Origin of the sequence: Dictyobacter vulcani, from assembly GCF_008974265.1 — a bacterium.
Classification (GTDB): domain Bacteria; phylum Chloroflexota; class Ktedonobacteria; order Ktedonobacterales; family Ktedonobacteraceae; genus Dictyobacter; species Dictyobacter vulcani.
On sequence record NZ_BKZW01000001.1, the window covers coordinates 3171936 to 3287278 of the forward strand.

Annotated in this window: 94 protein-coding genes and 3 pseudogenes (2 of these 97 cut by a window edge); 49 read left to right on the forward strand and 48 right to left on the reverse strand. The window is 50.5% G+C overall.

The window, feature by feature from the left end:
• Window positions 1-761, forward strand: partial view of an RNA-guided endonuclease InsQ/TnpB family protein gene (locus KDW_RS13390; RefSeq protein WP_151756419.1) — the 3' portion only. Its footprint begins 532 nt before the window's first position; only the last 761 of its 1293 coding nucleotides appear in the window; the start codon falls outside the window, past its left edge; it ends in the stop codon at window positions 759-761.
• A gap of 76 nt (window positions 762-837) precedes the next feature.
• Here the strand turns inward: KDW_RS13390 and KDW_RS13395 are convergent, their stop codons facing one another.
• From KDW_RS13395 to rbsK, 3 genes and pseudogenes are all read right to left on the reverse strand, one after another.
• Window positions 838-1794, reverse strand: coding sequence for a hypothetical protein (locus tag KDW_RS13395; RefSeq protein WP_151756420.1), 957 nt, complete (start codon window positions 1792-1794; stop codon window positions 838-840).
• Between the two features lie 255 nt (window positions 1795-2049).
• On the reverse strand, window positions 2050-2361 hold the full coding sequence (locus tag KDW_RS13400) for an iron-sulfur cluster assembly protein (protein WP_151756421.1): 312 nt from the start codon (window positions 2359-2361) through the stop codon (window positions 2050-2052).
• 125 nt (window positions 2362-2486) lie between these two features.
• Window positions 2487-3433: pseudogene (gene rbsK, locus KDW_RS13405) on the reverse strand (ribokinase).
• 305 nt (window positions 3434-3738) lie between these two features.
• Here rbsK and KDW_RS13410 point away from each other — a divergent pair.
• Window positions 3739-4671, forward strand: a complete 933-nt coding sequence (locus tag KDW_RS13410; protein WP_151756422.1) for a helix-turn-helix transcriptional regulator — start codon at window positions 3739-3741, stop codon at window positions 4669-4671.
• Between the two features lie 35 nt (window positions 4672-4706).
• On the opposite strand, the gene KDW_RS13415 is transcribed toward KDW_RS13410, so the two are convergent.
• Window positions 4707-7949, reverse strand: a complete 3243-nt coding sequence (locus tag KDW_RS13415; RefSeq protein WP_233097790.1) for an AAA domain-containing protein — start codon at window positions 7947-7949, stop codon at window positions 4707-4709.
• 176 nt (window positions 7950-8125) lie between these two features.
• On the opposite strand from KDW_RS13415, the gene KDW_RS13420 reads away from it, so the two are divergent.
• On the forward strand, window positions 8126-9310 hold the full coding sequence (locus tag KDW_RS13420; RefSeq protein ID WP_151756424.1) for a DUF711 family protein: 1185 nt from the start codon (window positions 8126-8128) through the stop codon (window positions 9308-9310).
• Window positions 9311-9332: 22 nt separating this feature from the next.
• Here the strand turns inward: KDW_RS13420 and KDW_RS13425 are convergent, their stop codons facing one another.
• The 6 genes from KDW_RS13425 to dnaA all read right to left on the reverse strand — a co-directional run bounded on the left by KDW_RS13425 (window position 9333) and on the right by dnaA (window position 15320).
• On the reverse strand, window positions 9333-9932 hold the full coding sequence (locus tag KDW_RS13425) for a GAF domain-containing protein (protein WP_151756425.1): 600 nt from the start codon (window positions 9930-9932) through the stop codon (window positions 9333-9335).
• Between the two features lie 210 nt (window positions 9933-10142).
• A complete protein-coding gene (locus tag KDW_RS13430) occupies window positions 10143-10652 on the reverse strand; it encodes a universal stress protein (protein ID WP_151756426.1) in 510 nt (169 codons plus the stop codon).
• A 343-nt stretch (window positions 10653-10995) separates the two neighbouring features.
• Window positions 10996-11304 (reverse strand): ATP-dependent Clp protease adaptor ClpS, encoded by a 309-nt coding sequence (locus KDW_RS13435; RefSeq protein WP_151756427.1) that lies wholly within the window; start codon window positions 11302-11304, stop codon window positions 10996-10998.
• 221 nt (window positions 11305-11525) lie between these two features.
• The gene (locus tag KDW_RS13440; protein ID WP_151756428.1) at window positions 11526-12650 is read right to left on the reverse strand and encodes an RNA-guided endonuclease InsQ/TnpB family protein; all 1125 of its coding nucleotides are present in this window, start codon (window positions 12648-12650) and stop codon (window positions 11526-11528) included.
• 189 nt (window positions 12651-12839) lie between these two features.
• Window positions 12840-13421, reverse strand: coding sequence for a hypothetical protein (locus KDW_RS13445; protein ID WP_151756429.1), 582 nt, complete (start codon window positions 13419-13421; stop codon window positions 12840-12842).
• A gap of 258 nt (window positions 13422-13679) precedes the next feature.
• Window positions 13680-15320, reverse strand: coding sequence for a chromosomal replication initiator protein DnaA (gene dnaA / locus KDW_RS13450; RefSeq protein WP_151756430.1), 1641 nt, complete (start codon window positions 15318-15320; stop codon window positions 13680-13682).
• A gap of 449 nt (window positions 15321-15769) precedes the next feature.
• Between dnaA and KDW_RS13455 the strand changes: the two genes are divergently transcribed.
• From KDW_RS13455 to murA, 4 genes are all read left to right on the forward strand, one after another.
• A complete protein-coding gene (locus KDW_RS13455; RefSeq protein ID WP_151756431.1) occupies window positions 15770-16474 on the forward strand; it encodes a hypothetical protein in 705 nt (234 codons plus the stop codon).
• A gap of 301 nt (window positions 16475-16775) precedes the next feature.
• A complete protein-coding gene (locus tag KDW_RS13460) occupies window positions 16776-18197 on the forward strand; it encodes an FHA domain-containing protein (RefSeq protein WP_162005207.1) in 1422 nt (473 codons plus the stop codon).
• A 268-nt stretch (window positions 18198-18465) separates the two neighbouring features.
• A complete protein-coding gene (locus KDW_RS13465; protein ID WP_151756433.1) occupies window positions 18466-19989 on the forward strand; it encodes a phytoene desaturase family protein in 1524 nt (507 codons plus the stop codon).
• A gap of 15 nt (window positions 19990-20004) precedes the next feature.
• Entirely contained in the window at window positions 20005-21339 is a 1335-nt protein-coding gene (gene murA, locus KDW_RS13470; protein ID WP_151756434.1) for a UDP-N-acetylglucosamine 1-carboxyvinyltransferase, read from the forward strand.
• 63 nt (window positions 21340-21402) lie between these two features.
• Here the strand turns inward: murA and KDW_RS13475 are convergent, their stop codons facing one another.
• Window positions 21403-23661: a hypothetical protein gene (locus tag KDW_RS13475; RefSeq protein WP_151756435.1), complete on the reverse strand. Its 2259-nt coding sequence runs from the start codon at window positions 23659-23661 to the stop codon at window positions 21403-21405.
• A gap of 422 nt (window positions 23662-24083) precedes the next feature.
• On the opposite strand from KDW_RS13475, the gene KDW_RS13480 reads away from it, so the two are divergent.
• The 5 genes from KDW_RS13480 to KDW_RS13500 all read left to right on the forward strand — a co-directional run bounded on the left by KDW_RS13480 (window position 24084) and on the right by KDW_RS13500 (window position 31509).
• On the forward strand, window positions 24084-24917 hold the full coding sequence (locus KDW_RS13480; protein WP_162005208.1) for an SAM hydrolase/SAM-dependent halogenase family protein: 834 nt from the start codon (window positions 24084-24086) through the stop codon (window positions 24915-24917).
• A gap of 681 nt (window positions 24918-25598) precedes the next feature.
• A complete protein-coding gene (locus KDW_RS13485; RefSeq protein WP_151756437.1) occupies window positions 25599-27494 on the forward strand; it encodes a PrkA family serine protein kinase in 1896 nt (631 codons plus the stop codon).
• Window positions 27495-27621: 127 nt separating this feature from the next.
• On the forward strand, window positions 27622-28905 hold the full coding sequence (locus tag KDW_RS31705; RefSeq protein WP_162005209.1) for a DUF444 family protein: 1284 nt from the start codon (window positions 27622-27624) through the stop codon (window positions 28903-28905).
• Between the two features lies 1 nt (window position 28906).
• Window positions 28907-30046: a DUF444 family protein gene (locus KDW_RS13495; protein ID WP_151756438.1), complete on the forward strand. Its 1140-nt coding sequence runs from the start codon at window positions 28907-28909 to the stop codon at window positions 30044-30046.
• 17 nt (window positions 30047-30063) lie between these two features.
• Window positions 30064-31509 (forward strand): SpoVR family protein, encoded by a 1446-nt coding sequence (locus KDW_RS13500; RefSeq protein WP_151756439.1) that lies wholly within the window; start codon window positions 30064-30066, stop codon window positions 31507-31509.
• A gap of 71 nt (window positions 31510-31580) precedes the next feature.
• On the opposite strand, the gene KDW_RS13505 is transcribed toward KDW_RS13500, so the two are convergent.
• Window positions 31581-32204: a sulfite oxidase-like oxidoreductase gene (locus KDW_RS13505; RefSeq protein ID WP_233097687.1), complete on the reverse strand. Its 624-nt coding sequence runs from the start codon at window positions 32202-32204 to the stop codon at window positions 31581-31583.
• 253 nt (window positions 32205-32457) lie between these two features.
• Here KDW_RS13505 and KDW_RS13510 point away from each other — a divergent pair, with 253 nt between their 5' ends.
• The 3 genes from KDW_RS13510 to KDW_RS13520 all read left to right on the forward strand — a co-directional run bounded on the left by KDW_RS13510 (window position 32458) and on the right by KDW_RS13520 (window position 34817).
• On the forward strand, window positions 32458-32937 hold the full coding sequence (locus KDW_RS13510; RefSeq protein WP_151756441.1) for a HemK/PrmC family methyltransferase: 480 nt from the start codon (window positions 32458-32460) through the stop codon (window positions 32935-32937).
• Window positions 32934-33305: a hypothetical protein gene (locus KDW_RS13515; protein WP_151756442.1), complete on the forward strand. Its 372-nt coding sequence runs from the start codon at window positions 32934-32936 to the stop codon at window positions 33303-33305. The genes KDW_RS13510 and KDW_RS13515 overlap by 4 nt, the downstream gene beginning before the upstream one ends.
• Window positions 33306-33440: 135 nt before the next feature.
• Window positions 33441-34817, forward strand: coding sequence for a glycosyltransferase family 4 protein (locus KDW_RS13520; protein WP_162005210.1), 1377 nt, complete (start codon window positions 33441-33443; stop codon window positions 34815-34817).
• 137 nt (window positions 34818-34954) lie between these two features.
• Here the strand turns inward: KDW_RS13520 and uvrA are convergent, their stop codons facing one another.
• On the reverse strand, window positions 34955-38155 hold the full coding sequence (gene uvrA, locus KDW_RS13525) for an excinuclease ABC subunit UvrA (protein WP_151756444.1): 3201 nt from the start codon (window positions 38153-38155) through the stop codon (window positions 34955-34957).
• A 708-nt stretch (window positions 38156-38863) separates the two neighbouring features.
• Here uvrA and lepB (KDW_RS13530) point away from each other — a divergent pair.
• Together lepB (KDW_RS13530) and lepB (KDW_RS13535) are read left to right on the forward strand one after the other, a co-directional pair.
• On the forward strand, window positions 38864-39574 hold the full coding sequence (lepB, locus tag KDW_RS13530) for a signal peptidase I (protein WP_233097688.1): 711 nt from the start codon (window positions 38864-38866) through the stop codon (window positions 39572-39574).
• A 128-nt stretch (window positions 39575-39702) separates the two neighbouring features.
• Window positions 39703-40491 (forward strand): signal peptidase I, encoded by a 789-nt coding sequence (gene lepB / locus KDW_RS13535; RefSeq protein WP_233097689.1) that lies wholly within the window; start codon window positions 39703-39705, stop codon window positions 40489-40491.
• A 124-nt stretch (window positions 40492-40615) separates the two neighbouring features.
• Here lepB (KDW_RS13535) and KDW_RS13540 read toward each other — a convergent pair whose 3' ends face one another.
• The 4 genes from KDW_RS13540 to KDW_RS13555 form a co-directional block, all read right to left on the reverse strand.
• Window positions 40616-41968 carry a transposase gene (locus KDW_RS13540; protein WP_151756115.1) on the reverse strand — a complete coding sequence of 451 codons (1353 nt, stop codon included), beginning with the start codon at window positions 41966-41968 and terminating at the stop codon, window positions 40616-40618.
• Window positions 41969-42266: 298 nt separating this feature from the next.
• Window positions 42267-43493, reverse strand: a complete 1227-nt coding sequence (locus KDW_RS13545; protein WP_151756445.1) for a PAT1 family protein — start codon at window positions 43491-43493, stop codon at window positions 42267-42269.
• A gap of 173 nt (window positions 43494-43666) precedes the next feature.
• Complete coding sequence (locus tag KDW_RS13550; protein ID WP_162005211.1) at window positions 43667-44101, reverse strand: hypothetical protein; 435 nt, start codon at window positions 44099-44101, stop codon at window positions 43667-43669.
• Between the two features lie 277 nt (window positions 44102-44378).
• Window positions 44379-45572 carry a hypothetical protein gene (locus KDW_RS13555; RefSeq protein WP_151756447.1) on the reverse strand — a complete coding sequence of 398 codons (1194 nt, stop codon included), beginning with the start codon at window positions 45570-45572 and terminating at the stop codon, window positions 44379-44381.
• 304 nt (window positions 45573-45876) lie between these two features.
• Between KDW_RS13555 and KDW_RS13560 the strand changes: the two genes are divergently transcribed.
• The 4 genes from KDW_RS13560 (at window position 45877) to KDW_RS13575 (ending at window position 51265) form a co-directional block, all read left to right on the forward strand.
• Window positions 45877-48321 carry an endonuclease MutS2 gene (locus KDW_RS13560; RefSeq protein WP_151756448.1) on the forward strand — a complete coding sequence of 815 codons (2445 nt, stop codon included), beginning with the start codon at window positions 45877-45879 and terminating at the stop codon, window positions 48319-48321.
• A 272-nt stretch (window positions 48322-48593) separates the two neighbouring features.
• Window positions 48594-49700 (forward strand): lytic transglycosylase domain-containing protein, encoded by a 1107-nt coding sequence (locus KDW_RS34925; protein WP_151756449.1) that lies wholly within the window; start codon window positions 48594-48596, stop codon window positions 49698-49700.
• A 162-nt stretch (window positions 49701-49862) separates the two neighbouring features.
• The gene (locus KDW_RS13570) at window positions 49863-50300 is read left to right on the forward strand and encodes a hypothetical protein (RefSeq protein ID WP_151756450.1); all 438 of its coding nucleotides are present in this window, start codon (window positions 49863-49865) and stop codon (window positions 50298-50300) included.
• 38 nt (window positions 50301-50338) lie between these two features.
• A complete protein-coding gene (locus tag KDW_RS13575; RefSeq protein WP_162005212.1) occupies window positions 50339-51265 on the forward strand; it encodes a transposase in 927 nt (308 codons plus the stop codon).
• Window positions 51266-51309: 44 nt separating this feature from the next.
• On the opposite strand, the gene KDW_RS13580 is transcribed toward KDW_RS13575, so the two are convergent.
• A complete protein-coding gene (locus tag KDW_RS13580; RefSeq protein WP_151756452.1) occupies window positions 51310-51585 on the reverse strand; it encodes a hypothetical protein in 276 nt (91 codons plus the stop codon).
• 266 nt (window positions 51586-51851) lie between these two features.
• On the opposite strand from KDW_RS13580, the gene KDW_RS13585 reads away from it, so the two are divergent.
• The 3 genes from KDW_RS13585 to KDW_RS13595 all read left to right on the forward strand — a co-directional run bounded on the left by KDW_RS13585 (window position 51852) and on the right by KDW_RS13595 (window position 53670).
• On the forward strand, window positions 51852-52811 hold the full coding sequence (locus tag KDW_RS13585; RefSeq protein ID WP_151756453.1) for a sigma-70 family RNA polymerase sigma factor: 960 nt from the start codon (window positions 51852-51854) through the stop codon (window positions 52809-52811).
• Window positions 52812-52963: 152 nt separating this feature from the next.
• Entirely contained in the window at window positions 52964-53269 is a 306-nt protein-coding gene (locus tag KDW_RS13590; protein ID WP_151756454.1) for a hypothetical protein, read from the forward strand.
• 185 nt (window positions 53270-53454) lie between these two features.
• The gene (locus KDW_RS13595) at window positions 53455-53670 is read left to right on the forward strand and encodes a carbon storage regulator (RefSeq protein WP_233097690.1); all 216 of its coding nucleotides are present in this window, start codon (window positions 53455-53457) and stop codon (window positions 53668-53670) included.
• 242 nt (window positions 53671-53912) lie between these two features.
• Here the strand turns inward: KDW_RS13595 and KDW_RS13600 are convergent, their stop codons facing one another.
• Entirely contained in the window at window positions 53913-55061 is a 1149-nt protein-coding gene (locus KDW_RS13600) for an inositol-3-phosphate synthase (protein ID WP_151756455.1), read from the reverse strand.
• A gap of 489 nt (window positions 55062-55550) precedes the next feature.
• Here KDW_RS13600 and cysC point away from each other — a divergent pair, with 489 nt between their 5' ends.
• Together cysC and sat are read left to right on the forward strand one after the other, a co-directional pair.
• The gene (cysC, locus tag KDW_RS13605) at window positions 55551-56105 is read left to right on the forward strand and encodes an adenylyl-sulfate kinase (protein ID WP_151756456.1); all 555 of its coding nucleotides are present in this window, start codon (window positions 55551-55553) and stop codon (window positions 56103-56105) included.
• A 59-nt stretch (window positions 56106-56164) separates the two neighbouring features.
• The gene (sat, locus tag KDW_RS13610) at window positions 56165-57337 is read left to right on the forward strand and encodes a sulfate adenylyltransferase (protein WP_151757363.1); all 1173 of its coding nucleotides are present in this window, start codon (window positions 56165-56167) and stop codon (window positions 57335-57337) included.
• Window positions 57338-57395: 58 nt separating this feature from the next.
• On the opposite strand, the gene KDW_RS13615 is transcribed toward sat, so the two are convergent.
• The 3 genes from KDW_RS13615 to KDW_RS13625 all read right to left on the reverse strand — a co-directional run bounded on the left by KDW_RS13615 (window position 57396) and on the right by KDW_RS13625 (window position 60372).
• Window positions 57396-58319 (reverse strand): NAD-dependent epimerase/dehydratase family protein, encoded by a 924-nt coding sequence (locus tag KDW_RS13615; protein ID WP_151756457.1) that lies wholly within the window; start codon window positions 58317-58319, stop codon window positions 57396-57398.
• Window positions 58320-58427: 108 nt separating this feature from the next.
• Window positions 58428-59228 carry a GspE/PulE/PilB domain-containing protein gene (locus KDW_RS13620; RefSeq protein WP_151756458.1) on the reverse strand — a complete coding sequence of 267 codons (801 nt, stop codon included), beginning with the start codon at window positions 59226-59228 and terminating at the stop codon, window positions 58428-58430.
• Between the two features lie 187 nt (window positions 59229-59415).
• On the reverse strand, window positions 59416-60372 hold the full coding sequence (locus KDW_RS13625; RefSeq protein WP_151756459.1) for a hypothetical protein: 957 nt from the start codon (window positions 60370-60372) through the stop codon (window positions 59416-59418).
• Between the two features lie 945 nt (window positions 60373-61317).
• On the opposite strand from KDW_RS13625, the pseudogene secA reads away from it, so the two are divergent.
• From secA to aceB, 3 genes and pseudogenes are all read left to right on the forward strand, one after another.
• A pseudogene (gene secA, locus KDW_RS13630) lies at window positions 61318-63759 on the forward strand (preprotein translocase subunit SecA); the annotation flags it as partial.
• Window positions 63760-63873: 114 nt separating this feature from the next.
• Window positions 63874-64161 (forward strand): SEC-C metal-binding domain-containing protein, encoded by a 288-nt coding sequence (locus KDW_RS35885; protein WP_371876254.1) that lies wholly within the window; start codon window positions 63874-63876, stop codon window positions 64159-64161.
• Between the two features lie 139 nt (window positions 64162-64300).
• Window positions 64301-65908 (forward strand): malate synthase A, encoded by a 1608-nt coding sequence (aceB, locus tag KDW_RS13635; protein WP_151756461.1) that lies wholly within the window; start codon window positions 64301-64303, stop codon window positions 65906-65908.
• 57 nt (window positions 65909-65965) lie between these two features.
• On the opposite strand, the gene thrS is transcribed toward aceB, so the two are convergent.
• The 4 genes from thrS to KDW_RS13655 all read right to left on the reverse strand — a co-directional run bounded on the left by thrS (window position 65966) and on the right by KDW_RS13655 (window position 70545).
• A complete protein-coding gene (gene thrS, locus KDW_RS13640) occupies window positions 65966-67756 on the reverse strand; it encodes a threonine--tRNA ligase (RefSeq protein WP_151756462.1) in 1791 nt (596 codons plus the stop codon).
• A gap of 505 nt (window positions 67757-68261) precedes the next feature.
• On the reverse strand, window positions 68262-69188 hold the full coding sequence (locus tag KDW_RS13645; RefSeq protein ID WP_151756463.1) for a hypothetical protein: 927 nt from the start codon (window positions 69186-69188) through the stop codon (window positions 68262-68264).
• Between the two features lie 217 nt (window positions 69189-69405).
• Window positions 69406-69990, reverse strand: coding sequence for a hypothetical protein (locus KDW_RS13650; protein ID WP_151756464.1), 585 nt, complete (start codon window positions 69988-69990; stop codon window positions 69406-69408).
• A 159-nt stretch (window positions 69991-70149) separates the two neighbouring features.
• On the reverse strand, window positions 70150-70545 hold the full coding sequence (locus KDW_RS13655; protein ID WP_151756465.1) for a hypothetical protein: 396 nt from the start codon (window positions 70543-70545) through the stop codon (window positions 70150-70152).
• Between the two features lie 813 nt (window positions 70546-71358).
• Between KDW_RS13655 and KDW_RS13660 the strand changes: the two genes are divergently transcribed.
• Window positions 71359-73338, forward strand: coding sequence for a nitrilase-related carbon-nitrogen hydrolase (locus KDW_RS13660; RefSeq protein ID WP_151756466.1), 1980 nt, complete (start codon window positions 71359-71361; stop codon window positions 73336-73338).
• Between the two features lie 65 nt (window positions 73339-73403).
• A complete protein-coding gene (locus tag KDW_RS13665) occupies window positions 73404-76391 on the forward strand; it encodes a sensor histidine kinase (RefSeq protein WP_151756467.1) in 2988 nt (995 codons plus the stop codon).
• A gap of 7 nt (window positions 76392-76398) precedes the next feature.
• Here KDW_RS13665 and KDW_RS31710 read toward each other — a convergent pair whose 3' ends face one another.
• The 8 genes from KDW_RS31710 to KDW_RS13705 form a co-directional block, all read right to left on the reverse strand.
• Entirely contained in the window at window positions 76399-76563 is a 165-nt protein-coding gene (locus tag KDW_RS31710) for a hypothetical protein (protein WP_160145872.1), read from the reverse strand.
• 320 nt (window positions 76564-76883) lie between these two features.
• Window positions 76884-78221, reverse strand: a complete 1338-nt coding sequence (locus KDW_RS13670) for a deoxyribodipyrimidine photo-lyase (protein ID WP_151756468.1) — start codon at window positions 78219-78221, stop codon at window positions 76884-76886.
• A 551-nt stretch (window positions 78222-78772) separates the two neighbouring features.
• Window positions 78773-79690 carry an AAA family ATPase gene (locus KDW_RS13675; protein ID WP_151756469.1) on the reverse strand — a complete coding sequence of 306 codons (918 nt, stop codon included), beginning with the start codon at window positions 79688-79690 and terminating at the stop codon, window positions 78773-78775.
• A 758-nt stretch (window positions 79691-80448) separates the two neighbouring features.
• The gene (locus tag KDW_RS13680; RefSeq protein WP_151756470.1) at window positions 80449-80727 is read right to left on the reverse strand and encodes a hypothetical protein; all 279 of its coding nucleotides are present in this window, start codon (window positions 80725-80727) and stop codon (window positions 80449-80451) included.
• A 343-nt stretch (window positions 80728-81070) separates the two neighbouring features.
• Complete coding sequence (locus KDW_RS13685) at window positions 81071-81265, reverse strand: hypothetical protein (RefSeq protein ID WP_151756471.1); 195 nt, start codon at window positions 81263-81265, stop codon at window positions 81071-81073.
• Complete coding sequence (locus tag KDW_RS13690; protein WP_151756472.1) at window positions 81262-82305, reverse strand: CHAT domain-containing protein; 1044 nt, start codon at window positions 82303-82305, stop codon at window positions 81262-81264. Before KDW_RS13690 ends, KDW_RS13685 begins: the two co-directional genes overlap by 4 nt.
• 547 nt (window positions 82306-82852) lie before the next feature.
• Window positions 82853-84247, reverse strand: a complete 1395-nt coding sequence (locus tag KDW_RS13695; RefSeq protein WP_162005213.1) for an IS4 family transposase — start codon at window positions 84245-84247, stop codon at window positions 82853-82855.
• Window positions 84248-84522: 275 nt separating this feature from the next.
• Window positions 84523-85704, reverse strand: coding sequence for a DUF4097 family beta strand repeat-containing protein (locus KDW_RS13705; RefSeq protein WP_162005214.1), 1182 nt, complete (start codon window positions 85702-85704; stop codon window positions 84523-84525).
• Between the two features lie 241 nt (window positions 85705-85945).
• Between KDW_RS13705 and KDW_RS13710 the strand changes: the two genes are divergently transcribed.
• From KDW_RS13710 to KDW_RS13720, 3 genes are all read left to right on the forward strand, one after another.
• Entirely contained in the window at window positions 85946-86509 is a 564-nt protein-coding gene (locus KDW_RS13710) for an RNA polymerase sigma factor (RefSeq protein ID WP_151756476.1), read from the forward strand.
• Complete coding sequence (locus tag KDW_RS13715) at window positions 86502-87797, forward strand: hypothetical protein (RefSeq protein WP_151756477.1); 1296 nt, start codon at window positions 86502-86504, stop codon at window positions 87795-87797. Before KDW_RS13710 ends, KDW_RS13715 begins: the two co-directional genes overlap by 8 nt.
• Before the next feature lie 197 nt (window positions 87798-87994).
• Window positions 87995-88864, forward strand: coding sequence for a polyphosphate kinase 2 family protein (locus tag KDW_RS13720; RefSeq protein ID WP_233097692.1), 870 nt, complete (start codon window positions 87995-87997; stop codon window positions 88862-88864).
• Window positions 88865-88874: 10 nt separating this feature from the next.
• On the opposite strand, the gene KDW_RS13725 is transcribed toward KDW_RS13720, so the two are convergent.
• The 5 genes from KDW_RS13725 to KDW_RS13740 all read right to left on the reverse strand — a co-directional run bounded on the left by KDW_RS13725 (window position 88875) and on the right by KDW_RS13740 (window position 93114).
• Window positions 88875-90128: a DNA polymerase Y family protein gene (locus KDW_RS13725; protein ID WP_162005215.1), complete on the reverse strand. Its 1254-nt coding sequence runs from the start codon at window positions 90126-90128 to the stop codon at window positions 88875-88877.
• Entirely contained in the window at window positions 90014-90283 is a 270-nt protein-coding gene (locus tag KDW_RS31715) for a hypothetical protein (RefSeq protein ID WP_162005216.1), read from the reverse strand. The genes KDW_RS13725 and KDW_RS31715 overlap by 115 nt, the downstream gene beginning before the upstream one ends.
• A gap of 593 nt (window positions 90284-90876) precedes the next feature.
• Window positions 90877-92043: a DNA glycosylase AlkZ-like family protein gene (locus KDW_RS13730; protein WP_151756479.1), complete on the reverse strand. Its 1167-nt coding sequence runs from the start codon at window positions 92041-92043 to the stop codon at window positions 90877-90879.
• A gap of 19 nt (window positions 92044-92062) precedes the next feature.
• Window positions 92063-92554, reverse strand: a complete 492-nt coding sequence (locus tag KDW_RS13735) for a ClbS/DfsB family four-helix bundle protein (protein ID WP_151756480.1) — start codon at window positions 92552-92554, stop codon at window positions 92063-92065.
• Between the two features lie 23 nt (window positions 92555-92577).
• On the reverse strand, window positions 92578-93114 hold the full coding sequence (locus tag KDW_RS13740; protein ID WP_151756481.1) for a cysteine hydrolase family protein: 537 nt from the start codon (window positions 93112-93114) through the stop codon (window positions 92578-92580).
• A gap of 176 nt (window positions 93115-93290) precedes the next feature.
• On the opposite strand from KDW_RS13740, the gene KDW_RS13745 reads away from it, so the two are divergent.
• Window positions 93291-94247: a helix-turn-helix transcriptional regulator gene (locus KDW_RS13745; protein WP_151756482.1), complete on the forward strand. Its 957-nt coding sequence runs from the start codon at window positions 93291-93293 to the stop codon at window positions 94245-94247.
• A gap of 42 nt (window positions 94248-94289) precedes the next feature.
• Here the strand turns inward: KDW_RS13745 and KDW_RS13750 are convergent.
• From KDW_RS13750 to KDW_RS13770, 5 genes and pseudogenes are all read right to left on the reverse strand, one after another.
• A pseudogene (locus KDW_RS13750) lies at window positions 94290-95530 on the reverse strand (ornithine cyclodeaminase, nickel-pincer nucleotide-dependent).
• A gap of 234 nt (window positions 95531-95764) precedes the next feature.
• Entirely contained in the window at window positions 95765-96595 is an 831-nt protein-coding gene (gene ppk2, locus KDW_RS13755; RefSeq protein WP_151756483.1) for a polyphosphate kinase 2, read from the reverse strand.
• 208 nt (window positions 96596-96803) lie between these two features.
• Window positions 96804-97367 carry a CRISPR-associated protein Cas4 gene (locus KDW_RS13760; RefSeq protein WP_151756484.1) on the reverse strand — a complete coding sequence of 188 codons (564 nt, stop codon included), beginning with the start codon at window positions 97365-97367 and terminating at the stop codon, window positions 96804-96806.
• A 32-nt stretch (window positions 97368-97399) separates the two neighbouring features.
• Window positions 97400-97828 (reverse strand): hypothetical protein, encoded by a 429-nt coding sequence (locus KDW_RS13765; protein ID WP_151756485.1) that lies wholly within the window; start codon window positions 97826-97828, stop codon window positions 97400-97402.
• Between the two features lie 22 nt (window positions 97829-97850).
• Entirely contained in the window at window positions 97851-98447 is a 597-nt protein-coding gene (locus KDW_RS13770; RefSeq protein ID WP_151756486.1) for an HDIG domain-containing metalloprotein, read from the reverse strand.
• 208 nt (window positions 98448-98655) lie between these two features.
• Here KDW_RS13770 and KDW_RS13775 point away from each other — a divergent pair, with 208 nt between their 5' ends.
• From KDW_RS13775 to KDW_RS13785, 4 genes are all read left to right on the forward strand, one after another.
• Complete coding sequence (locus KDW_RS13775; protein WP_151756487.1) at window positions 98656-99696, forward strand: dipeptide epimerase; 1041 nt, start codon at window positions 98656-98658, stop codon at window positions 99694-99696.
• A 46-nt stretch (window positions 99697-99742) separates the two neighbouring features.
• Window positions 99743-100411 carry a pentapeptide repeat-containing protein gene (locus KDW_RS13780; protein ID WP_151756488.1) on the forward strand — a complete coding sequence of 223 codons (669 nt, stop codon included), beginning with the start codon at window positions 99743-99745 and terminating at the stop codon, window positions 100409-100411.
• Window positions 100412-100547: 136 nt separating this feature from the next.
• Window positions 100548-100679 carry a hypothetical protein gene (locus KDW_RS34930; protein ID WP_269822443.1) on the forward strand — a complete coding sequence of 44 codons (132 nt, stop codon included), beginning with the start codon at window positions 100548-100550 and terminating at the stop codon, window positions 100677-100679.
• A 358-nt stretch (window positions 100680-101037) separates the two neighbouring features.
• Window positions 101038-102567: an ammonium transporter gene (locus KDW_RS13785; protein WP_151756489.1), complete on the forward strand. Its 1530-nt coding sequence runs from the start codon at window positions 101038-101040 to the stop codon at window positions 102565-102567.
• Between the two features lie 347 nt (window positions 102568-102914).
• Here the strand turns inward: KDW_RS13785 and KDW_RS13790 are convergent, their stop codons facing one another.
• Complete coding sequence (locus KDW_RS13790) at window positions 102915-103967, reverse strand: N-acetyltransferase DgcN family protein (RefSeq protein WP_151756490.1); 1053 nt, start codon at window positions 103965-103967, stop codon at window positions 102915-102917.
• A 227-nt stretch (window positions 103968-104194) separates the two neighbouring features.
• Here KDW_RS13790 and KDW_RS13795 point away from each other — a divergent pair, with 227 nt between their 5' ends.
• From KDW_RS13795 to KDW_RS13825, 7 genes are all read left to right on the forward strand, one after another.
• The gene (locus KDW_RS13795; RefSeq protein ID WP_151756491.1) at window positions 104195-104704 is read left to right on the forward strand and encodes an LURP-one-related/scramblase family protein; all 510 of its coding nucleotides are present in this window, start codon (window positions 104195-104197) and stop codon (window positions 104702-104704) included.
• A gap of 493 nt (window positions 104705-105197) precedes the next feature.
• Window positions 105198-105617 (forward strand): hypothetical protein, encoded by a 420-nt coding sequence (locus KDW_RS13800; protein ID WP_151756492.1) that lies wholly within the window; start codon window positions 105198-105200, stop codon window positions 105615-105617.
• Window positions 105618-105654: 37 nt separating this feature from the next.
• Entirely contained in the window at window positions 105655-106368 is a 714-nt protein-coding gene (locus tag KDW_RS13805) for a glycosyltransferase family 2 protein (protein ID WP_162005217.1), read from the forward strand.
• Window positions 106361-107047: a TIGR04282 family arsenosugar biosynthesis glycosyltransferase gene (locus KDW_RS13810; protein WP_151756494.1), complete on the forward strand. Its 687-nt coding sequence runs from the start codon at window positions 106361-106363 to the stop codon at window positions 107045-107047. The genes KDW_RS13805 and KDW_RS13810 overlap by 8 nt, the downstream gene beginning before the upstream one ends.
• The gene (locus tag KDW_RS13815) at window positions 107044-108045 is read left to right on the forward strand and encodes a radical SAM protein (protein WP_151756495.1); all 1002 of its coding nucleotides are present in this window, start codon (window positions 107044-107046) and stop codon (window positions 108043-108045) included. Before KDW_RS13810 ends, KDW_RS13815 begins: the two co-directional genes overlap by 4 nt.
• 1 nt (window position 108046) lies before the next feature.
• Window positions 108047-109519: a glycosyltransferase 87 family protein gene (locus KDW_RS13820; protein ID WP_151756496.1), complete on the forward strand. Its 1473-nt coding sequence runs from the start codon at window positions 108047-108049 to the stop codon at window positions 109517-109519.
• Window positions 109520-109967: 448 nt separating this feature from the next.
• A complete protein-coding gene (locus KDW_RS13825; RefSeq protein ID WP_151756497.1) occupies window positions 109968-111605 on the forward strand; it encodes a molybdopterin-dependent oxidoreductase in 1638 nt (545 codons plus the stop codon).
• Between the two features lie 79 nt (window positions 111606-111684).
• Here the strand turns inward: KDW_RS13825 and KDW_RS13830 are convergent, their stop codons facing one another.
• The gene (locus KDW_RS13830) at window positions 111685-112431 is read right to left on the reverse strand and encodes a hypothetical protein (RefSeq protein WP_151756498.1); all 747 of its coding nucleotides are present in this window, start codon (window positions 112429-112431) and stop codon (window positions 111685-111687) included.
• A 75-nt stretch (window positions 112432-112506) separates the two neighbouring features.
• The gene (locus KDW_RS32795) at window positions 112507-112821 is read right to left on the reverse strand and encodes a hypothetical protein (RefSeq protein WP_198925262.1); all 315 of its coding nucleotides are present in this window, start codon (window positions 112819-112821) and stop codon (window positions 112507-112509) included.
• A 421-nt stretch (window positions 112822-113242) separates the two neighbouring features.
• On the opposite strand from KDW_RS32795, the gene KDW_RS13840 reads away from it, so the two are divergent.
• The 3 genes from KDW_RS13840 (at window position 113243) to KDW_RS13850 (ending at window position 114992) form a co-directional block, all read left to right on the forward strand.
• Window positions 113243-113578, forward strand: a complete 336-nt coding sequence (locus KDW_RS13840) for a hypothetical protein (RefSeq protein WP_151756499.1) — start codon at window positions 113243-113245, stop codon at window positions 113576-113578.
• A gap of 298 nt (window positions 113579-113876) precedes the next feature.
• On the forward strand, window positions 113877-114347 hold the full coding sequence (locus tag KDW_RS13845; protein WP_151756500.1) for a hypothetical protein: 471 nt from the start codon (window positions 113877-113879) through the stop codon (window positions 114345-114347).
• Window positions 114348-114374: 27 nt separating this feature from the next.
• Window positions 114375-114992 carry a molybdenum cofactor guanylyltransferase gene (locus KDW_RS13850; RefSeq protein ID WP_151756501.1) on the forward strand — a complete coding sequence of 206 codons (618 nt, stop codon included), beginning with the start codon at window positions 114375-114377 and terminating at the stop codon, window positions 114990-114992.
• A gap of 9 nt (window positions 114993-115001) precedes the next feature.
• Here KDW_RS13850 and fni read toward each other — a convergent pair whose 3' ends face one another.
• Window positions 115002-115343, reverse strand: the 3' end of a protein-coding gene (fni, locus tag KDW_RS13855; RefSeq protein WP_151756502.1) for a type 2 isopentenyl-diphosphate Delta-isomerase. Its footprint extends 795 nt past the window's final position; 342 of the gene's 1137 nt are visible here — the last part of the coding sequence; its start codon lies off the right edge, out of view; it ends in the stop codon at window positions 115002-115004.

Consider the following 115343-nt stretch of genomic DNA (forward strand, 5'->3'; position numbering starts at 1 on the left):
GAGAAATTCATCTTGCCAGCGTCACTACGAACACCAGCAAGGCGATCATCGTGACTGGGCGCGGCATTCGCTCGCTCAAACGGCAACGCACCAAAGCGTTGCGTAGCATCGCAAAAAAACAGGCGAGGTGTCGCAAACACTCCCGTCGCTGGAAGAAGTTGCAACGTGCCAAAGGCAAACAGTCTCGACGGGCCGAGCGACGTATCCGCGACCAACGCCATCAAGCCACCCGCCAGGTGATTGACTTCTGCGTGAAGCAGCACGTTGGCACCCTTTTCATTGGCAATCCCCACGGTGTCCGAAACAAGAACAATGGACGCCACCATAACCAGCGTATGAGCTTGTGGGAATATGGTCGTGATATTGATTACTTGACCCACAAAGCCGAACAGGCTCACATCGAGTGCTTCACTGGCTCCGAACGAGGAACAAGCAGCCAATGTCCGCGATGTGGGCATAAACATAAGCCGAAAAAAAGGCAATGGACCTGCAAAGCCTGTGGTTTCTCTGGACACCGTGATCTGGTTGGTTCGATCAATATGCATACCATCACCTTTGGTGAGCAAGTAAACTTTCCTCGTTCGTTTACGTATCTACGTCCTGCCAAAAGTAGGAAAAGTAGTAGTAGGGCAGACATGCCCCTGGTCTCACACGAGACCTGTTGTCTCAGTCAGTCCGCGCTTCACCCACACGTTGCAGACGTGGTCTCTTCGGAGACAGGCTATCGCTCGGACGATGCTGAGAAGCCTGTCTCCCTTTAGGGGACAGGAGTGTCACAAGCTGTTCCCGTATAGCTACCATGTGTGCGTATCCCGGGTTATGTGAGATCGGTTGGTGTTAGAATTTCCAGACCCTGGCATGTGAGTAGATAACTTCCGTCGTATGTTTGTAGCTATTGGCCAGCACACCAATCTGTCCACTACCAAGGGTCGTATCCATTACACTGGCCACATATTTTTTATTGATGTAGAAGTCGAGTGAACTGCCACTGGCCAGCACGCCCAGCGTATTTTCTTTATGCTGGCCTGTACTAATGTGCTCACTATAGCCTTCGGCCAGTGGTTGGGCTGCATTCTTACTATCGCTTGCATAGTAATAGATGCTATAGCTACCATCCTGTCCAACCACAAAAATGTAGGAGCGGGAATTATCATCATGAGCACGTACAATCAGCCCACCGGCATCACCTTTGAGGATCGTCATATCTACCTGATAGACGAAATTGTTGAGTTGCGTATGTTGTGCGAGACACGGCAAGAAAAATCCTTTTTGGCTAACTGAGGCACTATAGGAGGAGGTTGTGAATGAGCAGCCCGAGCCAGTATCCCAGTTATATATATCTGGATTGTGCAGGTCATCGTTGAGGTCAGGAGATGAACTGGTCATCTCACTATAGTTCTTTTGATGGTAAGCCACCGAGGTCGCTGTAGCCTGTGCCTGGGCCTGGACGGTCGCGGATAATTGTGCCGCGTGGGTTGCCCGTGCCTGGACTGTCTGTATTATTCTGGATCGTATCAATTCTTCCTTTTGTCGTTGTTGCATATAAGGTCGATAGGCCGTGGCATAGCCAATCATTCCGCTACCAAGCATCAGTACAAGTAGTGCATATACAAGAAGACTGCGTTTGCTCCTAAAATTTTTATTGAAATTTTTTGACGGCTTTTTTCTATCGGATACTTCCTCAAATTCCATCATCATCCTCCTACCGATATTGTACAGATAGCCACATAATTGCCAGCCAATCAAACAGATAAATAGTGTTTGATTGCCATGTGTTTCCTGGTTTTTCTCCATGAGTTTTCGCACCTGCGGTGCAAGCAAGGCTCTTTTGTTATGTGGTGTCAAAAAATGTGCAAAGCACATTTTTTGACACCACATAACAAAAGAAGTACGGGCGCTTTAGGGCCCGAGTGCGGCTAGTAAGTATGTCCTCCAATGAGAGAGGAAATCAAACACCAACTGAGCAAAACCTGCCAACAAGCACAAGAAGACACGCATGAGTTATCTATTATTATCTCATGCGTGTCTTCAGTCGCAATTATGCTGCGATTACATCATGCCAAGTTCCCATTTGGCGTCTTCGGTCATACGCTCTGGTGACCAGGGAGGATCAAAAGTCAGCGCAACATTACAACTTTTGACATTCTCAACCTGCCCAACCCGCATCTCAACCTCTGACATGACTTCTCCGGCCATGGGGCATCCCATTGCTGTCAGGGTCATTGTAACATCGACATTGCCGCTCTCATTATTGATATCCAAATTATAGATCAGGCCCAGGTCGACAACGTTGACCGGTATTTCCGGATCATAACACTCACGAAGCGCGTCCATGAGTTCTGCTTCATTAATTTCTGCCATCTGTGCAGCTCCTTTATGCCCCCATTAATCCGAGTAAATTAGTAGGATTATATCCCTGCCAGTAATATACACCTAACAGAAAAAGTTGTCAAAGTCGAGATAGCATTTTGTGTGGCTACATGGTTTTATGCGTTTGTTTCTGCAAAGGCGAGTACTTCTGATCGCGTTGGCAATCCTGACTGGGCACCGAAATGCGTCACTTTCAGTGCACTGGCCGTGATGGCGAAGTGCAATGCCGCTTCTGGCGTCTGCCCTTCAGTCAGGGCTACTGTGAGCGCTCCCACAAAGCAGTCTCCGGCAGCCGTCGTATCAACAACCTGTACTTTGGGGGCGGCTTGATAGATGGTTTGAATCTCACCTTGCTGATCGGTTGTTGCCAGGATGGCCCCCGTGACCCCAGCGTTATCACCACGATAGGAATACCAGATGTATGGAGGTGTCTGGCTACATCATGGGCCTCCGCCAGGTTCTCAATCTTTTGACCACTGAGCAGGCTGGCCTCACTCTCATTGACGACCAGGACTGAAAGCCGGCGTAAAATAGTGTCTGGCAATTTACAGGCCGGAGCCAGATTCAACACCGTCATTACTTCGGCTTGATGGGCGACATTGATCAAATCGCAGACCGTCTCAAGGGGAATCTCCATTTGCAAGACCAATGCGCTGGCCTGCTGCAAGGCTTGTTTGATCTGTGTATATTGTTCTGCATCTTTGCCAACCTGAGCATTGGCGCCTGACGCGACGACAATCGCATTATCTCCCGCCACTAGAAAAATAAAAGCTACCCCGCTGGCTGCATCTGGATCTATCGCCACGAGTTCAGTGTCGATGCCATCATTGCGTAAAGCCTGCAACAATTGTTGTCCGAAGGGATCTGATCCAACGCGTCCGGCCATTGCTACCCGGCCTCCTAAACGGGCGCTGGCCACGGCTTGATTGGCTCCTTTTCCCCCTGGAATCAGTTTAAGTGAGTCCGCGCCCAGTAATGTTTCGCCTATGGCTGGCAGGTGAGGTACATCTACCACCTGATCCATATTGATGCTACCGACTACGAGAATTGTTTGCTTGCTCATACATATTCTCTCCAATGCACATGATTTTTACTCTTGCTGGCATATGTCAGCAGCATACGATAATGCCACTGGTGGTTGCAATATTCGCTGGCATGCTGTTCAATCGTGTGAGCGGCGTTCACGATTGCTTTTTATAGTATGGGATTGCGGATTGTTTTCTCACTTGAGAAATATGTCATGGGTAAATAGAAATTATGCCCATTTTAAGTGGTTGGGTTACTATACTATATATAGGTTGTTGTATGTATTGATATAGAACCTGGCTATTATATTGATGCGCGAAGTGGTGAGCGGAGGAAGAAAAAATGCTCCATAGTATCGAAGCTTCTGATATACAGGTGACTCGGGAAGATGAGCGCCGTCGTCTGGCGCGTGAGTTGCATGATGGTGTAATCCAATCCCTGACTACTCTGGTGGACGACCTTGAGCAGTTTCGTTCCCGGCATTCCATTATGCAGGCAGTGGATGAGAACGTTGATAACTGGCACTCACTGGCTCATCGCAGCCTGTTGACGTTACGCCAGACTCTGGGAGAGTTGCGTAAGAACACAGGCGGAGATTTTGACTTTATGGCGAGTGTTTTGACCTTGCTTAAGAGCATGCAAGCTGCGGGCTATCTGATTACCTTTGCGTGCCATGATTGGCCATCACCACTGTCAGGAGAATATGCTATCAACCTGTATTATGTATTGCGCGAGGCGTTGCTCAATATTTGCAAGCATGCGGCTGCTTCATCTATTGTTGTATCTCTTTCCACGGGTGAGAATTGTTTGCACATGCATATCAGCGATGACGGTATTGGTATGTTGACTGTCTGTGCGACGGTGAGTTCGGCCCAGGATTGGCATCAAGGACTGCGTGGTTTGCGTGAGCGTGTGGCTTTGCTTGGTGGACAGGTTTCCATTGAAAGTATGCCTGCGCAGGGGACCAGTATGCAGGTGGATCTTCCGCTACCTGTGCGCGTTTCATCCCTGCTGACATATTCCGCGCCCGAGCATCCGGTCATGGATCCATCTCAGCAGGAGCAAGCTGACGATTTGACCCCGCGTGAGCGCGAACTGGTGATTTTGATTGCTCGCGGTTTCGTGGTCAAAGAGATTGCGCGCCGGATGACGGTCAGCGAGAAGACGGTGCGCAATCATATCAGCAACGTTTATCATAAATTATCTATTTATGACCGCTCTCAACTGGTCATCTATGCCATGAAAAAAGGTATGGTGAATCTGCAATCTCTCTAGTAGATGTGTTGGCTTGCTTATAGTACCGATTACTGCTATGACGCGGTACTATAAGCTGCTGTGCTGATCAAGGTATGCATACTGCGGCAATAGGTGATCAAGCGGGAAAAGGTGGGGAGATTTTCCAGTGCAGAGACATTGCCAACTAAAATAAGTTTACGTTGCGCACGTGTCAGAGCCACATTGAGCCGGTGTGGATTGATCAGGAAATCGCGGCGCTGGCTTTCCAGGGCCGGTTCCTGGCTGGTTGCGAATGACATAATAATAACCAGCCGCTCACCGCCCTGAAAGCGGTCCACCGTATCGACGCTTAACAGTGTATCCGATGGCAGCGCCTGCCAGTTGCTGCTGGGATCAGGCGAGAATAAATGGCGGCGAATATTGGCGACCTGGGCCCGATAAGGGGCAATAATACCAATATCCTGTGGCTGGATACCGCGCGCGAGTAAGCCTGCTACCAGTTCACGGATAGCGCGAGCCTCGGCATTGCTCTGCTTGGCTTCTGGCTGCGCATACTCATCCTGTATGTCCCAGAACAGCAGTGGAAATTTGGGGTCCAGGGCTTTTTGAATGCTCTCTGACTCCAGGATGGCATTTGCCGCGCTTGCTGGTTTGCGTGGATACATCAGGCGTCGATTGGCTACTGAGGCATGCGCAAGCAACTTCTGGTCGTAGAAGACGGTAGATGAGAAATGGGAAATCCATTTATTCATACGATATTGTGTGGTGAGAGCCACGCAGGCACTGACATCCAGCGGATGCCGCTGCATATATTCTTCGTCATGTTGCTTTAAGAAGCTAAATAGTGAGTCTCCCAGACCTTCCAGGATCGCTTCCTGGCTGAGTACCAGCGGGGGCAACTGCTTTTCATCCCCAACCAGGATGAAGCGTTTGGCAAAGCGCAGGGCACCAAGAATCGCGGGAATGGTCAACTGGCCCGCTTCATCAATGACGGCTACATCGAAGGCAAAGCCAGCATTCTCCAGATCGGCTTCACCATTTTTTGCTGTCTTTGGACTATATTTATCCGAGGACCAGGTTGCCGTGGTGGAAGCTACAACTGGTGTGGTATACAACAGATCAAAGACATGATCCTGATACGATTTGTCGGGATGGAACGGATCTGGCTCGATTGGCAGATTGCTTGTTCCTGTTTGTTCAATGGTATGCAAGAGTTCTTTGAGCAACCAGGGCTTGATTGACTCATGAACACTGCGCTCGCTCCCCAGGCGTAAGAACTGGGAGAAGCCATCGCGCATCAGCCGTTTCAGCATATTATCCACGGCCTGATTGGTAAAGGCGGCCAGCAGGACCCGCTGTCCCTGTTCAGTCAGACGTTTGACTATTTCTGCGATCACACTGGTCTTGCCGGTGCCTGGAGGTCCGTGGATGAGCAGATAGTCTTTCATCTGCAAGGCGCGGGCGACGGCCAGATTCTGCTCGTGATTAAAGTCGGCACGCCCAGGGAACTCTTCTCCAATGAAGCGTGGACGAATTTTTCCAGCTACCAGATCCTGAAGGTGAGATGGTACATGGTGCCAGCGGATCAGGTTTTGCAGGGTGCGCACGTGGACCAGATCATTATCATAGCGATCAATCAGTTGCGGTTGCCCGATGAGTTCCCGTGTCCAGACAGTCAGCCGTTCAGCACTGATCGCTGTAATCGTGCCACTCACCACTTCACCCGTAATGGGACTGCCATCGCTCAGCAGGATCTCGTCACCTTCGCGTAGCTCTGAGGTATTGGTACAACTAAAGGTAAGCGACCAGCCATCACTTTGAATGACTGGTGAGCCAAGGAGTTGCAGACCCTGGATGGCGCTGCCACGTTCCAGGCGCTGTTGTACCGGCTGTAACCATAACTGTGCCTGTTGCTGCTCACCGGCGCGTCCCTCGATTTGCAGCAGGCGATAGTACTTCTCAAAAAACGCGCGATCCGACGATGTGCTCACCGGTGGCGCAAATTCAGGATGTATTGATTTTTGCATCCCTTCCTGCTCGTCTGTGGCCTCGTCAGTGGTGAGAGCCGTTTGTGCCTGTAATTCGGGTGGTTGCCAGTGTAAGAGTCCTGAAACCGTCTGACAGTGCTCTAGCATGGCGCATTTACTACAGCGTGATGGTCCTGGTGGGAGGGAAGGAATACCTGTAACCCGATTCAGGATCAGGATATTGCGCGTCTCATTGACACGTTGAATCTCGCGGATCGTGGCGCGAATGCCAAAGGACTGGGCTTTACCGGGTGTCCCACTGTAGAGTAGGGTAGCAAAGGCGCGTTTCATTTTGGATTGGCGGCGCACTGCAAGCAGGGCATGATAGCCCAGGACCTGCCAGCGATGATCCCGTTTGGGTAACTCGCCGCTGGCACCACCTGTCTTCAATTCTAGCAGTCTTTGTTGACCTGTCTGCTGCCAGAAAAGGTCCAGGCGGCCGCGCAGACCAATCTCAGGCGCCAGTAAGAAGGTTTCGGCACGTACCTGATTGGTCTCGGATGCTGGTTGATCGTCAGCAACCACTCCTGGCAGTGTCCAGAGCGTATTGCTCTCGCTTTCATACCAGCGGGCCAGACTCTCTAGATGCGGCATGACCTCATCCTGCATTGTCTCAACCGAGACATCAGCCAGTGCAATCTCGATCGTATTTAGCTCGATGGCTGTTTTCAGGTTCCGTTGCATTACCTGTAGCGGTGTCTCAGGGGCGTTTGTGTTTTCTGCCTCTGCTTGCTGAGTAAAGGTGCCTCGATCGTGCTCTTTCAAGAGCTCTTTAAAACAATAGTGCACAATATTACCACGAATGGTGGCGGAGGAGGCCGTGGACGGTATGAGGCGGTTTAATAAATATTGGCGTGTACAATATTCGGCCTGATTGAGATCGGTAATGTTCAGCAGGATATCTGGTTCCAATACGGCCAGCGTGTATGAGTTGCCCTGATAGCGTGGGCGACTGCCATTTTTATATTCGATCTGCACTGGCGCGGTCGGTAGATGATACATACGTAGTGTCAGAGAATGGGCAGGAATGCCATCGGCACGTAGCTTTAATTCTTTGATCAGGCTGCGGTAATAGTGTTCCTCTAACTGGATCTCCACGCGTTCCGTGCCTGTATCCATGGTCAGGAGGGCGATGCGCTCACCCTGGTATTGACGCTCCTGGGCGCCGACGAGGTGACCGGAGAGTTGAGGGGTATGACAGGGATGTTTGGGGTCAAGCGTACAAAGAAAACACTCGTGTGTGGATATGGCTTCCTGCGGTTGTGTCAGATCGGTCCCTGATTTCTGCATCAATGTACACTCACTCTCCTATTTGTTCAGCATGGTGAAAGTGTACGGTAGAGACAAACTTTCGTCAAGAGATCCAGCCTATCTGGGATATGCTCACGCAGCCTGAGGCCTGCTCTGCTGCATGCTATAATGCCTGCATAAGACTGGCAACTATATCTTAGAAGCGAGGAATAATTATGTCTTTGCCTACCATACGTACGATTACGCTTGGCATTTCAGAAGCACATCCTATTTCACGGCAAACATTACAGGCGGCCCGACAATTGCTCACGCAGGCGCAGGAGCATTATTATGCTGCTGGCTATGATGTACAAACCGTGCGCCTCTCTACCCGCTCTTTGTTGGATGACCTGTCTGACTGGTCTGCTGCAGCTATTCTTACCTATGTTCGGGAGTTACAGAACGTTCTGGATGGTTTACAACTGGAATATTGCTCACTCGGGACTGGCTTTGCCTGCCGGCCTGATTTTCCATTGCAACGACTGGACCTGCTGGGAGATATTTTGATTGCGACCAATGCTCTTAGTTCTACGGTAAGTCTGGCGGATAGTGAGCATGGTTTGCGCTTTGAGGCTGCGCTTCCTGTCGCTCGCTTGATGGGACGGTTGGCACAGGAAACTACGGAAGGTTTTGGTAATTTTCGCTTTGCAATGCTGGCCTGCGTTCCTCCTGATGGTCCTTTTTTTCCAGCCGCCTACCATACAGGCGTCAGCAATCTGACTATCGGTTTACAGGGCGCCCCATTGATTATGCAGGCATTGGAGGAATTGGGAGCCGATGGTCGGCAGGCACTGGATCTGCGACAGGTTACCAACCAGGTGCTTAACGTACTGGAAGCACAGGCGGGTCCGGTGGTGGCAGTTGGGCAAAGTATTGCCCGGGAGCATGGGATCCTGTTTGGAGGCATTGATCTTTCACCGGCACCTATGGGTGAGGTCAGTATTGTGCGTGCCATGGAATTATGCGGCTATGGCCCGTTGGGTTCCGCTGGCACCCTGGCGGTAGCAGCAGCCTTGACGACGGCCTTAAAGGGCACCTCCTTGCCGACGTGTGGTTATAATGGGCTCATGTTGCCGGTACTGGAGGATGCTGTGCTTGGTCAGCGCTGGGCCGAAGGCCGGGTCAATGCTCATCAACTCCTGTTGTATTCGAGCGTCTGTGGCACTGGTCTGGATACTATCCCCCTGGCGGGCGATAGTACACCTGAAAGTATTGCGCATCTGTTATTGGATGTCGCAACCCTGGCGGTGCGCTACCAAAAACCACTCTCCGCCCGTCTTTTCCCGGTACCAGGTCGACGAGCTGGAGAGTTCACACAATTTACTTCACCGTATCTTACAAATACACGCATTACAGGCTAATATGCATGGTTACAGGTGGCAATTAAAGGGAGACATGGGAGCCCCAGAAGGCGTTCATTACCCCATGGTAGGAACTGCGGATATTTTCGTAGAGGCGGGCATTCTCAATTGCCAGGGCAGCCAGACTGGCCAATACAGAGAGGAACTGGATGTCGTCTTCAACAAAGTCACTGAGATGATCTGTATAGACACGCATAACACCAATGGCGTTACCATGTACTTCAAGGGGAACACAAAGCACTGAGACCAGCCCTTCCTGGCGGGCTGCGTCTTTATATTGGAAGCGAGGATCGGTACGTACATCAGGAATGTAGACTGGTGAACCGCCGAGTGCCTCACTATCGATCGGGCTATTGACCACGCTTACTGGTCCTTTAGCCAGATATTCGCCGCTGAGTCCATTGACTGCGCTCAGTCGCAGTTGTCCTGTTTCCGCATCCAACAGTCGTAGACCACAGGCTTTGACCTGCATGGCTTCAGTAATACTGGTGACAACGCTCTGCAAGACCTGATCAAGCTCCAGGCTGGACGAAATAGTCAGTGCAGCCTGGTGAAGTGCTTTATAATAATCTTTTTGTGGGAGTTCCGCCTGCCTCCTCGTACTCGAGTCATCCTTCATCATAATTCTCTCCCCAACACATAATGCTAGTTTCTATGTGTGTACAATTACACATACACTAGTAATACGTATGGAGGGTAATATACGTATCAGTTCCAGCAGGGAAAGCCCGATTTTCTTGACCTTCAGTTTTTCCCCTGACTGGCGGTACTGCAAACTATGATCTGGTGGAACTACCCCAATGTTGATGGTCAGTTATCTACTGATAAACCTCTATGCATGCATTGAACTTCCTGGTGGTGGATCCTGTACCAACCAGACGCGGCAGGGCGCGTTTGCCAGTACATACGACACGGTTTTGCTTAGTTCGCTCTGGCTCTTGCCATTGTGACGCATTAAACCGATTAACAACAAACCACAATTGTGATCTTTTGCCTCATCGACAATAGCCGGTCCCGCATCACGTGCCTGAACAACTTCAGCAACTGCTTCGCAACCCACGCGTTCAGCAATCCCCATTGCTGAATTCAGCATTTGATCTGCACGTTCAGATTCCTGAGTCAGGACGGCCTTTAGCGGCAATGCACGTGGCACTTCTATGACATGAACGAGATGGACCTTACGTTTGGCTCCTTTTGCCATCTGGCAACCAAGATAGACAAGATTGGCGTCCAGCTTCTCGCCACTAATAATAACAGCGATAGCCCCGGCCGCGCATTCTCCTAGAGCTGATTTGCTGATCTCAGTCTCTTCTTTGGTCTTGGAACCCCATAAGTGAACCATGATTTCTCCCCTCCTGATGGAGCGTGATAAACAGCATCATCTGGCACCTTCAGTGTCAGTTTACCTTCAACGAACGTCTATAAATCTGACATCCGGGCGACTAAGCATTCTATCGTTCTAGATAAGGAGCGTCAATAATGGATACAGCTATAAGTACTTCTGTACTGCTTACTTGCTAGTAAAATTGACGACCTCCATTGTTTTTGTGCAAGTAATGTTGTCTATATTACGAAAGACGCACAAAAAAGGATATGGCGGGGAACAAACAGGCACCTGGCTTGAAAAATTGTTATCCATGTCTTCCATAAAAGAGAAAAGCGACCGAGTGGCCGCTTTTCTGTCTTTACTCTGGTTCGATAGTTGCTGTGAGTTGATAGCTTAATAATCGTTCCTGGTAGTATTCAGCTACCTCCCGGGGACAAACAATGACGATTGCCTGTCCATTCAGGTGAGCGGTCAGCATAATGCGCTCTGCTTCTGGTACTGTCAACGTATTGACGGCATGAACGAGAGCGAAGATTACATAGTTCATTTCATTGTAATCGTCATTATGGACAATAACCTTGTAAGGAGGCAGAAGTTTTGTGCGGTTGAGCACGATCTCTTCTGGCTTCACCTGGAAACGTGTTATGGTCCACTGATCGTCGGACATGGATATCTTCTCCATTATAAACAGTATGATTGTGCCTTAAGCTTTCCCAAATCTATTGTAACCAAGTGTTACGTATTTTACTAGTGTCTTAGCTAACATTACTATAGAATTGACACTCCCCCCGATAAAGCGAGGGGGATTCTTCTTTCACTCACCAGGCTTGCTCGATGCTATCGCTAGCAACGAGTAGAGGTCCAATGTCCAGAAACGTTCCCAACCCACTACGGGGTGGTGGTTCCTGCCTGCCCGGCAGTACCGTTCTCTAAGGCTTTTTGTAAGATATTTCGCGCCGCATTTTCATCGCGATCCATGATCAGTCCACAGGAACAGATATGAGTCCGGACGCTCAGGCTCTTCTTCACCATCGTCCCACACCGCGAACACTTCTGGCTCGTGAAATGTGGTGCCACTTTGATGATGGGGATCGCATGCATGGCTCCATAGTAACCTATCCAGGCCAGGAACCCTCCCCAGGCCGCATCATTGATCGATTTTGCCAGATGCCTGTTCTTCACCATATTGGCGATCTTAAGATGTTCAAACGCTATCAAGTCGTGAGACGTGACCAACGCGTTCGCCTGTTTTCTGGCGAAATCTTCACGCTGCCTTTGAACTTTGAGATGCGCTTTGGCCAGCCGCTTGCGTGCTTTCATGCGATTGCGGCTTTGCTTCTGCGTGCGAGAGAGGCGCCGATGCAGGTGTTTGAGTCGTTTCTCGGCTTTGCGCAGATACCGAGGATTCTCTACCGTATGCCCGTTGGAGTCAGTCGTGTAGGCGTTCAACCCCACATCAATGCCGACGATCGCCCCCGTTGGGATATGCTCAACCACGCGCTCAGCCCGGACACAAAACTGACAGTAGATGCCGTCCGCCCGTTTGATGAGCCGGACACGTTTAATCTGCTTCAATGGAAAGGTTTCAACCGCACGGGTTCCAACCAGGCGTAGCCGGCCAATGCCGCAGCCATCAGTAAAGAGGATGTGGCGGCCATCGGCAGCAAGCTTCCAACCAGACGTTTTATATTCCAGGCTGCGATTATCATGCTGAAACGTCGGATAGCCCTTTTTCCCCGGTTTCTTCTGCCGACAGTTATCATAGAAGCGGGAAATAGCCATCCATGCACGATCGGCCGCCGATTGGCGAGCCTGGGAATTAAGGCAAGCCGCAAAGGAGAAGGCATGAGCCAGCACGGCGCAATACTTTCGTAAGTCATTCTGGCTTATGCCTCGCTCATCCATCCAGAGGCGGAGGCATTTATTGCGAATGAATTGAGTGATACGGATCGCCTCATCAATTGCTGCATATTGCTGCTGGTTTCCATCAATTTTGTATTCAAACACGAGCATGTGCATACTTCTCCATGGTGATCGTCGTAAGTATCTCTCAGCTGTATTGAAAAGTCAACCAATACTGATCAATATGGAACGGCGCTTTCATTCCCTGCTTTGAAGCAGGGGTTTTCCCGCGCTCGGTTTGATAAAAAAACATCCCATTCCCAGTGGAATGGGAATGGGATGTTTGGCTATTGAATTTTATTATTCTTGTCGACTGACGCTCCGATCGAGGCGGCCCTGATTATTGAGCAAGATGGCGCGCGCACGTGAATTGCGACTGATATTTTCGGGATCTTCAAAGCGTAAGGCAATGACATTTAGTTTGCCCTGTGCTTGCCGCCCACTTGTCGGGGGAGGCGCTTTCTGAGCTTCCTGGCCAATTGCGCCACGTACGCGTCCACGTCTGAGCAAGCCAAGGATCGCGCCGAGTACTACGCCGACTGCGGCACCGACCAGCAAGGTTGTGGGCTCAGGTAAATTGGGCAATGCAAACGTCGTGGCAAAGGTAAGTCCTGTGACGACCAGACCACAGACAATTGCGAATAGCAAGATAATCGCCGGTTTAGGACCGGACCGTTGGTGTGTCAGAAAGAAATCACCGCGGGCCTGATTGGGTCCATGTTCGCGGAACTGGCCACTGCCAGCGCTACCGGCAGGAATTTGAAAAATCTCATCCTGGTTGAAGCCGGCTTTTTTGAGCTTCTCTGAGGCCGCTTCCGCTTTTAATTCATCGGGGAAGACTGCCAGCAGATCGTAGCTGGCGTGTTGTTGTTGTTGTTGCATACAAAGTAGCTCCTGGTAAGGGTACGCCATTCAATCGTGTGAGTGAAGTCGCCTGACAGGCTGGGTCGCTTCGGCCGAAGAGATCAGGTTTCCATGCTTGAGCTGTGGCGACTTCACTAGCCGCGAGTGAGCGGCGTTCACGATTGCTTTTTAATAGCACGCCAATACTCGTTTTGGAGTTTATTATACACCGTCAGAAAGAAATCTGGTGGTGTGCTTTGCTATCCTGTTGAGAGACAGCAGCCTTGACGGCTGCTGCTATAAAGATCGGTTTTGTAGGGAATCGAGGACAGAGGCAATTTCCTGGCGCGCCTGATCATTATTACCTATCTCGGCATTCACTTTTTCCCAGCCATGCATGATGGTGGTGTGATCGCGGCCACCCAATGCGGTCCCGATTTGTAGCAGGGAGGCAGTGGTCTCTTCGCGCATCAGATACATCGCAACCTGTCGAGGCCAGACAATGTCCCTATCGCGTTGTTTACCACGTAACAGCAGAGGATTGACGTTGTAGTAGCGACAGACGCCATCAAAGACCGCTTCGACGGTCAGGTTCGAGGTAACCGGTGGCTTTTTGTCATAGATATGTTCAAGGGCCTGGGCTGCCAGACTGACTGTGAGCGGTGCATCATGTAAGGTCGCATAGGCAATGACACGGTTGAGCGCACCCTCTAGCTCACGAACACTGCTACAAACCGGGCGAGCGATATACTCGATGACTCCGGCAGGGACGGTGAAACGTAGTGAATCACATTTCGAGCGTAGGATCGCCAGGCGGTGCTCATATTCAGGAGGTTGGACATCCGCCAGCAGTCCCCACTCAAAGCGGGAGCGTAGGCGATCCTGCAGGCTACTAATGGCCTTGGGGGGACGGTCACTGGTTACCACAATCTGCTTATTGGCATTGTGTAGTGAATTAAAAGTATGAAAAAACTCTTCTTCGGTTGATTCTTTGCCCGCGATAAACTGAATATCGTCTACCAGCAAAATATCGATCTGACGATATTTTGCGCGAAACTCTTCTGTTTTCTGAAAACGAATGGCGTTAATGATCTCATTGGTAAACTTTTCAGAAGTCGTATACAGCACATTGAGTCCAGCGCTCTCTCCCGCATGGCCAATGCCATGGAGAAGATGGGTTTTGCCCAGACCTACGCCGCCGTACAGGAAAAGCGGATTATAGATCCTGCCAGGGTTCTCGGCTACCGCAAGCGATGTGGCATGGGCCAGTTTATTTGATTTGCCAACGATAAATGAGCTGAAGGTGTAGCGTGGATTAAGCAAACCTTCAATGCTTGGATGAACAGGACTGTATTCTTGCTTTTTGGCTGGTTCTGTGCGTTGTGGTTCCTCAGTTTTTGCCTGTCCTTCAGGGTAAGAACCATAAGACAATGCTGCTGGTGGCTCAGAGGCAGGTTCTTGCTTATAAGGAGCCACTGGTCGCTGTGGAATGCCATAGTCCTCTTTCCGCTGGCGATAGGCAGTCTCCGGTGGGGACGAGGGCGCTTTTGCATTGATGGCAGGTGTCGCATCAGGAGGCGGGACACGTTTTCCACGTAATGGAGCGGAAAGTCTGCCCTTGGAAAGGCGATAAGTGCGTTTGGCTGGTCGGTAGGAACTCGGGTCTGATGACTCATCTGCTGCTGTTGGCTGCTCTTTAGTAACCTCAAAGCGGACCTCGACAGGACCACCTGTGATGTCTACTAACGTGGAACGGATTAGTTCCTGGAAGCGAGTTTCTAATTGGGCTTTGGCAAAGGTGGTAGGAACACGAATAATGAAGACGCTATCTTGAAAGGAGAGCGCCGAGGTTCCCTGAAACCAGGTGGTAAAAACGGCAGAGTTTACTCTTGATCGTAATCGTTCTATTGCTGTTTGCCAGATTTGTTTTGCATTCACACGCAGCACCCCTTTGGGGATTGGTTTATTGTAGCTAGTGTCTCAATTTGCTTTTAAATACACGCTCCGCACGTTATCAGGTGTAGGTATAGGTGTTTTTAGATAAAAAATAATTCTCTGATAGTAATTTCGTGACGGCAGAGTGTAATGGTAGCATTAAATCAAAATGCTGTAAAGCCCTTCTTTCGTACCATCGAGACTATTGTAATCGGCGGCAGAATGTTCACGTGTTGATGCGCTCTTTTGCCTGCCGATTAGCGCCTTTGGTACCAGTTCGCGAATTATTTCATAGTTTTTATACGTTGTGTAAAGTATAATGAACCAGTTATGATTTCTCTGCTGTTAAATGGTTCCACGTGTAAGTTGTTTTACTTGTTGGGGTGGTGGATGGGGAAGAATTGCATACTAGAAAATACTTTTTATACATACATAAGTCAAGGAGCTTTTTTATGTCTCTCTTTTTACGATCTGGACAACACTGGGAGCGCCGTTCCCCTATACGCGCAGTCCTCTCTCTGGTCTGTCTACTCATTCTCTTGAGTATGATGATTACCGCGTGCTCGGATGATACCACGACAAAGAATAGCAATAGTGCCACGCCGACCCCGGCACCTGTAGCTTTGACGCAACTGGCCTGGTGTGACAAGCCACATCAAGTATTTCGGGATGAGGCTTCGTCCCATGAGCAGGCCGCTAATGGACAGACAACCGGTCTGGGACCGGCCGATGGTAAGGTAAAAACGATTGCGGACTGGAAAACCATGAAGGCGAATCTGGGTTTCTCGCTTTATCTGCCCAAAAGCCTGCCTGCTGGTTCCTGTCTCTTAAATGTTTCTGGCTCGCTGCGTGATCCTATTTTTGGCAGTAATTTTACCATTACCTATGTCTTGCCGAGCCAGGATGCTATCAGTTTCTCGCAGGCACCGGTACGTATTAAGAATATCAATTTTCAGTGCACTGTTTCACAGGATACAAGATCAACCGCCAAAACAAATAGCACGCCAACCCCGAGCGCCGCGAAAGATCCCGTGCAATTATGTAATGGTATTCATGATAAAACCAACATTGTTTTTTCGGCCCGAGGTACCACCACGTATTTACAGCAGTTTTTTCAAAATCTGCAGCCGACCATGGATTGGATGCCAGCCAGGTAATGCGCGTCTGTCTATAGAGACGGGGAGTGAAATTTTCACCGCCGTTTCGTCGTAATACATGCAGCGCCAGTGTCTGGAATAACGTGATTCCCACAATGCTTAAAGAGGATGATTGCTTGCAAGTGAGGTTAAGGAAAAGCACTGACCTTGCTCCCGAAGAGGTGGCGGATGAGGGTACAGGATGCAGTTCCTCTAAGGCTTACACTCGACGCTCAACTTACACTTCTGATATAATGGACAGAAGTTTTACATGCACGCGCACTATATTCAAGCGTGTATACCAATGGGAGGAACTTTTAACATGGATAAGTGTCCCTATTGTGGGGCTGAGACTCGGCAAGGTGACAACTTCTGTTTGAACTGTGGCAATCGCCTGCTTCCAGCGACTCCCTCACCTTCTTCAGATCAGCAGGCACAGCCAGTGCTTGGCGATGCGACTATGGCCGCCGATGATTGGAACGCACCCGCACCAACCCCTGCTCCCTCCAGTGGCTCATCCTGGGCACCTGTTGATCCTGCAGCAGGGACAGTGGCTGAAATACCAACGAACCATGAGCCCGTTGCTACGATGGATAGAATTGCCGAGCCCGGCTTTTTTGTGTTGCGCTCTGATAACGGAGAGGTTATCCAGGAATATCCGCTTGATAAGAACGAGATTGTGATTGGTCGTGCGCCGACCAGCGACATTTTGTTATCAAAGGACAAATTGACATCGCGCCGCCACGCGACCGTTCGCTATGAGAATGGTCAGTATCTATTGCATGATGAGCATAGCGCGAATGGCACCTTTGTGAATGGACAGCAGTTGGAAGAAGCCAGCCCGTATCAGTTGAAAAATGGTGATCAAGTTGGCATTGGCGAGCATGAGTTAGTGTATCGTGCTCACGGTGTTCAGGCGAACGAAGTGGGTGATCTACCAACCATGTCTGTGCCCAACGATGAAGCCAATAATCCTGATTGGACCTATCGGACCAAAAGTGATGAGCAGGGCACTTTTTCCAGCGAAGATGATTATGGTACCGCTGAGATGGACAATTCTGAGCCTGCTTCCTATGAAGCGCCAGTTATCGAGCATGGTTCAGCTGAACCCGTTGCTACACCAGCGCCAGAGGCAGAGGCTCCTATCTCACCTTATGAGCCAGTTCCGGCTCTGGATCCTGTTTATGCTGAGCCTCAGCAGGAAGCTGTGGCCCAGGAAGCCGAGCACGTACAACCTGAAGCTCCGGCGGTCGTTGAAAAAGCACCATATACTCCGCCAACCCCATCGTATCCAGCGGATGCGAATGTGACCTTTAGCCGCTTCTCACAGATCTCTTCACCGGCATTGCCAGACCTGAGCGCTTTAACAGCGGCCCTGTCAACGCTGGATGGACAGATTATGTCGTTGCAAGAGCAGTTTAATTCCACTCAAGAAGCTGTACGTAATCACGATGCTGAATATGTGCAGACTGCCAATCAATTGCGCAGTGGTATTCGTCGTGTTTCTGATCGGATGGATGGCATGATTGCCGATGTCGCACGTAGCCGTGAGGCTCTGGCGTGGGCTGAGTTGCTCCAACTAATGGAAGACGTCATGAATAATCCACGAGATATTGAGTACGTGACTAAACTGGCCCGTAAGGCCCGTGAACTGAATAAAGTCTTCCAGATCCATCAGAATGTGCTGAATACTATGGCCGAGTGCAATAGTCTGTTACGCAGCCTGATTGGCGAAGAGAAGTAATGATATTCTTTATGGCTGCTATCCGAGTTTGTAGGAGCCATATGTGTCTGCCGCTGCTAGTGATGTCTGGCAACGGTGGCGTACTGGCATAAACATACAGGGCGGTAGGCAATGACCGCCCTTTCCATTCTTCTGGTTGTCCCAATATACTACCTGATGAACAATCACACCCATTTCTATCTGTATGCTTCCTGGAAGAAGCCGGATAGTGCTGTGTGTGAGCCTGTGAGTCGACGTATTATCAACCTTGCTATTTACCGGAAATTTCATGTACGAACAAGCATTGACGCATGTTGAGGCTACTCATGAGAACGTCTCGACTGAGCATACAACAAAGCATTTCGATGCTATTATTATTGGCGCGGGCCTTGGTGGCCTGCTGAGTGCTGCCCAATTGTTACAGCGTGGCAAACGGGTGGTGATAGTAGAACGTTTGCCACACAGTGGAGGACGTTTTACCGCGAAAAATTTTCATGGTGTGCAGGTCAGCACTGGAGCCGTCCATATGGTGCCCTTTGGCAGTAGTGGTGTGCTCTCACATATGTTGCGTCGGCTGAATGTACCGCATCACCTCTACGATGCGGATGTATTTGGATCATTCCATGTGCATGGTCGACAGTATCGTTCACGTGGCTTGCTCGGCGTGGCAAAATTCCTTGGTCCGGAGCAGTTCGCCCATTTTATACGCCTGGGTTGTCGCATGTTTTTAAAAAAGTTGCCGGACCAGCAACGTCAAATGCCGTTTGATCTCTGGTTGGAGCGGCAAATTGACGTGAAGCGCAATCCGCAACTGGTCGCTTTTTTTGCCAGTATCTCTCGCTTTGCTCTGAGTCTGGAACTGCATCAAGTCAGTACGGCTGAAGTTATTCGCACCACCAAAAATATGTTCCGCTATGGAGCCCCTGCGATTGTGCAGGGTGGCTGTGGTGAGATTACTAAACAGTTAGAACAGCTTGTCCAGATTTATAACGGCGAGATCCTGCTCTCCTGTGAAGTACTTGAGATCTTACAAGAGCAGGACAAGGTGACGGGGGTGCGGATAAAGAATAAAGCAACCGGGACAGAAGAGTCTTTCCAGGCTCCTCTGGTTGTGAGTGATATTGGTCCTCGTGCGACTCTGGGACTGTTAGAAAATCGCAGGATCCGGCAGGCAGAAGTTCTGAAGCAAAAATATGCGGAGGATCATAGCTTTAAGGCGACGGCGAATGATGATGTGCAGGAAGCCGTGGGCTTAAAAATCCATATTTTGAGTGATATCTCGTTGATTCCTCATAAAGGAATTATGTATTGTCTGGATACCAGGCGTATTGCCGGTATGGTGCAGCCAACGAACAGTGATCCTACACTGGCCCCGGATGGCAAACATCTGCTGATCAGTCATCAGGTTATTCAAAGTAATAACGTTGAAGAGGAGCGCGCCCTGGCGCTGGCTGATTTGCGGACATTATTCGGAACGGACTTTGACAGGCACTGTCAGATTTTGACTATGGGGACGTACCGAGGCGAGTGGCCTGTGAATCGCGTTGCCCAGGGTGAAGATGTGCCGCCACAATTAGAGGTACAGGGACTCTATCTGGTTGGAGATGCGGTCAAGCCATCTGGCTATTTGATGGTAGAGGGTGTGGCACAGAGTGTCAATAATTTTCTGGATCTCTTAGATGATCTGGATCATAAGCAAGCCATTGCGTCCGGGACGGATCGGCGTGTGCGGCGCAATGTGATGCAACCCCCTTCCCGACTCAATGCGTTGCTCTGGTTGTGGAAGGCACCCGGTAATTCTGGAAAATCTTAGGAAGGTCTGGTAACTATGTTTGAGAAGCAAGAGTCTTTGTCCCCCCATTATCTGGTGACCGGGGGACACCCTTTGCACGGTGAGGTGACTCTGAGTGGCGCAAAAAATGCGGTGACCAAAATGGTGATTGCATCGCTACTGACGTCCGATACATGTACCTTGCGCAATATCCCAATTCTGGGTGACCTGGAATTGACCGCCAAGCTGTGTCAGGAATTAGGCTCACAGGTAGAGGTGGATCGTGAGAAGCATACTCTGTCCATTCAAACCACGGATATCAAAAGCCATCAGGTTTCGAGTACGGTCGGTGGCCTGAATCGTATCTGTGTCATGACGATTGGACCCCTGTTGCACCGCTGCGGAGAGGCGATTATTCCGATGCCAGGCGGTGATCGGATTGGCCCACGACCCATTAATTTTCATATCCAGGGTCTGCAGCAAATGGGTGCGCGCATCATTGAAAAAGATGGATATTATTATTGTCAGGCCCCTGAACGTCTGCATGGTGCCACGATTTCTTTGCCATTTCCCAGTGTCATGGCGACCGAGAATATCTTGATTACGGCCTCGCTGGCTAAAGGTGTCACGATCATTGAGAACGCTGCTAATGAGCCTGAGATCGTTGATCTGGTCAAAATGCTGCAAAAGATGGGTGCGATCATCGAATTTAAAGTCGATCGGCGCATTGTCATCGAAGGGGTGGACTCCTTACATGGAGCCAGTCATACCTTGCTGAGTGATCGCAATGAAGCCGTTTCACTGGCCATCGCCACCTATCTGACGCGGGGAGATGTGTACCTCCGGCATGCCCAGCAGGATACATTGTTGTCTTTTCTGAATACGTTGCTTAAAATGCGCTTACGTTTCGAAGTAGATGACGAAGGCATTCGCTTTATTGGCGATTCCAAACTCTCACCCGCGATTTCGCTGGAGACCGATGTACATCCCGGCTTTATGACTGATTGGCAGCAACCTTTTACTGTGTTGTTGACCCAGTCCGAAGGTATGTCCGTGATTCATGAAACGATTTACGAGGATCGTTTTGGCTATACCAGTTCATTAGAGCGCATGGGGGCCCACATTGGCCTGTATCCCAAGTGTCTGGGTGAGGTGCCGTGCCGTTTTCGCGAGAAGCAGCATATGCATAGTTGTGTGGTCAGTGGTCCAACTCCTCTGGTCGCAACACGGTTAGATATTCCTGATATCCGTGCTGGTTGTTCTTATATCCTGGCGGCTCTCTGTGCCGAGGGTACCTCAACGGTTTATGGCATCGAGCATATTGAGCGTGGCTATGAACATTTAGATGTGAAGTTGCGCAGTCTGGGCGCACAGATTGAAAAAGTGTGCTAGTTCTCCATAGCTGTAAAGATGCCCCCGGTAAGTAGCGTACTTGCCGGGGGCATCTTTACATATTTAGCTTTGCAAACTAGAACGCGCCTCTCGTAATTGCTCGGGCGTCAGGATCCTGAACAGGATCAGGAGGTTTTCCAGATCGTATTCAAGTCCCATGGCATGTAACTCTTGTCGAATTCGGCCCAGGGAGCTGATCTGAGTTGTAGTAATTAAACCATAGCTCACCAGGCTGGCCGCTAATAATTGATCGGGCGTCAATAACTTAAACATAAGCAATATTTCACCAAGCTGATAATTTAAATCCACCCCACGTAACATGCGTTGAATGTTTTGTGCTACCTCTAAGCGATCCTGTGGAACAAGGTGTCCATCAAGCAAAACTTTATTGAGAGAACGCGTTGCTCTTCCATTCAAGACTTGAGGCTCAATCCCTTGCTGTTGCGCCAGTTCTGGCATTGGTGGCAGGCTTTGAACAATATTGAGCAGGACCGCGTTATTGGTGGTCATGCTTTCGGCCAGCTCATCAGGAATCTGGACATCATTTAATGGTATATCTTCTAAGCGAGGCAGGGTTGATCGACGACTATTCTCTTTATTCAGAGGCCCGGTTGCCTCTTTTGTCTCTGCAGCCGGTTCTGGCTTTGCTTTTTCCTTGTTTTCGCGGACGGGTTCTGGTTTTTTCTCTGCGACAGTTTCGCGGACGGGTTCTGGTTTTTTCTCTGCGACAGTTTCGCGGACGGGTTCTGGTTTGAAGAGCGGGGTTATGTCCTTATTTGGAATAATGGTTGGCGGTATGGGCGCCGCGTCCGTATTGGGAGCAGGAGTGACCGGTGACACCGGTGGGTCGTTGACCGGTGCAGGTGTAGCCGGTGTTACCGCTGGCATCGCCGCTGAAATCGAGGCCAGGTGTGGTGAAGTTTGCTGTTTAGCAGGATTCACCGCGGGCAGATGTCCGGTTTGAGGACCATAGTTGGTCCGGGAAAGGACATCCGGGCGCCGGTTCAAATCATTAATAGCAGGCCCTGTGACGGTGCGTTCAATTGGCATATCCTGAATAGGTGAGGCACGTAATGGCTGTGTTCCAATCTTCCCTTCGGCAGGAGCAACATGGCTTGCAGGTGCCAGTGGTGAAGCAAAGTTATGCATCTGCCTTCGTTGTGGTGCGTTGTTTTGCTCTGGCCTGGCTTCACGCTCATATTGCGTCTCAAGGGTGGAGTAACTGGTTGTAGGATGAATGGTACGCAATGAGTTTGTATTGTGGGCCTCGGTCCGTGAGGCTGGTTGCTGCTGTTGAATGGGGTCGGCAGGTTGAGCCGCAGGCGCATTATAATTTGACGTCTGCAGAGGAGTCCATTGTGAGGTTGTGGGTGAAAAGGTGGTATTGATGGTTTGCTCATCTCTACCAGGAGAGCGAAATCCTTGAACCATACGTGAGAGTTGAGCCAGACTGGATTCGTTCTGGTTATCAGGACCGGCTTGTCCATTGGCCAGACGTTGTAGGGACGGGCTATCCTGGAGGGCAAACTGGGCTGGCGCGGCTTGCTGAGTAGGAGGAGCAGGATTGTATTTTTCTCTTTGTTCAACGTTCAGTGCATGATTACCAGTATCCTGCGCGCTCCAGGTGCGCTGGTTGGGATAGAGGACGGCCCGAATTTTTTCGCTGTAGGATGGTTGGTTTGAGCCCGACATACCTGTGGCCGGCGATTGATACGCATTCTGGCCGATGGGTGTTTGTGGCAGGGGAGCTGAATTTGTCGCACGGGAAGCAACATGCATCGAACCGGTATCTGCTGGAATGTTCGTTGGAAACGCGGTACCATTGTCCAGAGGTGAAGCCTGTACAGGTTGTTGATTATTCAGGGTTGAAAAGCGCGGCATGCGCGGCATTGTATTGCCGCTGGTACTTTCCATCGGCACCGTGGCGCTGGGTATACGGCTCCGGACGGCATCAACCAGGCTCATCAAGCCCAGCATACCATCAATCTCCATATCTATATTGGAGTGTTGTGTATGGTCTTCAAACTCGCGGGGTCCATATCCAGCCAGATTGCTACACAAAAAGGTTAAAACCTGAACCTTACGATCGCGGCGCTGGGTATCTAGCGCGACCCAGAACTCGCGGCGTGCAGCGGCAGCCTGTGCTAGATTGACCAGCACAAGTCGAATGGGAAAGCGAGCGATGGCGTCAAAAACCTCAACGGCGGTACGGGCCGTGTGGTTCGTGTAACCTGCTAATTGCAACTCGCTGTTGAGCAGTATTGCAAATTGTTGATCACGTTCAAAGAGAAGGATATGTGGTCCGCCTGTACTAATATTCATGCCTGTATCACTCCAGTTGCTAGCCGCATGGAAACCGAGTTCACAGGGGTAAGTTTTACTGTTGTTCGCCAGGCTCTACAACACTGTCTATCAAAGCCTCCTGCGCGTATACCCCTAATGTACAGAAACGGGAGGAAACACATCGTAAGAGGAGGGAAGTGAATGTTCCTGACCATCCAGACTTCTTCTGGATAGCTGTGTCGCGACGCCCACATGCCTCTGTGGTAATATCGGCCGGGTGTGTCGAACTGCTCTGACGCGTGCTGAACCGTGACTGTATTCCGGGCTAGTATAGCATATATCTCATAGGATGTCATAAAATCGGACCAGATACATGACTAATGACACATCCGCAAGGAAAAAGGTCACAGGCCAGTACAAAACAAATGAGCCATTTAGGTTTTTGGGAGGAAGATTGTATTATGCGTCAACCTGTTTCTTCATCGAACACTGCGGCGATTGCCTTATTAACGGATTTTGGCTTACGTGATAATTATGTTGGTGTGATGAAGGGAGTCATGGCTGGAATTGTTCCGCAGGCTTCGTTTATTGATCTGACACATGAAATTCCACCTCAGGATGTGCTTGCGGGAGCCTGGGCGCTCGGGACCGGTTATCGTTACTTTCCCGGTGGCAGCGTATTTCTCTGTGTTGTGGATCCAGGCGTCGGCAGTACCCGTGCACCGATAGCGTTTCAGGCCGGTGACTGGTATTTTGTTGGTCCTGATAATGGTTTATTTCACTTTGTGCTGGCTGAACAGCCCGTGCATACGATAGTCAAGCTAACCAACCAGGCTTATCACCTGCCCATCGTCAGTGCGACGTTTCAGGGCCGGGACGTCTTTGCTCCGGTGGCCGCGCACATTGCCGCCGGACGTCCGTTGTCCGAACTGGGTGAAATGTTGTCGGTAGACACTTTGCGTCAACTTGAGCTACAACCACCGCTTGTAAAGAAGGACCGTATCGAGTCCGAGATCATATATATAGATCAATTTGGTAACCTGATTAGTTCTATTCACTTGAACCTGCTACCAGATTTTTTTGAGCGCTCGACCGTGCGGCTTCTCTTCCCAGGCAAACAGTTAATGATTACTGAGCGGCGGCGTTTCTTTGCTGCCTCTGATGATGAGCAGCAGCCTTTTCTCTATGTTGATAGCTCTGGCTACATCGGTATCGCTATCTGCAATGGCTCAGCTGCTCGGCAGCTGGATATACAACGGGGAGAAGCCGCTACTTTGCTCTTTAACAATAAATAAAGGGATTTTTTCTGCCCGGGTGTGTTTACACAGCCACATGCCCGGGTGCAGGTATCATATGTATTGTATTCGTGTAATGCTGTTGAGAGATAGATTAGCATTTGTGGAGAAAAGTAATACTTGGATCCAGATAAGCTGCTATGTATGAAAATATTAGTGAGAATAGCTCAAATAAGCAAATTTCCATGTCCAGACTATCCTGGAAGAATTGTTTGCTTGAGAGAAATATGCTATAATGAGCTTATACCCTGTAAGATAATGGGAGCCCACAGCGGTGGTAGCGTAGCGGATGAGAAAGACGTGATTGCAATGGTACAGGAGCATTAATTGGTATGGCTCTCTGAATTATCCAGATATCATCAATCCAGGGTTAGACAAAGAGTATCACAGATCTACATTTGAATAATATCCTCAGGAGAGTAGAAAGGGCTGGTTTTCTCGCTATACATGAAGAGCAAGAATCCGGTCCTTTTGGTCTTAAGGCTCGTATATGTGTAGCTGCAATCGTGCAATAAGCCGTATATGAGCAATACTCTCATCTCTTGCCTCCTGGTCGCGTAGTGCGTTTTCTGGTTCGTACACCGTAGCTGCAGTCAAAAAAGCGTAGTGTAAGAAAGCCCCAGGAAGGGTAGGGACCCCCATTTTTTCTACACTACTAGTGATACACAGAGAGGATGAACTATGGATCTGGTGAAGCGCTTAGAAGAATACCGGGACCGTGAGCGTGAGCTCATGTGGGAAGGGACCTTCGCGGATTACTTCGAGATAGCCTGTAAGAAACCAGCGGTAGCTCGACTTTCTCATGAACGCATTTACAACATGATTATGGACGGGGGAGTAGACACTACCCGTACAGGAGAGACGCGCTACAAATTCTTCAGTGACGAGATTTTTGGTATTGAGAAGCCTCTCCAGCAGATTGTGGATTACTTCCATTCGGCGGCACAGCGTCTGGAAGTTCGTAAGCGTGTTCTACTACTCATGGGACCTGTGGGTGGTGGTAAGTCGACGATTGTACACCTGATTAAACGTGGCCTGGAAGCCTATAGCCGTACGCCTGAAGGGGCGATCTACGCAATTAAAGATTGTCCGATGCATGAAGAGCCGCTTCACTTGATTCCTTACGAATTGCGCGGAGAAGTCGAGAAGGATTTTGGCCTCTACGTTGAGGGTGATCTGTGTCCCCATTGCCGTTACATGGTAGATAACAATTATCGGGGCCGGATCGAGGAAGTTCCGTTGAAGCGTATCACTTTCAGTGAGAAATATCGTGTAGGTGTTGGTACCTTTACTCCTTCTGATCCAAAGAGTCAGGATATCAGCGAACTGGTGGGTGGCATTGATCTTTCTACGATCGGTGAAGTTGGCGTTGAGAGCGATCCGCGCGCATACCGCTTTGATGGTGAGCTTAATATTGCGAACCGTGGCGTGATGGAATTCGTTGAGATGCTCAAAACAGACGAGAAGTTCCTGTATGTACTTTTGACCCTTAGCCAGGAACAGAACATCAAAACGGGACGCTTCAGTATGATTTATGCTGATGAGGTGGTTATCAGCCATACCAATGAGCATGAGTATCAGTCGTTTGTGGGCAATAAGAAATCGGAAGCGCTGCAGGACCGTATTATTCTGGCCAAGGTTCCTTATAATCTGCGCGTCTCTGATGAAGTCAAAATCTATGAGAAGTTGCTCAAGCAAAGTTCCTTGCAAAAGGTGCATATCGCTCCTTATACCCTGCGCATCGCCAGTATCTTTGCTATCCTGACCCGCCTTGAGCCATCGAAGAAGGCTGGTATGAGCTTGATGAAGAAGCTCAAGCTCTATGATGGTGAAGACATGGAAGATTTCAAGCAGAAGGATGTGCGTGAACTGCAGGAAGAGGCGGTACGCGAAGGCATGGACGGCATTTCACCGCGCTATGTGATTAACCGCCTGTCGAATGCCTTGATCAAGAATAACGTTACGTATATCAGCCCCATTGATGCGCTACGTGCGTTGCGTGATGGCCTGGACCAGCATACCAGCATTACCCGTGAAGAGCGCGAACGCTATCTCAACTTTATCAGTGAAGCGCGTAAAGAGTACGATGAAATTGCCAAGAAAGAGGTGCAGCGTGCCTTTGTCTACTCCTATGAGGAGTCGGCCCGCACGATGTTAAATAACTACCTCGATAACGTTGAGTCGTATTGTAATAAAACCAAGTTGCGCGACCCCATTACCGACGAGGAGATGGAGCCCGATGAGCATTTGATGCGTTCAATTGAAGAGCAGATCGGTGTGTCAGAGAACGCCAAACGTTCTTTCCGCGAAGAGATTCTGATCCGTATCTCTTCACTGGCTCGTAAAGGTCTGACCTTTGACTATACCAGCCACGAACGCTTGAAAGAAGCTATCGAGAAAAAGTTGTTTGCAGATCTACGTGATGTGGTAAAAATCACGACCTCGACGCGTACACCGGACAAAGAGCAATTGCGTAAGATCAATGAAGTTGTTGAGCGCCTGGTTGCTGAACAAGGGTACACCTATGAGAGTGCAAATGAACTCCTCCGCTACACTGGTAGTCTCTTAAATCGATAATCCGCGTCAGATTGCAGGATGATCATTGTGGAATATGCAGGAATCCGTTGGTCGTTCAACGCTGAACTTCCAACGGTAGTACCGCCATCCCCCGAGTTGTCTCAGAGTAGCAAGGAGAAAATCATCCATGTCTGTCTCCCAACACGATTGGTCATTGCACCGTAAAGGTCAGATCGACCAGGAACGCCACAAAGAGAAGATTCGCGAAGCGGTCAAAAAGAATCTGGGTGAGATTGTCAGTGAGGAGAGTATCATTCTCTCAGATGGCAAGAAGACAGTCCGTGTGCCGATCCGTTCGCTTGAAGAATATAATTTCCGCTATGATTTTGGTCGCCAGCAGCATGCCGGTCAGGGTAACGGCAAAAGTAAGGTTGGCGATGTGGTTGCCCAGGAACCCAAACCGGGCAAAGGCAAGAAGGGCGAGGCCGGTAAGGACGCTGGCTATGATTACTATGAAGCTGAGATCTCAATGGAGGAACTGGCCGCGCTGATCTTTGAAGATCTTGGTCTGCCGAATCTGGAGCAGAAGCGGCAACAGGAGATGCAGACTGAAGCCGTGCGCTTTACAGATGTGCGCAAAAAAGGAGCTATGGCCAACCTGGACAAAAAGCGCACCATTATGGAGAACATCAAGCGTAACGCCGCCAAAGGTGATGCCTCCTTCAAAGACATCAAGTCCGACGACCTGCGCTTCAAGACCTGGGAACCCACCATCAAATATCAATCCAACGCTGTAGTACTGGCGATGATGGATGTTTCAGGTTGTCATACTGCTGGCCATAATATTGAACTGGCTGATGGTTCATACAAAGACGTTTCTCAGGTTGTAGAAGGGGATATGGTTGCCTGTATGGATTTCTCAACTATGCAGAAGACGATTGCCCCGGTTGTTGAAACGTTTACAAAGTTGGCCCCTAAAACGCTTATCCTTGAGACCGAAGATACTACGCTGCGTGCGACTCCACAACATCGCTACTTTGTCTATGCTGAAGATAGTAACGAGATTGTTGAGAAGCGAGCTGAAGAACTGTGTATTGGCGACAAACTTATTCTGATCAATTCCTGGGGAAGTACCAGTGCAGAAAAGCAAGCTACTCTTTCAGAGGATCAAGCTTATATGCTGGGCGCTTTATTGGGAGATGGTCACATCTTTGTTAGCCCTAACAGTTCTTATATCACGATAACTGATGAGAGCGAAGAGCGCTTACTGCAGTATCAGGAGGTGTTCGAACGCGCTTATGGTGTCAAAGGATTAATCCGCCACCGTCCCGGCCCTAATAATCGTAAGCGGATTCATTTTAATAGCGCGCCATTGGCTCGTTTGCTTATATCGCAATATCCTATGTTGAAGCGTTACTCACGAAATCGCTACATTGAGCCCACATGGCAGCATTTATCAGGATATTCCTGAAGTGCGTGCAGCATTTTTGCGTGGTTTGTTTGACGCGGAAGCAACCATTGCGCATCACGCAGTGATGTTTTATTCAGCCAGTAAACAACTGGTTACGCAAGTGAAGCACTTGTTGTCTTATTGGGGGATTCGCGCTCGTATTCATGAGTATGAGCAAAATGAGCAGCGCATGTGGGAGGGACGATCTATCCGTGCTGGTATCCATTACAAGCTGTGCATTAATGCAAAAGATGTTTTACTCTTTGCTGAGTATATCGGCTTTGCTTGTCCACAGAAACGGTTAAAGTTGAAAACCTTAGCAGAAAAGCAAATGGCTGGCATTGATGCAATGCGTAGCAAATACATTCTAGATGATAACTGGCGTGAGCGCTTTTCTCATGTTGCTGGACATACACGTTTGTATAGTTATTATCGTAAAGAAACGCATACACTTTCACAGCAGCAGTTACGTTCTTTGTCTGATAAAACTACAGCAACATTAGATGACCAGCAATACATCTATGAAGTTTTGGATCGACGTTTTTTGGTTTCACAAATCAAGAGCATTACACCTGTAGAGGAAGATGTGCAGGTATATGATTTTGGTGTTGCTGAGCATCACAATTATATTGTGGATGGCATATTAAGCCATAACAGTATGGGTGAATTCGAGAAATACATTGCTAGAAGCTTCTACTTTTGGATGGTGAGATTTTTACGCACAAAGTATAATAACGTGCAAATCGTCTTTATCAGTCACCATACTGAGGCTAAAGAGGTGACCGAGGAGGAGTTCTTCCATAAGGGAGAGAGTGGCGGCACACAGGTTTCTTCAGCCTATGAACTGGCCCTGCAGATCATCAAGGAGCGTTACAATCCCAATGATTGGAATATCTATCCTTTCCATTTTTCGGATGGAGATAATCTGCCGTGGGATAACGATCGTTGTGTGCAACTGGTCAATAAGCTGATGGAGCAGTGTAACATCTTTGGCTATGGCGAGATCCGCGAGGGCCACTATCGCTCACCCAGTACGTTGATGTCGGCTTACAACAAAATCAGCGACAAGAAGTTTATTCCAGTCACTATATCGGACAAAAAAGAGGTTTATCCCGCGTTGCGCAAATTTTTTGCCCAACGTGATCCTGTGCCAGGCAGGTAGAGTCAGGAGTTGCTTGCATGAATGATGTTGCCCATAGCGACATTGAACGCTTGCGCGATGGAATAGATGCGGCCTGGGAAGAGGCGCGAAAATTTGGTCTCGATCCCTTCCCCACTCATTTTGAGTTGGTGCCGGCCTCCATCATGTATGAATTCGCCTCCTACAGCCTTCCAGGACGTTTTAGCCATTGGACCCATGGTAAGGCATTCCATCGACAAAAAATGCAGTATGATCTCGGGCTAAGCAAAATTTATGAGATGGTGGTCAACACAAATCCTAGCTATGCTTTCCTGATGGACATGAATGACTTGCTGCAGAATACTTTTGTGGCGGCCCACGTGTTTGGCCATACTGATTTCTTTAAGAATAATGCATACTTTCAACATACGTCGCGCCGGATGATCGATAAGGCCAGCGTCCATGCTGAACGCATCGCTAAATACGAGTTTGACCATGGGAAAGATGAAGTTGAGCATTTCCTGGATGCGGTACTCTCAATTCAGGAGCACATCGACTATAATCTCTTGCTCAGTACCAACGATCCTTCCCAGAAGGATGAAGTAGCCAAGCCGCTCAGTAGCGATTTTGATGATCTCTGGGGTATGGATGACAAGGCGCGCAAGGCTGAAGAAGAGCGTGAGAATCGTCCAGGCAAGACTCCGAAGTTTCCAGAAAAGCCTGAGAAAGATCTGCTGCTCTTCCTGCTGCGTCATGCGCCAAACTTAGAGCCCTGGCAGCGTGACATCATCGAAATTGTGCGCATCGAGATGCTCTACTTTATTCCACAAATGCAGACCAAGATCATGAATGAGGGCTGGGCCTCAATCTGGCACTCGCGTATTATGCGCCAGCTGGGAGATCGAGCAGTGATCTCTGACTCTGAAACGGTCGAGTTCGCGCAATTGCACTCCAGCGTTTTAACCCCATCGCGTACCTCGCTTAATCCATACTACATCGGCTTTAAAATCCTGGAGGATATTGAGCGCCGCTGGGATAATCCGACCCGTGAGGAGCAGGATCGCTTAGGGCGTAAGCCCGGCCAGGGTCGGCAGAAGATCTTTGAGGTCCGTGAACTGGATAATGATGTCTCCTTTCTCAGAAACTATCTGACCGAGGACCTGATCAAAGATCTGGATCTTTACCTGTACAAGAAAGAGGGTGATGAGTGGGTTATTGCTGAAAAGAACTGGCAAAAAGTTCGCGATACCATTGTGGGTAACCTGACCAATTTCGGCCATCCCTATCTGGTGGTGGATAATGGCGATTACAAGGGCAATCGTGAACTGTACCTTACTCATCTCTTCGAGGGTCAGGAACTGGATCTGAACTATGCTGAGAAGACTCTGCAGCATGTCTATACGCTCTGGGGCCGTCCGGTCCATCTGGAGACGACCTACGAAGGGAAGCGCATCTTGCTCACCTATGATGGCGAGCGCAATAGCAAGAGTACGCTAGAAAAATAGCAGACACTGCCATTGTTACTAAGAGTAGAGCCGAAGTTCTGGGAAACCATGCTTCGGCTCTATTTCTATTATTACCAGTAGCGTTCCTCTTGCCAGGGATTGCCACGATTATGATAGCCGCGCTGTTCCCAGAAGCCGGGATGATCTTTCTCCAGAAATTCCAGTCCGTCGAGCCATTTGGCGCTCTTATAGGCATATAGTTTCGGGACCAGCAAACGAACAGGTCCGCCATGGTCTGGCTCCAATGGTTGTCCATCATGCTTTAGCACAATCATCACATCATCATCATCCAGTTTTTGCAGTGGTAGATTGGTGGTGTAGCCTGTCCACGAGCGGGCCAGGACAAACTGGGCTGTGGGAAGTGGTCTGGCACGCTGGAGAATCTCGCGGATATGCACACCCTCCCAGGTATTATCATAACGGCTCCAACTCGTGACACAATGAAAATCCGAAGTCATGGTTGTTCGTGGTAGCGCCAGAAATTCCTCCCAATTGAGCTCAAAGGGATGTTCCACCTGACCGGTCACTTTAAATTTCCAATCAGAAGGCATGCCAGTAGGGGTACGCTCATAGCTCAGCACCGGCCACTTTTTGGTCAGATACTGGCCCGCAGGCAAACGATCCAGACCATCTGGCCGCTTGTCTACCTCTTCTGAAGATTTCTTTTCCGAAGATTTTTTGCCAAATAAATTCACTCTAAGCCTCCTTCGATGATCTGTATGCACACTATGCTTATTTGTACCACATCCAGTGATTTCTATCCCGGCTAAGCATGAAATCATTAGAGGTCATGGCTTGTCCGTTGATTATAGCTACGTATAGCCATGGTGATGATATAATCAGTGCATATTTTTGCATTGATGGTTGCTATGTGGTCCATGCTTTTGTGTATGGGCCGCCAACTCTTGCAGGCAAGGGAAAAAAAGTAATGACAACTTATCAGGAGGCATGGGGGAAGGGGCACGTTTGTTGGCGCAGGCTGATCTTCAGGGGGTTCGTCTGGATGCACAGGTGTTGTTGGGGTGTGTGGTGGGTATGGATCGCTCGCATCTGCTGGCATATCCAGAGCGCGTCTTGACGTCGGAGCAGGCACAGGTGTATTGGTCTTATATTCAACGGCGTTGCGAGCATGAGCCGATAGCCTATATTGTTGGACATAAAGAATTTTATGGACTGGATTTTGTGGTGGATCGCCGCGTGCTGATCCCACGTCCCGAGACTGAGATGCTGGTGGAAGCGGCCTTACAGGAGATTGCCCGGCGATTGGATCAGGGGCAGATGCCGGTGGTAGCCGATATTGGCACGGGTAGTGGTGCTATTCCGATTACTATCGCGGTCGAAGAGCCACGCCTACCCTATATCTATGCCTGTGATATCTCCCCGACGCTATTGCTATTACGCGTGAGAATTGTACACGGCATCAAGTGACCGGGCGTGTACGTTTATTAGAAGGAGACTTGCTGGCCCCTATTCCAGAGCCTGTAGATGTTCTGTTAGCGAACTTACCGTATGTGGGACAGCTTGAACAGAGCGAAATGACACGGGACGTACTGGATTATGAGCCACATCTGGCCCTGTTCAGTGGCCCACATGGGCTAGATCTCTTAGAGCGATTATGCAGAGAGGTCGCCACATCTGGTACGCTAAAAAGTGGAGGCGTAATGCTGTTGGAGATTGGCTATCAACAAGGTGTACCAATAACGAAGATGCTCCAGCAGTTCTGGCCACAGGCCAGCGTAGATTGTCAGAAAGACTACGCGGGTTGGGATCGCCTGCTGCGGATCTCCCTATCTTGAATGCGCTTTCGGTACACTGAAAAGAAAGGTTGATTGCGTTTTCTATGGTAGGGCCGTATAATCGATCAAACAGATGTACAGCATAAAATTATTTGCTATCTATCTGTTATTACCACCATCTTGGGGGGCATGTCCATGGTTCTGGCATCTAGCGTCTATAGCCAGCCACTATTCTCTGTATTATCCAATGTTGTACCGAACACTGATCACCCCGATACAAGTTTTCTCTTATTATTGGCTGGTGGGTTCTGCGCATTTATAGTCTCGTATTTGCTAATCTTCCTGGTTGCTAAACTCAGTCGCAAGTTTAATCTACTGCGGCGCGTCGAACCAGGACGCACCCCGGATCGGGTGCCGCGCCTGGGTGGCGTCGCCATCTATCTGGCTTTTGTGGTCTCATCGCTCATTTTCTATTTGCATAATCCAGACTTAAAACCAGATGAGCAACTCATCTACTGGCTCTTTCTGGCTGCGGCTACCCTGATCGTGGCTGTACACGCGTACGATGATGTCAAGCCGCTGAAACCGCTGCCGAAACTTCTGGCCCAGACGCTTGCAGTAATCATCGTGATGGGTCCTTTCTTTAATGGCAAGTTTAACGGCGTGCTCTTATTTGGCTTCAGCAATCCTTTTCAGTCCTTATCCTCGGGCGTCGTACCGTTTTATCATGGTGGGACCGTCAATATTTTAATCCAGAATACTGATATTCGGTTACTGGCCATCCCGGCGGTGCTGTTCACCTGGTTCTGGATGGTAGGGATGATGAATACGGTCAATCTGATTGATGGTCTGGATGGGTTAGCAGGTGGTGTGGTGGCGATTACGGCCATCTTTATCGCCATTACCAGTTGGGTGCTTGCGCAGTACACCATCGCGGTCCTGGCGGCCATTTTTGCCGGTGCGGTGCTGGGTTTTCTGCCGCATAACTGGAATCCGGCCAAAATGTTTATGGGGGATAGTGGCTCGCAATTTCTGGGTCTGGCCCTGGCCGTGCTCTCGATTATGGGAGGAGCAAAGATTGCGCTGGCACTGATGGTGCTGGGTGTGCCGATCCTGGACGTGGCCATTGTCCTGATCAACCGTATCCGCCGAGGTCAGCATCCGCTCCATTATGATCGTACCCATCTCCACTATCGTCTCCAGGCGACAGGACTGCGGGTCAGACAGATCTGCTATATCTTCTATGGTCTGACGATCCTGTTTGGTGTGCTGGCGCTCTCCTTTGGGCACTTCTTTAAGCTGATTGGTATCGCCCTGGTCATGGCTACCATGACTGGCCTGATTATCTGGATTGACTCGCGGCAGCAGCATCGGGGTTTGCGTGTCAAACTGGATAAGTCGGATCCCGGTGCCCAAAGCGCAATGGATAAGTTATCCGCCACTGAGGTACCCGCCACTGAGGTACCTGCTACTGATCCTATCGAGTTTGAGCCAGAGCCAGTTCAGCAGTCCACCTCTGAAAAAGATAGTGAGGTAGTCAATAGCATATCTCGGCTTCCGCACTCTTTATAGTCCTATAATTGTTATCAAGCACAAACAAGAAGTCCGGTCCCTCTCACATACGATAAGAGGGACCGGACTTCTTGTTTCATTTTGTACAGAGATCAGCGAGTGCCGCAGGTACGAGACATGCTTTGATCACAGCATCACTAATTGGTAACGGCGCTCAGGACGCGTTTCGATTTATTGGCTACTTCTTCTTTGAGCGTACGCTTTAAGAAGTGTCCGGTATAGGATTTCCGATTTTCGGCCACGGCTTCTGGTGTGCCTTCGGCCACGATTGTGCCGCCGCCATCGCCACCCTCTGGACCCAGATCGATGAGCCAGTCGGCGCTCTTAATCACATCCAGGTTGTGCTCGATGACCACGATGCTGTTGCCAGCATCGACCAGTCGCTGGAGTACATCCAGTAGACGATCCACATCGGCAAAATGCAGGCCGGTTGTTGGCTCGTCCAGAATATACATGGTGCGGCCGGTGGCGCGACGAGACAGTTCAGTGGCCAGTTTTACACGCTGGGCTTCACCACCCGACAGTGTCGTTGCGGGCTGTCCCAGGCGCATATAGCCCAGACCAACATCATACAAGGTCTTCATCTTGTTCTGGATCGAAGGGACGTTTGAGAAGAAATCCAATGCCTCTTCAACCGTCATATCCAGGACATCTGAAATGGTCTTGCCTTTATAATGGATCTCCAGCGCCTCACGGTTGTAGCGCTTGCCCTGACAGACCTCACATGGCACATAGACATCCGGCAAGAAGTTCATCTCGATCTTGACGATACCTTCACCACGGCAGGCTTCACAGCGTCCACCTTTGACATTAAAGGAGAAGCGCCCGGCCTGATAACCACGCATCCTGGATTCCGGCACCTGGGCGAATAGCTCGCGAATAGCGGTAAAGGCATTGGTGTAGGTGGCTGGATTGGAGCGCGGGGTGCGCCCAATTGGCGACTGATCAATATCGATTACCTTGTCCAGGTGCTCGAGTCCCTCGATGGATTCATGCTTGCCCGGCTTATCATGGGCCCGGAAGAAGAACTGCGAGAGTTTGCGGTACAGGATATCGGTGATCAAGGTACTCTTTCCTGAGCCTGAGACGCCTGTGATGGCGACAAACTTGCCGAGTGGGATCTCCACGTTCACATTCTTCAGATTGTTCTCACTGGCTCCTTTGATGGTCAGGAAATTGCCATTGCCATCGCGACGCTGTTGTGGCACTTCGATGCGGCGGCGATGAGAAAGATAGTCGCCAGTAATCGAGTTCTCATTGGCCAGAATCTCTTCATAGGTACCGGCGGCCACAATATGTCCGCCATGTTCACCTGCACCAGGACCAACATCAATGATATAGTCGGCGGCGCGCATGGTGTCCTCGTCGTGTTCAACCACCAGCAAGGTATTGCCCAGGTTACGTAGCCGTACCAGAGTATGGATCAGGCGGTCATTATCGCGCTGATGGAGACCGATGCTGGGTTCATCCAGAATATAGAGCACACCCATCAGGCCGGAGCCGATCTGGGTTGCCAGACGGATACGCTGGGCCTCACCGCCAGACAGACTGGTCGCCGAACGATCCAGGGTCAGATAATCCAGACCCACGTCCAGCAAGAACTGGATACGCGCACGGATCTCTTTTAAGATCTGACGGGCGATAAAGCGGTCGCGCTCACTTAATGCTGTCAGGAGTAATGGTCCGCCAAAGGGAATCGGCGTCAACGGATCACCCAGCAGGGAGCCATTACCGGTGGCCTTTTTGGCCCGGCCATTACTTTTCCCATTGCTTTTACCGTTGGTGTTGACATGCGTTACAGGAGGTGTGACCTCGGATTTTCCATTTTCCAGTTCATTGAAGAACGCCTGGGTCCGCGAGATCGCCAGCCGTGTCACCTGGACGATATTGCGTCCACCGACAGTAACCGCCAGGGCCTCAGGCTTGAGGCGAGCCCCATTACAATCCGGACAGATACGGGCCGACATATAGCTCTCGATATCCTCACGCACACCCTCGCTCTCGGTCTGCTTATAGCGTCGATCCAGATTAGGGATGACCCCTTCAAAGTTGGTATTGTAGGTGCGTGTATGCCCATGCTGTGGGGTATAGCGAATGGTCAGTGGTTCCTCAACCCCATAGAGGAGCTTTTGTTGGATATCGGCGCTCAACTCTTTCCAGGGTTTATTGGGATCAAACTGATAGCGTTCCGCCATGGCTTCTAACGTTGCTGCATGCCACTGGCTACCATTGATCATCTTGCTCCAAGGTGCGATAGCCCCTTGTAGAATACTCAGATCTGCATTAGTCACAATCAGGTCGGTATCGACCTCTAGCTGTGTTCCCAGTCCAGTACAGGTTGGGCAGGCACCATGTGGGCTATTAAAGCTGAAGGTACGTGGGGCAATCTCTGGTAGACTGATGCCACAATAGGCACAGGAGGCCTTCTCAGAGAACAGGATCTCCTCACCATCCACGACTGAAACCAGCACCACGCCACTACCCAGTTTCAGCGTCGTCTCCAATGAGTCCGAGAGGCGCTGGCGAAAGGTTGGATCAATCTCCTGATGCAGAATTGCTGGAATATCTGGTTCAGCGATACCATCTTCATCCGCATGGGACTCTTTGGCGGCATTGACCTCATAGAGTGCGGCTGGCTCGGCTACCTGTTTTAAGGGTGCATGACCATCGCTGCTCTGTTCTTCGGCCTGCTGCTTATTTTTGCGCAGCACCAGGCGATCGACCACGACCTCGATCGTATGCTTTTTCTGTTTATCCAGATCAAATTCATCGCTCAGATCCAGGATCTTGCCATCCACGCGTACACGCACATAGCCCGAGCGGCGCATCTCCTCAAAGATATTTTTGTACTCACCCTTACGTCCCTGGACCAGCGGAGCCAGCAAAAGGATACGCGAGCTGTCGGGCAGGCTCAAGACGGCATCCACAATCTGTTGCAGCGTCTGCTGGCTTACTTCGCGTCCGCACTTAGGACAATGCTGATGACCGATGCGAGCATACAGCAAACGCAGATAGTCATAGATCTCCGTGACAGTCCCTACGGTCGAACGAGGATTATGGGACGCCCCCTTCTGATCGATAGAGATAGCCGGGGAGAGTCCGTCGATGTGTTCAACATCGGGTTTATCCATTTTATCCAGGAACTGGCGTGCATAGGCCGAGAGCGACTCGACATAGCGGCGCTGTCCCTCGGCAAAAATGGTATCAAATGCCAGGCTACTTTTGCCCGAGCCAGAGAGACCAGTGATCACCACGAGTTGATCGCGGGGAATGGTCACATCAATATTTTTCAGGTTGTGCTCTCGGGCACCACGAATCACGATCTTATCTTGGGGCATACGCTCAATCCACCCGTTACTTTATGAATTATTTTTATAAATTACGAAGACACATGTCGGTCCGCAGTTGGCCATGTGAGCCACTACGGTCTGTTTGAATAGCTTTTTACGTGTAGTATATTATCTGGTAATGGTTGTTGATACAAACAAACGTTCCACATACACTACTATACTTGTTCTCTTGACGTCAAGTGGTCATGAGATAGGTCATAGATAGGATGTATATGCTTGTGTGAAGTGGATCGATGCATGCGATTGTATTCTGATCGGTTAGCTCTCAAGTAGCATGCTGCCTGTGCGCACATGCTGATATCCCCCCACATATCCTCCATATGTTAAAACAGTGTTGGGCAAGTATCTATTCCCTTAAGCATAAGAAAGTACCGGCAGCGCTGCCGGTACGAAAGCCTGTGTTTTGATTGCGTTCACTGTTGACGTCCATTCCAGTTATGCTGCACAATCATATAAGAGGAAACCATTGGTGTCATTTACAGATAGACGCTAGTTTTTCGTAACAGAAACTGCTAAAGGATGTATACTTTATAGGCATGGGACTGTCTAACACAACCATGATTGGGAGGTCGGATTTAAAGGGTAGCTATAATGAAGATGGACGTAGTCATATCCTGCGGTATTGCAGGTCCCTGGCGACACACCGATCTTCTATTGAGTGTTTTTATATATGTTGTGGTAACATAGGTGAATGGTTTGAAAGAAGAAAAGAAAATTAGGACGCAAAGTCGCATTGTGCGCGAGATTATTGAAACCCTTGTGCTCACGATTTTGATGTTTGTCATCATTAACCTTGCCGTCCAGAATTATGATGTGGATGGTCCCAGTATGGAACCGAGCCTGCATGATAAAGAGCGGATCATGGTGGATAAAGTTTCCTATCATCTACACGATCCATCGCGCGGTGATGTGATCGTTTTTATCGCTCCTCCTGATCCCCAACTGAATTATGTCAAGCGTATTATCGGGGTGCCTGGCGATGTTATCACGATCCAGGGTACGGTAGTTAAAATCAACAATACCATATTACAAGAGCGCTATGTATCTCCATCTTATCAAGGCAATCCCTATCTGCCGATTGTCAACAAAATGGTGCCGAATGGCTCGTATTTTGTAATGGGGGATGATCGTAAGAATAGCTCGGATTCGCGCCTCTGGGGCTTTGTGCCGCGCCAGAACATTATCGGGCGCGCTACCCTGGTCTACTGGCCTCTCAATGAGAGCAATAGTGGTTTCCTCCCCGATGTTTCCTCAGTTTTCGCGCACGTTACTGGAAAAGCTGCAACAGCCAGCTCTTTATCCAGCAACAATGCCTTGAAGGACAGTACTTTTGGGACGGGTGAATTAGCATTCTTCGCCATGCCGGGTTTTTTGCTGGTATGCTCAAGGTATCGAAAGAAACGTTGACACATCCTGGTATAGAATGAACAACTTATGACCAGTGATCATCTCTATCGAGGTTATTTACGAGCATACTGTGCGTTATTCTGATAGAAGGATTGTCGTTCACATGGACAGAGCGCAGAGGAAAAGCGGTGGATTTAGAATTTGATTTTGAAAAACGATATCGTCTCTTTCGGGAAATCATTGAGACTCTGGTATTAACCGTTTTAATGTTTTTGGTGATCCGGCTGGCCGTCCAGAATTTCAACATTGATGGCATGAGCATGGAGCCCAGCTTACATAATCAAGAGTTGGTAATTGTCGACAAATGGTCGTATTTTTTTCACGCGCCGGGACGTGGGGATGTCGTCGTTTTTGTTGCCCCTCCCAATCCTACTCAGGATTATATCAAGCGCATCGTTGGTCTACCTGGCGATGTTGTTACCATTCAGGATACCAGGGTGAGTGTGAATAACAGGCAACTTACAGAAAGCTATGTTGATCCTCGGCGGCAGGGGAATCCTTATGCGCCGATCAATAACATGGTTATTCCTCAAGGAGCCTATTTTGTGCTGGGTGATAATCGCAATGGGAGTTCTGACTCACGAGACTGGGGTTGTGTGCCACAACAAAATATCATCGGGCGCGCTGCCCTGGTTTATTGGCCGCTTGGGCAGGATAACTTTGGCTTTCTGCCAGGTGTCTCCAGTGTCTACAACAATGTAGGGCAATCAACTCAGGCCACCAGCAATAACCTCTGTCCTATTCGTCATGTCCAGCCAGCCGCGTCTACCACTTCCCAGCATAATCAGATCACCGTGACGCCGAGTGATCAAAGCAATCCACTCAGCACTGCATCCATGCTTCTCCTCCCTTGCCTCTATGTCGGCTTGACGCACAGGAGACGCCGCCATCATCACGTCCAGGAAGAATGCTCGTAGCACGTTTGACATTCTAGTAGTCTGTCAGACATCAAGTGATGGGGAGGCGAGGATGCAAGGGGCGGCGAGCCCCATAGGTGCGAACGTAAGCAGTACTTGAACAATTGAATCAACGAAAAAGACCTCAAGCCGATGCCAGATAGAGCGTCTGGGCTAGTTGCGTGACCACTTCAGATTCCTGATGCACACGGTTTTGCGGATGATACCGCACGACCGGCTGCATCTGGGAGAGTGACGCTTGGATGTGCGACCAGGTCCAGGTACCCAGGATCATCGTGTGCAGGCTTTGAGCAAAGACGGCACACAGCGCCCAGGTACTCATCGGCCCCGCCACGCGCCCTCTCGCTTGCTCATGCAACTCGCGGCGTGCCTGGCTCACCTGCCGCTCCAAGAGGATCCAGCCGACCAGCATGGCTGCAAGTACCGCTTGATTACTTTGCAAATCATCACTGCGTAAGCGGTGTAAACGCACCAATTGCTTGATGCGCTTGAAGAGCAGTTCGATCTGCCAACGCGCCCGATAGAGCAACAGGATTTGCTCGGCTGACCAATGATCCGCTGACAGCGAGGTAAGTACCACCAACCAATCGGCGATCTGAATCGTCAATGCCTGGTTGGTGCGCCCATTCTTGCGGGCCTTCTCCTTTCGCTTGCTGTGCGCTCGCTTGGCTGCTTCTGGACTCAGATGAACGGCCACTAGACGCATCGGCTGCTGACGGCCACGCACCTGGAACACGACGTTGGCTTCTCCCTTGCCCGTTGGCTCCACGTGGGTCAACCAGCCAGAGAGATCAAACGGCGTCTGAGCATCGGCCTCAAGTAAGGGCATCGAGGACCAATGCAATCGGGTCACGACCTCAACGCCCTCATCGAGTTGATCGAGGATTGCTTGTCGACGACAGTAGGCACAATCCCCGACCACGATGTCTCCGCGTTGTCCATGAAAGTGCTTGAGCCCTTCGCCCACATGGTGATCCGTCAGCACGACCTGGTCGAGCCGTTTGCTCAGCAGTTCATAACTGCAGTGCAATCGGCGACTTTCGCCCGAGCGCTTCCAGGTGCGCAGATGGGTAGCATCCACCAGACGGATGCATCCGGTGAAGCCCGCAGGCAGATCCAGAGCCTTTTCTGGCTCGCTCGATCCCACCAGGGTTTGTACGATCGAGAGCAACCAATCTGAGGACTGATGCGTCCGTTTGGCCCACGAGCGGTCTCCATTGGTGCTCAGTCTCGTGCTCACAGCCCAGGCAGCGAGCTCGCGGAACGAGCGGAAGCAAAAGACGTAGGCAAAGATGCCACGCAGCAAATCGGTTGGGCAACGCAACCCATTGGAGCGTGTAAAGGCTTGATGGGTAAAGGCTTGTTCATTGACATCTGGTGGTAAGAGCGCAAGGATTTCTTGCCATCCAGCATCATTGATCTGGCCCAGGGCTTGCTCTGTGAGACATTTTTGCGTATGATGAGGTCGGCTTGACATGGTGTTTCTCCTTCGTCACGTTTTGGTTTTTTGTAACGATACCAGAGAAAGACCGTGTTTGGCCTCTTTTTTCGTTGTTCAAGTACTATTGTGCTTACGTTCGCACCTATGGGCGGCGAGCCCCTTGACTGGGGGATCGGGGGCTGTGCCCCCGGAATCCCCCTATCCCGCCCGCGTAGCGGGCGCACAACTCATCACACGAAGTTTGACAAAGTACTAGCAAAAGAGCGGGAACAAATCTGAGTTTGTTCCCGCTCTTTTGCTAGTACTGACGTAATGCAGCGCATTACCCTATAAACTATAGGGTAATATCGATCTCTTGATCTTTCAATTTCACCTCTTTAATGGTGCGACCGATTTTGTTCTGCGCATCGGAGAAGTGTTTATCCAATAGTGGCTTTAGTTCATCTGGTGACATGATCAAACCAAGTACACCTTCTACATTGACATTATTTGCGACCAGCCGTCCCGTTTTATCCAGTGTAGGTACAAGGCTAATCGCGGATGGATAGCCATAAAGCTCAAAACTCAGGCGAATCCTTTCAGGCGTGATGCTGGTGACTGGCTTTTGTACTGGATTTGATGGTGCCAGGTTGAACACAATGAGATTATTGATTGTATTTTCATTGACCGGCAATACCGAACCCGGTGGTAAGATTTTGGTTAGCGTGGTCGGCATCTGATCAACGGCGGATGTCATGGCTTTGTCTAATTGTGTTTCCGCGATATTATGCGCATAAGGACGGGCAACGAAAATCCAGCCGGCTCCGAGCACGACCAGTAATAAGATAAGAACTGTGAGGCAACCCAGGACACAGCCTCCTCGGCTACGTTTGCGGCGGCGTCCCTCTTCTTTTGAGTTCGCCGGGTTAATAACAGCTGGAAGCATTTGAGACCCTTTCGTTGTTGTGTTTAGCTTATAATATAGTAACGGAGGAGTATGCTGGAAAGGTGACAACTCGTTCTGGGCCTGTCCGGGAATATTTCCATCTGGCGCGAAAAGCTCCGGATGTGAAATCTTTGGAATTTGCACTGGTATGGTGGGTTGCTCGGCTTGCAACGGCTGTTCTGGCGCTCTGGCTAAGGGGACGCTGTGATAAAGGTGGAGGGCATCAAGTTCGATGACGGTAGCGGGTTGTTCTGCAAGGACGATTGGTTCCTGGTTATCCGGGACTTTTTCAGACTGAGTCTGATTGGATTTGTGGCTAGAGAGTGGAATTGTTGTTCTGCGGGACTGAGAACGTAGTGGTGTGCTGGCTGTTGTTGTTTTTCGTCGGGAGCGGCCAGCACGCCTGGAATGTGGAGTGATGCGGATAGTTGCGTCTGATTCGTTCTCATCTGGCGGCATGTCCTCTCTCTCCGGCTCTGACATAGCATTCTCATGTGATTGGGAGGCCGCAGGTAACAGCGCTTCAGAAGGGCTTGCAGCAAGATGTTCTTCCTGCGCTTCTTCTTGACTGGCGCCACACTGTGGACAAAAGCGCGCCTGCTCTTTCAGGACGGCATGGCACTGGTTACACATCATGGCTCGGAAATCGCTCCATAGAGAGTATTGTCATTTACTATAAGTATATGCTTATTTGTAAACATTGTCTATAAATTTAAGGAAAGAGCCGGAAAATTTCAGATATCTGCTAAACAAAGCAAAAAGCGAGTAAAGGGATGCATTGCTTCAGTGCTGCATCCCACTGTGATTTTCTACCATTCGCGCTTTAAGATCTCGTCCATTGAAGTAATAATCTGAGCTCGTCTGGCTGGATCACGCTCAAGTTCTTGTTTGACCTGGTTGATCAGTGTTGCTTCCTGTTCCGGCGGCAATTCATAGCCATATAACTGATGGATCGCAGTCGCCGCGGTGCGCCGGATTTTCTCATCATCGCTTAATTGTGGAACGGGTACTCGTTCCGCGCTGCGTTTATCGGTGACGCCAGGAGGGCTATTGCCAGCGAGTGGCGCTAATCCATTGGCGGCAAAGGGTATATTACTATCGATCAAGTGAGCAGAATGAGGAGTCGCACGTTCGATATGTACGATAGCCATCTGCTCAGCAGGTTGTAGTGAGACGACCGTACCTTCCAGATAAATGACCTCGGGGGCACCCCAGAAGACACGCTCTCCTACGTGCAAAATCATGGTAATCACTCCATTTCTTCCTGCTCGTCTAACGCCTGTCTTTCTTGCCTCTAATAAGGTATACGTCCCATTCAACAGATAGTTCCAGTAGTTACGACCCTTAGCGGTCGTTTACGACTTTCAGCGGTCGTTTACGACTTTCAGCGGTCGTTTACGACTTTCAGCGGTCGTTTACGACTTTCAGCGGTCGTTTACGACCCTTAGCGTCGTTACGACTTTCAGCGGTCGTTTACCACTCGCCGCCGCGTGGGGGCAAAACGACCGCTGAGGGTCGTAACTACCTTGCCTGTCCACCATTTTGGATGACTTCGCCACTGCGGCGACCCAGGATTGTGCCCACATAGCTGCCGAGTATACCGAGCAGGAAACTTAAGACCAGTCCAACAGGACCAGCAGTCTGGATGATTCTGGTGATGGCGGTCAGGTTAAAAGCCATGACCGGGATAGCTGCCAGCAGGCAGAGTCCTGTACTGCTCCATAGGATGCGGTGGTGTGACCAGTTGTGCTGTCCCGCGTGATTAAGTAGCCAATCGTAGAGCGGGGCCAGCAGGATCGGGAGTAATGGCCAGAGGCGCATGGCTAGAATCGAGAGGTAGGCGAAGGATTGGAGAGCACGGCGATATTGTAGTTGCTCGACGCCAACCAGATAGCCGGTAGCTGGCGGTACAAAGATCGAGAAGATGGCTGCCACGACGATATACATCAGTATCACGCCGCTGACTGCAAAGCGTGTGCCTACGGCTGTTTTAGCGGCTGCGAAGATAAAGGCCGTTAACAGGCAGGCGCACAAAGGATAGAGATTGATTTTCAGGATGGCCAGGTCGATATAGTTGCTGAGCGAGATGGCATCGGCAAGGAGGATCGTAAAGATGCTAAAGGTGATGCCCAACGCGGCCAGCGTGCCGAACTGGCCAATTTTTTCGCCGCGCCGGTCTCCTATCTGGTGGGCCAGAGCTTTAGCCGAGCTCATCATATAAGTACCTCCCAGTGGCATGATACCCATACCCATTAGAATCATGACGTGGAATGGCGTCCATAGGGCGACATCAATACCATAGAGGGAATGCCAGTAAGCATCGAGGGGAAATGCCACGGCGGCATCCAGGGCGGCAAAGCCAGCAATATATGCGCCCAGAGGAGCATAGAACATTCCTGCGAATTGTGTGTTATACTGTGCTAGTTGGGGTTTACGCCGGACCACCATTGTTTCTACACAAACGGCTGTTAATGCCAGGAGACCACCCAATGTTATGCCTGTAAGCATCATAAGATGAGGGGGGATAAGTGTGCGATCCCGTCCAACAAAGAGGTGCCATTGAATATCCCAGCTTGTGCCTACAAGCGAGATTAGCGCACTGACTACAATTCCCAGGCCGAGTGTAAGGCGCAGCGTTCGAACCGTTGCTAGCGGTGGCGCCTGTGTTGCGGTCTGCCCGATAATAGGTTGTGCGCCCTGAAGTGATTTTGCCATTGTATTCTCTTCCTTTGATCAGTAAGATCGACAAACGATCTTTGTTTACCTGTGCGTTTGTTGTTCTCCCATGGTTTGAAATGAGACAGGATACTTTTTTCTGAGAGAAAGCACACTTGTATTGCATAAAATAATGCCGCACGCATTCTCTCTCTCCTATCTATTTTACTTTGAATATTCCGAAATTGTTAGACCAGGCACTGCTTTTTTTAGTGTTAAAGCACCTGTGTATGTATGTAGAGAAGAAAAAGCTGCGTCGAGCGTTGACGCAGAGCTGTGTTAAAGAAGGACCCAAGACGAGATTATGCACGAGAAAAGTATACAAACGCTAGAGTTCCCTAAAATCCTGGCTAAAGTGGCGCACGAGGCGTCTTTTTCGGCCAGTAAAGAACTGGTGCTGGCCCTGGAACCCACTATCAATATTGATGAGGCCCGCCGCCGTCTGGCTTTTACCTCTGAAGCCACGCGCTTGATTGATTTGAATTCGGATATCGGGGTGCGTGGTGCCCATGATATTCGTCCCCTGCTCGCTCGTGCCGCTCGTGATGGCGTTTTGCACCCGAGCGATCTGGTGGAGGTTTTAGCGACGACACGCAGCACATTGTATGTGGCGCGCGCGCTGGATAAATTGGATCCAGACACATTTCCATTACTATCAGCACTGGGAGCTGATATTCCGCAGCGCCCACAGATCGTACGCCGCATTGAGGAGACCGTAAACGACGATGGGGAAGTGCTGGATACTGCCAGTGCCACCTTACGGAAACTGCGCTTTGATATCCGTGGTGCCAACCAGCGGCTGCAGGATCGTTTGCGTACGCTGGTCCATGAGTTTGGTTCTGCCCTGCAAGAATCAATTATTACGACCCGCAATGATCGCTATGTGGTGCCGGTGAAGGCTGATTATCGTGGACAGGTACGCGGTATTGTCCATGATCAATCCTCCAGTGGCGCGACCCTGTTTGTTGAGCCAATGGTTATTGTTGAGCTTAATAACAAATTGCGTGAACTCCAGATCGAGGAACGGCAAGAAGTTGAGCGTATCCTGCGCGTTCTCTCGGCTGAACTGGGTAAAGAGGCTGAACCTCTCAAGCTGGCGGTTGAATTACTGGCCGAGTTTGATCTGAATCTGGCCAAGGCGCGTTATGGTCGCATGACCCGCTGTACGCTTCCCAGATTGAATGAAGAGGGTCGCATCGATTTACGCAATGCCCGTCATCCACTTCTGACCGGGAAGGTGGTGCCGACGAACTTTCATATCGGTCGCGACTTCTTTATGGTCGTGATTACTGGTCCAAATACGGGTGGTAAGACCGTGGCCTTGAAAACCGTTGGTTTGTTGACCCTGATGGCCCAGGCGGGATTGCTTATTCCAGTGGATGATGATTCGGAGATCTCGATCTTCCAGAACGTCTTTGCTGATATTGGTGATGAGCAGAGCATCGAGCAGAACCTCAGTACCTTTTCATCCCATCTCAGTCGCATCATCGAGATTTTGGGTAGCATTGAGGATGCTCGCAAGCGTAGCAAGCCAGATTTACGCGGGAAACTCGGCGCGGAAATAGCTCAGCGTGAAGCCCGACCGCTGAATATGCTGGTACTCTTTGATGAACTGGGAGCCGGTACTGATCCCAGTGAAGGCTCAGCCCTGGCGCGGGCGATCCTGACCTTCTTGCTGGATCGGCATGTAACCACTGTCGCAACGACCCACTATACCGAACTCAAGGCTTTTGCCCATGAGCAGAAGAATGTGGTTAACGCGTCGGTTGAGTTTGATGTTGAGACGCTTTCGCCAACCTATAAGCTAAGTATTGGCTTACCGGGACGCAGTAATGCACTGGCGATCGCCCAGCGGCTTGGTCTGGATCAGCGGATCATTCGTGGTGGTCGGCGTTTCCTGGGCAGTGCCGGGGTGCGGATGGAGAATCTGCTGGAAGATCTGCAGAGCGAGCGTAAGGGCGCCGAGGATGAGCGTTTCCATTTAAATATGGAGCGTGTCGAGGCTGAGTATCAACGCAAAAAACTGGAAGAGGAGCGGCATAATCTTGAAGAGGAGCGTGTGCGTATTCTCAATGAGGCGCGTGCGCAGGCTCGACGTGAATTGGACGCTGTGTTGAGTGAGTTGTCCAAAGTACGTGTGCAGGTGGATCGTGGTCAGCTGAACCGTGAGCGACTCAACGAAGCTCGACAGCGGGCTCGTGACCTGGAAGAGAAAGTCGTGCCCGAGCCCGAGCCACAGCGTAAGCGGGTGGTGGAGAACGTCGAGAAACTGGATGGCCCACTGCAGATTGGTGATACTGTCCGGGTCCTGAGCTTTGGTCAGAATGCGGATCTGGTTGGCCTCTCGGCGGATCATAATGAAGCCGAGGTCCAGATGGGGGCACTACGTTTCCGTGTCAATGTCAATAACATTGAGCGCATCAGTAAGCGTAAAGCGGCGGCGGAAGAAAAATATACTACGCGTACCAGCGCCGTTAAGTCTGATCTTGTAGAGCGCGAGCCTGTTGGACTGCAACTGGACATCCGTGGCTGGCGTGTTGAGGACGCACTGGAGGAATTAGATTCCTATCTGAATGACGCGATCCTTTATGGCATGGTCTCCGTACGTATTGTGCATGGCAAAGGGACTGGTGCGCTCCGTGCTGCTGTCCGTGAAGCCCTGACCCGCCATCCATTGGTCAAGTCATATACTACCGCCCCACCACAGGAAGGTGGCGACGGCGCAACTATCGTCAAATTAAGTGCCTGATCACCTATCACAAAGGGATAGTAAGGCACCTGATAAAGCGGAAAATAGCAGAGATACTCGTCATTCGACATTACTTTCGTCGTATGGCGAGTCTTTTTTTTTTCGTATTTAGTACTAAAAATATGCGCATAGTGGTTATAAGGTCCTGTTTTCCAGACCCGGATTTGACCCACTGGCAGCATTTTAGCTAAGCTGTCAGTAGTGTGTAACAAATAGCATGGTTTATCACTGTGACGCGCACTGAATACATCGAAGGTGGTTAGAGTACAGCAATGTCTCAGTTTCAATCAATGCGAACCCTGAAGAAGAACCCACCAGGAGATCCTAGTGCCCATACTCTTAAAGCAAGGCCTGACACCAATGCCAATGTCACGCACAGCACGCTTGCTGAACCAGAGACGAGGCCAATGCCTGCCCGGAGCGCGACTAACGCTTCTGGCAATATGTGGTACCAACGTGGATCTGGTGGTTCCTTTGAGAGTGGTCAGTACACAGGTGGGCCAATGGCTCAACCGATGCCAGAGCGACATACCCCACCTCTGGGCTTCAAACGAATGCCAGAGACCGGGGGGCAGCGCAATCTGCCTGCGATCAGGACGACAAGACAGCTCAACCCACATTCTATTTCGATTCCGTTGAGCAATTTTCCCGTTACGTCTACGCAAGATCTTTCCCCGGTTGTTTATCAGGGTAAGAAACCATTGGTGATTCCTGGCACCAGAAATAAAAAGCGTATGGCGCATACTGATGCACTTGAGTTGCATAATGAGCATCACCTGAAGACCCACATGCGGCATGGCCTGGTGGTGCTGGCAACGCTGAGTACCTTTTTGATGATGATGTTTTCCCTGACACCCATCGGCCAGAATCATGGGGCCGGTGTAATCGGGTTATTTCAACAGGCATCAGTCAATCCGAAGGATATCAATATTTTAGCGCACCGCCCGGGTGGCAACATGGGGGTTATTGGTTTTAATGATCCAATGAGCGCTGATAAAGCGACATATGTTGCGTTAGCTCGTGAGGATGCCGTGAAATATGGCATCAGCCCGGATCTCTATCAACGGCAGATCCAGCAGGAGAGCCATTTCGACCCCAATGCTTATTCGGATGCCGGGGCGATCGGTATCGCGCAGTTTATCCCTGAAACGGCCGCTGAAATGCATTTTGATCCACATGATCCGGTAGCATCATTGGATGGTGGCGCACACTTTATGGGAAACTTAAATAATTACTTCCACGGGGATTATGCCAAGGCTCTGGCGGGCTATAATGCAGGTCCAGGGGCGGTAGATCTCGCTGTTAGCAACTGCGGTGGTGCCTGGTTATCCTGTATGGACCCGCAGGCACAGGCCTATGTGTACATTATCGAAGGTTAACTATCCTCAGGGAAATATGAGTCATCCCGAATTTTTGAGGAACATTTCTAGCCGGAAAGAAAGAGAGAAAACCGGAAAAGTAAGAACTAGGCAAAGAGGGGTCTCCTGAGTTAAACTGTTAAAAATTCAACTGACAGCAAAAAACCAGGAGGCCCCCAACTCATGCCATTTCAGTATGACATACTTCAACCCGAGGAACAAGATGCGCAGAGAGCATCACAGGAATTAGCTCAATTGCTTGAAGAATTTCTTATGCCACTTTTGATTGTGCTTGATAGGCTGATAGATAAGAGGTTAGTGCGAACGTTAGTACAGGTATGCGTTGCAATTATTCGTTTCAGAAATAACAAGCAGGGACTACTTTTGAGTGAATTAGGTTCCTACCTCGATGGATATGCGCAGCAATCAAAAACAGCGACTGCTGGAACGAAGAGAGTGGGAAACCTGCTTCGCTCCATAAAATGGAATTTTTTGCAGATAGATCACTATTTACTAGAAGAAGCTGATAAAGAGGTGACACGTATGAGAGAACAAGGGAAAAGGATTATTTGCCCTTGGGATGAGAGTGTCATAGAAAAAGCGGGGAAAGCGAGAAATTAGAAGGAATCTGTCCAGTAACTTCTAGTAAAGCGAAAAGATTGCAGCGCTCAAAAAAAGGTATGGTCTTTAATTTTCCGCCGAAGAAAGCGATTACAGTGGCAGGAATGCAGTGGACAGCAGCATTGATCATAGGAATGGAAGGAAGGGTAAAAGTAGCGGTGATGAGCTGGTGGACCACCAGAGGTGATGATGCGACAAAGTTAAGAGAACAACAAGAAAAGTTATTGAGAAAAGTTGTTCGGAAATGGGGGGATCAGCTCCTTCACATATTTGATCGTGGAGCAGCATCAGGCCCTTGGATACAAGTGTTACAGAAATTACGTGTGCGTTTTGTGATTCGCTGGAAAAAAGGGCATTTCTTTTTCAATGAGAAAGGGGAAAAGAAGAAATTATGGCAGATTGGATTACATAAAAAGTATTTATCTCATAAAGAAATACGTGATAGCCATACTGGTGAAAAGATGCCTTGTGATGTTTGGTGGGCGCCGATATGGCATGAGCAATACGAGTATCAACTTTATCTCGTAAAAGTTCGCGTGAATAAGAAAGTCTGGTATCTGGTAACTAATGAGCGTATTCGAACTGCAGAGCAGGCTTGGGAGATTGTTTTTGCTTATCGGAGACGTTGGCAAATAGAACTCGTATTCCGCTATGGAAAGAGTGAGCTGGCGATGGAGAGTCCGCGTTTGTACGCGATGGAAAACCGACTCAAGCTGTTAGGTATCGTGACACTTGTTTATGCTTTTCTCCTCCATTTACTCACTCCTATCCACGGGGATCTTGTTGAAATGATCTTGCATTTGAAGTGCAAAAGAACCGGAAAGCGATGCAAAAAAGCTATTGCACCGCTTTACCGCTTACGTTGGGCGATCAGCCGTCTGTGGGACGACTATCGTCCAAGCCTTGGCTACCTTTTGGCTCCCAATATCCAGACATTACAGTCTTTGTCAGATAAAAGGTGTTAGAAAAGCATCCCGAAAATTCGGGATGACTCATACCTTTTTTTTCCTTAATGGTCGCTCACAATACCATGTTCATAAAGCCACTTCGCAAAATGCATACGGTAATCCTCTGTCACACGCTGACGCATCTCCGCATTTTCATATAAATGTTCACGTAGATTGAGTAGAGTCACAGCCTCTTCCCATTGAAAACCACTATCCAGGAGATAGTCTAGTAACAACTGGTCTGTACCGGTTCCTGGATTATGCTGTTTGGTTTCAAGTTTACGAGCAAGGTGCTTTGGCTGGTCGGTAAATCCGTCTGGCGGTGGCATATTTCGCATCGCACGTCTCCTCTATTCATCAGCTCTTCATCTGCTGTATAGTGAACGGCACCTCTCCGCATCCGGCCTCCCCATTTCATTGCTATACCTTCTTCTATCGGCCCCAGATTGGCTCAACAGTACCCTTTATGACTTGAGGACTCTTGCAGGAACAATCAAGGGACCTGTGTCAATATTAAGAATGCTTGCTTGCACGCTACACTCTACTCAACAGTGGCGGGGAATGTGTGGTGAAAAAATGTTTATGCAAAAAAGGGGTGTGTTGTATGGGTACAGATGCTGCGGTGGATGTAGAGATACTCTGGGCTAAATATGTTGAGCATAAAACCTCTGAACTTCGCAATGAATTAATCACAATCTATGCTCCACTCGTCCGATTTGTGGTTGGACGCCTGGGAATACCCCCGACGGGATTATTAGATGCGGAAGATCTTGTCAGCTATGGTATGATTGGCCTGATTAATGCAATTGATCGTTTTGATCCTGGCCGTGGTGTACGCTTTGAAGCATTTGCTTCGGTACGTATTCGCGGTGCAGTGATTGATCAACTGCGTTCTCTCAACTGGTTGCCCCGATCAGCGATCTCACGGGTGCGCCAGGTTGAAAGTGCATTGGCGGTACTGGAGCAGCGTCTGGGGCGACCTGCCAGGGAAGATGAAGTAGCAGAGGAAATCGGGGTTTCGACAGAACGTTATCGACAGATGCTTCTGGAAATGAATGCCACAGTACTCTCGCTTGATGCTCCCCTTGGTTCACTCCTCCAGGATGACGAAGTAACTTCCCTCTCTGAACTGCTAGAAGATCAAAGCTCTCCTGGCCCGGTTGAACAGGCTGAAAAGCAGGAATTGACTGATGTTCTGGGAGGGGCGATAGATCATTTACCAGATCGTGAAAAATTATTACTGGCTCTGTATTACCAAGAAGAATTAACGATGAAAGAGATCAGCAAAGTCTTAAGTGTCTCTGAATCGCGTGTCTGCCAGTTGCATATCCAGGCGGTCATGCGGCTGCGTAGTACCTTACATGCCTATCGTTTGGATGAAGTAGGGCAAGTGGAAGCGGTTAGCGCGGGAACGGGTCGAAAAAAGTCAGCAGGCGATGCTAAGGGAAATATTGCGCAGAAAGGAAATGCAAATTCAATCTCTCCTACCTATGCAGGCCAGGAAACAAGAAAATCGAAGGCACTATCAGGAAATGGGACACGTGGTCGCAGGAAAATCTCTTGAGACCCCTCCATACCTGAGCTGACGGGGACCTATTGAACGCGAATAACGGGTCCGATACTATGGAGTAGATGGTAGTGGGTGAATGGATGAGCGGAAAAAAATGGAACGTCTGACGCTAATTCGACGTGTTTGCTTATAGGGGAGTCGTTTCCATGAAAGTCGGTAGTGTGAGCTCACAACTATACCTGGTTGGTGCGCGGCAGAGAAGACGCACCAACAAATCAGCCCGAGGGACGGTGCAGTCTCTTTCCTGGGTGGATCAGGTGGCTCGTGTCGCGCGTCTGGTTGTGATACCATGGCCAGTCACCGTACTACAGTCGGTATCAGAAGAATATTCGATCCAGATCGAAGAATTGCGGGGGCGTATTCAAATTGATACCTATGTTGTTGATAGTGTTGCCCTGGCAAGGTGTATACTAAGAAATGAAACCCATTTTGTCAGTATATATCCAGAGTAATAGTATCAAAGTAGCCAGGTTCGCTCTACCCACTGTGTTATCCCTTTGCGTCTATGAAAAGTGGCATGTCGACCCGCATTTGCTACTCGATCTTCTAATGCGGTCACGCTGAAAGAGGCGCCCTTGCTAATGTTAGTCGCGGCGCAGGGACGCTTAGGCTATGCTTCTTATGAAGGGAGCTTTACATGCTTGTTTTGCGACGAAAAGTTGGTGAAAGTATTGTGCTTGCTGGGGTGATCAACATTTCAGTGTTGGCTGTCGAGGGCGAGCGCGTAAAAATAGGAATAAGCGCGCCTCCTGATGTGACTATTGTACGTGAAGAACTTTTACGAAACACTAGCACCGACCCGGCAACAAATCCCAATACTCCTACGCCTCCAGCCCAGCCACAACCTCGCTAGTGACGCCTGTATCATCGCGTTTTCTGGCGGCAACCACTGTTTGACTCCTTGAGTGGGATACGTGTTTCAGGGACGTGGGATTGGGAGATAGGCGAAACGATACGAGCTGTGTTGAAGTGGTATGGAAGCTCAGACTGTCCTGTGTATATCTTTTCACAAAGCTTTCATAAGGACGTTATCTGTACGTACCCACAATTCTGTGGGTACGTACATTTTTTTGCTATTTTTTTGCTGTTTCAGCTTTATTCAATTGGACTTTCGACCTTGTGTCCATTGGCATGTTCTGCGGCTGGAGCAGGAACTTCACCTTTGGTGTCGTGGTTAATGAATGTTTCGGTTGCCTCACGTGCGATGTCGTCATGATGTTGGATGGGTGGTGATTTCATCAGATACGCGCTAGGGCCTTCGAGGGTGCCGCTGATACCACGATCCAGGGCCAGTTTGACCAGACGTACAGCATCAATCACTACGCCCGCCGAGTTTGGAGAGTCCCAGACCTCAAGTTTCAGTTCAGCATTGAGTGGAACATCACCGAAGGTACGGCCTTCCAGGCGGATATAGGCCCATTTGCGGTCCTTTAACCAGGCCACATAATCAGATGGTCCGATATGCACATTGTCGCTGCCGATCTCATAATCCAACTGGCTGGTTACGGCGTTGGTCTTACTGATCTTTTTTGACTCCAGGCGGTCGCGCTCAAGCATATTGTAGAAGTCGGTATTGCCGCCCACATTCAACTGCATGGTGCGTTCCAACTTCACGCCACGTTCGCGGAAGAGGCGAGTGAGCATGCGGTGAACGATGGTTGCACCAACCTGGCTCTTGATATCATCACCAATCATTGGCAGACCAGCCTCTTCAAAGCGTTGCTGCCAGTACTTCTCACGTGCAATAAAGACCGGCACACAGTTTACCAGGCCAACACCTGCCTTGAGGATCTGCTCGACATACCACTTGGTAGCGGTCTCTGAGCCGACGGGCAGATAGTTGATGACGACATCAGTTTTGGTGTCCTTCAAAATCTTGACGATATCATCGGTCTGGCCGGGAGCCTTGGTAATAATCTGGGATAGATACTTACCCAGTCCATCATGGGTCATGCCGCGATACACTTTGACACCCATTGGTGCTACATCGGCGAAGCGATAGGTATTATTTGGCTCGGCATAGATGGCCTCTGCCAGATCTTTGCCGACTTTATTTTTATCGATATCGAAGGCTGCGGTAAACTCGATGTCGCGAATATGATACCCACCGAGATTGACGTGCATCAATCCTGGTACGAAATCCTCTTCCTTAGCGTTCTGGTAGTATTGAACGCCCTGTACCAGCGAGCTGGCGCAGTTTCCCACACCGATGATCGCGACACGAACCTTCTTATTGTTTGCCATAAACGTTGAAACTCCTCTACGAAATGTCTATGTTGTTCAAGCCAGAAAGACAATCTCTAAAACGATGAAACCCGTGGAGATGAATACTCCATGTGCAGAATTTTATGCCCATCGCTTAAAAAAAGAGTGCATCTCTGTCCAGATAAAGCTCTCGATTGTACTTACGGAACATGAACAAAAGATAATGCTGCGTATAACTATACCCCCAATCAGTGGTAGATTGCTACTTTTTTGCCATATATATTCTGACCATATGAAATGTGACTGGCGTTGCTATTTTGACCGCTAAATGCCGGTTCTAATGGCATAAAACAGAAAATGATGGTATTTAATTGCAACTAGTGTTACAATTAAATACGAAACCCCATCCTGAATGGATGGGTAACTGCACCCAAAACGGTCGTGAACGATCTAATTTGATCCAATCTGATTGATAGGCAAGGTATCAATCTACCCTGTCTAGCTTTTTTGACAAAGGAGCAACTCATCATGGCGAACGCTGGTTTTACTATCTGGTTTACCGGTCTATCTGGTGCTGGTAAGAGCACCTTATCTGAAATTATCGAGCAGCGCCTGCGCGCTCGGGGCCGCAATGTTGAGGTCCTGGATGGGGATATCGTACGGACACATTTAAGCAAAGGACTGGGATTCAGCAAAGAGGATCGCGATACTAATATTAAGCGTATTGCGTTTGTCTGTGGTTTGCTGACACGCAATGGTGTGATCTGTATCTCTGCGGCTATCTCGCCTTATAGCGAGGCCCGCGAATGGGCACGACAGGAGATCGGTAATTTTGTTGAGATCTACGTGAAGTGTCCTCTCGATGTTTGCCGCCAGCGGGATGTGAAAGGTCTGTATAAGCTTGTTGATGAGGGTAAAGTCAAAAACTTCACCGGGGTGGATGATCCTTATGAGGCTCCAGAAAATCCTGAACTGGTCATTGAGACCGACAAAGAGACCATTGAGGAAAGTGTCGCTCGCATTTTCGCCAGATTGGAAGAGCTCGGCTATCTTGATTCTGTTGAGTCCGCAGTTCGAGTCTAAATGCAGAGAGTGGTATGTCCAGACATGGCATATTTTGTAGCAAAGGGAAAGACTGAATGATGGCAAATGGTTTAATCACGCCTCATGGTGGGGAACTGCAGATTACTCTGATCAAGGAGTCCGAACGTGCGGCTCTGGTCGAGCATGCACAGGGATTGGTTCAACTGGAGATAGGCTCACGACAACTGGCGGACCTGGAGATGCTGGCGATCGGTGCGTATAGTCCCTTGCGCGGCTTTATGACGCGGGCGGATTATCTGAGTGTGGTCAATACGATGCATCTGAGCAATGGTCTGCCATGGTCGATTCCCATCACGCTGGCTGTCACCAACGAGCAAGCAGCTGAGATTCAGGAAGGTTCCGAAGTGGCTCTGGTTAACGCTGAGGGCGTCCTACAGGCTATTCTGCTGGTGCAAGAGAAGTTTGGCTATGATAAGACCTTAGAGGCCCGACAGGTCTATCGTACGGAGGATGAGGCCCATCCAGGCGTACATGTCGTGTATCAACAGGGAGATGTGTTGCTGGGTGGACCCGTGCGCGTGGTGGCGCTACAACCACAGACCTTCGAGCAGTATCGCTATACGCCGCAACAGGCACGGGCACAATTTGCCTCGCGTGGATGGCAAAAGATCGTGGCTTTCCAGACGCGTAATCCGGTCCACCGAGCCCATGAATATATTCAGAAGTGCGCCATGGAGACTGTAGATGGCTTGTATCTGCATCCGCTGGTAGGTAATACCAAAGGCGATGATATTCCCGCCGATGTGCGCATGCGCTGTTATGAGGTACTGCTGGAAAACTATTATCCCCAGGAGCGGGTGTTATTGGGAGTTTTACCGGCGGCTATGCGCTATGCAGGACCCCGCGAGGCGATCTTCCACGCCTTGCTGCGCAAGAATTATGGTTGTTCTCATTTTATTGTGGGACGTGACCATGCCGGGGTGGGCAACTACTATGGTACCTATGATGCGCAGCACATCTTCGCCGAGTTTGATGCCGCCGCACTGGGTATCACGCCGATGTTCTTTGATCACACCTTCTACTGTAAGGTCTGTGATGCCATGGCATCCAGGAAAACCTGTCCCCATGGTAGTGACAAGCACATCATCCTGAGCGGAACGAAAGTACGCCAGATGCTGCAGGCAGGAGAAGTGCCACCGCGTGAATTCTCACGTCCCGAGGTCGCCAGTGTCCTGATTGACGCCATGCGCCAGCCTGTCTCCCAGGCATAAATAAGCGAGCCGCAAGGAACGCCTAACGCTAGTCTCCTTGCGGCCCTGTTTGTCTGTCCTACTGGCGGAAGAAATCCAGCGTAGCTTTGGCGCCATCCTCGAAGGCGATCTGAGGTTTCCAGGATAGCAGGCGCTCGGCTTTACCAGCATTAAAGAAGGCCTGATAGATATCACCTGGTCGTCTGGGCGCTTTGGTGATTGGAGCTTCAAAGCCAGTCAATCTGGCGAGCGTCTTATAGATCTGATTGACCGAGACGGGTTCTCCAGTGCCGATACAAAAGATCTCATTCTCACCGCGTTGAATGGCCTGCACATTGGCTCGCGCCACGTCGCTCACATAGATATAATCCTTTTTCTGCTCCCCATCCCAATCGATCCTCACCCCTTCATGTGCCAGGAAGCGTTTGGCGAAGATCGCGATTACCCCTGCTTCTCCATTGGGATCCTGCCGTGGTCCATAGACATTGCCATAACGCAGGACTGTAAACTTGAGTCCATGGGCATCATTCCAGTAGCGCAGATAATGTTCCGCGCTCATTTTCGTAATGCCATAGGGTGATTCAGGACGCTGCGGCGTATCCTCATCGAGTGGCAGGCGTACCGGTGTGCCATAGGTTGCTCCCGATGACGCAAAAATAATCTTTTTGACGCCGACCCGGGTACACTGCGTTAAGACGTTGAGCAGGCCCAGTATATTGACCTGAGCATCGAGTTGTGGATTTTTTGTTGAGACGGCAACACTATGCTGGGCGGCATGATGATTGACGAGATCTGGTTTGAAGTCATCAAAGATGCCTACCAGGGTTGCTTCATTGGTGATATCGGCCCGATAAAAGCGAGCTTTGGGATTGATGTGGGCAGCGTGTCCACCACCCTCTTCCCACAGATTATCGACAATGGCGACCTCATGTTGTTCAGCAAGATAGTGATCGGCAATATGGGAGCCGATGAAGCCTGCTCCGCCAGTAATCAAGATACGCATAGCTCAGACCTTTCCTGTGTGTGTGGCAGGTCATAAGAGATCAGCAACAATGCCAATCAGGTATGCCCACCTCTTCACACTGCATTATAGCAAAGGTAAAGTCCGCTATCAAATAAATTGTTCTAATGCTGTTTTTAAATCCTGTATGGAGGTGATAACAGGAAAAATCTGTAACCCCGTTTCTTGCTGTAAGCGGCTTAAAACCTGATTGTCGCGTGGATTGGCCATGGCTACGGTTAAGGTATTGCGTCCACGACCGAGGGGATAGCAATGGAGTTCCTGTGCGAGGGTGGGAGGGAGGACTTGCAGCAGTGCGGCTGGTAGTTTTTGGGGTAAAGGTGAGAGATAGGGAACGCCGAGCTGGCGGGCTTGCAGCGAAAGATCCTCAGACTGGACTGTTTCCAGTTGCTCTGCCTGTACTTCAAAGAGCACTCGCTTTTCCCGGGCAGCCAGAATGCAGGTTTGCAGATCGGGCGATGTTTGGGGATAAGCGCTATACCCAATGGCGATGGCTTTGGGGCACAGGATATCTTTCTCGGGAGCATTGTGTACGCGCCAGAGCAGTGCTTCCCATAGTCTTTCTCTGACAATAGTTGCTCCATGTAAATCCGCCCCCGAGAGTAAAAAATAAAGGGTGGTCTCATGGACAAAGACCTGATCTGTCTTGCGCACCAGGCGGTACAGAGGTTCCAGATAATATGCGATACTTTGTTGGATCTGTTGGGGTTCGCTGGCGTGTGCGTTACTTTTGGAGTCGAAATACAATGGCAATGTAAGCAAGGCCATTGTAGATATATTGTTATTAAGCAGGCATTGCATCGCGGTTGCTACATCTTGAGCTTTGTTCAGAAGCGTAAATGGATACTCAATGGATGGAGATGCAGGAAGTAATTGAGCCTTCTTGCACATAGTGTGACTCCTTAAATATAAATGACTGAATATTAAAAAGCAATCGTGAACGCCGCTCACTCGCGGCTAGCTTCGCTCACACGATTGAATGGCATGATATATTGTCAATAATCATACGGCGTGATGGCTAAAAAACGAGCATGATTATGGTTATGATTTTGTTAAGACGTTGTTTATACGGTTGAGATCAATATAATGTGTCTGTTTGCCTGTAATGGCTACTCACTACTTGTAAGGCTTGCCGTAAGCTGTCAACATGGTTAAGCAAAAGATCGCTATACTGCATGAGATTGAGCAGGTGGATGGTTGCCGTTTCATCATCGCCGCGAGATACGGCATGAAATTCTGGCAGGATGGTGCTGAAAATGGTCTGGATACATTCCAGCATCAAAGGCAGTGTGGAATCGATAGAAGAGAGCGTGGGATCAAGCAGTGGTAGGTCTGCGAAGAGCGCTGAGAACGACACGCTTTCCTGTTGCTGTTGCCAGTTTTGTAGTTTACCTGTAATGACGTGCAGTGCCTGCATCCACTGATAATAGGTACTATCCGGGATAAGGGCCGCTTCGATCGCCGCCAGGACCACCGTACGCTCTTCGTCCTCGCCTTGTTGGGGCAACTGTTTTTTGATCTGTGCGGCCCCATAGAGACTGCAACTACGGTCCAATGCTTCCAGTACGGTACCAGCCGAGATCAACTGCAATTGTAGTAAAGGAAGCAGCCGTTCGAGTAAACTCTCGATATCTTGTAGCAGGGTATTCATACGATAGAAATAAGCAGGATCCGTCTGGTCGAGTGGAGGATTTGTGCATAAAGTGAGTTCTGGCAGTAACTGGCCAAAGAGGAGGTAGGCCTGCTCGAACAACTGACGGAGACTAAATTCCAGTACCTCAATATCGGTGGCCGCAATACGGCTGGCAAAGCAACGTTGCAGACGTCCCAGAACGATCTCCAGTCCATACCTGTAGCTTGTTTCATGTATAATGGATTGTATTCGCGTTGGAGTTATCAACGGAACCTGCGAAGGCCGAGGTCTGGCTGGTGGCCGTGAAACGAGAGGTTTAGCTGGTGTCCGTGAAACGAGAGGCCTGACCGGAACATCATCGGCGCGCTTCAAGGCAATCTTTCGTGTATGCTGGCTTTTCATATCCTTCCTCCACACTTCTACATGTTGTTCCTTTTTCTATTGTACCTGAGCAGCATATTGTGTCCTCGGGAATGATAGAATGTAGCCAGGTGTTATAATGAGTGATAGAAAAAACTCCCAACGTCCATATCTTATTAATGCCTATCTAACCAACAGCTATGCAACTGAAAGAACCCACCTTCGTACTATGAAAGAATGGTATAATGGGTTGACACCGCTATTTGGCATGCATCAACGATATAATCCAATACAGCAAGACTGATAGTACAGTATCAGCGCCGGTCAGTAGGAGAACAAGCACGTATGCAACTGCTAGGAAAAATCCTGGGCGATCCCAATAAAAAAGAACTGAAGACCATCCAGCCTCTTATCGATAAGATTGAGCAGCTGGAGCCTGGGCTGCAAAAATTATCCGATGAGGAACTGGCTGCTAAGACGGTAGAGTTGCGCTCACAGCTTGCTCTCTACCTCAAAGGCGGCATGGTACTGGAGAATGAACTGGTAATCTTGTTTCGCGAGGTTCTGCAAAAAGTAGAGCCACAGGCTGAACAATGTACCGATGAGCATCTCCATCTGACAATTTCAGAGCCGCGCCAGAAGATCGATCGTAATGATCCAGAACACGAACTAAAAAATCATTTACAGGAGACGCTTTCCGCCTGTTTTGAGAAGGCGTATGAAAATCTTTCACCTTACCTGAATAATCTGCGTACCGCTCAGGCCTTGAATCTCGCCGAGCAGCATCAGCAATGGCCCGATGAGAATAGCGATCCTAAAAAAGCGATCATTGCGCTCCTTACCGAGGTTGAACCAGACTTGCAAGAAGTCGATGCCGATCAGCTCTCAGAATCCTTTGATGAGCTCTGGACTGCGTTTGAGCAAGCTCGTGGGACCTCATCGGGTACCCGTGACGAGAGTAGTACGCAGCGCCTGGGCCAGTTTTTTATGGATTTCTGGCATAAAAACCAGGAGGAGCTGGTCGCGATCAAAGCCGACAAGATCGACGATTTGTTACCAGCCATTGCCAAGCGCTATAACAAGCAGGGCAAAACACTGGATGAGCTACTGCCTGAAGCCTTCGCCGTGGTCCGTGAGGCCAGTCTGCGCCGGATCAAGATGCGCCATTATGTGGTGCAGTTGATCGGTGGCGTGGTGTTGCATCAGGGTCGTATCGCAGAGATGCGTACTGGTGAAGGTAAAACGTTGGTAGCGACCCTCCCGGTTTATCTGAATGCCCTTACAGGTAGAGGTGTGCATGTAGTCACGGTTAACGATTACCTGGCACGCCGTGATGCTGAATGGATGGGCCAGATCTACAAGTTCCTGGGACTCAGCGTTGGTATTCTCGTTAACGCGGTGGATGCACAATCACCGGAACGCCGGGCGGCCTATGATGCAGATATTACCTATGGTACCAACAACGAGTTTGGCTTCGACTATCTGCGTGACAACATGGTCACTTCCCTGGACCAGATGGTGCAGCGTGAACTGAACTATGCCATCGTTGACGAGGTTGATAATATCCTCATCGACGAAGCCCGTACCCCATTGATTATCTCGGGCCAGGGTCAGGAATCCACGGAGCTGTATGCACAGTTTGCGCGCTGGTCGACCAAACTGACTGTTGGGGATGACTATTCCGTAGAAGAGAAGACGCGCTCCGTGATGTTGACCGAGTCCGGTATCGATAAGATTGAGAAGCTGGCCGGCGTAACCAACATCTATGAGGAAGAGAACCTCGACCTGACGCGCTACATGGAAAATGCTATTAAGGCGCAGGTCATCTTTAAGCGGGACAGAGATTATATCGTCAAAGATGGTGAGGTGATCATCGTCGATGAATTTACTGGTCGGCAGATGCCAGGTCGCCGTTATAGCGAGGGTCTGCACCAGGCTATTGAAGCCAAGGAAAACGTCAAGGTTCAGCGTGAGAATCATACGCTGGCCACGATTACCTTCCAGAATTTCTTCCGTCTGTATAACAAGCTGGCGGGTATGACCGGTACGGCCCTGACCGAGGCTGAAGAGTTCAATAAGATCTATAAACTGGATGTCATGGTTATTCCAACCAACAAGCCGACCCAGCGTGAGGATTATGCGGACCTGATCTATCGGACGCAGGAGGCCAAGTATAATGCGGTGGTTGAGGAGATCAAAGAACGCTACGAGTTGGGCCAGCCCGTACTGGTCGGTACAACTTCGGTTGAGACTTCTGAGATGCTGGCCAGTTTGCTTGAGATGCAAGGGGTTCCCCATCACGTCTTGAACGCCAAGCACCACGAGCGGGAGGCCCAGATTGTGGCGCAGGCCGGTCGCAGTGGCTCAGTTACTATCGCCACCAACATGGCTGGTCGTGGTACCGATATCCTGCTTGGTGGCAATCCCGCTGGCTACTTCGATAGCATTCTGCGTAAACATGCCGAACAGGTAGACTATATCCATGAAATGCCAGCGCGTAATGACGATGAGCGCCAGGAAAAAGAAGAGGCCATCCAGGAATATATCGCGAACATGACCGAGTCCGAGAAGGACGATCTCCTGAAGGCCAAAATCAAAGAATGCGATCTGGATCATGAGCATGTGGTCGAGGTTGGTGGCCTGCATATTATTGGTACTGAGCGCCATGAATCGCGCCGTATCGATAATCAGTTGCGTGGTCGTGCCGGTCGTCAGGGTGATCCGGGCTCCTCGCGTTTCTTCCTGGCCCTGGATGATGAACTGATGCGCCGCTTCGCTGCCGATCGGGTGTCCGCAATCATGGAGCGCGTCGGAATGGACGAAGAGACTCCTCTTGAGAGCAAATTGGTCTCCCGCTTCATTGAGCGTGCGCAGACCAGTGTTGAAGGCTACAACTTTGACATGCGTAAAAACGTCGTTGAATATGACGATGTTATTGCGAAACAGCGTGAAGTCATCTATGCAGATCGCCGTCACGTCCTTGAGCATGGTGATATGCACGAGCGCATCCTGGGTATGATCACCAATGAAGTCGGTCGCATTGTCGATGGTGCTTTCCCTGGTCCGGTTCTGACCGAGGAAGAGCAGTTAGAGACCCTGTTTAAATCACTGGAGACCTGGGTTCATATTCCCGATGATCTGTTGCCTGAGAATATTCATGCCGTACGCCGCGATACCATGAAGCAGGATCTGATTGATCTGGTGCTTGAGCATTATGAGCAGCGTGCTAAGGAACTACGTCAGCAAGCAAATGAGCAGGGTGTCGAGAACTTTGATCCGATCCGTGAGTTTGAGCGGTCCTATCTGCTCCAGGTTGTAGATCGCTTGTGGATGGATCATATCGACGCACTGGATGTCATGCGTGCTGGTATCGGTTTCCGCTCTGTAGGTCAGCGTGATCCACTGGTAGAGTTTAAAAATGAAGCCTATCGTATGTTTGATGAACTGAAAATAGGCATTCAGCACTACACGGTAGATTCGTTGCTTAAACTGTTGCGCAATGACGTTACCATCACTTTGGAGCGACCAGAGCCACAGCGCAAAATGCCTGCGAACATTCACACCAACGCCGACGAGCTGGCGGAGGCCAGTGGTCAGGCGAAGAGTGATGAGCAAGAACTGGCCAAAAAGTCGGCCAGACAGGCAAAGGCCCGCAAGGATGCCGGTCGCGCGGTTGCTGCTAATCGTTCAGGTGTGCCCGCTACGCCGCGCAATGGCGTTAACAGCTCGGTTGCCACAACGACTGATGCTAATGGCTTGCCTCGCGTTGGTCGTAACGATCTCTGCCCTTGTGGTAGCGGCAAAAAATATAAAAAGTGCCACGGAGCCTGATCACATTTTCGCATCAATGCCCGTAGAGGTCCTGCCTCTGCGGGCACCTCCATTTTACTGTCAGCAGCGTTTTGTCAGCAGGAACCCACGATTCTCGTCGTATTAAGGTGGTGTATTCTTTCATCGAAAGGGGCTGATTATGACTGATCAACAGTTATCCCACGTGGTTGAAGGCGTGGAGGTACGGGCTACGGTCACACCGGAGTTTGCTGAGATCCTGACCCCAGAAGCTTTACACTTTGTTGCTTTACTGGCTCGTGCGGTACGCGAAGGCCGGCGTACATTGTTGGAGCGTCGTGTCAAGCGTCAACGCGAAATCGATGCCGGACAACTCCCCCATTTCTTGCCTACCACCGAGCATATCCGCCGTGGCGATTGGACAATTGCGCCTCTGCCCGCTGATCTACAGGATCGGCGCGTCGAGATTACGGGTCCGGTCGAGCGGAAGATGGTTATCAATGCCTTAAACTCGGGGGCAAAGGTCTTCATGGCCGACTTCGAGGACGCTCATTCTCCCACCTGGACCGCGACTATCCAGGGCCAGATCAATGTACGCGACGCGGTTCGAAGGACTATTACCTATCAAAGTCCAGAAGGTAAACACTATCAGCTTAACCCACAGACCGCCGTGCTGGTGGTGCGCCCGCGTGGCTGGCATCTGGATGAGAAGCATGTCTATGTGGATGGAGAGCCCATACCAGGTGGTATATTCGACTTTGGTCTCTATTTTTTCCATAATGTCCAGCAATTGCTCAAGAACGGAACCGGACCCTATTTTTATCTGCCAAAACTGGAGAGCCATCATGAGGCGCGTTTATGGAACGAGGTCTTTGTGCTGGCGCAGCGTACGCTTGGTATACCTCAAGGAACGATCAAAGCCACGGTGTTGATTGAGACTATTCTGGCCACCTTTGAGATGGATGAAATCCTCTATGAGTTACGTGAGCATTCAGCAGGACTTAATTGTGGACGCTGGGATTATATCTTCAGTGTGATCAAGAAACTCCATCAGCATCCGCAGTTCCTGTTACCAGACCGGGCTCAGGTGACCATGACCACGCACTTTATGCATTCTTACTCACTCCTGACTATTCGTACCTGCCATCGGCGCAATGCGCCAGCTATTGGTGGTATGGCAGCGCAGATTCCGATCAAGAATAATCCCACGGCCAATGAAGAGGCTCTATCCCGCGTACGGGCCGATAAGCGCCGCGAGGCCAGCGATGGCCATGATGGTACCTGGGTGGCCCATCCAGGATTGGTGCCCATCGCGCTGGCCGAATTCGATGCTATCATGTCGACGCTTAACCAGATTGCGCGTAAGCGTGAGGATGTCGAGGTGAGTGAAGCAGATCTGTTGCAGATGCCTGGAGGAACGATCACAGAGGCCGGCCTGCGTAACAATATCAGTGTCAGTCTGCAATATCTGGAGTCCTGGCTGCGTGGCAATGGTTGTGTTCCGATCAACAATCTGATGGAAGATGCGGCCACCGTTGAGATCTCGCGTGCCCAGATCTGGCAATGGATACGTCACGAGCAGGGTATCCTGGCCGATGGTCGTAAAGTAACGTTGAACCTGTTTCACGAGTTGATGGCAGCAGAATTGGATCTTCTGGAGGAGCAGTTGGGTGAGCCTGACTACGCCAACAGCAAGTTTTCTCAGGCGGCCAAAATTCTGGATGAACTGATCTCTACAGATACCTTTATTGAGTTTTTGACCTTACCCGCTTATAAATATCTGGCCTGATGGCAGCGGGAACGGAGCGCGAACAACAATTTTCGCGCTCCGTTCCCATTCGAGTGGTTAGAGTTCCAGGCTTTTGCTGGAAGCAATGCCTGAGACGCGTTCGATGAACTGTGTCAGCGGAAGCGATTTCAGATCAACGTTTGTACGCAGGCGCACCGAGACGGCTTCGGCGGTGGCTTCTTTGTCACCGACCACAAGCATGTAAGGAATCTTTTGCATCTGCGCATCCCGAATCTTGGCGTTCATGCGCTCACCGCGTATATCAACTTCGGCGCGGATACCTGCCGTTTTCAATTGTTCTAATACTTTATAGGCATAGTCCTGGTGGCGGTCGGCAATAGGGATGATCATGGCCTGCACTGGTGCCAACCAGACGGGAAATGCTCCGGCAAAGTGCTCGATCAGCATGGCCATGAAGCGTTCTGTGGCGCCTGTGACGGCACGGTGAAGCATGACCGGGCGGTGTGGCTGTCCATCCTCACCGATATATTCCAGTTCGAAGTTCATCGGCTGTACAAAGTCCAGTTGGATCGTCGAGCACTGCCATTCACGACCTAACGCATCGCGGACCATGAAGTCAAGCTTGGGACCATAGAAAGCGGCTTCACCAATACCTTCTTCATACTGGATACCTTTGCTCTCGACTGCCTCGCGCAAGGTCGCTTCTGCTATTTCCCATACCTCGTCACTACCAACATACTCTGCCTTCTTCTGGGGATCACGCAGTGAGAGGCGGATCCAGTAGTCCTGGAGTCCATATGTTTCAAAGACCTCCAGTGTCAGATTGACGGAGCGATTAAACTCTTCCTGGATCTGGTCCGGGCGCATAAAGACATGGGCGTCGTCCTGGGTCAGGCTGCGGACGCGAGCCAGTCCTGTCAGGGTGCCCGTTTTTTCATAGCGGTAGAGCGTATCGGACTCGGCATAGCGAATTGGCAACTCGCGATAGCTGTGCATCTGCGATTTGAATAGCAGGATGTGGTGTGGGCAGTTCATGGGTTTGAGTACGTAGGCATCATCATCCGACGCTTCCTGATCGCCCTTCATGACCGGAAACATATTCTCGCGATACGTGTACCAGTGTTTGGAGGTTTTGTACAGGCGCACTTTACCGATATTGGATGTCCAGACGTGCTGGTAGCCATAGCGCTCCTGCGTTTCACGGACATAGGATTCCATCAGGTGGCGTAATGTCTCGCCGCGTGGATAGAATTGTGGCACGCCAGCACAGACATCATCGCTGAACGTAAAGAGTTTTAATTCGCGTCCCAGTTTGCGGTGATCGCGCTTCTGTGCTTCTTCCAGCCGCCAGAGATACTGATCCATCTCTTCCTGCGTGAACCAGGCCGTACCATAGATACGTTGGAGCATTGGACGATGTTCGTCGCCACGCCAGTAGGCACCGGCGACCCGCATCAACTTGATGGGACCAATCTCGTCTGTATTCCCTACATGCGGTCCACGGCACAGATCCAGAAAATTTCCTTGCTGATAGATGCCAACCTCAGCATCCGAAAGATTTTCAATGATCTCAACCTTATAATCCTGTCCCTTTGTGTGGAAGTATTCCAGAGCCTGCTCGCGTGGCCAGCGATCGTGCTGAAAGGGATGTCGGGCCGCGATAATGCACCTCATGCGTTGCTCAATCTCTGGTAGATCATCGGGGGTCAGAGGACGTGGAAGATCAAAATCATAGTAGAAACCATCTTCAATGGCCGGCCCAATCGCAAATCTGGCATCCGGGAAAATCTCCTGAATAGCCTCGGCCATGACGTGTGCAGCGGAGTGGCGCATACGCTGAATCGGCGTATAATTCATCGACTCCTGGAGTTCGATTTCAACCGACATAATAAAGCCTCCTTAGCTGGCAACAACAACAAAAAAACCTCTTCATCCCACACTGGGACGAAAAGGTCTGATACTTTTCGTGGTTCCACCCTGCTTCCGCGTCTCCTCGCTCTGCGGCTAGCATCAAGCCAGCCGTACCATCTCGTGCAAGAAGAACGTGCTCGTGCACCCTGTAACGCAGGTGATGCGTGTACTTTACTGTCTCAGTACAGACTGGCGAGGGGTATCTTGCTTCTTGCTGGTTTGGGGGAGCACTCTCAGCCGCTGATGCTTCCTCTCTGTGCACCTCTGGGAAGGGACATGGCTCGCGTCATGGCCTTGAACGGTTTACATACGCGGTGACAGCCTCGTTTGTGGAGTACTCTCAGGCGCATATCTACTAATCCATTCAATGAATAATAACATGATCTCCTGATGCCTGTAAAGTGCTTGTTACAACCGACAAAAGACGGTCCGTGAAAAAACGGACCGTCTTTTGTCGGCTACTAACCTGGAGAGTGGATAACTATTGAGCGTCGTCCTTCCGGTTGGCCTGATGGATATTGTGCTGATGTCCTTGCATGCGCTGTTGAGCGCCATTATTATCATGCTGATTGCCATAATGAGCATTGTGCTGGCGGTCATAATTATCATCATATTGGAGGTTATGGTGAGTATTATGCTGGCGGCCATAATGCCTGCTACTCTGATAGCCATGATGCATGTTGTGCGGACTATCAGAGTTGTCACTATCCTGATTGCCATAATGATTGTCACCCTGGCGGCCATAATGCTTATCGCCCTGATCACCATCATGATTATCGCGCTGGTTGCCATAATGGTCACCATCCTGGCCATTCTGATGATGATTATTTTTATGGTGGTAAGTATTATTGTCACTGCTATTACCGCTATGCCCAATCAGGTTGCGCAGCAGATTACTGACGTTGATAGTGTTACCATTGGTATTGTTATTGTTGGCGTGAGCATCGACCTTAATCTCAATTGGGCTGGTTGCACCACCACCTTCACTAAGCGGGATACCTGTTGCGGTATCAATTACTTTGGCATTAACGACGGATAGAAGCGGCAGGCTTGAATTACAGGCAAAAATGGTATCCGTACCCATGGTTCTATTAGTAACGGTGAACGGCTGGGGGGCTGGCGGAGTTGTGGCTATAAAACTTTGCAGAAGCGAGGCATTGGAATCAGCCATAAACAGGTAGCCTGGGTTCGATGTGATGACCACGTCACCAGCTAAAGATTGTCCAGGAAGCAAGGTGGCTATGACGCTACCAGAGTGTCCGCAGTTCACACCACTAACGACAAATGTTGGAGCGACAACGTCCGCTGAACGAGCACTGACCGGCAAGGCCAGTCCTGCTGTGGCGCCCAGACTTATAAAGCTGATAGCGAGCGTTGAAATTATATGTTTGGTAGGTATGCTTTTCATGGAAGATTTCCCTTTTTATCACTATATAAGTAAGCATCCTTGCTTATTGTTATCAGTGCTCACTTGACTCCATGCATAGATCAAGAAATCCCAACCCAGGTTGACCTGTCCCAGGTTTTTTCCTGGCGATGAGCGCACTTGTGCTTCGTGTAATTAGTGATTATTGTAGTTATCATGATTGTTGTGACTATCATGATGGTTATGGTCATCGTTATTACTAATGGCTATTGTTATTATTGTGATGATGGTGTCTATTGCGACCATAGAGGCGATTATAGAGCCGGTTTAGAAGTTCAATCGTGGTGGCGTTATTGTTATTATTGATCGCACTCGCATCAACCTTAATGTTGATGGTCCCAATGCCTTTTCTACGTGCGCTGCCAGCTTTGATCATGTTTCCGTGAATCACAGTGGTGAGTGTCGCAAGTCGGTTACAAGCTTGAACGACATCGACAGTTGCAGTGTTATTGAGAATCGAGAATGGCTGTGGTGTTGATCCAGTGAATTCTCGTGAAAAGGCGGTATTAGTGTCGTTGATGTTGGTTGGTGAGGAAGCACCAGTTGGTGCGGCCGCACCAGCTGCCGTGACCACTACACTTCCTTCAATTGCATCGCCGGGCAATAAGGTGGCAATGGTTACCTGATTCGGGCACAGTGCTCCCGCGCCGCTGAGAACTGTGGTGGGCGCAACTATATCGGCGGATCGTGCGCCGGCTGGTAAAATCAGGCCTGCCGCAGTTCCCAGACTGACGGCGCTGATACCCAGGACCATCAGGAAAGGTTTCACTCTTTTAATAAACATAGATTTTCCCTTTAAGTATAGAGAGAAACAGCATCCCTGCTCGCAGAACGGTGTTTTATCCCACATATAGTTCAGGATTGCTTTATACTGCCAGTTGGCAGCTACTGAAGTAGCTATAAAACGGGTCTACTTCAGTAGCCAACCAGCTAGTTTATTGATCTAGTCATCGTTGTGATGATTGAGTTGGGCCTGTTGGTTATCGTTGTTGTTGTCGTTGTTGTTATGGATACGATTGTTGTTACGGAAATGTGGGCGGTTGGTCGTGTGGATATTGATGCGATTGTGGAGTTTATTGCTCAGGTGAATATCATTGTCATTGTGGTTATAGTTGTTGGCAGTCGCATTCGTACAGACAATCACTGCCCGCTTAAAGAAATCCTCAGATTCCTCTTTGAATTCTACTTCATTTCTGCTAGGCGAACAAACATCTGGGTCATGTCTGGGACCGTCTGCGGGATGGGCGCTAACTGGCATAACAAAACCGCTTGATGCGCCCAGGCTTAATGCGGCGATTCCTAATGATGCTAGCAATGGCTTAATACTTTTGAAGTTCATTGTTGTGTACCTTTCCATATAGAATATATTTATGACCGTCCGAATCATGCTATAAACCTATTGAGCATAAATGTACTTTCATGCTATTTCCGTAATCGGAATGTATACATCGCTTTTCCTGCTTGAATGCATGGGGTGCAGAGTGAGCGGATGGCCTGTTGAGCCCTCTTGAACATAGCTGCATCTGTACTCCACAATGGTCACATCCAGATAGGATGCGGCGATTACCTATAGGTTTAATAAGCTTCTGCGGATACCTTCACCGTACAGTGAGTTTTATCCTGCATCTTAAGTAATCGAGAGACAAAATGTTAACTTTAATAGAATCATATAGAATAAATTTGATATAAGACTTAAAATGTGTACGCGATTATACATAGGAAGGATGGTATACGATTCGTTAGTCATGGGTACGTAGTCATTGCTGTGGTGGATAAGATCTATGGATAGTCAGGTCTTCTTTGTCGTATAATCTCGGCCTTTGTATTGATATTTTCAAGGTCATGACTACAGTATTGCTGTGGTGGTAAAAGTATCGCTGGAACGATATGCTATTCTTCCGAGAAAACCTTGAGGATAAAAGATAAAATACATGGACGATGAGAAACAGATAGGAAGTGCCTTGAGGAAGGGATAGGATAGGAAAATACTGAAAGAGAGAGGAATCGACCCCAAAGTACTACAAAAATGCGAGAAATTGTGTATAGTAGAGACTGATTAGTGTTATAATACAAGGGATAATCACGATATATTCAGCATATTATTTCAGTTATGGCTTTCCCATAGTCCTACAGCAGGAGCACAAAAGCTTTAATGAGCTCTTTCTTCACACAACAACCACCGATCTCCACTTACCGAGTTGCTGCTATCCAGTATGAGCCAACTCTAGGCGAGAAGGAAAAGAATATTCAGGATCTTCTCCGTCTGGTAGAAGATGCAGCAGCGCATGGAGCGCGGTTGATAGTCTTACCAGAAATGGCAACAACCGGCTATTGTTGGCTTTCTGGTGATGAGATTGGTCCATATACGGAGCCGATCCCCGGTCCAACCACTGAGCGTTTTCAAGCATTAACCAGCAAATATGCTTGTTACGTTGCCCTGGGTTTACCAGAGGTAGACCCGGATACACAGGTTTTCTATAATAGCATGGTATTACTTGGTCCGGATGGGGTGGTTGGTGTGTATCGAAAGGTGCATCTCGATATTGGTGATCCACGCTGGGCGCGCGATGGTGATCTTGGTTTTCCTGTCTGGGATACCCCATTGGGACGCTTGAGCGCGTTAATCTGTGGTGATGCCAGATATTTCGAGGCTGCTCGTGTGGCGGCCCTGCATGAAGCTGACGTGTTGCTCTTCCCAACCAACTGGGTGGATGAGTCCTGCCCCAGTAGTTGGTGGATGGCGCGCGCTTTTGAAAACCAGATGTATGTCATTGCGGCCAATCGCTATGGCCGAGAGCGCGGGGTGCAGTTCCGGGGTGGTAGTTGTGTGTTGAATCCAGATGGCTCGCTCCAAACCTTTCTTGAGGAAGGTGAAGGGATTGTCTATGGTGAGGTGGACCTGCGGCGTAGCCGGGATAAACGTTGGTTGAAGGATGGCGCGTTGATTGGCCATTCCCTGGCGGATCGACAGCCGGCGGCTTACCGAGCGGTGGTGCAAAATAGTTATTTGTGGGAGCCACTGCGCTATCACAGTCTCTATGAATTAGGCGAACTGCCCACGGGCCAACTTTCTTGTGCGGGCATTGTGCAGATGGACCTGGCAACGTTTGCTGTAACTCCAACGACTTCTCCCACTGAGAGAATTCTGGCCCTGCAAAACTGGCTGCAAACGTTAATGCGAGATAATGCCCCGGCCATGCCGGATGTACTGGTGCTGCCTGAACTGATTTTGCCCGGTCCCGTGCCTCAGCAGTTGCTTGAACAGAACGATACTGTCGCCCTGGCCGCCCATTTCCAGCAAGGCGCGATTCAGGTTCCGGGACCTGAAACAGAGGTCATGGTCTCGCTGGCCAATGAGTTACAGATCAGTTTAGTCCTGGGTGTTGCCGAGCGGGTAGAAGGGGACAGGTTTTATAATACGGTCCTCTTGATTGATCCAGAAGGGGTGTATGGCATCTATCGTAAAATACACCTGAGTGAAATGGATCGCTTGTGGGCTACGACCGGAGATCTCGGTTTTCCAACCTTTGATACGCCGGCTGGTCGTATTGGTCTGGCTACTGGCTATGATGTCCTCTTTCCCGAGACGCTGCGTGTACTTGCCAGTAAAGGAACTGATCTGGTTTGTGCGCCGACTCTCCTTAATTTTCCAGTTCCGATCGGCCTACAACTGTCTCATTCAACATCGTTGATGAGCGATGGCTTTGGTCTCAATGAGCCGTTCCATTTTATGATCTGGCGCACGCGTGCCGCAGAACACAATGTCTATCTGGCCCTTGCAAACTGGTTTGGTACGGGCCATGGCATACACGCCAACGGTTTGAGTGGCATTTTCTCCCCGGGTGGTGCTGGCCCTTACACACTGTCTGAAGTCATCGCTGACGAGGATGAGGAGGGGTTGATGATGATGACGATCGATACCCGTGAGCAGCGGACAGGACGGAAGACCACGCGCATGTTAGAGTATAGCCCTGGCGATATGGCTGGATCATTAACTGGTGAATTGGCATATAATATCCTGGATTCGATTCCTGGCAATCTTGTTCGCAGTAAGCCATTGTTGCGGAAACGTCAACCATTCTGGTATATGGATCTTGTACGCATGAGTTTACGGCAACCACCTGAGAAATAGACCTGCCGGCCTGGCTATCGATCTGAGGGCCTGCCAGGGATAGCTATGCGTGCAGTGGAGCAGGCATGAAGACGATAGCACTTGAGCAAATAGATCTGGCCTCGGTGCAAAAGCGGTATCGCTATAGTGTGATAGCGGCAATTTTCGCTATCTGTTTTGTCGTGATCAGTGGAGGCTGCCTCTTCTTCATGAACTGGCAGCTTCCAGATGATGATTTATTGCCACACGTTGTGATTTTGCTCACGGCCTGTATTGGTGCTTTCTGGTCCTTTCAGGTAGCGTACTGGATGAGATCTGATGCTGAAACCCTGGATACGCCTGGCCACTCCGCCTGGTTATTTATTGCTTTTGGCTTGCTGGCGCTTGGCGTACGGGGCTTCTTTGAAAATATCATTGTTTCCCTACCCGCTAACCACTTTCTCTTTTTCTCGCGCTATGTCATTTTTTGCCTTTTTTATCCCTGCTTATTTATTGGTTTTCGCCGATTGCCCGGTAGCTCCACGTTGCGCACGAGTATGGTGGTTGATATTTTAATTACAACCTGTTGCCTTGCTGGCATCTGCTGGTATTTCTCCATGATTACACCCGTACTACAGCCAGCTGCTGGTATTAGTTTCAGCGACTGGCTATTTCGTTTGCGTATGGCGTTCCTCTTAATCTCAGGTGATATCTTCCTCCTTTTGATGTTGGGCTTATATGCTCAGCATGCTCTAAAACCGAATCTACGGCGTGCCACCTGGATTGTTGGAATTGGCCTTTTCGTTACTCTTCTGGGAGATATTGGTTGCAGTTGGAGCGATGTTTTTCGTATAGCTCCTGCTCCAGAACATCCTTTGATTCATCTGACCTGGATTGTCAGCCCGCTCCTGATCGGCCTTGCGGCGCTTTATCACTATAATCTCCAGATGCGTGGTTATACGCAAAGTCAGGATGTTCATACACCTGGAACTCTCAACGTTGATCAGACATATGTAAAGCAGTATCAAGATCGAGGCGCATACTGGTGGAACATTCAAAATATGTATGTTCCACTGGCTTTAATCCTGGGAACACTATGCATCATTGAAGTGATGTATGTGCATAGTACGAGTAGTGAGGCGGTAAATAGTCTTTTCCTGCTCAGCTCAGTTGTTGGGATGCTGATTGTGGTGCGGCACTTTTTTGCGACCCGCGAGAATGAGGTATTGTTGAAAGAGCGCGATCAGCGTTTGCAAGAATCCGATCAGGTGCGCTATCTGGTAACTCAGTTGAGCGACATATTGGAACTGGATGTATTACGAGCGCGCATCTTGAATGTACCCATCTCACAGTTTGGTTTTACTACTGCCATGGTTGTGCTGCTGGATGAATATGACCAGCCGCTCACTGAGCGTTCTCACCTCTATATCAGTACGGCCTCGCGACTGACCAATGTCGTAAATTGCCGTGTTACGGGCGACAACATTCTTTATCGGCTGGTTGCGGAGCGCCAGGAATGCGAGTTGCGCTGGCCGACGCATGCACGTGAACTCCCTTCCGAGTTGCGCTTGTGGCAAGAGCGGCAGCACATTTCTTCCATGCGCTTTTTTCCTATTATCTACCAGGGGAAGATTCTGGGAAGCCTGGGCGTGGCTCGCCATGTCCTCTCACGTACGAATGCATTAATGACTTCTCTGGTACGGAGCTATGTTGAGCAGATTGCGATCGTGATTGAACATGCCTGGCTTTATCAGGAGGAACAAGAACGTGAGAAGTTTGCCCGCGCCATGGTGAATATATCGACACGTTTGAATACAGCAGCTGTGGAGCCGGTCGAGATCAGTCAACTGATTTGTGCCGAGGGTGCCAGTGCATTACATGCGGATTATGTGGCATTCTATGCCAGGCGAGCGGAAGGTTTACTGGAGCCACTGGCGGTTAAAGTTCCGGATCAATTGGAACCCGCTCAACCTCGTGACTGGCCCCCGCTGCACCTGGTTGAATACGAGCAAGAGGCGCCGCAACTACTCCAGCCATTTCTGTTAGAGGTTGGCCCAGCGCGCCAGACGCAGCTTTTACCTGAGAGTGGACCACAGGTAGTGCCTGACCGTGGACAGCAGCCTGGAGCACGCCAATTCGCCTTGCGAGGCAAACTGATTCGGCATCGTATCTATACAGCTATTCTGGCTCCCCTTGTCACTGGTGGTCAACTCAATGGACTCTTGATTTTTGCCCGGTCGGTCCCGCCTGGAAGCAATAGTGATCCATCATTTGAAGAAGATGACCTCACGAATGCGCAGGACTTTGTGGAGCAGGCCAGTGTAGCATTTACCAACGCCCAACTGTATCAGCGTCTGAGTCGCGCCAATGAGCAACTCAAAGAACTGGACCAGATGAAGGATCATTTTATGATTACTGCCTCTCATGAGTTACGTACCCCTTTAACTGCTGTACAGGGGTATATCGAGTTGCTGGCCCAATATGATGAGGTGCTTCCACCAGAGCAGCGGCGCGAATTTTTGCAGAAGGCGCAATTGGGTTGTGAAGAGCTAGCGATCCTGCTGCGCAACGTCATGGATGCCAGCCGTATTGAGGCTGAGTCTGCCGTCAAGCCAGCTTTGATCAGTCGCGTGGCGGTAAAAAATATGCTGGATAAAGTGATGGTGATGATTGAGCCACAGGTTACCCATGAGCGGCGGCAGGTGAACTGTAATGTACCGGCGCAATTCTATGTTTTCGCCGATCCTCTCCGTCTGCATCAGGTGTTAATGAACCTGAGCACTAACGCCCTGAAATACTCACCTGAGGGCACGCCAATCACTTTTTCAGCTGAGCTCTCACTGGAGCAGGAGATGTCAGTGATCATCAGTGTTTCTGATCAAGGAAAAGGCATTGCTCCACAGGATCAGGCACGGCTGTTCCAGCGTTTTTATCGGTTGGAAAGTGATATGAACAGTCCTGTCCGTGGCTCTGGACTGGGACTCTATATCTCGCGGCGCTTGATTGAAGCCATGGGTGGGAAGATTTGGATTGAGAGTAGCGGAATTTCGGGGGGCGGGTCTACATTCCATATACTGTTGCCCATGGCCAGATAAAGGTGGTCTACTTTTTATTGCTGCTGGCGGCTGCTTCGGCCTGTTTTTTTACCAGCAAGGGAGCGTGTTGCTCACAGAAACGAAAACTGCGACCGCCAGCCAGGAGCTGTGCGTAGGCCGCTGGCTCGCCGCATGTATCACAGCGACCGACATGTGTTTTTACTGCTTTCATCTGAAATGAAAACCTCCTCGCGCATCTATTGTGTAGTAAGAATATGTTCAATCTAGAAGTATAGATCTCCCCCTTATGATATCACAAAGTCGCGTGTCGAAGAAACGCGTGTAGCGGCAGCGCTCGCCGCTGCGACCTGTTCACGTCCGAGCAAGCAACTCCCACGCAACGGCAGCGCTTGCCGCCGCCCCCGTTGCACGTACAGACAAGCCGTACGCCGCTACGTCAGGGCATTTTGATGAGGGGATGCTGGCCGTATTTCGCGATATAGTAGTGTGTATCCATTTTACGTTTCATCCCACTGGCAGCCATATAGCGGATCAAGCCAAAGATGGATCGTTCGTGCCAGGGTCTGTCATGGAGTCCACCAATGGCCCAGCTAATACCTGTATATCCATTCGCATCTCTCCATCCAGTTCGTATTTGTCATTGAGATAAACGGCGATATTAAAAGCCTGTTCGGGCGTCTCACTCCACTCAAGGATCTTTTTGGCCCAGTACATCCGCATATAGCCGTGCATACGTCCGGTGACGACCATTTCGTTCTGGGCGGCATTCCAGAGCTCGTCGTGGGTTCTGGCTTGCTCAAATTCCTCCAGGCTGTAGATCCATTCGCGTGGGTCGCTGGCGTGTTTTTGCAGAGTTTTACGGCCCCAGGTCGGGCAACCCTCTAAAGAATCGTAATGGGGATTATGAAAAGCGAAGTTGATCGCCAGTTCACGTCTGATAATCAATTCTTCCAGATAGGCAGCTTTGCCACCGGTGATATCAATATGCGCACTGCCAGTTTCTTCCGGTGTATAGTGTTCGACATCCCAGGCCAGTTGCTGCACCGAGATCTGACCAAAGTGCAGGTAGGCTGACAACTCGCTGGTGCCGACGAGCTCAGGATTATTGCGCTGGTCTGCATAGGCGTGCAAGCGTTGCTTGAGCAGTCGCTGAATGCTTTTTTGAGCCTCAGTATACCCACCATGAATATCCTGAGGAGGGCGCACACTGGTGTCGATCTGTAAGCTATCCAGATAGCGCAATGGCTTTTCAGCCTCTCCAGGATCGCAAGGGGGCTGGGTCAGTGGTTGTTGGACCTCAACGTCGAGTAATGGTTGCAGGAATGCTGGCAGCAGGTGCTGTATTTTTGGGCGGATGGTCCGGGCGGCATATTCCTGTTGGGGATGACACCACATTGGCACGATGGTATCCGTATCCACACAGATGAAAGGAACCTCTAGTTGCTGCTTTACATCCTGACGCCATTGAAGGGGAAAGCGTAGCTCGCACATATCGCTCACTACAGCGGCGGCTTGTAACTCCCGGGCGATCTGGGTGACCTCCGTAGCCGGTGCACCTCGACGCATAATCAAGGGGATGCCGCGCTCTTTTAAATGTTGAGCTGTTATGGTTAGCCCTTCAAGCATAAACGTATAGTGTCGCAGATTGGCCAGTGGATAATCCGTGACGACAAAGAGGGTGACTACGGGCAAGTGCAGGATATTGCCAAGGATGATAGCGGTATTTAAGGCATGATTTTCTCGACCCCGCTGTGCGCGCTGCATCCAATAGAGCACACACTGAGCAGGTTCGGTGCATGTACCAGCATGCCAGACCTGAACGCGTTGTCGCTGATCGAGTCCCTGTACAAAATGTTCTATATCAATCATAAAAGTATTGTTATCCCTTCCACTTAATTTCAGTCATAAAGAGGAGACGCCTTACGTGTAGAGAACAGGGTAAAAAAAAGAATGGCAGGCTACGTCATACCGGCGTATCCTGCCATTCTCCAGGTAGGGGGAGACTTACAGATGATCGGATTAGTCTGTTTTAGTATGTGAGCAATGGGTACTGCTATCTGGATCAAAACTACAACGTCACAAGTACAAATTCCAGGTACTATGGAAGGTCCGGAGCTTTGCTCAACAGTCAACTTCCAGGTCCGGTCTCTGTTCAATGTGCGGAGTTTCGCTCAACAGAATGGACTGGCACCCTCAGCACTCATCGCTCACTACTAAAAACAGTATACTCCTCCCTGCTTGACTGGCTCTTTAATTCTACTTAACTATTTCTTCATCGTATTAGCTCCCATGACAAGCCTATGGGTAATTACTGCTGCGTTTTAAATCGCTTTCTATAGAGAAGATATGCATAGAAGTCTTACATAAGAAAAAAACAGGGGTCCATTGCATCCTGACAATGGACCCCTGTTTCTGGTTATTTAATGGGCTTCTACCTGTGCGTCTACCGGCACTTCAACCGGTACCGTTGGTTCGCGGATATCGATAGCTAATTCGCCATTGGCGGCACTGACATGAACCTCGCCATTCTGGGGAATATTGGCCAGCAAGATGCGCAGGCTCAGTGGTACGGTCAGGAGGCGTTCAATGACACGGCGTAGTGGACGGGCTCCCTGGGTCTGGCTAAAGCCTTCCTTACAGAGCAGGTCAATCGCGCTATCCTCTGCATGCAGAACCAGACCCTGTTCGAGCAGGCGTGCAGCCAGATCATTGATCTGCAGATGTGTGATGGCATGCGTCTGTTCCTTATTTAGAGGATGGAAGATCACGATATCATCGATGCGGTTCAGAAATTCGGGTCGGAAGGTTTCGCGTAACCGTTGTAGCAGGCGGTCGCGCTGCATCTCTTCCGCTGTCTCTTTAATGCTGGCGCGGAAGCCGCTGGGCATCGAGCGTCCAAGCATATCTGTACCGACATTGGAGGTCATAATCCAGATGGCGTGCTGGGCATCTACTGTATGTCCCTGAGCATCTGTGAGGCGACCAGCATCAAAGACCTGCAGGAAGAGATCAAAGACTTCGGGATGAGCCTTTTCGATTTCGTCCAGCAGAACTACACAATGCGGACGGCGACGTAGTTTGCCGGTTAATTGACCCTCTTGATCGTAGCCTACATAGCCAGGAGGGGCACCAATCATCCGTGAGACGGCGTGCTTCTCCATATACTCTGACATGTCGACGCGGATCAGATGTTCATCCGAGCCAAAGACCTCTGCCGCCAGGGCGCGGGCCAGTTCCGTTTTACCGACGCCGGTTGGTCCCAGAAACATAAACACACCCGAAGGACGATTGCGTGGCTTGAGTCCTGCGCGTGCCACGTTGAATGCCTGTTGCGACACGCTTAACCGCTTATCCTGCGAGTGACGGTGACTTCAGCGGGACTCCAGGCTCTGAGCAGAGCATCAGTTTCCTCACGTCCCTGGGAGCGCGCCGGGAATGCCGTTGGGTTGCGAGACCACCTCGGCAGATTTCATGGCGCTGGTAATCACAGTTGAGGCTCCAAATCTCGTCGAGATATCTGTTCATGTGATCGTCCTTCAATTGAGAAGACACGAGCCTGTGAACAGGCCTCGTACAAACGCTAAGCTTTTATCTGCAGGCGCAAGATATGGGGAGAATTTGGACGGAAAGATTGACGCGCTCAGGCTTCCTCGGATGATCGAGGGTGGTGTCTGATGATGCTCTTCATGAGTACAGCATCATCATCCGATAGCTGTGGGTAGTAGCGCCAATACAGCGCAGTCGGCCACGGCAGTGCTGGTTGAGTATACCGCTGCTCGATACTGCCATCGGCGGCTCGTCTGACCGATCAAGAGATGCATTCATCAATGAAGAGGATGATGTGCGCGCGTTTCCATCTGGCAGTGCTTCAATTCACGCGATATTTGCTGAGATGTAGTCGTCAGTTAACGCAGCTCGGACCTTCCAGATTGCGCTGGTTGATTTCATGCGTTTTGTGCCGTCATCACCAGAGTCCACTCGAGTCAGGCGATCGGATTATGTATCGATTCAGGCGTTTTTGCGCATCGGTGGACCACCTGATAATCGCTGGCGTCAACATGGTTGTTGTGCCGAGTCAGATCAATCTTATACGTCCTTAGTTATCTATTAATGCATTTTTTTCTCGACCAATCAGCGGCGTTAACTGTTTGTTGCTGGCCTGTTTGGTCAGATCTCGTCCCAGTTTTTCGAGGGCGGAATTACCTCCCTTGGCGGCGATAATCAGGATTAATCGCACCAGGAAGATCATTGACCAGAGAATCAGGATTGGCAGTCGCTCGCTGGGGAACCAGTTCGATGAGCGCATGGGCATTACTGGGTCAGGATCATCTCGATCAGTTGATTGGATTAATGCCCAGCTTGGTGAGTAACTCATGGGTAACACCATCACCTTCACTCAGGACGGCCTGGGCGATCGCCCGCTCGTCAACCGAGGGGAGCCGGCATTGATGGCGTTATGTTTCTGCGGTCTGGAGGATCTCTTTGCAGCGCCGTGTCGCAGAATAGGGTGTCACTGGTTGCTTTACCAGAACCCAGGGCCAGCCGGATCACGTCGCGACCCTGTTTGGGTGAGATAGCCTATGAGCGCGGCAGGATGGCGTCTGTGCGTACAGGCCACCATCAAGCCTTGGTCAGGGCGATAACAGAGTGTGGGCGTGCCCCAGATAATCCTTATGCATTACGGCGCGCCTCGCCCAGTGCGAACTCCAGGACCGCCTTCATAAAAGCGTCGGTCCGGGGCATTGCCTTGCGGAAAGTAGAGGCGACATCAATTGACTATCGTCGAACGGATCAATATGCTGCTCAAACTGACGTTCTTTATTGGAAAGGGTGCTCACGACCAGACGTTGGGTTGGATCTCCATACAGGACAAACGAGAGCCAGGATGTATCTTCTTGGATAGTGCTGATCATGGCGATACGCGCACGGCCGTAACGCTTTCACCCACTGCTACACCATCCGCGATATCCTGATAGAAAAGCATCATAAACTCGCGGGCGCGGGCGGCTGGAATCGGCCAGCGCTCTATTACCACTGCTCCTGCACCGGCGGCCAGAATCGCACCTGCCAGTTGTTCGGCTCGTTCATCGCGATCCTGTCCATTGGTGAGCATACCTGTAGCTGCGCGGGTGGGACGTTCCTCTTCGTGATAGCTGAGGAAGACCAGCGGATGTTTGGGGAGTCCCTGAAAAAGTTGCTCAAGGGCTGCCCCATCCAGGCGTGCATTGCCGCCCAGCGCGAGGGCTGGCTCATCGTTGGAATTCATCACTGGCATTGGACCAGCATAATGTAGCACATGCGGGGCATCGGTACTCATGCGTACCCGCATCTCCAGTTGATTGGCTTGCTGGCGATACAAAATGATGCGTGTCACAGATTCAGGCAAACCGGTACAAAGGGAAGCTACTTCTTCCTCTGCTCCTGGACGGTCGCTGGTTGGATTGACCAGGAAGAGCACCGAGAGACCCTGAGTATCACGTTTATTGGCTTTATTACGCGTCACTCGATCCAGACTCGCGGCACGCTGGGTGCTCTCACGATCCTGTAGGAGCGAGCGGCCAACGCTAAGAGCCTGACAGAGATAGCGCCTGGACTTGTTATTATTATCAAAAAGCAATTCCCAGGGAATATCAGGAGTATTGGTGCTAATAAGCAGTGCGGAATCGAGCCGGCGTACCATTTCCTGGAGCGGGGCAGGAAGCAATGAGTCGAAAAGAAAACGGCCTAAGGAGAGCAAGGCATCATTTGTGGGTCCCGGCTTGGCAGTCTGGCGACGCCCATCACCGGTTTGACCGGCTTGAACAACCGTGTGGAGCGCACGTCGTAGCCGCTCCCGCTGGTCCGGTGTCAGGTCCGTACTATACTCCTGGCCAGTTGGGCCATCGGGAAGATCAAGACGAAACCGGTAATTTGTCTCTGTACGTATTATGCTTAATAGGGCTGGTTGTTCCATGAATACTTCTCTTCCACAATCTTCCCGTCGATCGTAATATCTACGACTGCTACAAAAACACACATGAGTTCTCAGCAAAAGCAGTATACGTGTCTTAACTGCAATGTGTCAATAGCTCGGATTACACGAGATGATTTTTGCTAGCATCGATATTAGACTGGGCGAGGAAAAATATACTCTATTATATCATGTATTATCAGTATCTAGTTTGTGTCCCTATGGATAGCCTCGCGACCTTTATCAGTGCAACTCTGATAGTGGTGCGTTGATTGCTGAGGGATCTTTGCCTTACTTATAGGAATAACGTACCAGGAAAGACTATCCATTATAGCATAAAACCCATGGATGACTTTGAAACGCCTCCAATGGTGGCATGATGATGAAGCAAAGCATGCTCTAATACCCAAAAGATATAAAACGATATATTCAACTTTTTCGTCGATTTCCTGACCTCCACAATAACGCATCGCCTACCACGTCACGGCTTGATTATGGCCAAGCAAGGATATTATGAAGGGTATAAATCGACCACAAGGGTCAATACTGTTCAAATAAGAAGAACGACAAAATCAAGAAACTGATCTGTAGGATCGAAAGGAGGTGGCGGAGGTTCGTTGCACGACTTGCGCTTGTACTTGCGATAGAGCTTTTTGAGCACCCGAGGGTTCACGCGCAAACAGCGGAGCGGCAATACCTGAGCGGTGAGCCTCTCGCGCATCTCTTGGAGCAATCCCTCCCGCTCAGCTGGCTCGACCAGAGCCAGTTCACGCGTGGCCTCTGTAAGCACAAAGACCGCATCCGTAAAACTGAGTCGATCCGGATCAACCTGCGCTTGACAGGCGGCTTGATGCATCCAGAAGCGCACGACATAGTGCGCTAACAAGATAGCATAGACCTCCTGGCGTACTCCTTCAGGGGTACGTGAGCGCAGCACTGGTTGCTGGAGCCGTTGGTGCGTTTTGATCTCATCAAGCACGAGTTCCACTTCCCAGCGCTCATGGTAGCACTCCACCAGCTCCAGGGCTGGAGCTGTGCGGGGATTGAGCCAGGTGGTTGCCAGACGATACACCTGATCCGGTTCCCCAAGCCGCTCATCAGTGATGCGATATTCAATCACTCGTACCAGCAAGGGTTTTTCTCCTTTCGACTGGCCACGACCAGGCGTGTAGGCGGCGAGATAGCTGCCATCGCTGAGCTGACGCAGGTAGCGATGCAGATGGTGGCTGGGCAAGGGTCCCATCACGTGAGCACCACGGTCACGAACGGCTTGCCAGAAGGGCCGACCGGTAAATTGGGCATCATGCAGCAGGAACATGTCAGGCTCCAGCGATGCCACAATCGCTTCCGCCTGAGTGCGCTCGGTGACGGCACAGGAATCGACAACCGCATCCACGACGGCGTGACTGCCACACTCGCTCAAGAGCAACAGCCGGATTTGCGGAAAGGGTCCCGGTCCGTATTGATTGCTGGGGCGGGCAAAGGCAGCGGCATTGGCGGGCGTATCAGCGACATCCTGTCGCGTGCCATCCAGGGCCATCAACCGCTTGCCGAAGCGTAAGGCACCGATGGTCTGTGAGGTGCACATCGGTCGGCACGCCTGGGCAAAGAGTCCACGTAAGGGGGCCGAACCCAGTTGCTGGCGACGAGCACTGATGGCCGAGCCCTGGACATGCATGGCTTTCAGTGGTACCCCCAACAGGTGGAGTGGGCGGGCGAGCCGTTCGAGGACGCGAGGAAAGGCCTCTCGGGACCACAGAGCAGATGCTAACAGAACGTAGATGATGGCGAGCATATTCAGTTTGCGTTCGCGCTCTTCCCAGGCCTGATGCTGGCTGAGCTGTTCACAGATCATCTGACGGGGGTAAACCTCTTCGATGATCTCGAAGCTGAGGTGGTGGCACATCTTGCTATCGAGATCCAAAGAGCGTAATCTATAGTGCATGAGGAATGTCCTTTTCTGCATATGAAGATTGCTATATCTTAAAGTATGCCAGAAATGGTCTTTCCTCATCGATTTTCTCCCCTTTCTTCTTATTTGAACAGTATTGACCACAAGGGTCGAATCTACCGTTATGCCTTAGCTGCTTTTTTGTACAGTGATGTTGCCACTGCCAGTTTTGAGATTGAGCCGGGCACGAGGGCCGCTGCTAATATCGTTGTTGCCAAATTCATTAATAACTCTGCCGGAGCCAGTGCTGGCGTGGAGACTGAAGGCGCTTAGATCCGGTAACATGAGATTGATGGAACCACTGCCTGTACGCATTTGATAGTCACGGGAGGGTTCAACCGATCCGGAGAAGTTGATCTGACCACTGCCCGTTTTGATGTCGGTATCCCATTCAAAGAAGCCATTGCGAGTGTAATTCTGCCACTGCCGCTTATAATGTTTCCATGGCCAATCATATCCGTGAGCTCGACGCGGCCGCTGCCGGTTTTGAGCCTGACCTCGCCATTGAGTTGTGTTCCGATGATGCGGCCGCTGCCGGTTTTGAGTCGGACCTCGCCATTGAGTTGTGTTCCGATGATGCGCCCACTGCCGGTTTGCAGATCTATGCGCCCGCTGAGATTGTCGGCTTCGATTCTCCCACTACCCGTGGACAGTATCAGTTGTCCCTGCAGGTTGTGACTTGTAAGTGAGCCACTACCAGTACGTGCCTTGATCGAGCCATTGATATCCTGGAGGTTAATAATGCCTGAGCCATTTTTGAGCTGGATTTCACAATGTTGAGGAACCGTAATCTCCAGATCGATGGCGCGAAAGCCAAACTGAAAGGGAGTGAAGTGAATATGACTTTTAATGTTGAGCGCATCTCCACGTTGATCATAGTCCATGCGCATGTTTTTCGCTGTGACCCAGGGTCCACTGGCGCGCTTCGTGGCGCTGACCGTGACTTCGTTTTGTTCACCTTTACGGATCGAGACCGTGCCGCTGGTGTTTTGGATGTTGAGTCGCGCATATTCCTGGATCTGGAAGCTCTCCACTGGTAGCGGTGTCGTGACCACACGCCAGTTACTATAGATCACAAAGGCACCAACCAGCACCAATACAATGATAAACGGCCAGGCAAGCCCGCTACCAAGGATCCCAAAGAAATTTCCGATCACGATACCCAGGAGGAGTGCACCCAGCACCAGCATGATTGTACTGATACCATGTTGTGTATTTTGCGGTGGGCGGAGCTTTTCTCCCGCGCTCTCCTGAAACCAGCTATCATCGTAGGACGACTGATAGCTATAGCCTTCTTGATAGCTACGTTCCTGATATGGTGCCCCTGGCGGCACACTATATTGTTGCGTGGACGGTTGTTCACGGGGATCTTGATTGACGCTGTGTTCACTATTGGGGACATATCCCTGTCCTTGCGCCATTTGAGGGTCTTCCTGACTCTGGCTTTGCATAGTTCGGAGCTCCTTAAGACATATGAAAGTATGAAAGTATGAAAGTATGAAATAAAACACTACCATAACATACGATTCAATGCGCTAAAAGTTCATGTTTGTCCCACCGTTTATTTCTGACGGGTAGGTATAGCTGAAAAGTAGTTTATATAGCATAGCCGTTTTGAACTGGCTTATCGATGTAACGTTTTCGAGGAATTCTACGACTACAATACGAGAATTTTACTAAGGAGGCCAGATAGTGCATGAGGCCAAACATATGCATGATACGCCAACGCAGCATGGTTTAATCGAGCAGCTATACCAGAATTATTGGCTCTTGCTTTTAAACTCTATTTCACTGCAGATTGCTTCAAAGGAGGAAGCTGAAGATATTCTGGTAGAGGTTTTTCAGGCTGCCTATGAGAGTTCTGTGATTGCAACGCTGACTGCGCAGCAGCAACTGGCATGGCTACGTCGTACCGCTCACAATAAAAGTGTGGACCGCTATCGCCGTAACGAGCGTTACCCGACGATCTATCTGGAGCAGTGTGCCACACAATCATTCGAGCCTGACCAACGTACACCTGAACATTTGACCATCCTGCGTGAGGAGACACGTGACTTGCAACAACAACTATTAGCGCTTCCACAGCAGCAACAAGAGTTGCTCTATCTCCGCTTTGCCGATGGACTGCACTGTAGCGAAATCGCGCTGCGCTGGCGCAAAAGCGAAGGCTCTATTCGTACCTTGCTTTCACGCACCCTCAATCGTTTGCGCACCAACTATCGACTCCGAAAGGAGGATATCAATAATAATGAGTAACGATCAGTACAAACATGATGCAGCATTTACGCCCGAACAAATTGACGAACAAATTGAACAGTCCCTCCATCATCCACAGGATCAACAGGCAGATCTTGTCGACAAGCCATTTATCAATGAGCTCTCTGGAATCTACAGTGAATATAGCAGTCAACGCGACCGCATCTGGCAGCGCATTGCTGCTGGTATGGAGCAACAACCACAGGTAGTACGAAAGGATTCTCCGATGGAACAAGCGCAGAAACCTCAATCTTTTATGCCGCCTCACCCTGCCAAACTACTGCACCGACAACGCTGGCAGGTAGCATTCTCGGTATTGGTGGCCGGTTTGATTATCGCCAGCACGCTCTGGCTTATTAGCAGCAAAGTATCTACTTCTACGATCCCTTTATCTCCATCAGTGAATAAAGGAATAACTGATGCCGTTTGTGCTCCCTTCAATGATGCCGGCTGGCTGGCGATCTGCCATAGTGCTTATAATCAACCAATCAACCAGAGCCAGAGTATCAATACACATGTGTTTGGTAAAGTGAAATTTGCCGTTGATAGCGCCTATATTGATAGTAATCGGGCGATCATCAAATACACATCCACACGAGTTGCTACCAGTAAAATTTACGAGCTGATTGATCATCCTCATCTCACCATAAACCATGGTATGAAGTTTCAAGATATACAATTTGGGATGCTCACCACAACAGAGCAGCATAGTAATAAAAGCATCATCTCGTTTGAGACTCCCGATCTTACTCACCGGAGCGGTAATATCTCCTTGCAATTTATCGATGATATATTAGTTATCCAGGATTTTCCCTCAAATAATCCTCGGCGACCAGGTCCAAGTGCATTGTTAGAGACGTACCACTTGAAATTTAACTTCAGTATAAAGATACAACCGGACTACAAGGTCGTTTCGGTACAGCAGACGCAGACTGTAGATATGGGAAAACTCACCTTTCAACGTATTATTATAACCCCAAGTGCAACGCGTCTGATCATGTCTGGGGTCAGGTCCGAAATTATGGGTACAGCGGGATTAACTCAGAAAGATCAAGGCGTGGCGGCAGCCGTATCTGGTGTGTATTTTGGTAAACGACATGTGACCTATCAGCAAGAAGTGATGATCAGGCTCTTACAGAAAAAACCACCCGTCTTTGAAATATTCTACTTTCAAGCTCTTTTTAATCAGTCTGGGCAATGGTCCTTGCATTGGCCAGACTACATGTCGAATCCCACCGGTAAACCTCCAGTGGATACTGGCTACATTTACACGGTGGCTATAAAGTAGTACCACAGCGAAAAATGCATCCGATCGTTTTTTTTCTCAAAGAACGCGCCGTAGATAGCACATCTACGGCGTCTTATTTTTATGATTAGCGCTTTCCTATATGGCGATCCTGGCTATCCTGTGAATTGGGTGGAGAATCACATTCTTTTGCATCCTCTTTAGCTTGCGGTGAGTGTTACAAAAAAGAGCTATATATTGTGAAAGGACGCGATGTTATGGGTGACGAGTTATTATGGAAAGTCTCTGAAGGCGATTCGGTGAATCTCAAAAAATATGATCCCGCTTATGTGGCTTCCTCTGTCAAGCGTGAAGAAGCGGACCAGCAGCTGGCGGCACTGGGTCAGGAACTTGGTGAGCTACAAGAATTGCTGGCGGCTGCACAACACCATAGTATTTTGATGGTGTTGCAGGGTATGGATACCAGCGGCAAAGACGGAACGATCAGTCATGTCTTTTCGCAGGTCAATCCACAGGGATGTACGGTCAACTCATTTAAAGTTCCGACCCCTGAAGAGGCCGCGCACGATTTTCTCTGGCGGGTGCATAAGGTGGCTCCAGCAAAAGGTATGCTTGGTATCTTTAATCGCTCACACTATGAAGATGTGCTGGTTGTACGTGTGCATAATCTTACTTCGGAGGATGTCTGGAGCCGTCGCTATAAAGATATCAACCATTTTGAGCGGCTGCTGACTGAAAATAATACTATCGTGCTGAAGTTTTTCTTGCATATTAGTCAGGATGAGCAGACTGCTCGCCTGCGGGCGCGAACAGAGGAGAAGGATAAGGCCTGGAAGATCTCGGTCAGCGACTTTGCGGAGCGCAAGTACTGGGATGATTATCAAAAGGCCTATGCAGACGCTCTAAGCAAATGCAGTACCAAAGAAGCTCCCTGGTATATTGTGCCCGCCAATCATAAATGGTACCGCAACCTGGCTATTGCCCAGACGCTGGTTGAGACGATGCGGTCCTATAAAGATGAATGGAAGCAAGAGCTTGAGGCCAGGGGGCGCGAGGAACTGGCGGCCTTGCAACAATTACGGGACCGCAAAGAAGTGACTGACCTTTAGCGTTGTGTGCCTACAGTTTACGTGTGAGCCGACCACGGGAGCGCGCTGGCGGTGGATAATAGCTGGTTGGGGCCGTAGTGATCATATCGCCGATCCGCAATTGCACCTGTAGATAGCGCATACCAGAACGATGATAATGGGCGAAGAGCATCAGACCATGGTGGGCGATAATATCGGCATCATCGGTATGGCGCGCCAGCAACATCTGACCACCGATGGTTTCTTCTGTCACCGTCGTTGTTGCTTCGCCATCATCGTTCGTCTGTAGCTTACGGGTCTGGCGATGTAGCTTATTGGGCCAGAGGATCAAGGCGATAGATTGCCCTTTGAGGCGTTGCTCCCGTAAGCGTTCACTCAGATGGTCCGCCAGTTTGCGCAGCGCGCTACATGTCTCATCCGCATCGGCCTGATGATGGAAGTGTACCCGAGCGTTCTGACTCAGCGGTGGGGCGTCCGGTATGACCAGGGTATCATCCTCTCCGATCGCTATGCGGTACAACCAGGTGCCGAGTTGACCCAGGCGCCGAACCAGTCCTTCTTCGTTCAATACGGCGACCTGGGAAAACGAGTTAATGCCAAAGTCGCGTAGATGGGCAACCATTTCAGCTACCGCCACCGGATCAAGCTGCGGCTCACCCTTGTCCTCAACCTCATGATTCTCGCTGCCTTCACCCGTTTCTGGTAATGCCGTGGACTGCGCGGTACCGGCGGCCCGCAATTTTAAGAGAATGTTCAGTGGTAGTGTCTGTACAAAGGATGCTTCATGGCCCTGGGGCACATAGAGCACGCCCTGGCGTCCATCGCGCCGGCTCATCAGTGCAGCCAGTTCAGCCGTCGACTTGCCATTGGCGACCCCGATCAAGGCGTTTAAGCCTAGTTCCGCGATTTCAGCGCACAGGCGCTCCGCCAGCGCGGCGGGCGAAGTAAAAGGGATTTCGCAGCCACGCAGATCTATAAAGGCATCGGAAATAGGAATAGTTTCAATGATACGTGAATAGGCGCGATAGCGATCCTTGAGCTGTTTCAGGATAGGCTGGTAATGATCATATGAGGCCGGCAAGAAGCGTGTGCGTGGAGCCATCCGATGTGCTCGGCGCAGAGGCATACCAGGTACCAGTCCTATCCGAGCGGCCGCAGGCGAAACATCGATCACCCGACCAGGCTCATTGGGCCGTCCAGTTCCTGTACCAATGATAAAGCTTTGTCCGCGCAACGACGGATCCAACTGCTCTTCCAGCGTACAGTAGAAGTGCTCGATCCGCACATGCATAATCCCTGACGGAGCCTGGCGCGCTCAGCTGCTTGCGCTGCTTCATCCAGCTGGTCCTCGGCCGTCTGATACTGACTTTGCTCGTTCGTCACGGCTTCCGAGTCCTGCAAAATATGTTGTGTCGATGATGATCGCTGAAATTGTTGCATAGCATTCTTCTACAGTATATTTTTGTGATGGACGAACGACAAAAAAGAAATGTCACACCCGACTGTCAGGGTGTGGCAGATAAAAGAGCTCAAGTACCCAGCGGCCGAAGCTGATGGGATTGGTTGAATCGGCAATTTTTTCTATTATATAATAAATTTCCTGTTGTGCCTATCGTGACGCGTCTGCCCAGGACTTTGCAATTCTTTGTTTTGCTGGCCTCGCTTGCACCGGAGGCTTGCTCGTACGTGGAGAGGGCGCCACACGCGGAGGCCGCACTGCTGCGTTTGCGCAGGCCAGCGTGCAAGAACGACTTCGCAGTGCTGTGGCGCCTACAGGGATCGTGTGGATCCTCCCCGTACCTTCTCGAAGAGGATCACGAAACAGGATCCGTCTCGGTGTAGGCGCCACAGGCATGCGATGCTTTTTGAGCCCCTCGCTCCACCATCACGCCGCATGCCGGCCTCTGCGTGTGGCGCCCTCTCCACGTACTATTTTTATGGCCACAAAAGCGCTTCAACGAAAAATATTGGCCTTTAAGGCTGCCGGTACGACAGGTCTCCTAACCGAAATGTATTGGCCGCGAGGGCTGCCGCTACGAGGGGTTGAGTATGAGGTGTTCGGGGAGTTGGATGGTGTCGGCTCCGAGGTAGCGTTTGAAGCGTTGCATGGCTTGTTTGATGGCGTGATAGAGCTCGGCATCGGGCTGGCAGTTGTCTTCCCACCACCAGTTGAAGATGGTCCAGGTTTTGGCGTTGAGGCGGGAGTCGAGGCGGGCGATGAAGCGGTCCTTATAGAAGACGGGGAGTACATAGTAGCCCCAGCGGCGCTGGGCAACTGGCTTGTAGACTTCCCAGAGGTAGTCAAAGGAGAAGATTTGCTGGATGGCTTTTCGGTCCCAGAGCATGCTGTCCAGTGGACCCAGGAATTTGACTTCGGGGTCTGCTGGCAATGGCGTGTCGAGATAGGGCAAGGCGTGGCGATGCAGGTAGTAGAGGTTTTTTTTCTCGCCAACCTGGACCGGTAGCAGGGTGCCATCTTCTACCAGCTGGAGCACGGCCTGTTTGCGTACAGCGGTGGATCCACAGGCGCTCCAAACGGCGGATTCAGCGTTGGGGCGCAGGAGTCCGACTGCCTGGTAGCGCCGGGCGATGATCCAGCGGTGATAGGCTTCGGCATCGGGATGGATGGGCTGGTTATAGTGCTGTGTGGGAATGACGCGTTCTGGCCGATCATAGTAGTGGCGACCACTTTTGCGATGGTGGGTAACCACGATCCCACTGACCCACATAGCACGCAGGACGCGCTTGACATTGGTCATCCCATACCAGGAATTTTGATCAGCCATGCGGGTACGATCCTCAAATTCCAGCGACGAAAGCGGTCCACGGGCATCGATGGCGGCCAGGACTGCGGGTGCCGTCTGCGGATCTACCTCCATGATTTCGCGATCGTGATAGGGACGATACAGTTCACGGACATGCGAGCGCATGGCCCAATCGCTGATCGGAACCAGGCAGGCTTGTTTATCCCAGGAATCATATATTAGTCGATCCGTATAGGCGGCCGGCTGCCAATCATCCACCCGGTAACCAGGAACACGTGCCTGTAAGACCAGATCGACATTGCGGCCAACAGGATTTAAAGGATCGTACTGCACCGTGCCCAGGCGGTTAAAGACGCCTGGGAGATCGGTTGGGGTGAAATGATAATTAGCTAGTAAGCGCTGTGCCTGTTCCTGTGAGATCTGTATCGTCGTCATGTGCTACTCTTTCCGTTAGTTATGCCTTTCGGCTGGCCAGCCATTCCTGAATGATCTGGGTATGTTCCTGATAATGCTCATAGGTGTTACCAGCGATCCAGGGCCAGATAGAATTCTGGGATTTGCCCCAGGGAAGCGGACTATTCAATTGCTGATCTGAGAGGCGCTCAACCGCGCTCTGAAGCTCCAGAGAAACGGCGGCGAACTCGTTGCGTACCTCTGAGAGTGGACGATCTTTACTAGTTTGATAATAGAGCTCATTGATTTCATCTTCACTCATGCCGGGTGTAGGATCACCAGCTTCGACCTGGTTATGGATTGCTTGCAGGGCGGTAATGACACGATTCTGCCAGGCGCTTAAATGGGCGATGTTATCTTTGATCGACCATTTGCCATTGACGCCGGGTGTGGTCAGCTGTTCATCGCTGAGCGAGGAGAGCAGGTTTGTGAATTCTGTATAGCCGGCCTGCATACGGGTTAATAGTTCAGCTTTGGTGACAAACTCAGTCATATCTGTATTCCTCTTTCCTTGATTTAGTTTAATACGGCGCTGGTGGGTTTGATGGTAATAATGGCTTCATCACTGCCGAAATCGTTCAGGGTATAGTTATAGAAGGCGATGATCTGCTCCGCACTGAGCAGGTCAGTATCGAAGGTCAGATGGGCATCGCTGACCAGGATGACATTGTAGCCGAAGGTCGTGGCGCGTCGGACGGTGGTATCGACGCAGTATTGGGTCTGGCCACCGACCACGATCAGTTGGCGCGTACCGTATTGTTGCAGGGTTTCCTGTAATCTGGTGTCATAAAATGCATCTGAGGCGCGCTTATTGACAATTGCTTCGCCATCCCGAGGGGCGATCGCGGGATGGATCTGCCATTTAGGGCTACCGAGCTCCAGGCCATGTCCTTTGGGACCATCATGCTGAACATAGATCACGGGAACGCCAGCGCTACGTGCGCGCTCCAGCAAGGTCTGCATGTTTTTCAGAGCTGGTTGATGATGGGCCATATCAGGATCAATCATGCCGACCTGGATATCAATGATTACCAACGCTGTATCTTTTTGCATCCTATTCCTCTTAAGTTCTTATGTCTTATGTTTCTTATGCATTGCCCCTGCATAGCCAATGCAGCCTCAAAAAAAACTTGTATCTTGAGTTTACCGTCAAAAGAGGGTAAGATTCGCCCTGATTAGATATTTTTTTGACGAGAGCCAGGATATTGGTGGTGAAGGAGTCACGGACAATGTATTTTCCGACAACGCGTGTGTTGACCGTATTGGAGTTGTTGCAATCGCGGCAGCAGATCAGTGGACAGGAGTTGGCGGAGCGCTTAGAGGTGGATCCACGGACGGTGAGGCGCTATATTACGATGCTGCAAGATCTGGGGATTCCGGTTGAGGGTATGCGTGGCCGTTATGGGTCTTATCGCTTGCGCCCGGGCTTCAAGTTGCCTCCGCTGATGTTTAATGATGATGAGGCCCTGGCACTGACCGTGGGATTGCTGGTCAGTCGTAAGATGGGCTTGACGTTGGCGACACCGGCCGTTGAGGGGGCGCTGGCCAAGATTGAGCGTGTCATGCCTGAGGCCTTGCGGGAGCGTATCCAGGCGCTCCAGGAGACACTGGTCGTGGATATCACACCAACAGGAGCGGCCCCACGCAGTGATATTGTGATCACCTTAAGCGAGGCGGCGCGTCAGGGTCATGGTATTCAGATGGCGTATCGTGCTTATGAGGGTAAAGAAACGCAGCGCCAACTGGATCCTTATGGACTGGTATATCGTTCAGGTTACTGGTATGTGGTTGGTTATTGTCATCTGCGCCTGGAGCTGCGCACGTTTCGCCTGGATCGGGTGGTCAGGGTTGAGCCAGAAGTAGAGCGCAGCTTTGTGCGACCCGACAACTTTGATTGCCTGGCGTTTGTGTTAAAGGCCATACCATCGACTCCGGCCACCTGGTTTGTCGAGGTTTTGCTGGATACCACCCTGGAAGAAGCGCAACGTATCGTACCACCGGCGCTGGCTTTGTTAGAACAGGTTGAAGATGGGGTTGTGTTGAAGTGTTATGTCGATCACCTGGAATGGATGGCCTGGATCCTGATCCGGTTGCGGTGTACGTTTGTGGTGCGTCAGCCAACGGAACTGCGGGACGAGTTACTCAAACTGGCCCAACAGATAACCGCGCTGGCCGAGCGCACCTGATCCTGTTATGGAAGCAAGCGCTGCTCCCATGTGAAGGAATAACTATTGTTCTTTGCGCAGGAAATCCACCAACTCACGCAGGAAGAGTTCCGCGTCCGTTACCAGTCCGGCGGCCTGGAAGCTACCACGATCGGCCAGCTTGGTGACGACCGACTGATTGATATCGACGACGACGGTGCGTACATGCGCGGGCAGCATATTGCCAGTCGCGATGGCATGCAGCATCGAGGCGACGATGATCGACATCTCGATACCCGGAAGCTCTTCGCGCATGCGTGCCTGTGCCTGCTGCATATCTGAGATCACGCCAGGCATGGGACCATCATCACGGATCGAGCCAGCCAGCACCATCGGGATGTGATGCTTGTGGGCTTCATAGGTAATGCCCTCGCGTAGCAATCCTGTCTGAATGGTTTTCTCGATTGAGCCAATGCCGCGAACAGTATTGATCGCACGTAGATGATTACGATGTCCACCCACAACCTGTTCGCCACTCTTTAAATCAACTCCCAGCGAGGTACCAAACATAGCTGACTCTACATCATGGGTAATGATCGCGTTACCGCCAAAGATTACCTGTACATAACCCATACGAATCAATTCGGCCACATAACGGCCAGCACCCGTATGAATGACGGCTGGACCCAGCACGAACAGGATCTTCCCCTGGCGTGCGCGTACCTCTTTCATCTGTTTGGCGATATTGTGGATCGCTCGCACTTTGACTTTTTCTGAGGATACATCGCTCTGCATGAACGCAAAATCATCATGGCTGCGCGCACGGGCATAGGGCGTGACGCGGATCCCATCATGGCCGATCACGATCTCTTCGCCGACGTGTACGTCGTGCATTGGACGGCAGTGGGCACTATTCTGCTTGCGATCAATGGCAATCGCCACATCCATCTCAATTTTTTCTACCTCGACCCACTGACCGTTCAGGCGTATCTGGGTTGGCAAATTGGTGGTGGAGTAGAATTTATCGGGGAGAACCCCTTCTTGTTCGACCTTTATCGTATGAACATCATCGGCATGTAAGAGGACGGCACCAAGTTGTTGGAGCTGAGAAATAATCTGTTCAAGCACCTCATCATTGGGGCCTCGACTTTAATACGCACATAGCTGGTATCATCTTTAGTGGCACCAACCTGTATTTCCTCAACATCAAAATTACCACCGCGATCCATAATCGTATCCCAGGCCTTTGGTAGCGTCCAGGAGTCAATAATGTGACCGCTCATTTCCATTACTTCGTGTACTGTATGCATAGCTTGCTCTCGCATTTCTTTCCAAAGCTAGTGAATTGAGCTGTAGTCTTTTGCTGCTTAGTGTATGCGTCCCGCCAGGGAATGTCAATTGACAATGTACTACTGCCAGGGCTTTCCAATTCTCCTTGCAAGCGGGGATGCAAGGGGCGGCCAGCCCCTTGCCGGAGCGCGAGGTGTCCTCGCATCTCCTCCCTCTTCTCCCGCCGAAGGCGGGACAAAAAGAGAATTGGAAAGCCCTGGTACTACTGCTTAATAAATCTGGGGAATAATATTATAAGCTAGCTCTAACTCCTGATAGTTCTTTAAGGGTTGATGTTTGGGCAGTTTTATCGATTTGACTGGAACTTCTTTATAGGGTATCTGACTTAGCAGATGGGAGATGCAGTTCAAGCGGGCCTTACGCTTATCGTCGGCAGGCACGACATACCATGGAGATTCAGGGATATCGGTGGCAAGAAACATCTCATCTTTGGCTCTGGAATAATCACACCAGCGACGATGTGCTTCAATATCCATCGGACTGAGCTTCCAGACCTTGCGTCCATCATTGATGCGAGCCTGAAAGCGGCGTTCCTGCTCCTCTTGACTTACCTCAAACCAATATTTGATGAGGATGATACCGTTATGGATAATCATCTGTTCAACTTCTGGACAGAGTTGCAGAAAATCGCGGTGTTCCTGTTCGGTACAGAATCCCATCACACGTTCAACACCGGCACGATTATACCAGCTACGGTCGAAAAGCATAACTTCTCCGGCCGCTGGTAGGTGGACCAGGTAGCGTTGGAAATACATCTGCGATTTTTCGCGCTCGGTTGGCACCGTCAGTGCGACTATCTGGAAGACACGAGGACTGACACGTTCGGTAATGCGCTTAATCGCCCCACCTTTACCAGCCGCATCCCGACCCTCAAAAATGACGACTATCCTTAATCCGCTCTGTACCACCCAGCTTTGCAACTTGACCAGTTCCGTCTGTAGCTTTTTTAATTCGCTCTCAAATTGTTTTCTCGAAAGCTTTTCTGAAGGTTGACTTCCACTCTCTCCTGCCTGCTTTTTCTTTTCCACGTGTATATCCATCTGATCATCTCTCTTGCTGTGTATGTGAACTATCGACGAGAATATCCTGTCTTTGCTGCTCTCAGACACTTTTTTTTACAGCATCTAGTCTCACTAATCGCCAGATAAGAGGGTATCCTCTATATTACAGCAGGGATTCAAGGATAAATATTCTAAAATCATTATGGAGCAGAAGAAGAAGCCTGATGTGTACACATATCAACAGGCTCTATTTGCCCTGGCCCACCGGACAAATAGGTTGGTAGATACAGGCGCGACACTTAGCAACTTTTTGTTTTTTGAGCGATGGCGGTAGTTGCGAGGAGCAGAGGTCCATCTGTTTGAGGTGGCGCAGGACCTTTTTGCGCAGGGCGGCTGTATATTCAATGGGAAATTCACGGTCGGTGTAGCGGAGGATGCCATGAGTGGGTGGTTCCTCGGCATATTCTTCCAGGATCAGGCAATAGGTGGCCACCTGCAAGACATGATGGCTATCGGGATTCATGGCATTGATGGCGATAGGTTTGACATCTACGGGGAGCAATTGCTTGTCTGGCAGTCTGACGATATATGTCGGCCTGGCGCTGACAGGAAACTCGTCCGAGGTAATCGCTTCGCCCAGGCCGTCGGTATTCTCATAGACCAATTCACCAGGGGGCAGGCCCAGTGCCTGATGATGTTCACGCACCAGATAATCGCGCTGGACACGGCGCTCATTGAAGAGCAAGAGAAAGCAGGCGACGGAAAATAAGAGTAACCCGATGCCACTAGCAAAGAGTACCTGCCCTAACATAGTTATGTTTATCCTTCCGTTTTCCTGCTTCGTTATTTTAAGATCAATGTCAGTATTGAGAAACCAACCAGCACCACGCCTGTACCGAGCGCCAGTACGGCCAGACCCAGCAACCGACGTACCTTTGGATGATTCTCGACCGCCTCATCGTACTCCTCATCCAATTCTTCATCGGCCTCCATCTCAGGAAACTGCTTGGCTCTCCGCGCATCCTCATAGAAGGCACCACGCCGCGCCAGAATCTGTTCGATCACCTGATAATCTGGCATTTCAGGGGCCAGAGATCCATATTCCTGTTCGATCTCAACCATCTGCGCGAACAAAGAGTCATTATCAGCCTGCACCGCCGGATCATATTGCTCATGCCACCAGACAAGAGGACAATATTCATACTGCGCGACTTCTTTCGCCGTATAGAGCCGTTGTGGCGCCAGTAGATTCTTCGTATTTTTTTGCTGCATAGTTCTTTACTACTACCGTGTGTTAGCGGCTTACTTCCTGTTTTGTGTCTGACGTTCCGGCCAGTCCCAGCGTATCAGCGACCTCGGTCATGGCCTGGATCACAAACGCGATATGCTCGTTCAGATCCACTCCCAGTTCCTCCGCCCCTTTCACCAGATCCTCACGGTTCACACCGGCCGCAAAGGCTTTGGCCTTCATCTTTTTACGTACCGAAGAGACTTCCAGGCCCTCAATACTTTTTGTCGGGCGCACCAGTGCGGTTGCTGTAATCATACCCGTGATCTCATCACAGGCGTAGAGTCCCTTTGACAGCAGATCGGTGCGCGGATGGTCCTCCAGATTGATATCATTATGGGCCAGGATCGCGTAGATAATGCGCTCATCATAGCCATCTGCTGCGAGCCAGCGGGCTGCCACCTGCGTATGTTCCTTGAGATCGGGATATTCTTCATAATCGCAGTCATGCAACAGACCCGTCATCGCCCACAATTCTTCATCTTCCCCATATTTACGTGCATAAGCGCGCATCGCGGCTTCAACTGATAGCATATGTTTCTGTAGATTCTCATTTTTTACATGGCTGGTCATCAAAGCGTATGCATCATTTCGTGTTGGCATGCTATCCCTCTCACTACATAGATGTGCGGCCAATTTTGCCTCTATTATAGCACAGGAGTTGGGCTCAGGACGGTCGAGTATTTGGGGATTGCGGATCGATGTTTCTACCATTGAACAGGCGTGCTATGATGGTTTATGGTCCCACTTGTATTTGGATTATATGTATTTTATAGGTTGTTGTAGCACGCCTGGATGAGGGAACATTTTTATGTTACATATCGATGCGAAACCAATAGATCTTCAGTTGACGACGCCTTTTCGGATTGCGCGTGGTGTCCAGCATACTGCGGCGAATGTGGTGGTTGAGGTGAAGCATGAGGAGGCGGTTGGTTATGGTGAGGCGGCCCCCAGTAAATATTATGGGGAGAGTGCGGAGACGGTGCTGGCCTGTATTGCGATGTTCGCTGGCAATCTGGGGGATGATCCGTTTTTGCTTGAGGAGATTATGCAGCGCCTGGATAAGGTGATTCGACTCAATCCTTCGGCCAAGGCGGCGGTAGATATGGCGCTTTATGATATTGTGGGGAAGATCCTGGGTGTGCCGGTCTACAAACTGCTGGGCTTGAATCCTGCGCATACTCCGCGTACCTCGTTTACGATTGGCCTGGATTCACCAGCAGAGATGGCCAGGAAGGCGCTGCTGGCACAGGATTATCCTATTTTGAAGATTAAGGTTGGTACGCGCCACGATATCGAGATCTTGAAAGCGATTCGCGATGTGTCCTCGGCGGTGATCCGCGTGGACGCCAATGCCGGTTGGACACCGAAGGAAGCGATTCGCAATATCAATGCTCTGGTTCCTTATAATATCGAGTTTGTGGAACAGCCGGTGGCGGCCCATGATCTTGCGGGCCTGAAACTGGTACGCGAGAATGTAGAACTGCCGATTATTGCGGATGAGAGTTGTGTTACGATCGAGGACCTGCCGCGCTTGAGCGAGTGTGTGGATGGTGTCAATTTCAAGCTGATGAAAAATGGTGGTATGCATAATGTACTCAAAATGATCCATATGGCTCGTGCCTATAATCTGCGTACTATGCTTGGTTGTATGATCGAGAGTTCATTGTCGATTACCGCGGCGGCCCACCTGACTCCTCTGGTGGATTATGCGGATCTGGATGGTCAGCTATTGATTAATGATGATCCTTTCCTGGGAGTAAGCGTGGAACGCGGCAAGTTGATCCTGCCGAATTATCCTGGATTGGGTGTCAAAGTGCGTGCCGTAGCGGAGCAGCATGAAAGCAAATAGCGCCTCGTAATTGTCACGCATGCAATAAGAAGGAAGGCATGAAGCTATGACCACGAAAGCCAATCAGCCAGCAGTGCAGGTACGTCCGCCACGCTTACCGAAGCGGCCACAGGGGCGGGATATTGTTGGTGGATATGTGCAATACCATGAACGCTATACCTCCCTGGCTCTGGCCAACATAGACCTCTCAACCCAGGTCGCGGCCCGGCCAGCTTTTGTGGAGTCCTCATTTAATCAGATTATGCTCTCCAATACCGAGTTCGAAGAGATCCAGCTTGATGACGTGCGCTTTACTGGCTGTGACTTTGCTACGGCCGACTGGTATAAATGCGTCTGGCACCGCGTGGAAGTCATCGGTTGCCACATGACCGGCTTTCTGGCCGGCGAGTCCTATTTAGAGGATGTCCTGTTTAAAGATTGTTTGCTCAGCCTGGCGCAATTACGCTTTGCCAGACTGAAGAATGTACGCTTTGAACATTGCGATCTGCTGGAAGCGGACCTGTTAGAATCTGAGTTCACCCAGGTGAGCTTTGAGGATTGCAATCTTCGCCAGACCGAGTTGAGTGGGACGCGCCTGAGCGGTATCGACCTCAGCTCGTGCTCCCTGGATGGTGCTCGTGTGAGCGCTAAAGAGTTGAGCGGGGCAACCCTGAATATCGCGCAGGCGTTGGCCCTGGTAGAAGCTATGGGCATCCGCATCCAAACCCCACCGTAGCGGCAGGCCTTGCGCCTGCGATCTGTTCGGCGTATGAAGAACTCCCTGTGGGCACCGGAAGCGCTTGCCGCTGCCCCTCCCCGGCGTCGGATCGGCATACGTAACATGTTGGACATCATGGGGGATGCGCCCCGCGGTGATGAGGTGGCTTGTCTGTACGTGGAGCGGGGGCAGCGGCAAGCGCGTGCCGTTGCGTGGCGGTGGCTTGTCGGTACGCCAACAGATCGCAGCCGTAAAGGCTGCCGCTACATTACATTGTATTGGTTAATTTGTACAATGTTTTTTTGGGGATCTTAAGAAATGATCAAAATATACAGGCTGTAATAGTCAAAATCTCTACGCTGTAATAATGGTGTTTGTGCACTATGCACAAATATGTGATAGCGATTTGTGACATATTGGACCTTATAAGGTATGCCACTTATTTCTTATACTCTATTTAAGTACGAAATATACAAAACAGATACATCAATGCTGATATATCCACTCCCCAATTAGAAAATCTAGCTGCTGCTATTTAATGGCTGGCTGATCTTTCTATCTAGTGCTCAGTGATGAGATTTGTCGCCTTCCTGCTGCCTGAGATATTTATTGCTCTTATTTCGGCCGAAAGGACTTATTGAATTATGACGACACTTTTACGAGCTACATGGACACGCTTACGCACGAATTTCCATGATCCTCTCATCCGCCGTAACGTTGCCTATTTTATGGGCGGCAAACTGTTAGGCCTGGGACTGCTCCTGTCGGTGATGTATTGGGTTATTCCGACTGCGGTTCATGCTGCCACGGGTGCGGATGCGCCAACGCCCTCGATCAATGCAATCAATACCGTCTGGACCCTGGTAGCTGCTTTCCTTGTATTTGGTATGCAGGTCGGATTTGTTATGCTGGAAGCTGGCTTTGCTCGCTCGCGTGAGTCGGTCAATATTCTGGTTGAGGGTATTGCTGATACCTGTATCTGTGGTATTTTGTTCTGGGCCTGGGGCTTCGCCTTTATGTTTGAGCCTGGAACACCCTGGATCGGTACACATGGGTTCTTTTTAAGCGGCCTGCCCTCTACCTACCTGGGTACCGGCATCCCCGTACTGGCCTTCTGGGTCTTCCAGTTTGCCTTTGCTGATACTGCTTCAACAATCACATCGGGTGCCATGATTGGCCGCTGTGGTTTCTGGGGCGACATCCTGTATAGTATTGGCGTGACGGGCTTTATCTATCCGATCATCGGTCACTGGACCTGGGGTCCGGACGGCTGGCTGGCGATGATGAACTTCAAGGACTTTGCAGGCTCAACGGTTGTGCATAGTATTGGTGGCGCGATCTCACTGGCCGGTGCCCTGGCTCTGGGACCTCGTCTTGGTCGTATCTTCAAACGCGATGGTGGTGGACCACCTCCTGCTCACGACTTGATCATCGGTGCGGTCGGTGGCTTGATCCTCTGGTTCGGCTGGTATGGATTTAATCCTGGTAGCACATTGTCGGCGTTGGACACCGTTGGTATCGGGCGTGTCTCATTCAATACGACGCTCGCCGCCTGTTCAGCTGGTCTGGCTGCCCTGTTCTACTCCTACTTCCGCTCAAAGAATAAAACCTGGGATCTTGGTCTGACCGTTAACGGCTTCCTGGGTGGCCTGGTCGCCATCACCTGCCCCTGTTACTGGGTTGATCCGGTTGGTGCCTTTTTCATCGGTATCGTGGCTGCCGTCGTCGTGGTCTTAGGTCTGGATGCACTGGAATACCTGCGGATCGATGATCCAATCGGGGCCGTTCCTGTCCACCTGTTTGCTGGTATCTGGGGAACCCTGTCACTGGGCCTCTTTGCTACCGGTGCCTATGGAGCACCCACACCGACAGGCGCTGACACCAGCGCAGTCATCAAAGGTCTGCTCTATGGTGGTGGTTTCGGTCAACTGGGTACCCAGTTTATTGGTTCCGCGGTGACCGTGGTGTCCACTCTGGCCATCTCGCTGGTGATGATGTATGCCCTCAAATATGTCGGTGTGTTGCGCGTCTCCAAAGCGGGCGAGCTCGAAGGTCTGGATCTGCACGAGCATGGAGCCGTTGCGTATCCTGAGTATGCCATCATGGGTCTCGTTCCCTCTTTGACTGGTCATGAAGAGAGTGTCGCGGCCACACCAGTATTGGTTGAGGAATAAAGCGTAGCGGCAGGCCTCGCGCCTGCGACCTGTTCGGCGTATGAAGAACTCCCTGTTGGCACCGGAAGCGCTTGCCGCTGCCCCTTTTCGACGTACTCCTTGCGCCTGCGATCTGTTCGGCGTATGAAGAACTCCCTGTTGGCACCGGAAGCGCTTGCCGCTGTCCCTCCTCGACGTATGATCGGCACACGCCGCACGTAATGGGGATGCGCCCCATCCACGTGGGTGATAAGGTGGCTTGTACGTACGTGGAGCGAGGGCAACGGCAAGCGCGTGCCGTTGCGTGGCGGTGGCTTGTACGTACGCCAACAGGTCGCAGCCGTGAAGGCTGCCGCTACGGTTAATAATTAATCCTTGAAGTCGCGTTCAAGGGCATCCATTAAAGGCGCGACACCAAAGCGCAGCGGATCGGTCACCGGCAATCCTGTCTCATTCATCATCTGCTCAATGGCAGCACGAGCCTGCTGTTCATCCAGGTGATTGGTGATCAACGAGATCCCAACAACCTTACTGCGCCGCTCTGGTCGCAGCCAACTGACGGCCTCCTCATTGATCTCGATTAAGCGATTGATGGGAGGGAAGAGGCAGTGCTCATAGCCGTTGATCGCGGTCTGACCGGCCTTATGACAGAAGATCATTGCATCTGGCATCGAGCCATGGAGCAGGCTCAGCGTCACCGGTGAATAACCGGGATGGTTCAGGGCTCCCTGACCCTCGACAAAGACCCAATCATGATCCTGGCTGAATTTCAACACCTCTTCCTCAACCAGTCCGGCGGCAAAATCAACAATCAGGCGATCGACTGGCAGGCCATTATTGGCGATCATCATGCCCGTCTGGCCCGTCGCAATAAATGCGCTCGAATGGCCACGGCGTAGCGCCTCTGCATTGAGATCCAGGGCCGTCGACATCTTCCCGGAACCACAGTCCGAGCCAACCAGCAAAATGGTATGGCTGCCTTCGCGGTGCGGTGTAAAATCAGCCACACGCGTCCTGGCTGGTGGCTGGCGCACATCCCAGATGGTGACGTTATTTTTGGTGGCGGCTGTACGCAGTTCCTCATCATCAGAGATAAAGGCGTGCAGGCCACTCACAATGTTCAGACCATGCTCGATGGCGGCCAATAGCTGCCAGCGCCACTCCTCAGGAAGCGCGCCACCGCGTGGAGCGATGCCGATCAGCAGCGTATCCGGCTCATACTTCAGCGCCTCGGTAATATCGCGCACAACCGGGATGCCCTCTCCCACCGGACCCTGCAGCGCCTGGGCGACATCCATCCCGGCATGTTTACTATCGATCACAGCTACCGTCGTATCTGGCGCATAACGGATCACCCCGACTGCCGTCTTCGCCGTGTGCCAGCCTAACGCGCCCTCAGCAAGAATAGCGATTTTACGCATTGCGAAAATTTACCTCTGTACTCTCTAATTGTTATGAACAGAAGAAAAAATACTATAGCTTCTATTATAACGTGTCTGGCTACTTGCGCAGGCCTCTGTGAACATGTTTTCTGGGGAAGTGATATACAACTTTGGATTGCTTGTGGCGTAAAATAGGGTGTACTGCGAACCCTTTTTTGTGTAGTATTTGTGGCAGTACTTGAATCAATAGCGGGAGTTGATGGAGCATGCGCTATCATTTAAAAGAACGTGCCTTGAATCTGACGGATGATTTTATTATTCGCGATGAGACTGGGACGGTGGTCTATGATGTCAAGGGCGATTTCCTGAAGGTTGGTGATACATTCGCAATCTATGATCATGCGACCGGTGATGAGGTTTTGTATCTGAAAAAGAAGATTTTATCGGATACCACCCACTATGACATTATCCAGAAGGGTGTTGAGGTTGCCAGCCTGCGTCGCCGTGCCCAGACACTGCAGGCCGGGATTACCTTTGAGGTCAGCAGTAAAGATGGGATGGTCTTTTATATCCAGGGCAATTTCAATGAATGGGATTTCAATATAGTTGATCATTACGATCGGCTACTGGGTCATATCACCCGTGAATTTGCTATGTTTGGTGATAGCTATACGGTGGATGTCGTACCAAACGTGGATGGACCCTTTATTCTGGCGATCGCGATTATCCTCGACGAGATTCGTGAAGATGGTGGCAAAGATTATAGCGACCAATAATGTTCAGGCCTGAATACAGGCTATTTTATTTTGCATTCCCGCTCAACTTTGTTTGTGGTGGGAATGTTTTTTTTATGTTGGCTATGATCATGCCATCTGACACCCCACCCCGTTGAGGTTCGTTTAGATGGTATAAGGGGGGCGCGGTCTCAAATAAAATGCATGTTCGCTGGAGTTTTTAACAAAAAGTACTTTATTTGAATGATCCGGTAAATATATCCTCCTATCAACGTGAGAAGATAGTGAAAAGCATTGTATAGTCCTGACTGGAGATGTCTTTTCAATCCTGATTAGCATCGAAAAAAGGAGCGCTCATGACGATTACTATTACTGTTGCCACTTGCTTTGCTCTGTGTACTGTGTCGTAACTAACGGTCCGTGTTTCCATTGAAATATGCTTGATCGCTGTGCCAGCAGAGTAGATAACAGGGCATGGTGTATACAGAGCATGGAGTAAATAGGACACTGTTCCTCTGGATGGATAGTTGAAAAGATGAAGTTTGAGTCTCTCTTAGAGCGTTATCACTTTGATAAATATGTCCTTGATGTATGCATTGCGACTATTGAACAAGGTGGCGTAACCTCCAAATTAGATACCCATCAGTTTCTATCACCTATCGACGCCTGGGCCATCCCTAAATATCCAGATAAGACAGTTATCCTTCCCCCAAATGCGGATCTCAAACAAGCTTTGATCTCTTTTATCACATGCAATGAGGCTTATTTGTTGTATTCCGACTGCTGGTTGGGAACCTGGATTGAGCCGGAGACCCATAATTGTTATCTGGACATTATCTCGCTGTGTTTTTGTCTGGATGAGGCTGTGCAGCGGGCCAGGGCTCTGAGCCTGAGTGCGCAGCGCAAAATAGTTGCGCTCTATGATTTTAAGCGTGGAGAGGCGATTTATCTTTGAATAGACCGTGAGAATGTCTGGAGATAAGGATGTGTATATGCGTCAAGATGCAATAGCATTGGTGATACCCGCCTGGAATGAGGCGGAGGCTTTACGACAACTTTTACCTGAGATACCAGAGAAACTGGTGCAATGGGTGATTGTGGTGGATAACAAGAGTACTGATGAGACCGCCAGTGTGGCGGCAGCAGCAGGAGCGGTGGTGGTACGGGAGGAGCAGCGCGGTTATGGTCGGGCCTGCTGGCGTGGTTTTCAAGCCGCGCGTGAGTTAGGGGCTGAGATTGTGGTGTTTATCGATGGCGATGGGAGCGATAATCCAGTTGATTTGCCAGCGATGGTTGCGCCTATCCTGGCCAATGAGGCTGATTTTGTGATTGGTTCGCGGGTAGGAAAGCAGGCTGAAGCCGGAGCGGTACCCCCGCAGGCCCGTCTGGGCAACTGGTTGATCAGTCGTATGGTGAGCCAGATCTATCACGTTCATGTCCATGATATTGGCTCTTTCCGCGCAGTACGAATACAAGTCTTAGAGAGTCTGCAGATGCAGGAGATGACCTTTGGCTGGCCGGTAGAGATGCTGGTCAAGATGGCTCGGGGTCGTTATCGCATTCTCGAAATTCCTTTGCACTATCGCCGGCGTAGCCATGGACATTCCAAGGTTTCTGGCACCATCACCGGCAGTGTCCGTGCGGCCTACGCCATGCTCAGTACTATGGCGCGCTATGCCAGGAAAAAGGACCTGAAGTATGTCTGAGATCGCTCTGGTGATTATGGCGCGCTATCCAGAAGTTGGTAAAGGCAAGACTCGTCTGGCCCAGAGTATTGGTGCCGAGTCGACCTTTGAACTGTATCAGGCCTTTCTACAGGATCTGGCCAGGCGCTTCGCAGGCTGGAAGTATGAGGTGATCTGGGCATATACACCGCCGGACCAGGATTTTCTGGCCTATGCCAATACATTACTCCCAGAGCCCGAGGTACCGATGCGAGCCGTTCCCCAGCAAGGTCCAGATCTGGGTGCCCGTCTCTATCAGGTCTTTCAGACTACGGCCCAGCAACAGTTTACTCAGACCATCTTAATTGGTTCAGATTCTCCGCAGGTGAGTCGTGACATGATCTTGCAGGCTCAGCAGGGATTAGAGCACGCCGATGTCGTGCTGGGTCCGGCCGAGGATGGTGGGTATTATCTGATTGCGATGCGGCAGCCCTACGACGTTTTTAGTGGCATCCCCATGAGTACGGATGTCGTCTTAGAAAAAACGATCGAGAAGGCACGTCAACAGGACCTGAAGGTGCATTTGTTAGACACACTATTTGATATTGATACTCAGTTGGATTTACAGCGACTGGCATCCTTATTGCAGGCCGAGCCTGCTTTAGCGCCCGCTACCGCTGCCTGTCTGGCTACTATGAAGAAAAGGGGTTTTCTTGCATGACAACGACTATCGCTACACTGCCACGCTCAATTTATATCGAGCCAACCAGCCGTTGTAACGAATTTTGCCAGCAATGTCCACGCACCTTACTCTCGCGCGAAGAGGATCGCGATCTGACCTTTGATGACTTTCGACGCATCGTTGATCAGTTTCCGGTGTTAGAGCGTGTGGTTCTCCATGGTCTGGGTGAGCCGTTGTTGAATAAAGAGTTGCCCCAGATGGTGCGCTACCTCAAGGATCGCGGGACCTATGTGCTGTTTAATTCCAATGGTATTGCGTTAACTGCGGCTCGCGGTCAGGCTTTGATCGATGCCGGCCTGGATGAGTATCGACTGTCGATGGATGGTTCGACCCGCGAGACCTATGCGCATGTGCGTGGTGTGGATGCCTTTGATAAGATCTGGCGCAACATCAGCGCTTTTATCAAACTGCAACAGGCACAGGATGCCAGCAAGCCAGCGGTCTCGCTCTGGTTTACCGCCATGCGTGAGAACCTGCACGAACTGCCAGGACTGGTAGATAAAGCGGCCGAGAATGGGGTCCGTGAGATCTACTTGCAGCGTCTGGTCTACTTTGAAGAGGGTCTGGCGGCTTCTAAACAGGCACTTTTCCATCGTGCGCTGCCCGAAGAACTGGCGATCATTCGTCAGGCTCAGCAGATGTGTCAGGAGCGCGGCATTACCTTTAAGGCTGCCGGAGCGGCGACTCCAGTGGAAAGCGTCGTGCGCGACTTTGGTGATCGCCCCTGGTCTGGTTGTCAGCGTCCCTATACCCTGACCTACATCACATCGAGTGGTAATGTGCTCTCCTGCTGCTTTGCTCCTTTTGGTCACCGCAGCGCCAAAGAATATCGCGAAGAGCGTGTACTGGGCAACATCTTCCAGGAATCCATTGAGCAGATCTGGAACGGTGAGCGCTACAATGATTTCCGGCGTGCCTTTGAGAGCGATCATCCTGCACGCCATTGTGCGCAGTGTGGCGTGAACTGGAGTTACTAGCATGCCAATTTTGGACCTGCCAACTTTAGCGCAAAAACGCCATGTGTCCTCCTCGTTTGGGGATACATGGCGTTTTCCCTTACTCTGTTTTCTGCTGCTGGTGGCGATCGGCTATAGCGTCTTTCTGGCTATCCAGGCACCGCCACCAGATGTGGATGCCAATCAGTTTGTCGTCTTCTGGCTATTGGGCTTTCTGCCCTATCTGGCTGCCTGTCTCTTGATCCTGACCACACGGGCCCCGGTAGGACGTCGGCGCTGGCGTGAATTGGCGCTGATCCTGGTGGGGGCGCTGGTCCTGCGTGCCCAACTGGTCTTTTTAGATCCGAACCTCTCACACGACTCCTGGCGCTACCTATGGGATGCCCGTGTGACCCTCAACGGCTTTAGTCCTTATGTGTATCCACCGGGTCATCCGCTGCTGGTGCATTTACGTGACTTCCTCTATGCAAATAGCCGTTTCCGCAACGTCCCCACGATCTATCCACCGGCGGCCCAGGGCTTCTACCTCTTGAGCTATCTGCTCTCACCGGAAAACCTGGTCTTCTTGAAATGCCTGTTTATCGGCTGTGAACTGGTCACGACGGCGACCCTGGCAGTACTACTGAGTCGCAAAGGACTGGATCCCGCGCGCTGTGTGATCTATGCCTGGTGTCCTTTACCAATCATCGAGTTTGCGATTCAAGGCCACGTTGACGCTTTAATGATCACTTTTATTCTGTTAATTATGCTCTGCGCGCAAAGCTCGCGCCGTGGAGCCCGCGTACTGACAGGATTCCTGCTGGCGATTGCGACGCTGATCAAGCTGTATCCACTGCTCTTACTGGTTGTAGTCTGGCGTGGGAAACGCGACTGGGCCCTGCTGCTGACCTGTCTGGTCACGATTGTTCTCGCCTATGTTCCCTACCTGATCCTGGGAAATGGACAGATCTTTGGCTTTTTCGCCAGCTATGCCAGCGAACAAGGCTCGATGAATGGTGGTCCGCTGGCTCTCTTCCTGCACTGGATAAGTATGCAAACAGGACTACCCCTGCCGGTGACCTATGTGGTAGACCTACTGCTGGTCGGTTCTCTGTCCTTGTGGGTCTGGCTCAGACGCTTGAAAGAGCGCATTTCGATCGAGGCGGCGGCCTTGCTCATGATCGGAGTGACTTTTCTGATCTCGACGCATGTTTTTCCCTGGTATGTTGCCGCCTTGCTACCCTTCGTCGCGCTCCTGATCGATGTACCCTGGTCGCGTGGGGGTGGCTGGAATAGTTGGGGATTAGCCATGATCGGGCTCTGGTATTTTTGCGGTGCTAGCATCCTTGGCTACTTTCTCAGCAGTACACTTGACTGGACCTGGTACTACGTGAGCGTTTACTATGTGACGCTGATCATTTTGGGATTGGCCTGGCTGGTAAACTATGTCCTACCGCGGTGGCCCAGACGGCTAAAAAACCATGATCAAGATACCGAACAACCCCTGGCAGGATAAAGCGATCGTAGTGGCAAAGAAATCGAGGGCAAGCCTTGAACCTACGTGTTATGTTTGTTGATGCGTGATCGTGGTGGCAAGGAAATCGAGAAATATTATATGTCTTATGCGTCTTAAGTTCTTATTCTTAAGTTGTGTTAGATGTTTTTTATGTTTTTAAACGTATAAAGAAACATGGCGCGTAGGTTCGACCCTTGCGGTCGATTGGTTCCCTCACGATATCCTCGCTTGACCACGAGCAAACCGTGTCGTGTTTGGGTGTTGCGTGATCGTGAAGGGAAGGAAATCGAGGACAAGCCTCGAACCTACGTGTCATGTTTGTTGATGCGTTATGATGTAAAAATCGAGGGGATGTGGACGTGACATAGTTGAACGCTGTAATTGCGCAGCGATAGGTCTCAGGGTGGGGGAGTTTGCTGCCTTCACATGTACAGAAAGAAAGTGGATTATGGCTGATATAAAGTCAACACCGAGAAGGCAGGGAATGCCGGCAACTCCGCCTGGATCTGGAGGCTTCTCGAAAACGCGGACAGTGTTGCTGTCCGCCGGGTGGGCACTGGTGGCTGGTCTGGCTGCCAGTCTGTGTGCCACGTTAGTGATGGGCCTGTTGCGTTTGCTGGCTGGTATACCGACTCCGGTAGAGCTGTTTGGCGATTTTGTGCTCAAGCATATCGATGTCGGGACGTTTATTCGTTTGCTGAAGCTGACCAATAATTCAAAAGCGGTCCCGCTGGGACAGGCCTTGCTGGGCATGATCGCGATTGGGACGGTGTTGGGCTGGCTGTATGCGCTATTAGTGCGGATCAAGTTGCCTGCCCGTGGCTATCGGCCTGGTCGGTGGGAATGGGTGGTTGGATTGGCTTTTGCTCTGGCGATGGCCCTGGTCGCGACAATCCTCTTCTGGAATGAGACCCCACAGAACTTTATGGGCTGGCCTTATACCCCTGCGCGTGTGTTAACTATCCTGGCCTTATTGCTGGATTTTGTTGTCTATGGTCTGGTGCTGTGTCTGGGATATCGGTTTTTATTACCGAAGCAGCCAGAAGCCACGACGGATATGGCGGTGGCACAGCGGCGTCAACTGCTGGCCCGTGGTGGTGTGGTCGCGCTGGGAGTGGGTGCTGGCCTGGGCACATTTGGGGCGATCCAGAAATATCTGAGTGATTATACTGTCTATGATGGTATGAAAACGGCGTTCCCCAAGCATATCGTGCACCCGATCACTCCCAATAATGAGCATTATGTGGTGACCCAGAATCCTGTTGATCCGGATCCTGATATTGCCCTCTGGCGACTGGAATTGACGGGTCTGCTGAATAAGCCGGGTAGCTATACGTATGATGAGCTACAGAAACTGCCATCAATTTCGCGTGCGATTACGCTGGAATGTATTGCCAATGGTGAAAATGATCACCTGATCGGTAATGCGATCTGGCATGGGGTGCCACTGCGTACGCTGGTTGAGCAGCACGGGGGAGCGCAAGCTGATGCGCGCTATATCGCCTTTTATTGTATTGATGGCTTCAACACGACCCTGCCCCTCAAAGAGGTACTGGAGGCCGATCCTTTATTGGCCTGGAATATGAATGGTGAGGTTTTACCCAGACGGCATGGTTATCCCCTGCGCATCCTGATCCCGGGACGCTATGGAGAGGAGAATCCCAAGTGGCTGACACGGATCGACTTTAGTCCTGATTTTGTGAATGGACTCTATTCCGCTCAGGGCTGGTACAATGGCATCCTGCATACGATGAGCCGCATCGACCTGCCTTATCAGGATCTGGTGATTCGAGCCGGTGATGTTGTACCTATGACGGGCATTGCCTTTGCGGGCAACCGTGGTATCAAGCGTGTGGAGGTCAGTACCGATGCTGGCAATACCTGGAAGGATACGACGCTGGAGCCTGCTACCTCAAAGGATAGCTGGGTGTTCTGGAAATCAAGCTGGCAACCTATCCATGCGGGAGACTACACGCTGATGGTTCGTGCCACGGATGGCACCGGAGAAGTCCAGACCACACGCCGTCAGGGAACAGTCCCGAATGGCGCGACCGGCTTTGCCAGGGTCAAGATCACCGTCCATTAGACGCACACAATAGCATAATAATAAAGACCGCCCAGCCTGGATTGAGGTTGGGCGGTCTTTGTGGTTTGTGTTGCGCTGCTTATTTGATATCCAGGATCTGACGGATCTGGTGCAGGTCTTTGGTGGCTTTCTGCAGGTTAGTATGGATCAAGCGCTCGGTCTGTTCCACATTGGTTTTATTGGTGGTATAGGTGGCACGCTGGGTGTTAAAGGCTTCAGCGGTCAGCTTTGGTAACGTGGTTTGAACGGTATCGATTTTGCCTTCAATGGATGAGAGGTCACTTTTATAGTCGGAGAAGAGAGGATTCAATTTAGCTTTCTGAGCAGCGGAGGCTTTGTCGATCAGGGATTCCACATTTGGTTTGACATCAACCAGTTTGTCGCGCACAGCGATTTCAGCGTCCAGGTGGAGGATGCGATAGTCACGAGGGACGACGACCGCGAAAATGCGATGCTGATACATGTCCTTCACATCTTCACGCGCAGCTTTAGCGGTGGTTTCTGCATCGAGCCTGGTCTTCAGATTTGTCAAAATAGTCAGGTGGTTTTTGACATCGGCCGTAAGATTGGTGGCCTGTGTATCGGTGATATGCTTTTTGCTCAGCACATCAGAGATTTTGGTGTTCAGGGTATTCAATGCATTCTCGCGGTTAGTGATTTCCTTATCACCAAAGGCGATTACACATTTGACATCTTTAGCGTCGCATTTGGTCGTGGCAGCTTGAGCGACAGGTGCCTGGAAGAGAGCCAGACCCAGGGTGGCGGTCATGGCGCTGGCGATGGCGAGTTTAGAGAGGTGTTTGCTTACATTTAGCATTTTCAACATGGTTCAAACTCTTTCTTTCTTCAAAAATGTATGCGCATGATTCTGGCGCTAGCGGGTTAAAAGGTTGTGCCGGATCTAAGGATTCTGGTCATTCTCTGAATTTTGCTGACCTGCGGTATCTGCATCCTTTTTCGTGGTATCCAGGGTCGTGCTTGCATCCTGAAGTTGTTGATCAATATTCTTGATTTTCGCAGCACTTGCAGTCGGAGAATCAGTTGTTGGCGCACTGCTGGTGTCGCTGCTGGTGGTTGTCGCAGGCGTTTGTGCGCTATTGGCAGTATTGCTCGTTGAGCCAGATGTGCCGCCGCAGGCTGCCAGGGCGAGCGTGCAGATTAATAGCAAACTTGCCAGCACTACAGCAGCAGCTTTACGATAATTACGATGGACCATATATACTTCCTTATCCTCAAAGTATTTTGTTCTGGTATACCAGGTTCTGTGTAAAGACAATAGTGATTGAATACTATTCATTGTTTTGATGTTTGCCTCATCACAGATCTTCTATGTCCTATATTAATACTGAAAAGTTAAGTTTTCCTCAAGCAACCATAAAGGTTTGCTCTATATTTTTGAGATGTCTTGTCAACGTACCAGAAAAGCGGAATGGAATATTCACCGCGTCAACACATCGTTTGTACGTGTGAGCACGGAAATAAGTGGGTGCCGGTTGAGATCAGGTTAAGATATTGGAAAAGAAACAAGAAAATCTTCCTACTTTGTTGATATGATGAGCGTGAATATAGAAATGATCCGCTAGAATGCTAGAGAGGAGCCGAAGTTCTGTTCCTTTTTGAGAAGGAGTGTAGAGGATATGTCAAAGCAGTTTAAGGTTGCTATCATCTCATTGGTAACGGTCGGAATCACCCTGGTGGTGGTCGCTTTTTTTGTGGGTCAATCATATTATAATGCCGCTTCTAAACCGATCTCGGTCCAGGCGGCCGCTACTATGCAGGCAGCCGCGGTGACACCTGCTGTGGTACCAATGGCACCAGCTAAAGGAGCCAACCCGCAGGCGGGGAACAATACTGGAAACCAACAGCAGCCACAGACACAGGGACAACAGCCACAGGCACCAGCCAATCCACCACAGTGTTCTTGCCAGAAGGTTCTTCCTGCTGTAGTGAATGTTCATCCCAAACACTGGTAAAACAGGATTACGTTATTTTCCAGTCGTGGGTTGGGTGTATGCTAGTTATAGAGGGGATCATAGTACGCTCTTTGTCTGATGCCCTGTTGTGGTGGCGTTCAATGACGTTGATGCGGAGAGATACCTGTGTGTGCGCTTCATATACAGGCGTATTACTATTTAAGTAAACAGGCCCTCTATAACTGTAGGCATAATTCGTGTATTTCAACGGTTGCTGGCTCTAGACGCGTGCTCTTATCCATGCTATCATGGTTGGCAATCGTACTGTGTGGATACCTGAAGAAGGGAGTTGTGCTTTATGTTTATGGGCACTAACTTGTTTCGGTGGCTCTTTGAAGATCCAATCATGGCTGGATCAAATGGAAATCTGCCTGCGGCAGAGACCTTTCATTTCTTATGGCCCTGGCTTATTTTTTGTCTGGCCGGGTTGCTCATCACGTTCTATTATTCGGTCGAGGGTCGTAAGCGCTTTGTGCGTACTAAACCGCTCCTCAAATACATGTATGATCGCTACCTGGGTTGGTTCGCGGTAATCTGCTTTATCGGACTGCCGTTGATCGGAGCGCGGGTGCTGCTGGATGGTTATTTCTTTTCCTGGCGTATCTGGCGCTATCTCTGGCTGCTCTCCTTGCTTGTCTGGGCTGTGACCTGGATTGTCTATCTGGTGCGCAAATATCCAGCTGAGCGTGCCAACTATGAGGCATATCAACGCAGACAGCAATATATTCCTAAAGGCAACAAACGCAAAGTGCGTCCGGCATCGCGCTAGTTCTGGTACCTCTCTTTGACGGGTAGGATGTCTTACACGCTATTGAATGAAACTACAGGAATTATTCTTGCCGGGGGGCAGAGTTCCCGCATGGGACGTGATAAAGCGCTTCTGCCCCTGCCTGGCGAGCAACGTCTGACCTTTGTCTCGCATCTGGCAACCTTACTCTCCTCTACGTGCCAGGATGTGCTGCTGGTCGCACGCGATCAGGATCAGGCGAATCTCTATCTCCCCTATCTCCCTTCCTCTGTACATCTGATTACCGATGCTACTCCCCACATAGGTCCCCTGATGGGACTCTACAGCGGCTTGCGCGCTATGACTACTGCCTATGCGGTCGTGACGGCGGTAGATATGCCGTTTGTCCAGCCTGCCCTGTTGGAGTTGCTGGTAGCGCAGGCGCGGGCTGACACGATTATTATGCCGATGGTGGGCGGAGTTCCGCAGGTGCTATTGGCGCTCTATCCCCGGAGCGTCTTGCCGCTGATTGAGCAGCGCCTACAGGAGGGACGGCGCGACCCACGCTCGCTGCTGCAACTGGCGCAAGTCCTGCCCCTTGAAGAAGCGCAACTGCGAACCGTAGATCCACAATTGCGCTCGTTCGTGAACGTGAATACGCCCGAAGAATTATCATTCTATACTTGATAATTAAGGCTATACCTGTTGTTGGATGCGTCGCCAGCGGCGTTGGGCCATGGCTTTGAGGTCGTCTTCGAAGCCTCGTAGGGTGAGCCATTCGCGGCAGGCTCCGGTGACGACGATGTCGGCTTCACGGAGTTGTGCGAGGTTGGCGGCTCCGCTGAGCTGCATGGCGACTTTGAGCTGTGCGACTGTGCTCTCGATGACTTCACAGACCTTTTCATAGCTTTGACTGGCGGCCTTTAGGAGCGGGAAGCCGATGCCAACCAGGGTCGCACCTAGCGAGAGGGCCCGCGCGGCATCGAGTCCGGTGCGGATGCCACCGGTGGAGATCAGTGGTAGGCGGGCGGTGGTGGC

Coding starts and splice junctions, on each gene's coding strand:
- KDW_RS13445 (WP_151756429.1), bottom strand. CDS start 13,421: ATGCAACAACAACAACAACACGCCAGCTACGATCTGCTGGCAGTCTTC.
- KDW_RS13765 (WP_151756485.1), bottom strand. CDS start 97,828: ATGCAGCAAAAAAATACGAAGAATCTACTGGCGCCACAACGGCTCTAT.
- KDW_RS13585 (WP_151756453.1), top strand. CDS start 51,852: ATGGGTACAGATGCTGCGGTGGATGTAGAGATACTCTGGGCTAAATAT.
- KDW_RS13850 (WP_151756501.1), top strand. CDS start 114,375: ATGTCTTACACGCTATTGAATGAAACTACAGGAATTATTCTTGCCGGG.
- KDW_RS13570 (WP_151756450.1), top strand. CDS start 49,863: ATGCCATTTCAGTATGACATACTTCAACCCGAGGAACAAGATGCGCAG.
- KDW_RS13820 (WP_151756496.1), top strand. CDS start 108,047: ATGCCAATTTTGGACCTGCCAACTTTAGCGCAAAAACGCCATGTGTCC.
- KDW_RS13555 (WP_151756447.1), bottom strand. CDS start 45,572: ATGGCAAAATCACTTCAGGGCGCACAACCTATTATCGGGCAGACCGCA.
- KDW_RS13660 (WP_151756466.1), top strand. CDS start 71,359: ATGAGCTCTTTCTTCACACAACAACCACCGATCTCCACTTACCGAGTT.
- KDW_RS13685 (WP_151756471.1), bottom strand. CDS start 81,265: ATGATCAGCACTATCCAAGAAGATACATCCTGGCTCTCGTTTGTCCTG.
- KDW_RS13655 (WP_151756465.1), bottom strand. CDS start 70,545: ATGAACTTCAAAAGTATTAAGCCATTGCTAGCATCATTAGGAATCGCC.
- KDW_RS13845 (WP_151756500.1), top strand. CDS start 113,877: ATGTTTATGGGCACTAACTTGTTTCGGTGGCTCTTTGAAGATCCAATC.
- KDW_RS31710 (WP_160145872.1), bottom strand. CDS start 76,563: ATGAAAGCAGTAAAAACACATGTCGGTCGCTGTGATACATGCGGCGAG.
- ppk2 (WP_151756483.1), bottom strand. CDS start 96,595: ATGGATATACACGTGGAAAAGAAAAAGCAGGCAGGAGAGAGTGGAAGT.
- KDW_RS13475 (WP_151756435.1), bottom strand. CDS start 23,661: ATGAATATTAGTACAGGCGGACCACATATCCTTCTCTTTGAACGTGAT.
- KDW_RS13670 (WP_151756468.1), bottom strand. CDS start 78,221: ATGATTGATATAGAACATTTTGTACAGGGACTCGATCAGCGACAACGC.
- KDW_RS13510 (WP_151756441.1), top strand. CDS start 32,458: ATGGGGGAAGGGGCACGTTTGTTGGCGCAGGCTGATCTTCAGGGGGTT.
- KDW_RS13550 (WP_162005211.1), bottom strand. CDS start 44,101: ATGATTTTGCACGTAGGAGAGCGTGTCTTCTGGGGTGCCCCCGAGGTC.
- KDW_RS13825 (WP_151756497.1), top strand. CDS start 109,968: ATGGCTGATATAAAGTCAACACCGAGAAGGCAGGGAATGCCGGCAACT.
- KDW_RS13430 (WP_151756426.1), bottom strand. CDS start 10,652: ATGGTTCACTTATGGGGTTCCAAGACCAAAGAAGAGACTGAGATCAGC.
- KDW_RS13800 (WP_151756492.1), top strand. CDS start 105,198: ATGAAGTTTGAGTCTCTCTTAGAGCGTTATCACTTTGATAAATATGTC.
- KDW_RS13650 (WP_151756464.1), bottom strand. CDS start 69,990: ATGTTTATTAAAAGAGTGAAACCTTTCCTGATGGTCCTGGGTATCAGC.
- KDW_RS35885 (WP_371876254.1), top strand. CDS start 63,874: ATGCCTGCGAACATTCACACCAACGCCGACGAGCTGGCGGAGGCCAGT.
- KDW_RS13805 (WP_162005217.1), top strand. CDS start 105,655: ATGCGTCAAGATGCAATAGCATTGGTGATACCCGCCTGGAATGAGGCG.
- KDW_RS31715 (WP_162005216.1), bottom strand. CDS start 90,283: ATGCAACAATTTCAGCGATCATCATCGACACAACATATTTTGCAGGAC.
- KDW_RS13780 (WP_151756488.1), top strand. CDS start 99,743: ATGACCACGAAAGCCAATCAGCCAGCAGTGCAGGTACGTCCGCCACGC.
- KDW_RS13410 (WP_151756422.1), top strand. CDS start 3,739: ATGCTCCATAGTATCGAAGCTTCTGATATACAGGTGACTCGGGAAGAT.
- KDW_RS13615 (WP_151756457.1), bottom strand. CDS start 58,319: ATGCGTATCTTGATTACTGGCGGAGCAGGCTTCATCGGCTCCCATATT.
- KDW_RS13840 (WP_151756499.1), top strand. CDS start 113,243: ATGTCAAAGCAGTTTAAGGTTGCTATCATCTCATTGGTAACGGTCGGA.
- KDW_RS13545 (WP_151756445.1), bottom strand. CDS start 43,493: ATGATGTGTAACCAGTGCCATGCCGTCCTGAAAGAGCAGGCGCGCTTT.
- thrS (WP_151756462.1), bottom strand. CDS start 67,756: ATGTCGGTTGAAATCGAACTCCAGGAGTCGATGAATTATACGCCGATT.
- KDW_RS13680 (WP_151756470.1), bottom strand. CDS start 80,727: ATGAGTTACTCACCAAGCTGGGCATTAATCCAATCAACTGATCGAGAT.
- KDW_RS13705 (WP_162005214.1), bottom strand. CDS start 85,704: ATGCAAAGCCAGAGTCAGGAAGACCCTCAAATGGCGCAAGGACAGGGA.
- KDW_RS13740 (WP_151756481.1), bottom strand. CDS start 93,114: ATGCAAAAAGATACAGCGTTGGTAATCATTGATATCCAGGTCGGCATG.
- KDW_RS13760 (WP_151756484.1), bottom strand. CDS start 97,367: ATGTTAGGGCAGGTACTCTTTGCTAGTGGCATCGGGTTACTCTTATTT.
- KDW_RS13645 (WP_151756463.1), bottom strand. CDS start 69,188: ATGAAAAGCATACCTACCAAACATATAATTTCAACGCTCGCTATCAGC.
- KDW_RS13595 (WP_233097690.1), top strand. CDS start 53,455: ATGCTTGTTTTGCGACGAAAAGTTGGTGAAAGTATTGTGCTTGCTGGG.
- KDW_RS13775 (WP_151756487.1), top strand. CDS start 98,656: ATGTTACATATCGATGCGAAACCAATAGATCTTCAGTTGACGACGCCT.
- murA (WP_151756434.1), top strand. CDS start 20,005: ATGTTTGAGAAGCAAGAGTCTTTGTCCCCCCATTATCTGGTGACCGGG.
- uvrA (WP_151756444.1), bottom strand. CDS start 38,155: ATGCCCCAAGATAAGATCGTGATTCGTGGTGCCCGAGAGCACAACCTG.
- KDW_RS13580 (WP_151756452.1), bottom strand. CDS start 51,585: ATGCGAAATATGCCACCGCCAGACGGATTTACCGACCAGCCAAAGCAC.
- aceB (WP_151756461.1), top strand. CDS start 64,301: ATGACTGATCAACAGTTATCCCACGTGGTTGAAGGCGTGGAGGTACGG.
- KDW_RS13665 (WP_151756467.1), top strand. CDS start 73,404: ATGAAGACGATAGCACTTGAGCAAATAGATCTGGCCTCGGTGCAAAAG.
- KDW_RS13620 (WP_151756458.1), bottom strand. CDS start 59,228: ATGTGCAAGAAGGCTCAATTACTTCCTGCATCTCCATCCATTGAGTAT.
- KDW_RS13690 (WP_151756472.1), bottom strand. CDS start 82,305: ATGGAACAACCAGCCCTATTAAGCATAATACGTACAGAGACAAATTAC.
- KDW_RS13815 (WP_151756495.1), top strand. CDS start 107,044: ATGACAACGACTATCGCTACACTGCCACGCTCAATTTATATCGAGCCA.
- KDW_RS13745 (WP_151756482.1), top strand. CDS start 93,291: ATGTATTTTCCGACAACGCGTGTGTTGACCGTATTGGAGTTGTTGCAA.
- KDW_RS13810 (WP_151756494.1), top strand. CDS start 106,361: ATGTCTGAGATCGCTCTGGTGATTATGGCGCGCTATCCAGAAGTTGGT.
- KDW_RS13560 (WP_151756448.1), top strand. CDS start 45,877: ATGCACGAGAAAAGTATACAAACGCTAGAGTTCCCTAAAATCCTGGCT.
- KDW_RS13485 (WP_151756437.1), top strand. CDS start 25,599: ATGGATCTGGTGAAGCGCTTAGAAGAATACCGGGACCGTGAGCGTGAG.
- KDW_RS13770 (WP_151756486.1), bottom strand. CDS start 98,447: ATGCCAACACGAAATGATGCATACGCTTTGATGACCAGCCATGTAAAA.
- KDW_RS13465 (WP_151756433.1), top strand. CDS start 18,466: ATGTACGAACAAGCATTGACGCATGTTGAGGCTACTCATGAGAACGTC.
- KDW_RS13590 (WP_151756454.1), top strand. CDS start 52,964: ATGAAAGTCGGTAGTGTGAGCTCACAACTATACCTGGTTGGTGCGCGG.
- KDW_RS13440 (WP_151756428.1), bottom strand. CDS start 12,650: ATGCTCGTGTTTGAATACAAAATTGATGGAAACCAGCAGCAATATGCA.
- cysC (WP_151756456.1), top strand. CDS start 55,551: ATGGCGAACGCTGGTTTTACTATCTGGTTTACCGGTCTATCTGGTGCT.
- KDW_RS13455 (WP_151756431.1), top strand. CDS start 15,770: ATGTCTCTCTTTTTACGATCTGGACAACACTGGGAGCGCCGTTCCCCT.
- KDW_RS13400 (WP_151756421.1), bottom strand. CDS start 2,361: ATGGCAGAAATTAATGAAGCAGAACTCATGGACGCGCTTCGTGAGTGT.
- KDW_RS13520 (WP_162005210.1), top strand. CDS start 33,441: ATGGTTCTGGCATCTAGCGTCTATAGCCAGCCACTATTCTCTGTATTA.
- KDW_RS13735 (WP_151756480.1), bottom strand. CDS start 92,554: ATGACTGAGTTTGTCACCAAAGCTGAACTATTAACCCGTATGCAGGCC.
- KDW_RS32795 (WP_198925262.1), bottom strand. CDS start 112,821: ATGGTCCATCGTAATTATCGTAAAGCTGCTGCTGTAGTGCTGGCAAGT.
- KDW_RS13730 (WP_151756479.1), bottom strand. CDS start 92,043: ATGACGACGATACAGATCTCACAGGAACAGGCACAGCGCTTACTAGCT.
- KDW_RS13435 (WP_151756427.1), bottom strand. CDS start 11,304: ATGTCCGACGATCAGTGGACCATAACACGTTTCCAGGTGAAGCCAGAA.
- KDW_RS13785 (WP_151756489.1), top strand. CDS start 101,038: ATGACGACACTTTTACGAGCTACATGGACACGCTTACGCACGAATTTC.
- KDW_RS13600 (WP_151756455.1), bottom strand. CDS start 55,061: ATGGCAAACAATAAGAAGGTTCGTGTCGCGATCATCGGTGTGGGAAAC.
- KDW_RS13715 (WP_151756477.1), top strand. CDS start 86,502: ATGAGTAACGATCAGTACAAACATGATGCAGCATTTACGCCCGAACAA.
- KDW_RS13500 (WP_151756439.1), top strand. CDS start 30,064: ATGAATGATGTTGCCCATAGCGACATTGAACGCTTGCGCGATGGAATA.
- KDW_RS13460 (WP_162005207.1), top strand. CDS start 16,776: ATGGATAAGTGTCCCTATTGTGGGGCTGAGACTCGGCAAGGTGACAAC.
- KDW_RS13415 (WP_233097790.1), bottom strand. CDS start 7,949: ATGCAGAAATCAGGGACCGATCTGACACAACCGCAGGAAGCCATATCC.
- KDW_RS13695 (WP_162005213.1), bottom strand. CDS start 84,247: ATGCACTATAGATTACGCTCTTTGGATCTCGATAGCAAGATGTGCCAC.
- KDW_RS13795 (WP_151756491.1), top strand. CDS start 104,195: ATGCGCTATCATTTAAAAGAACGTGCCTTGAATCTGACGGATGATTTT.
- sat (WP_151757363.1), top strand. CDS start 56,165: ATGGCAAATGGTTTAATCACGCCTCATGGTGGGGAACTGCAGATTACT.
- KDW_RS13790 (WP_151756490.1), bottom strand. CDS start 103,967: ATGCGTAAAATCGCTATTCTTGCTGAGGGCGCGTTAGGCTGGCACACG.
- KDW_RS13395 (WP_151756420.1), bottom strand. CDS start 1,794: ATGGAGAAAAACCAGGAAACACATGGCAATCAAACACTATTTATCTGT.
- KDW_RS13625 (WP_151756459.1), bottom strand. CDS start 60,372: ATGAAAAGCCAGCATACACGAAAGATTGCCTTGAAGCGCGCCGATGAT.
- KDW_RS31705 (WP_162005209.1), top strand. CDS start 27,622: ATGTCTGTCTCCCAACACGATTGGTCATTGCACCGTAAAGGTCAGATC.
- KDW_RS34925 (WP_151756449.1), top strand. CDS start 48,594: ATGTCTCAGTTTCAATCAATGCGAACCCTGAAGAAGAACCCACCAGGA.
- KDW_RS13420 (WP_151756424.1), top strand. CDS start 8,126: ATGTCTTTGCCTACCATACGTACGATTACGCTTGGCATTTCAGAAGCA.
- KDW_RS13425 (WP_151756425.1), bottom strand. CDS start 9,932: ATGATGAAGGATGACTCGAGTACGAGGAGGCAGGCGGAACTCCCACAA.
- KDW_RS13480 (WP_162005208.1), top strand. CDS start 24,084: ATGCGTCAACCTGTTTCTTCATCGAACACTGCGGCGATTGCCTTATTA.
- KDW_RS13830 (WP_151756498.1), bottom strand. CDS start 112,431: ATGTTGAAAATGCTAAATGTAAGCAAACACCTCTCTAAACTCGCCATC.
- KDW_RS13540 (WP_151756115.1), bottom strand. CDS start 41,968: ATGTCAAGCCGACCTCATCATACGCAAAAATGTCTCACAGAGCAAGCC.